Genomic DNA, 115,343 nt, shown 5'->3' on the forward strand with positions numbered 1-115,343 from the left:
TGGCACGTGCACCGACATCCACGGCCAGAAGCTGGTAGCCGAGCAACTGCAAAGCTCCTGCGCCGACCTCGAAGCCAAGGTGACGTTCCGCAACCTGGAGCTGGAGCACCAAGTGCAGGATTTGCAGCAGCTGGCTGCCAGGTAACGGCCGCGCGGCGGAGGCCGTACAGGGCTCCGTACTCTTCCGCGCTGCCCATGAAAGCCATTACCATCCGCCAAGCCGGCGGCCCCGACGTGTTACAGCTGGGCGATGCGCCCACGCCCCGGCCCGCCGCCGGGCAAGTGCTGGTGCGCGTGCAGGCCGCCGGCGTGAACCGCCCCGACGTGCTGCTGCGCCAGGGCAAGTACGCCGGCAGCGGCGACGTGGCGGGCACGGTGCCCGGCCTCGAAATAGCGGGCGTGGTGGTAGCCTGCGGCCCCGGGGCCCCGCGCTGGCAGCCCGGCGATGCCGTGTGCGCCCTGCTGGCGAGCGGCGGCTACGCCGAATACGCGGTGGTGGACGCCCGCCATTGCCTGCCTGTGCCGGCCGGCCTCAGCCCCGTGGAGGCCGCGGCCCTACCCGAAACCGTGTTCACGGTGTGGCACAACGTGTTTCAGCGCGGGGCCCTGCAACCGGGCGAAACGCTGCTGGTGCACGGCGGCAGCAGCGGCATCGGTACTACGGCCATTCAGCTGGCCCACGCCCTGGGCAGCCGCGTGGCCACTACGGCCGGCTCCGCTGCCAAGTGCGCCGCGTGCCGCGAGCTGGGCGCCGACTGGGCCATCAACTACAAAACCGAGGACTTCGAGGAAGTATTAAAAGGGGCGGGCGTGGACGTGGTGCTCGACATGGTGGGCGGCGATTACATCGCCAAAAACCTGCGCCTGCTGAACGACGATGGCCGCCTGGTGTTCATTAACGCCATGCAGGGCGCCGCCGGCGCCTTTAACGCGCTGGAACTGATGCAGCGCCGCCTCACCATCACGGGGAGCACGCTGCGCCCGCGCTCGGCCGACTTCAAGGCCGTGCTGGCCACCGCCGTCGAGCAACACGTGTGGCCCCTGGTGGCGGCCGGCAAGCTGCGGCCGCTCATCCACCAAACTTTTCCGCTGGCCGAAGCCGCGGCCGCCCACCGGCTGTTGGAAAGCAGTGCCCACATCGGCAAAATTGTGCTGGAAGTGGGCAAGTAAGACGGGCAGTGGTCTAAAACGGGGTGGTCTGGCGAATTATCCGAAGGGCTTCGTCGGGCCACTCTTACTAAAAACAGTGGCTCCGGGGCATCTTAAGAGTGGCCCGACGACAGAAAAAGTCGCCGGACCACTCCGTTTTGGACTACCACCATAAGACGGTTCTGAGCCCCCTTTCGGCGGTCAAGGAAACCGCTGGTCTGGGCCCTGTCGGTGCAGGTATTGCAGTAAAAATGCCACATGCAAGACCGGGCTGCGGGCGTGGGGCCCCAGTAACGCCGCCGCGGGGTGGGTAAACCTGGTGGGCGCCGGGCACCGCGCCGCCAAGTTACCTTTGTAGGGCCCCACAACTTTCGCCCGGGGCACCTAGTTTTCTGGCCATGAACAAGACGTATTGCCCCAGCCTGACCGAGTACAAGCGCCGCGTGGCGCGGGTGGTAAACATCGGCGGCGTGCCCATGGGCGGCGACTACCCCATCCGGGTGCAGAGTATGACCACTGTAGATACGATGGACACCCTCGGCTCGGTGGAGCAAACCCTGCGCATGGTGGCCGCTGGCTGCGAGTACGTGCGCATCACTGCGCCCAGCATCAAGGAGGCCCAGAACCTGCTGGAAATCAAGAAGGAGCTGCGGGCCCGCGGCTGCAACGTGCCGCTCATCGCCGACATTCACTTCACGCCCAACGCCGCCGAATTGGCCGCCCGCATCGTGGAGAAAGTGCGCGTGAACCCGGGCAACTACGCCGACAAAAAGAAGTTTGAGGAGATTGACTACACCGATGCCAGCTACGCGGCCGAGGTCGAGCGCATCCGCGAGCGGTTCCGGCCGCTGGTGAAAATCTGCAAGCAGTACGGCACGGCTATGCGCATCGGCACCAACCACGGCTCGCTGAGCGACCGGATTCTGAGCCGCTACGGCGATACGCCGCTGGGCATGGTGGAGTCGGCGCTGGAGTTTTTGCGCCTCTGCGAGGAAGAAAATTACTACGATGTGGTGCTGAGCATGAAGGCCAGCAATACCCAGGTGATGGTGCAGGCCTACCGCCTGCTGGTGCAAAAGCTTGACGAAGAGGGCCTGCAACCCTACCCGCTGCACCTGGGCGTGACGGAGGCCGGCGAGGCCGAGGACGGCCGCATCAAGAGCGCCGTGGGCATCGGCACGCTGCTCGAAGATGGCCTGGGCGACACCGTGCGCGTGAGCCTGACGGAGGCCCCCGAAGCCGAGGCCCCCGTGGCCCGCATGCTGATTGACCGCTACCTGGGCCGCGCCGCCACGGCCCAGCCCATCCGGCCGCTGGTGGGCCCCGAGCCCATCAACCCGTTCCAGTATCTGCGCCGCCACACCCACGAGGTACTGAACTTTGGGGCCCTGAACGTACCGCGCGTCATCGCTGATATTTCGCGCCTGCCGCAGCTGGAATACGGCGACCTGCGCGCCGCCGGCCACCTGTACTCGCCGTTCCTGGACAAGTTCCAGATGTCGGACCTGGGAGCCGACTACATCTACACCGGCGAGCGGCCGGTGCCCTTCATGCTACCCAACGGCCTGAAGGAAATCGTGAACTACACCGCCTGGATCGACGCCGGCCGCCGCCCCGACCACTTCCCCCTGATGACGGCCGACCGCTACATGGCCGACCCGCGCCGGAGCGGGCTGCCCGAGCACCACCCGCAGCTCAACTTCCTGATGTTGGGCCTGGCCGCGCTCGATGCCCCGCTGCTAGCCCGCCTGCGCGACGACCGCACCGTGGTGTTGGTGCTCGTGACCACCAATACCCACGCCATGCCGGAGTTGCGCCGGGCTTTCTTTGAGCTGCTAAACGCCGGCGTGAACTGCCCGGTTGCTATCTGCCGGGCCTACGGGCCCCAGCCGGCCGCCCAAACGCAGCTCGACGCCGCCACCGACATCGGGGGCCTGCTCATCGACGGCCTCGGCGACGGCATTGTGCTGGGCACCGAGCTGCTGCCCGAAGCATCACAGGAGGAATGGCAAGCCCAGCTCAGCGGCCTCAACCAGCTCAGCTTCGGCATTTTGCAGGCCGCGCGCACCCGCATGAGCAAGACCGAGTACATCAGCTGCCCCAGCTGCGGCCGCACCCTGTTCGATTTGCAGGAAACCACCGCCCTGATCCGCCAGCGCACCGACCACCTCAAGGGCATCAAAATCGGCATCATGGGCTGCATCGTGAACGGCCCCGGCGAAATGGCCGACGCCGACTACGGCTACGTGGGCGTGGGCAAAGGCAAAATTGCCCTCTACCGCGGCCAGGACGTCATCAAAAAAGCCGTCCCCGAAGAACGTGCCGTGGACGAATTAATCGACTTGATGCGCGAGGATGGGAAATGGATTGAGAAGGAAGTGGTGGGCGAGCCGGTGGGAGTATAATCGTAGCTTATTAAGTAATCGTTGATTTTCTAATCGCTATTACATAATAATAGATAATTATAAAGCTATTGCTAGTGAATGATTTTTATATTTTCCTAGACACGTCAATACTTTATAAGGATCCATTCTTTAAGGGTAACTTTTCTAGTAAGCTTTTAGAAGTCGCTAGAGAAAAAAACGTTGATATATACTTGTCAAGGATAGTATTGGATGAATTAGTCAGGAATTATGAAAAAATTATAAATGAAGAAAACTCTAAGCTAAGTAAGATTATTTCTGATTCAAGTCATTACAACTTTGTTAATAAAATCACAAAACTGTTTGATGTAGAATAAAGCTAATTCGGAAGTGTGTGTTAAGTTACTGCCCGTAGGCGAGGCGTAAATTTGGCTATGGATTACCTGAGTTTGCGCGAGCGGCCCCGCCAGTTTCTGGCCCTGACCAGCCTGCGAGCGGCGGAGTTTGACGACTTGCTGACCGACTTTGCCCCGGCCTGGGAGCGCCACCACCGCTACCACACCCTGGAAGGAACCAAACGGGCGTTCCCCGCCCACCGCGAGCGGGCCAACGCCGTGCTGGCGGGCAGCGATATAAAGCTCTTTTTTCTGCTCACCTACCTCAAAAGCAACGCCTTGCAAGAGCACCAGGCCGCCAGCTTTGGCATTTCGCAAGCGCGCGTCAGCCACTTGGCTACCGCCCTGCTGGGCGTGCTCAACCAGGTGCTGGCCCGGCGCGGGCTGCTGCCCGTGCGCGACGGCGGCGAGTTGGCTCAGCGCCTGGCTAACCACCCGGAGCCGGTCTTTGCCTACGACGGGGTCGAGCGGGGCGTACCACGTAACACGGACCGGGAGGCCCAGGCCGAGGAGTACAGCGCCAAAAAAAAGCGCACCGCGTGAAAAACATGACCTTATGCGATTCCACGCAGTACGTGCATTTTCTCTCGGCTACGGAAAGCGGGCGAGCGCACGACAAAAAACTGGCCGACGAGTACGCGCTGCACCTACCGGCGGGCTGCGTGTTACGGCAGGATTTGGGCTTGCTGGGCCACGCCCCGACCGGGGTCGTGGTGGAGATGCCCCACAAGAAGCCGCCGAAGCGGGAGTTGACGTTTGCCCAAAAGCTGTATAACCAGTTGCTGAGTCCGTTGCGCGTCGTTATCGAACACGCGCACAGCGGTATCAAGCGCCTGCACATGGTGCAGGGCACTATCCGCTTGCGCGGCGAATGGGTGCGCGATACGGTCATGGTCGTGGCCTGTGGGCTGCACAACCTGCGCGTGCGCAGCCCGCACCGCGCCTATCGCGCACCTGTCCACGCGAAACTCGCTAACTACGCCGAATAAGCTTTAATCTTCTTTGAAAGAATTAAAATTTTTTTATGATAGTCTTTATAATGAAGGAATAATATATATTATTGATCACGAAGACGATATTCTTCCCGAGATAATACATCGAGCGGTCAATAGAAAAAAGCCATTTTCTGAAAATAAAAACGAATTAAAAGATGCTTTAACATGGTTAAGTTACGCAAAATTTGTAGAAGATTATGAATTAATTAATTGTATTCTTATAACCGATAACGTTAGAAATTTCTGCGATTTAGAAAAACTAAAGAAAGATGAGTTAGTGATTCATAATGATTTATTAAATGATACTAAGAGATTCAGAATTTATCGCTCAATAAAAGATTTTTTGCAAAGTGAGGATAAAATATTGAGTTTCTCTTCCGTGCGATTTTTGCAGTGGGTAAATCACCAGGATTTCAATGATGCATTTGTTATAAATATTCTTAGAAATGATTTAAGTGATGATGTGAAAAGAAGTATTAAAGATAAATTTGCATACTATAACTTAAGCTATATTTTTGGTACTGATTATAGTGTTGAGGGTTTTATAGCATTTGATGATCAATTTTTTCTCCATAGAGTAGAAAATATCGAAGTAGATACTTTTGATGAAGAATGTATACTATCTGGAGATGTGTTTATAAGTTGTTCTGCGCAAGCTTACGAATACAGTGATGGAATAAACGATTCTGATGACGACAGCTATCGGTATTTTATTAATAATATGTCTTCTGGTAATGAATACAGATTATTCGGCGAAAAGGAGTTGAATATTAAAGTTACATTCTCATTTTATTATAACAGAAATGAAAGGCCCTTTAATCTTAGTATTGATTCCATAGAACTAACCTAATCTGTAAAAGCCAAGCACGCCACACGGCCTCCGCCACGGTGTGCGCCGTGCCCGCCGGCGGCGCCATGCTGATGAAGCCGCTGCTGCTGCACGCCTCCAGCCGCAGCACCAGCGACCGGCCGCGGCGGGTGATTCACCTGGAGTTTTCGGCCCAGGAGCTGCCCGCAGGGCTGGCCTGGCGCGAGCGGCGTGCCTGACGCGGCTAAATCGTGCCTTGGGGCCCAAAGCCCGTGCCCCGCCCACTAAGCAGTCACGCATAAGTAATCGTATTGAATTTTGAACGTCATGCTGAGCTTGTCGAAGCATCTCTCCCGCTTCGTTGAACGGTGCAGGCGAAGCGGGAGAGATGCTTCGACAAGCTCAGCATGACCGCCTTTTTAGCTACGATTACTTTTGCGCTACTGCTTAAGAGCCTGCGCGCCTGGTTCGGGCGCACCCGCTATTCGTGGCAAACCCCCACGAGGGGTAGTTCGGCCACGGGCTCGGGGCGCTCGTTTTCGGGCACCGAGCGGCCTTGCAAGGCCAGCTGGTGCCGGGCCTCGTTGAACTCGCCCTCGCTTTTGGCCACTACCAGCGTGGCAATGCCGTTGCCGATGACGTTGGTGATGGCGCGCGCCTCGCTCATGAAGCGGTCGACGCCCAGCAGCAGGGCCACGCTCTCGACCGGGATGATCTTGGTGGCGGCCAGCGTGGAGGCCAGCACGATGAAGCCCGATCCGGTGACGCCCGCCGCGCCCTTGCTCGTGACCACCAGGATGGCAATCAGCGAGAGCTGCTGGGAAAGCGAAAGTGGAATGTTAAAGGCCTGGGCCAGAAAGATTACCGCGATGGAGAGGTAGATGGACGTGCCGTCGAGGTTGAAGGAGTAGCCGGTGGGAATGACCAGGCCGGCCACCGAGCGCGAGCAGCCGTAGCGCTCCATCTTGTCGATCATGCGGGGCAGGGCCGACTCGGACGACGAGGTGCCCAGCACCAGCAGGATTTCCTCCTTGATGAAGGTGAGGTAAGGCCACAGGCGCAGCTTGTAGTAGCGCATTATCAGGTTGAGCACCACGAAGATGAACAGGAACATGGTGGCGTACACCACCAGCATGAGCTTGCCCAGCGGTAGCAGCGTGGCAATGCCGTACTTGCCGATGGTGAAGGCCATGCCCCCGAACGCGCCCAGCGGGGCCAGCTTCATCACCAGGGCCAGTACCCCGAACATAGCGTGCGAGAGCCGGTCGAAGGTCTTCACCAGCGGCTCGGCCATTTTGCCCATCCGGTTGAGGGCCAGGCCGAAGAGCACCGCAAACAGCAGCACTTGCAGGATGTCGCCCTTGGCAAACGCCTCCACCACGTTGCCGGGCACGATGTGGGTGAAGAACTCCACCCAGTTCATCTCGCCGGCCTGGGAGGTGAACTTGGCGGCTTCTTCCACCTTTTTGCCGTCGCGCAGCACGGCCTGGGCCACGGCCTGCACGCCCGCGCCGGGCTTGGTAAGGTTGGCCACCAGAATGCCGAGGCCCAGGGCCAGCGTAGTCACGATTTCGAAGTACAGCAGGGCCTTGCCGCCCACGCGGCCCACCTTTTTGAGGCTGCCCATGCCCGCAATGCCCAGCACCACCGTGAGGAAGATGATGGGGGCAATCAGCATCTTGATGAGGTTGATGAACGTGTCTGCCACGGGCTTGAGGGCCGCGCCAAACGTGGGAAACAGGGCCCCCACCAGCACGCCCAGGGCAATGGCCGTGAGCACCTGCATGGTAAGGTTCGAATACAACCGTTTCATAACAAGGGTATTAATTATATGGAAAGGAGTTATTAGTTGTCAGTTGCTCGTTGTTAGTTGAGTATTGAGCCATTAGCAGGGGCTTTTAAGCGGCCCTAAGCGGATAGTATTAGCTTTCATGTTAATGATCAGCTTATTGCGCTCGAATTAATGGACGATTGATCCAGGCCAGGCACTTAGCTGGTTATAAGCGGACTGATAACTGACAAAGAGCAACTGACAACCTACTAAGGGGCGGGCGGCGCACTACGGCGCGTGGTGGTTGAGCCGGGCGGCATTCAGGGCTGCGTGCGTGGTTGGGAACGCGGCCAGTGAAATAGGATTTTCATGGCGGGTAGCCGGGCGTGGCGGGGCAAACGGCGACGAAAAGGACGGGCGGTAAAAGTAGGTCGGGCGCGGCTTCACGGGGCGGGTGCTTCGGCCGCGGGGCCCTGAAAAGCCACAACAAATTCAGCATTTCGTCAATCTTTCCGGGGGCCCCGGTGTTACATCACCGACCCATAACTCGCCCCGCCATGAACGGTAAAGACCTTTTTAATTTCGGCCCCGCCTTCGGGTATTTCTTCCGCAAGAACGATCCGGCCCGCAAGTCCAACTTCAACCTCAAAACCATGCACTTCATCAATAAGCTCAGCTTGGCGATGTTCTTGGTCTGCCTGGTGGTCATGTTTTTCCGCTACGTGCTGTAAACAAGGTTGTTGCAATGAACATTGAGGACTTCCGCGATTACTGCCTGGGCCTGCCGGGCGCCACGGAGGAAACACCGTTCGGCCCCGATACGCTGGTGTTCAAGGTGGGCGGTAAAATATTCGCCCTCACCGATTTGCAAACCTTTGCCAGCGTAAACTTGAAGTGTGCGCCTGAGCGAGCCGCCGAGCTGCGTGAGCAGCACGACTACGTACTGCCCGGCTTTCACATGAACAAGAAGCACTGGAACACGGTGCTCATCGGCACCGGGGCCCCCGACGCCGTGGTGCGGGCCTGGACGGCCGAATCGCACGAGCTGGTGGCGGCCGCCCTGCCCAAAGCCGTGCAGGCCGCCTTGGTTCGGGCCCTCGAAAAATAGCCCCCGGGGCCCTGCGTGCCATGCAAATCAGCAGTCGTTTCTCCGTGGCCGTGCACGTGCTTGCGCTCCTGGCGAACCAGGATCCCGCGGCCTTGCTGACCTCCGGCCGCATGGCTGGCAGCGTGAACACCAACCCGGTGGTTATCCGCCGCATCCTGGGCCAGCTCAAAAAAGCGGGGCTCGTGGAGGTGCGCGCCGCGGCGGGCGGTACATTCCTGCGGTGCGCGCCAGCCGGCATCTCGCTGCTCGACGTGTACCGGGCCGTGGAGGTGGTGGCCGAAGGCAAGCTGTTCCACGTGCACGAGGGGCCCAACCCGCGGTGCCCCGTGGGGCGCAACATCCAGGCCGCGCTGGACGCTACGCTCGTGCGCGCCCAAGCGGCGCTGGAACGGGAGCTAGCCCACGTGACCCTGGCCCAGGTAGTGGCCGACCTGACTTTAACGGTCAGCGCCTGACCTTCTTGACGCTCATCATAGCAACCATGCTTCCGCCGAAATGCACCGGGGCATCAAAACGGCCCAGCGTTCGACACCAATGGCCATAGTGGCGCTCGACGAGCTGTGGGGGTAACATAATTTCGGTAAGGAGCGCTTCATGGCCGCCCATTGGTGGCCCAAAATGAGTAACAAAAGAAACGGTCAGGCTAAACGAAACGAAGCATCTCGCCCGCGCAAATAACCCAACCGATTTAGGTACTGCTGAGTCAGCGAAGTTGACTAACAGAATACAGGTAGTTTAGGTTGGCCTGGTATGGCCCGACCAATCACTCCTTTTATCCTAGCGGCCGCCGACCAGGCTGCCCTCGAAAACTTCACCCGCACGGGCTGCCGCCCGGTGCGGGCCGTACGCCGCGCCCAGGCCCTGTTGGCCTTAGCTACGGGCATCGGCCAACAGGCGGCCGGTAAGGCCATCGGCCTGAGTCGGCAGACCGTCAGTGAGCTGCGCCGCCGCTACGAAGCGGGCGGCTGGGAGCTCGCGCTATCTGAGGCCCCGCGTAGTGGCACGCCCCCACGCTTCGACGGGCCCCAGCGGGCCGCCCTCACCGCTCTGGCCTGCACCCCGGCCCCGGTAGGCCACAGCCGCTGGACGTTGCGTTTGCTCGCCGACAAAGCCGTGGAGCTGGAACTGGTGGAAACTATTTCCCACGAGACGGTGAGCCAGGTGCTCAAAAAAACGAGTTGCCGCCTCACCGCCAGCAGCACTGGTGCCTGGGGGCGGTGAACGCCGCCTTCGTAGCCCGGATGGAGGACGTACTGGCCGTCTACGAACGGCCTTATGACGCGCGTTTTCCCGTTGTCTGCTTCGATGAGCGGCCCTGCGTGCTCCACGGCCAGCCCGTCGAACCGCTGGCCCCGGTGCCAGCCCAACCGGCGGTGGGCAAGCAACCGGCCAAAGCCGGGCGGCCCCGCCGCGAGAGCAACACCTACGTGCGCCAGGGCACGGCTTGCCTGCTGGCCGCCTTCGAGCCGGGCACGGGCCAGCGCCTGGTCGAGGTCTCCGCCCGCCGCACCGGGGCCGACTACTGCCGCTTTATGCAGCAACTGGCCGCTCACTACCCGCAGGCCGAGAAAATCGTGTTGATGCAGGACAATCTCAACACCCACACCGATGCCGTCTTCTATCAGCACCTGCCGGCGGCCGAAGCGCGGGTGCTAGCCGCTCGCTTCGAGGTGCATTACACGCCTAAAAATGCCTCCTGGCTCAACATGGTCGAACTCGAACGCTCGGCCATCGCCCGCCAGTGCCTGCACCAGCGCATCCCCACGCAAGACGAACTCACGGCCCACGTCGCCGCTTGCGTGGCTGAGCGTAATGCGGCGCGGGCCACCGTAAAATGGCAGTTCACCCTCGAAAAAGCCCGCGTCAAACTCGACCGACACTATCGGAAAATTAGGGCAGCTAATTTGCCTGACTAAGCAGTAGTTACGCCGGAGAGATGCTTCGTTTCGTTCGGCATGACCGTTCTTTTTTCGGCAGTGGTCCAAAGCGGGGTGATATTCTATTTTCAGTTATTGGCACATTCTAATGGGAACCACTTGAATAGAGTCAGAAAAGCGGAAAACAGTGTGTCAAGAAGCAGAATTAAATGCTGGAATCACCCCGCTTTGGACCACCGCCCTTTTTTCGGTCAACAAACTTTTGGTCGGTAACCACCCAGCGGCTATTGCCCGACCAGGAACACGGCGTTGCTGAACAGCAGTTTGCCGCTTTGCCAGAAGGCGCGGAACAAAGGGTTGTCGCCGAGGTAGATGACCTGGCCGCGGCCCAGGTCCTGTTCGCCCAGCACCAGCGTGTCCACCAGCTCTTTGCGGGCCTTAGTACCGGCAAAACCGGCGTAGTAGGCGTTCTTTTTGATGACGCCCACGTTCCAGCCGCCCTTGCCCAGGAAGCGGTAGCTAAGCGGCGTGCGGACGAGGGCCGAGTAGGTGCCGCCGTAGCCAAAGGCCAGTGGGTGCGTGTTGTCGAGCTGCACGCGGTAGATGGTGCCCAGTGCCTGGTCCTCAGTGCCTTCGCGGTCGGCGTTGCCGTAGCGGCGCAGCGGCAGGTAGGGGTCGGCTTTCTCGGCTTTTTTGATGGCTACCGAGTCGGTAGCCTTGGCTTTGAGCAGGAAGTCCTTCTTATTGGCCAGGAATTTCATGCCGCCTTCCATGGCGATGAGCTTGCCGCCGCCGCGCACCCAGGCCTTGAGGGTTTCCAGGGCCTTGTCGGGGTAGATGTCAGCGTAGTTGCCGTCGGGCAGAATCAGGACGTCGATTTTGGCCATGCTCACCCGGCTCAGGTAGTCGGTGCCGAGCACCGTGATGGGGTAGCCGATCTGCTGCTCGAAAAAGTGCCACACCTCGCCAAAAGCGGTGGCGTCGATGCCGGGGCCCGCCACCACGGCCACCACGGGCTGTTTCACGAAGTGCACCGTGCCCGAGCCCAGGTCGCGCCCGGTGGTCGAAAAGCCCGTTTTTACGGCCTGCAACACCGTGCCCGCCGAGTCGGCCTGAGCCCGCACCAGCTGGTCGAATTTGGGCCCCAGGGCCTCGTTTCCGGTGCGGGTGATGACGAGCGTACCGGGTGCGTACTTCTGCCCCTCGGCCTCAAAATCCTTTTCGGCAAAGCGTACTTTTACCTTCTGCTGAAGCAGTTGGCTAAGGAAGCGTACGTCCTGCAAGTTGTTCCAGCGGGCCAGGTAGGCGTAGGGCTTGTCGGTGGGGGCGGCGGCGCTGCCCTTCACCACGGCTGGGGTGGGCGTGGGGCCCGAGGCGTCGAGGCGCTGGGCCAGGGCGTAGGCCTTCACCCCAAACGAGTAGGGTAGGGCCCAGGAGGTGATGTCGTAGGTGAGCGAATCTTCCAGCTGCGGGCGCGGCTCGAACAGCACCTTCACGAGCGTCGATTTGGGCTGATACATGCTCACGAGCACGTCGTGGGGCGCAATTTCCACGTCCTCGGTTTTGCCGGAGGCGTAGCTGTAGCCGCGGGTGCGTAGCTTCTTGGGCGCGAAGCCGTAGCTGATTTGCTGGCGCTCCAAGTACTGGGTCAGCATTTTCAGCTGGCCGGGATCGTTGCCGGAGGCCAGCACGTAGGTTTTGTAGGGGCCCCGGGGCTTGGTTTTGGCGGTGGTGAAGTAGGCCTGGAACTCGCGCAGCAGGTCGTCGTGGCGCTCGGCGGTGGCCTGGAGGGTGGCGCGGCTGGCGGCGTGGTGGTGGGCAATGCGCTGGGCCAGGGTGAGGGTGTCGCCGTCGACGCGGGCGCAGCGCACGCCGGCGGGGCCCCCGCCGCCCTGCTCATACGTCATGCCGATGGCGCCGTTGAAGCTGGGCCAGGTGTCGCCGTAGGTGGGGGCAAACAAATCGTAGGTTTCGCGGGTGAAATACAACCAGTTGTTCTTGTCGAACGTGGCCCGGTTGTAGTCGCCGATGATGCCCTGGAACTTGCGCTGCCAGGGCGTGATGTCGGCGTGGTAGGGCTTGGCCGCGGGCGAGAAGTAGTACGAGTTGTTGGGCCCCATCTCGTGGAAATCGGCGTGCACCTGCGGCAACCACTTATTATACAGCACAATGCGCTGGCGGCTTTCCTGCTGGGTTTGCCAGGCCCAGTCGCGGTTCAGGTCGAAGTAGTAGTGGTTGTAGCGGCCGCCGGGCCAGGGCTCGTGGTGCTCCCACGAGTCGGGCCCCGCGTTGGGATTTTGGTTGCGCACGCGGTTGTACCAGTTCACGTAGCGGTCGTGGCCGTCGGGGTTCACGCAGGGGTCGATGATGACGACCGTATTCTTCAGCCAGTCCTGCATTTGCTGGTCCTGGGGGTTGCCCAGGTCATACAGCACCTGCATCACGGCCTCCGAGCTCACAGCCTCGTTGCCGTGCACGTTGTAGCTCATCCAGCACACGGCCGGCATCTGGCGGCTGGCGGTGCCGCTTTCGAGGCCGGCCAGGCGGCGGTCGTTGTGCTGAATGGCGTCGAGCTGACCGAAGTTTTCGGTGCTGGCCACCTCAATTACTTCCAAGGTCCGCTTCTCGTACGTTTTGCCGTAGGGCACCACTTTCATGCGGCCGGGGGTGTGGGCCACCACGTGGGCGGCGTAGCGCAGCACGTCGGCCTGGGGCGTGAACTGGCTGCCCAGTGGGTAACCCAGGAACTGGCCGGGGGTGAGCAGGGGCCCCGCGGCGTTGGCCGGGGCAGTTTGTGCGGCGCTAGCGAAGGGCAAGGCCAGGGCCAGCAGCACCGCCAGGCCGGTGTGGCCCAGGGCCTGCGCCGCCGCTTGCCCGCGGGCAAGTAATTTGGTACGTAGTGAGTATGCCATCAAGCAGGTTAGAAGGTTTCGAGAGAAAGCAAGGACGGGGCCCCTTGCGGTAAAGATGCAGGCCAGCCGCCGGGCAGCCTCGTGCTTTAGCTTTTCACCACGGAAAAAGCGAAACTATCCCAGAAGATGCGGGGTAATTTTTCGTGCTTCGGGTTGCAAACATGCTATATTTTTGCAACTTAGAGCCCCAAATAAACCGGACCGGGACGAACGCCCGGCGGCGGGGGGGCGTCCTGGCCCGGGCTTTCGGGGTTTTCAATAATCTTACTTCCTATGAAAAACCTACTACCCTTGCTGGCCACCCTGGCCTTGGCGCCACTGGCCGCCGGGGCCCAAACGGCCCCCGCCCCGCGCCCCCTGAGCCTGCGCGACCTCGCCCGAATGCGCGACGTGGCCGACCCCAACCTCTCGCCCGACGGGGCCTGGGTAGCCTACACCGTGGCCCGCGTGGACACGGCCACCGACAAGCGCGACGCCGACATCTGGATGGCCCGCACCGACGGTAGCCAGAACCTGCGCGTCACCACCAACCCGGCCAGCGAAAGCAAGCCCCGTTTCAGCCCCGACGGCAAGTACCTGAGCTTTGTGTCGAGCCGCGGCGAGGACGACGGCGGCAACGCCCAGCTCTGGCTGCTGAACCGCGCCGGCGGCGAGGCCGAGAAGGTCACCAAGCTCAAAGGCAGCGTGTCGGACTACGTGTGGAGCCCCGACGGCCAGCGCATCGCCTTGATTATCAAGGATGCCGACCCCGACTCGCTCACCGCCGCCCAGAAGGCCAAGAAGAAAACCGCGCCGCCCATCGTCATCGACCGTTTCCAGTTCAAGCAGGACATCGACGGCTACCTCAACCAGCAGCGCCAGCACCTCTACATGTTCGACGTGGCCACGCGCCGGCTCGTCTGCCTCACGCCGGGGCCCTACGACGAGCACCTACCTGCCTGGAGCCCCGACGGCAAGCAGCTGGTCTTCAGCAGCAAGCGGGGCCCCGACCCCGACCGCCACGACAACTACGACTTGTTCCTGATCGACGCCAAAGCCGGGGCCCCCGCCCGCCCGCTGCTCGCCACCGATGTGCCCGAGAGCGCGCCCAACTACGGCAGCCGCCCCGCCTGGAGCCCCGACGGCCGGCATATCGCCTTCGTACAAGGGGGGGCCAAGGAGCAGCTCGTGTACGCCCTGCACCAGCTGATGGTGGCGGACGTGGCCGGGGGCCCCGCCCGCGCCCTCACCGCCGGCCTCGACCGCAACACCACCCAGCCCGAATGGGCCCCGGATGGCAAAAGCCTTTACTTCTTGGTTGAAGACGACCGCGCCGAATCGCTGATGCGGGTGCCGGCCGCCGGCGGTAAGCTGGAGAAAGTGCTGGCTGGCCCGCGCCAGGTGGGCGATTTTGCTCTGGCCAGCAAAGGCCAGCTCGTGGTGCTCAGCAGCCAGCCCCAGCAGCCCACCGAGGTGTTTGCGCTGGACAAGAAGGGGGCCCTGACGCCGCTTTCCAAGCAGAACGATGCGTGGCTGAAGGGGGTCACGCTCGGCGCCGTCGAGCCTATCCAGGCCAAAAGCAAGGACGGCACGCTGGTGAGCGGCTTCCTCATCAAGCCGGTGGGCTACCAGGCGGGCCGCAAGTACCCCACGCTGCTGCGCATCCACGGGGGGCCCGTGGCGCAGTTCGGCTACGGATTTTCGTTTGAGTGGCAATACTTTGCCGCCAACGGCTACGCCGTGGTGGTGGCCAACCCGCGCGGCAGCTCGGGCAGGGGCCTGGAGTACAGCAAGGCTATTTTTGCCGATTGGGGCAACAAGGACACCGACGACGTGCTGGCCGTGGTGGACTACGCCGTGGCCCAGGGCCTGGCCGACCCCGACCGCCTCGGCGTGGGCGGCTGGAGCTACGGCGGCATCATGACCGACCAGGTGATTGCCCGCGACCAGCGCTTCAAGGCCGCCGTGAGCGGCGCTAGTATCGGCAACGTGCTGGCCGGCTATGGTACCGACCAGTACATCCGCGACTACGAAACCGAACTGGGCACGCCCTGGAAAAACACCGACGTGTACCTGCGCGTCTCGTACCCCTTCTTCCACGCCGACCAGATTAAAACGCCCACGCTCTTCGTGTGCGGCGAGAAGGATTTCAACGTGCCCCTGCTCAACACCGAGCAGATGTACCAGGCCCTCCAAAGCCTCCACGTGCCCACCGAGCTCGTCATCTACCCCGGCCAGTTTCACGGCGTCACCACCCCCAGCTATGTGAAGGACCGCTACGCGCGGTATTTGGCTTGGTACAACAAGTACCTGATGCCCAAGGGCACGGCCGTGGCTGGCGCCAGCGGCGGGGAGTAGCACGAACTTTGTAGTTGAGCAGTGCGTGGATGAACTCTCGTTAGGCGCTGCTTGTAAGCATTAACTACTTGTATCTTGCATCATGCGCCAAGTTATTCTCATCGTGCCCGACGAGTTTTACGCGCCCTTTATGAAACTGGTAAAGGCGCTGCCGTTCTCCATTAAAGCCAAGCCCATAGCCCCGCCCAAGCCCAAGCAGTACACTCCCGAGCAGCAGGAGTGGATTGATGATTTCCGCGAGGCGCTCCACGAAGTGGAGTTGCATCAGCAAGGAAAAATCAAGTTACAGTCTGCTTACGACCTGCTGGATGAGCTTCGAAATAATAGCGTCGGATAGATTCAGTAGGCTCATCAAGCGATTCCAAAAGAGATATCGTTCCGTACCGGACGATTTTGCTAAATTGCTTGAAGAGTTAGCTAAAAATCCGAAGACTGGCGAGCCACTGGGCCGCGATTGTTACAAAGTGCGCATGAGCATCGCTGCCAAAGGCAAGGATAAAAGCGGTGGAGCCAGAGTAATCACTTGTGTCAAAATTGTAGGTGAGATAGTTTATCTGCTCACGATTTACGATGAATCCGACCAAGATTCAATCTCCGATAAAGAGCGCGACGACCTGTTGCGCGAAAACGGGTTGCTGTAGAAACGAAAAAGCCCGCTGCAATTGCAGCGGGCTTTTTCGTGTTATAATCGCCTGTCATACTGAGCCTGCGAAGCATCTTATTACGCTAAAACGGCCCGTCCTGACGTGATAAGATGCTTCGCAGGCTCAGCATGACAGACGGTGCAATTGGTGAATTGCTTACACCACCACGTTCACCATGCGGCCGGGGACTACTACTACTTTCTTCACGGCTCTGCCTTCGCCGAAGCGGGTGAGGAAATCCGATTCGCGGATGGCGGTTTCGATTTCGGCGGCGGTGGCGGTAGCGGCGAACTGGCGCTGGTCGCGCACTTTGCCGTTGATGGCCACGGGGTAGGTCACGTTGGCTTCTACCAAAAACTCCTCGCGGAACTCGGGGTAGGCGGCCTGGCTGATGCTGCCGGGCGCGTGGTTTAGCTCGGCCCACAGCTCTTCGGCGATGTGCGGGGCGAAGGGCGAGAGCAGCACGACCAGCGGCTCCAGCACGGCGCGCTTGTGGGTGCCGAGGGCCGTCAGCTCGTTCACGGCAATCATGAAGGTACTGACGCTGGTGTTGAAACTGAACTTGTCGATGTCGTGCGCCACCTTTTGGATGACCTTGTGCAGGGCCTTCAACTCGGCGGGCGCGGCGGGCTCTTCCGTCACGGCCAGGGCCCCATCCTCGGGGTGAAAGAGCCGCCAGAACTTCTTGAGGAAGCTAGCCACGCCGCTGATGCCGTTGGTATTCCACGGCTTGAACTGCTCTAAGGGCCCCAGGAACATTTCGTACAGCCGCAGCGCATCCGCGCCGTATTTGTCAATCAACACGTCGGGATTAACGACGTTGTGTAGTGACTTCGACATTTTCTCACTCTCTATTACACCACAGAGATAATCGCCATTTTCCTCATAGATGAATTCTGCTGTTTGGTACCCATTTCGCCAAGCCTTGAAAGCATCAATATCTAATTTGTCATTACTGACAATATTGACATCGACGTGTAAAGGAGTGAAATGCGCATAATTTTCGCCGGATGTTAAGGGACGAAATTTGATCCTGCTACTATTTTGATTGACTTTGCCAATTATTGCGTCGAGTTTTTTTACAATTAAATCATCTTTCTTGCATGGTCCAGATAGTGCTTCTATATAAGTCTTTGAAACAAAAATAAAAGAAGGACGAGAGTCATCATCGTTCTCTTTCTCAATACCTGTCCATACTCCATCAAGGCGATACACAAGATTAGACCGGCCCAAAATCATCCCCTGATTAATTAGTTTCTGGAACGGCTCATTATGCGTAACCAGCCCTAAATCTTTCAGGAATAAATACCAGAAGCGGGAATACAATAGGTGGCCGGTAGCGTGCTCGGCGCCGCCCATGTAGAGGTCCACTTGGCCCCAGTATTTCTCGGCTTCCTCGCCCACGAAGCGGTCGGCGTTTTCGGGGTCCATGTAGCGGAGGTAGTACCAGCTGGAGCCGGCCCAGCCGGGCATGGTGCTCAGCTCGAACTCGTGCTGGCCGCGGTATTTCCAGTCGGTGGCGCGGCCCAGGGGCGGATCGCCGGTTTCGGTGGGCTTGTATTCGTTGATTTCGGGGAGCACGAGCGGCAGGTCGGCTTCGGCCACGCCGTAGGCGGTGCCGTCCTTGTAGTACACCGGGATGGGCTCGCCCCAGTAGCGCTGCCGGCCGAAGATGGCGTCGCGCAGGCGGAAGTTCACCTTGCCTTTGCCGAGGCCTTTTTCCTCCAAAAAGGCGATGAGCTTGGTGGTGGCTTCCTTGTAGGTGAGGCCGTTGATGATGCCGGAGTTGATGTATCGACCCTCCTTGGTGGGGTCGGCCTGCTTATCGAGGTCCTTTTGCGCGTCGGAAATAGCCGGGATGGGCAGGCCGAAGTGCTGGGCGAAGAGGTAGTCGCGCTGGTCGCCGCTGGGCACGGCCATCACGGCGCCGGTGCCGTAGCCGGCCAGCACGTAGTCGGCGAGCCAGATCGGCACGGGGGCCCCATCGACAGGGTTCGCAGCGTAGGCCCCGGTGAATACGCCCGATACGTGCTTGACGTCCGACATCCGGTCGCGCTCCGAGCGGCGCTTGGTGGCGGCAATGTACTCGTCCACGGCGCCGCGTTGGCCGGGTGTGGTGAGGGTATCGACCAGCTCGTGCTCGGGGGCCAGCACCAGGAAGGTGGTCCCGTAAATGGTGTCAACCCGCGTCGTATAAACCTTAATATCGGCACCTTCGTGGCCTTGCACGGGAAACGTTACCTCGGCCCCGATGCTCTTGCCAATCCAGTTGCGCTGCATTTCCTTCACGGCGTCGGGCCAGTCCAGGGTGTTGAGGCCCTGGAGCAGGCGGTCGGCGTAGGCGGTGATGCGCAGGTTCCACTGCGGCATCAGGCGGCGCTCCACGGGGTAGCCGCCGCGTTCCGAAAGGCCGTCCTTCACCTCGTCGTTGCTGAGCACCGTGCCCAGCGCCGGGCACCAGTTCACGTAGGTATCCTGCTGGTAGGCAAGGCGATAGGGGAGGATGACGGCCAGCTTCTGCTTCTCGCCCATCAGCTGCCACTGCCCGGCCGAAAAGTCGTGGCGCTCTTCGTCGCCGCCCGCCGCGTGGATGCCCGCGCTGCCATGCTCAGCAAACTTCGCCTGCAAGGTGCGGATGTGCTCGGCCCGATCAGTGTCGAGGTTGTACCAGCAATTGAAAAGCTGGAGGAAAATCCACTGCGTCCACTTGTAATACTGCGGGTCTGAAGTGCGCACCTCGCGGCTCCAGTCGTAGCTGAACCCCAGCTGCTGGAGCTGCCGGATGTAGGTTTCGATGTTCTGTTCCGTCGTCACGGCCGGGTGCTGGCCGGTCTGGATGGCGTACTGCTCGGCGGGCAGGCCAAACGAGTCGAAGCCCATGGGGTGCAGTACGTTGCGGCCTTGCAGGCGCTGGTAGCGGGCCACGATGTCGGAGGCAATGTAGCCCAGCGGGTGTCCCACGTGCAGCCCCGCCCCGGACGGGTACGGGAACATATCCAGCACGTAGTACTTGGGCTTGCTGGAGTGGTTGTCGGCCTTGAAGGTCTGGTGGGTTTTCCAGTGGGCTTGCCACTTCTTCTCAATCTCTTCGGGACGGTAGGCGGGCATTGGCTTGGCGTTGGTAATTCTGGTAAAGGTAACGACGGCGCTTAGGCGTTGAAATGCAAGCAGCGGGTTGCGCGAGCATCAGCCCGGTGTAGAGACGTATCCTTGCGTCTTCGGTTTGAACATCAGGGGTGAACGATCTACGGGCAAGTCGTTCAAGCCGGAGACGCAAGGATGCGTCTCTACATCCATTTGGTAGCCAAAAAGCCAACCCGAACCGCCCGGGTGTAAATTTGAGAACCTTAATTGTCTGTCCGTGGCCCGCATCCCCAAAGAGTTAGTTGATCAGATTATCCAAACCGCCGACATTGTGGAGGTCGTCGGCGACTTTGTGCAGCTCAAGCGCAAGGGCCAGAACCTGTGGGCCCCGTGTCCGTTCCACAACGAAAAATCGCCGTCGTTTTCGGTAAATCCGGCCAAGGGATTGTATAAATGCTTCGGCTGCGGTAAGGCTGGCGGCGTGGTGCAGTTCGTGATGGACGTGGAGGGCACGTCCTATGTGGAGGCCCTGAAGTACTTGGCCAAGAAGTACGCCATCACGGTTCAGGAGGAGGAAAAAACGCCCCAGCAGCAGCAGGAGCAGAACGAGCGCGACTCACAGTTCATTGTATCCAACTGGGCCAAAGACCACTACCACCGCCTGCTGCAAAACACTGAGGAAGGCATGAGCGTGGGCTACGGCTACCTCAAGGAGCGCGGCCTGAACCTGGCCACCATCCAAACCTTTGAGTTGGGCTACTCGCTCGACCAGTGGGAAGACCTGTTGAAAAGCGCTACCGCGGCCGGCTACGAGCTGAAATACCTCGAAAAAACCGGCCTCGTCGTCAAGCGCGAGGACGACCAGGGGCACGACACCGGCCGGCGCTACGACCGTTTCCGGGGCCGCGTGATGTTCCCGATCCACAACATTTCGGGCCGCGTGGTGGGCTTCGGGGCCCGTACCCTGAAGCGCGACGACAAAATGGCAAAGTACCTCAACTCGTCTGAGTCGGAGATTTACCACAAGTCGGACGTGCTTTACGGCTTGTTTCAGGCGCGCCAGGCCATCCGGCAGGAGGAATTATGCTACCTCGTGGAAGGCTACCTCGACGTGCTGAGCCTGTACCAGGGCGGCATTAAAAACGTGGTAGCCTCGTCGGGCACGTCGCTCACCGAAGGCCAAATCCGGCTCATCAAGCGGTATTCCGACAACGTAACGGTGCTCTACGACGGCGACGCGGCCGGCATCAAGGCCAGCCTGCGCGGCACCGATTTGCTGCTCGAAGGCGGCCTGAACGTGCGCGTGGTGCTATTTCCCGACGGCGACGACCCCGACAGCTACATCCGCAAGGTGGGCGACCAGCGCTTCGCCGAGTATATTGAGAAGCAAAGCCAGGACTTCATCACCTTCAAAACTACGCTGGTGGCCCGCGACGCGGCCGGCGACCCGGTGAAGAAGGCCGAGGCCATCCGGCAGGTGCTCACCAGCATTGCCAAGGTGCCCGACGCCATCAAGCGCCAGGTATTTTTGCAACAGACGTCGGCCGCATTCGGCATTGATGAGCAGGTGCTTATCACCGAATACAACAAATTGGTGAAGCCCACTGCCGGCCTTTCCCGCCCGGCCGAGGGTAGGGCCTCCAGCGGCGGCAGCGGGCGCCCCGCCCCGCCCGTGGCCGCGACCCGCGCCCTCACGGCCGAAGAGGAAGCCGAAGCCGCCATGTACGGCGCGTTCGAGCCCGGGGCCCCCGCCGCGCCGTCGCCCGCCGCAACCGACGAGGACGCCGCCCAAATCGACTTGCTGCAAGCATGCGAACGCGAGGTGCTGCGCCTGCTGGTGCTCTACGCCGCCCGTGAGGTGGATACCGACGTGAGCGTGGCCCAGTACCTACTGGGCCAGCTGGAGGAAGCGCCGTTCAAAACGCCGCTCTACGCCGAGCTGTGGGCTCTGTGCCGCGAAGAGCTGCTGGCCGGCCGCTTCCCCGAGGCGCGGCAGCTGGGCCAGCATATGCGGGCCGATATCCGCCTGCTGGTGTCAGACCTGGCCACCGAGCGCTACGACATCAGCCCCAACTGGCGGGTGAAAGAAATCTACGTCTTCAACGAAGTGGACCTGCCTAAAGTGGCTTGCGACAACGCTGTGCTGCGCCTCAACAAGTGCCACGTGCAGCGCGAGCTGAACCGCCGCCTCGAAACCCTGCGCCAACCGATGCTCGACGACGCCGAGCTGTTCGAGAACCTACGCGCCATCAAGGACTTAAAGCAACTCGACAACCAGCTGGCGGCGCTGCTGGGCACGGTTATCCCGCGTGGCGCTTAGGTTAGAGGACCCCAAACGGCGAAAAACTGCAAGCCGGAGAATGCTACTTGAGTTGATTTAGCGAGCGTTTGGTTTCGCGGTGCGCCCGTTTGATGCGGACGTTGAGCTGCTTTTGGTTGGCTCTGCTCAGCTTGGCGGGGGCCATTTTTACCACGGTCAGCGGGCTACCGGGCTGCATGGTGAACGGTACCTCGGCCGCACCGTCGTAGGCGGCTACTGCAGCCACGGGGCCCGCATCGGCCGGCACGGTGAAGAAAAAGAGGCCTTCCGCGTTGGTGGCGCAGGTTTGCTTGGTACGCACCAGCCGCACCACGGCCCCGCCCAGGGGCCCCTTGGGCGTATCGATGCGGCCGGTCAGGGTGACGTTGGCCGGAGCTTCGGCCGATGCGGCGGAGGTGACCGGGGGGGCGGTTTGTGCCTGCGCCCGGGCCGGGCTGGCCCAGATAAAGCAAGCGGCGAAGAGGCAGGTACAAGAAATAAAACGCGCAATCATGGTTGGTATAGGCATAGCGTGTAGAAAAATTGAATCAGAAAATAAAACGGGTCCCAGCGGCAAGACCGCACTGGCCAGCGCCCGGCTATATCAAACTAAACGAAATGCAAAAGTGCAAGTAATTCGGCGTAACTCCAACGACAATTAAATAAGACTATTTGAAGTAAAGAAAGTGGAAACCGATCTTTAATAGGAATTATCAGCTTAAAAAATTGTATTAAACGCGGCTAGGAACAAGATTGTAAAATTAATTATTCCCCGTCTATTCCAAGTTTATTGCTAATGGCAATGATTCCAGGGCCCCTACCATTACTTGTAAGACCGGGGCCGGTTACCGAATGCCCAGCTCGGCAAACCGGCGCTTGCCGCGGGCAAAGTAGGCCCACACCACACTGCCGGCCCAGGCCCCGGGGCGCTGCGCCACGCGCAGGTGGGGCCCCGCGGCGGCGCGGCGGGCGCGCCAGTATGCGCGCTTTTGGAAGAAGTGCCAGTGAGCCCGGGCTACGGCGCGGGCCTCGGCCAGCTGGCCGCCCGCCAGAAAGCGTAGGCCGGCCACCCAATCCAGCATCAGGCGCTGGGCCAGGGGCCCCACCAACTCGCCGGGGGCTGCGTTTCTGTAGAGCAGCGCTAGGCCGTTGCGGAAGTTGAGGTAGGTTTTGCGGGGGTTGGTTTTGGCCAGGGTGCCGCCGCCCACGTGGTGCACGGCGCTGCCACCGTGGTACCACACCTCATGGCCCGCGTTTTGGAGGCGCCAGCAGAAGTCGATTTCCTCCATGTGGGCAAAAAACGCGGGCTCGAAGCCGCCCAACTCGCGCCAGGCGCTGGCCCGTACCAGGCAGCAGGCCCCGCTGGCCCAGGCTACGGGGCGCGCGTCGTCGTACTGGCCAGCGTCCACTTCGGTGGTATCAAACAGGCGGCCGCGGCAAAAAGGGTAGGCCAGCCGGTCGAGGTAGCCGCCGCCGCCGCCGGCGTACTCAAACCGCGTGGGGTCGGCGTGGGCCAGGATTTTCGGCTGCACGGCGGCGATGCGTGGGCGGCTTTCGAGCAGGGCGCGCAGGGGCCGCAGCCAGCCGGCGGTCACGGCCACGTCGGAATTCAGCAGCACGTAGTACGGGCTGTCGACCCGCGCCAGGGCGTGGTTGTAGCCCTCGCAGAAGCCGAAGTTGCGCTCTAGCAGCAGCAACTCCACGGTGGGGAAGTCGCGGGCCAGCAGCGCCGCCGAATCGTCAGTGCTAGCGTTGTCGGCCACCACCACCCGCGCCCCGTCGGCGTGCTCCACCACACCGGGCAGGAAGCGGCGCAGGAAATCCGCGCCGTTCCAGTTCAGCACCACGATGGCCACGTCGGCGCAGGCGCCGGCCCGGTTAGGAAAAGGTTGGTTAACAGCCAACGGCTCAGGCGCCGAAGTTGCCTAGGTCGAGGCCGGGAATGTTGGGCATCAGGCCGCTGGTTTTGCGTTGCATTTCCTGGCGGGCCTGCTCGCCGGCGGCCTCCAGGGCCTTGTTGGCGGCGGCCACCACGAGGTCGGCCAGCATGTCGCGGTCCTGCACGGTGAGCAGGCTGTCGTCGATTTCTATTTTCAGGAGCTTGCGCTCGCCGTTGGCGGTGGCGCGCACCAAGCCGCCGCCGGCCTCGCCGGTGGCGGTGAGGTGTTGCATTTCCTGTTGGGCCTGCTGCATTTTTTCTTGCAGCTCCTTCACCTTGCCCATCATCCCCATCATGTCGAATGCCATACGAAATAGTGCCCGTGGGGCGATTTAAATGAGTTTTTAAAATTGCGTTTGTTGCAGAGCTGTTACAAGAATGAGTGGTTAACTGTTTTTGATTAACCTCTTAGGCGGTCCAATCCACAGCATGCAGCCCACCTCTGTTTAATCCCCAGTGGCAACCATTTTTCTCTTCTCCGCAAAACGTCGAAGGGTCCTGCCGGGCGAACGGTTTCTGGGCGGCGTACCCGCAAAGGTAGCACCTTTGCAAAGTCAAAGGGGGGCATGTAAGCCTCGTTCGTTTTAACAGTACGACGGGGCGAGTAAGTGCCGAATTGCCTCAGGCTCCCGAATTAAACCCCTCTCTACCTTCGCTTTAGTCATTCTAGATGATTCGTGAGCGATGCTGGTCATTGCCGGATTCTACACGCAAGTATATGAAACATCGTATTGATTTTAAGTTATTTACGTATTTAACGGTGATCAAAGCCGTCTGGATTACAGCCTAAGAAATCCCTTGCCAAGTCTCAGGCCATCGCCCATTTTCGTCACGCTGCTGGCTCTGAGACTACACATTTAGCACGATCATTAGCCCAGGCGGGATAAGCTCGTTGGATGTGGCCTGCCCAGCGAACCAGCAGCTTGGGGTTTCGAGGGCGGCGATGTTGGTCGGTGCGTCGTGGGCCAGGAGGCCCTGGTGGCGCGCTATCAGCACGTTGGGGCGGGCCAGCAGCCGCTCCAGTGGTTCATCTTGGAGGGGCTGCTGGGAGTGGTCGTTATAAAACAGGTATTTTTTATCCTATGTTCAGACACGACCTCTTAAATAGGACTTACGCAAAACGATACCTTTTTGCCCCAGCGGGGCTGCCCGTTGGCAGTAAATGGCTGTAAGTAAACGTTAAAGCCCCAGCGGGGCGACCCAATCGTTAGGATCGCCCTGCTGGGAATTTAGTTCTGATAATCAATTATTTAATACCGAAAGGCCGCCCCGCTGGGGCTACTGGATGCCCGGTTGTGTGAGTCCTAATTCTATCTCGGGGCGACGGAGCTGCTGTACCAGCTGAGCTCCACCTACAAGCTCACCACGCCCGTACCCTGCCAGGCCGATGCCGCGGCGCAGGCCAATTTCCTGAACGGGTAACGCCAGCCCTATGCCCAGTTCGTAGTGCAAACGCTAGAATACAATCCGACCGGCCCGTTCTAGCCGCCGCCCAGCGCATCCCGCTGCAAACGCACGCGCCCCCCGCTGCCGACGGCCCTTATCACTACCAAGCCTTGGTGAGCACCCCGCGCCGCGCCAGTGATTTCACGGCCCGCATCCTGCCCGCTTATGAGGATATCGCCGTGCCGCTGGAGGACCAGCGCTGTGGCAGCGGTGAGTCTTTGGGGGGCGAGTACGCCGCCTGCTCCGGCAGTAGCGCTGCTATCAGCCGGAGTAGTATTCGCTCGTAGCAGAAACAACAAGCAGCGTATTTTCGTGGTCGATACCCGATACTCATTGCCTCTCAGTAGCTTATGTTTGTGACCAGTAAGTCGCGTGAAGCATGCTAAATTAGTGTGCTTCACGCAAGGCATTTGCGTACTGAAGGAATGCTTTACGCAATTTGCACTGTAGCGAATCGCATGAAGCGTAATGTTAGGCGTCATTGTAAAAAACCGACACAACAAAATAAAAATCGATAATAAGAAAAACAAATGAAGGCAAACGAAACCAAAGTTGAGGACTTTTTATCATCAAATAAAACTCAATTCGTAATCCCTGTCTATCAGAGAAATTATGACTGGACTACGGGACAATGCAAATAACTGCTTGACGACATATTAGAAGTTGGAAAAAGCAATAAAATGAATGCACATTTTATTGGTAGTATTGTATATGTTCACGATGACGTTTATACAGCTTCAAGAATTAAAGAGTTAACAGTTATAGACGGACAGCAAAGACTTACAACTTTGACACTTGTTTATTTAGTTCTTCATAGACTTGCTAAAGACCTGCATAACGAAGGGCTTGTAAATGAAATTAGCGAAACATATCTAATAAATAAATTTTCTCCAGAAGAAGAAAAATTAAAACTTCGACCAACAGACAATAATGATAGAGCTTTAAAATATTTGTTACGAAGTGACAAAACAGAAGAGTATTCAGACTTTTCAAAGCTCATTGACAACTTTAATTATTTCAAAGGTCGAATTACAGAAGAAAATTACCAAACTGTTTTAAAAGGTTTATCTAAACTAATGTTTGTTGAAGTTTCTCTCGACAGAGAAAAGGACGACCCACAAAGAATTTTTGAAAGTTTAAACTCGATAGGTTTAGAACTTGCTCAGGCAGACTTGATTCGCAACTATATTTTAATGGGACTGACACGTAGAGACCAAAATAAAATATATCAGAATTATTGGGAAGTAATAGAAAAATTGGCAAAAGACGAAACATTAAATGTTAGTCGAGTTTCTGATTTTATTCGTGATTATTTGACATTGGAAAACAAAAATATACCAAACAAAGGCAAGGTTTATTTAGAATTTAAAGCAAAATATCCAACAACTACTCTTGAAGAATTAGAACAAAATCTTACAGGTATAAAATCGTTAGTTAAACATTATAATAAGCTAATTAATCCCAAGAATGAAACGGACAGGGATATCAGACTTCAATTAGAATACATAAATAGACTTGAAATTAATGTGGCATATCCTTTTATAATGAAAGTTTATGATGACTATTTTAACTCAATAATTAATAAAGAAATTTTCTTAAAGGTTTTAGACTTAATTCAAACATTTACTTGGAGGAGATTTATTCTTGGCTTAGGAACAAATGCCTTGAATAAAATATTTATGAGTCTGTATGATAAGGTTGAACATACGAATTATTTATTTTCTATTCAAAAATCGCTATTACAAAGAACAGGAGTTCAGCGTTTTCCTAAAAATGCTGAGGTAATTGACGCTTTAAAGGTTAAAGATGTTTACAACATCAAATCAAAAAACAGAACATATTTACTCGAAAGATTAGAGAATTTTGAAAACAAAGAGTCAGTAATAATTGATGGTAACCAAGACATTACGATAGAACATATTTTTCCTCAAAATCCCGACCCGAAATGGAAAATTGAATTAGGAGTTGATGAGTTTAATTTTATTAAAGAAAACTACGTTAATACAATTGGAAACTTGACCTTATCAGGTAATAATGGGAAATTAAGTAACAAATCATTTATTGACAAACGTGATTTAGGGGGAGCAGGTTATAGAGACAGTAGACTCTGGCTAAACAGGTATTTAGCAACTCTTGAAAAGTGGGATAAAGTAGAAATAGAAAGACGTTTCGATCTTATTTCAGAAAGAGTTTTAAAAATTTGGGAAATACCAAATATTGTAATTGAAGACAAAGCCGACACTAATGAAGTCAATATTTTCGAAGCAGAAGACCCAAAATATAAAAAATTAGAATATGCAGTTTTCTTTGACCAAAAAATCGAAGTAACTCAAGTAGCAAAACTATACGTTGAAGTGTTTCGGCAACTTTTTGAACTGCAACCTGAAACGTTTTTCACAACTGACCTTGGAACAAAAATTGGTTTAACAAAACAATTGACAGTAGGTAATCCAAGACAACCAATTCCAATAAATGACACTTACTATATTGAAGGTAATATCGACAACATTGGGAAATTCGACAAAATAAAACTAGCCTTGATAACTTTTAACTTTGAGGACGAACTATTAATAAAGTATGCTGAAGAACAAACAACGAATGCCTAACAGCACCCACAAGAAATTAGTGGTTCAGTGGTTAAATGAAGCTTTGTTCTTCGTATCAAGGTTTGTGGTGGTAGACAGTTTTCGTTTTCGAAATCGCCAACTTCTTGTAGCTGCAAACCGTTGCCGTCGTCGTTCACCTGGCTCGTTGCTCGATTTGCGCAAGGGTTTATTCCTCCGAATGGTTGCAGGTGAGTATTCCTAAAGAAGTGGGCAGAACCGCACCCCTGCTGGCCCGCCCGCCCACATAATGAGGCTGTTGCTAGATAATGCGCCCGTCCTCCATTTCGATAATGCGGTGGGTTTTGGCGGCAAAATCGTTATCGTGCGTCACGATGAGCAGGGCTTGGTGGTATACTTCGGCCAACTCCTTGAAAATATTGAACACGATTTCGGCGTTTTTCTGGTCGAGGTTGCCCGTGGGCTCGTCGCCGAGGATGATGAGCGGGTCGTTTATCAGGGCCCTCGCAATGGCGACGCGCTGCTTCTGGCCGCCTGAGAGCTGGTTGGGCTTCTTGCGCGCCTCGCTTTCGATGCCCAGAATCTTTAGTTTCTCGTAGGCCCGGTGCTCGATTTCCTGGCCTGATAGTTTGCCCAGCTTTTCGGCGGGCAGCATCACGTTGCGCAGCACCGAAAACTCGTTCAGCAGGTAGTGAAACTGGAACACGAAGCCGATTTGCTCGTTGCGCACGCGGGCCAGCGCGGCTTCTTTTTTGGCCCGCATGGGCACGCCGTCAATCAGCAGCTCGCCCTCGTAGGCCGTGTCCATGGTGGAGAGGATGTAGAGCAGCGTCGATTTACCGCAGCCCGACTTGCCCACCACGGCCGCAAACTCGCCCCGGCCCAGCGCAAACGACACGGCGTGCAGCACCTGCACCCGCACGGGGTCGTCGAAATACTTGATAATCTGGCGGGCTTCGATTGCGGGCGTGTCCATTTTACTTGCCTCGAATGATGTCGACCGGGTCGACGCGGCTGGCTTTGCGGGCCGGAAAATACCCCGCCAGGTACGTAGTAATAAGCGCAAATACCGCCCCAATGACGTAAAAAACCAGGTTGAAACTCACCGGGTAGGTGTGCACCGAGGGCAGCGAAGCCGGGTGGAACGGCACCTGCGCAATCAGGGCCGAGAGGCCGAACCCGCACAGCAGCCCCGCCGCCCCGCCCGACAGCCCGATGGCCAGCGCTACCGCCGCAAACAGCCGCCGCACATCGGCCCCGGTAAACCCGATGGCCTTGAGGATGGCAATGGTGTCCATCTTCTCGTAAATCATCATGTTCAGGATGTTATAAATCCCGAAACCCGCCACGACCAGCAGCGTGATGCCCACGGCGTAGGAAATGAGCGTGCGGACGGAGCTACCGGTTTCGAACTGCGCATTGGCCGTCTGAATGTCCACGGCCTGCACCTCGTACAGCTGCGCGTACTCTTTGGCCAGCCGGGGCGCCTGGGTGAAATCGTAGAGTTTCACCTGAAGGTCGGTGACGTAGTTGTTGGCTTCGCCGAGGAGCTTTTGGGCGGTGGTGAGGGAAGTGTAGCTCTGCACCTTATCCAATTCGAGCACGCCCGACTGGAAGAGCCCGACGACCTTGAGCTGGACGTGGCTGCCCTTCACGGTGGTGATTTGGACCATGTCGCCCACACCCACCAGCATGAGGTCGGCAGCGCCTTTGCCGAGGATGATGCTGTTGGCCACGGTTTTGAGGCTGAGCGGGTTGCCGGCCACCACGTAGTCGCCGAAGGCAAAAAGCCGGTCTTCCTGCTCCACCTCGATGCCGCTGATGGTGCCGGTGAGGTTGACGGTGCCCACGTTGTAGAACACCTGGGCCTGGGTTTTGGGGGCTACGCCGCGCACGCGCGGGTCGCGGCGCAGGGCCGCGATGATGGCCCCGACGTTGTGAATGCGCGGCAGCTCGTTGCTGGGCTTGATGGAGCGGATGAAATTATGCTGCCGCCGGCCGGGGCCGGTGTACCGGTCGATGGGCTGCTGCGGGGCCGGCTGCACCTCGTTGTAGAGGCGCACGTGGGGCGTGCGGTTCAGCGCCAGCCCGTCGAGTAGCTGGTTGAGGCCCGCCATGAAGCCGAGCAGCGCGATGAACATGGTGATGCTGAACGTGACCCCGACGGCCGCCACCAGCGACTGCCGCCCGCGGGCCAGCAGCAGCGCCAGGGCCACATCGTAGAGCAGGGGCAGTTTCATTGCGCGGGGGCTGTGAGTTCGTCGGCGGGCGTGAGGCCGGCCAGGATTTCCACCATCTGGTAGTCGCGCAGGCCGGTTTTCACCCGTGCCAGCTGGCCGTCGGCCTTCCGCACCGTGGAGTCGTCGACCAGCAGGCGGCGCGGAATGAGCAGGGCCCGGGCCTTGGTTTGCAGCACGATGTTAGCCTCAAAGCTCACGAATGGGTACAGCACCGGCGGCTGGCGCACGAAGGTCGCATCCACCTGAAACGTGCGGCTGTCGGTGTTCATCATCGGCGAAATGGCGCTGACGCGGGCCGTGAACACCTGCCCCTTGTAACTATCCAGCGTCACCAAAACCAGCTGGCCGGGGCGAATTTTCACGATGTCGGACTCGTCTACCTGCATTTCGAGCACGAAGTGGCGGGCATCACCCAGCAGGGCCAGCGGCGTTTGGGACGTCACGGCCTCGCCCTTTTCGCGGTAGAGCTGGTACAAGATGCCGTTGACTTTGCTGCGCAGCACGAAGTCGCTGGCTTGGCGCTGGGCAATCTGGAGGTTTTTGCGCGACTGCGCGGCGGTAAAATCGAGCTGCTTTTGGAGCGTCTGGTAGCTGAGCACGGCCGACTCGTAGGCGGTTCGGGAGCTGGCGTAGGCCAGCTCCTTTTGTTCAAGCGCCAGCTTCGTACCGATGGTCTGCTGCCAGAGCTGCCGCTGCCGGGTGCGCTGCAACAGGTCGTTCTGCATGGTGCGGCGTTGCAGGGCAATGCGCTGGCGGGCCTCTTCGAGCTGGCTTTGGTTGGTGGCCACGGCGGCGTAGCGGGCGGCCAGGGCGGCATTTTCCTGGGTGAGCTGCTGCACGTCGCTGGTAATGGAGAGCAGCGGCGTGCCCACCCGCACCGAGTCGCCCTCGCGCACCAGCACCGTTTGGATGATGCCGCCGGCGCTGGCAAACGCCTGGTACTGCTGCCCACTCTTGACGGTGCCGGCCGCGTACACCGATTCCGAAATAGCCGACCACACTGGTTTCACCCGCTCCGCCTTGTCCTGGCAGCTGGCCAGCAACCCCATGATTAGCATACTTATCAGCAGTAGCCAGTGCCGGGGTGGCACGGCAGGCGGGCAGGGCAGCAGGTACCGGTTAACGTTCATGGGCAAGCACGCGGGTAGTGGCAACCCCTTTTTTAGGACGGGGAATGGGATAAGCAAGTAATCGCTGTTAAGTATCGAGCCATTAGCCGGGGCCTTTTAAGCGGACCTTAGCGGATATTTATCACCTTTCTTATTGATAATTAGTTTATTGCTTCCGAATCAATGCATGATTAATTCATTCCAGGTACTTACGCAGGAAACTTTTGGGGCTGGTGTCTCAGAGAATTGCTAGCTTCTGGCCGAATGGTGTTTTGAGCAGTACCCCAAAAGGTCAAAGCACTGATAGGAAACCAGAAACCGCCTGCTTAGCATCAGTGCTTAGAGCGCTAAACAGACCGGCCTGCGCCCGCCAACTTTTGCCTGCGGGCGCGGGCCGGCCCCTTACCCCAGGTGGGCGCGGAACTGCCACAGCTGCTTATCCAGCTCCTGGCTCAAATCCTGCAACTTATCGGACGTTAGTTCGTCGACCGATTGCAACTGTAGGGTGCGCTGGCGCACCCGCTGGCCTACTTCGGTCAGGCGGCGGGTCATAAGTTTCAGCACGTGCCTGTCGGTTAGAAAGCCGGCGGGCACTTCTTCCAAATCGGCCATGGCCACCACGGTGCCAGAACGGCCATCAGCGGCGAAACCAACGTGCAGCATACGTTCGGCCAGCACATCAGCGCGGGCACAGCACAAGTCTGTAGCTTTTCGTGCAGCGGCAGAAACAGGGGGCCCCGGACGTTCCAGAGCAGTTTCTAATTCAGTGTACAGGGCGGGCTGTCGGCTTTTTGCCGGCTGTCCGCTCGCCTTTCGCGCTGGTAGTTCTACCGACGAGCGAACAGCCGGCGAAAAGCCGGTAGCCCGCACCCAATAAGCTGTACACTGACTTGGAAACCGTTTTAGTGTGCTTGCTTGGCAGTATGGTAAAGGCCGAGCAGCTCCACAACGGTGGCCTGCGCCGCGCTTACGATGGCCGTACGACTCTCAGCTTCCACGATGATATGGGCCGTCGGCCTGAGGGTTGCGATAGTTGAGCCGGGGCATGGTTGGCCGAGGCAGTTGCGAGGGAAATTGACATGGCAGCTAAATTGAAAATGGTGGAGAAAAAGCCTGGCTTCGGCTTGTAAAACCGGGGCTGAAACGTTGTTTACAAGCAGTTTAGTTGGAGCCGTGCTCGGCAGCATGAGCCTTTTGGGCGGCACCGGGGCCACCACGCCGTTGCGGCACACCTGGGCGCGGGGCTGGGTCAGCTTGTGCAGGGGCCCAGCGCCCGGTCGCTGCGGATTTATTGGTGGACGGGAGTGCCTGCCCCCGTCAGCAGGGCCCCAGGGCAATGGCCCCGGCCCCTTCGCCCAGCCCGCTGTACACTGCGCAGGCCGCCAGCAGCAACAAAAACATGGGCTCCGCCGCTACCTCGCGCCGGGTGGCCAGTAGCTCCGGACGCGCGGCGGTAGTTGGCTCGTTGCGGCCGTGCGCGGCGGCAGTGAGGTCCGGCGTGGAAAGTTTGCTGGAGTGGGGCATACGGCAGGCGCAGCGGCTAGCGCGTTTGCTCCGAAATGGCGCGGATGAGGCAGTCAGCGACCTCGCCGCTGGACGCGCCGTAGCCGTTCACCAGCGTGCCTTTGAGGTTGAACCGGGCGCAGGAAATGGCGTAGAGCACGGTTTCATCGGCCGGGTCGGAGAGCCCCTCGAAGCGAAAGTGCTGGTCTACCACAAACTCGTTGGGGGCTAGCCGGATGGCCGAGCGCTGGCCGGCCAGGTAGTCCCCGTTCAGGTTGAAATCCTCGGTGTAGCCCGCGTTTTTGAATTGGGCCAGCGTTTCGGAAAGCGTGGGGAGCGTGTGCATGGTCATGGCATGGGGGTTTATTCAAATTTGGGGGAAGCCGTGGGCAGCACCGGCAGGGGCGCCATGCGTCAAGAGGCCGGCAGGAGGCCGGTGAGCACAGTGTTGGCGTAGCTGGCGGCGGTAGCGTAGCCGGGCGTTTCGGTCACGGGGGCCGCCGCCGCTGTGGGCAGCACCAGCACGGGCACCGGGCAGGTTTCCAGCAGCCGGGCCGTCACGCTACGGTGAAACATGTCGCTGAGGTAGCTGCGCTGGCGGGCCACCACCACCACCAAATCGGCGCGGGTGTCGCGGGCGGCGGCCAGCACCCCTTGCGCGTACTGCTCGTGCTGGTAGCCCCGCAGCCCTGGCGTGGGCAAATTATCAACCAGCCCGCTGGCCTGCACCGCCCGCAGCGCCAGGGCGCAGCCCTCGTCATCCTCCACGCCGCTCGATACGTGGGCCACGATAACCTCGACGCCGGGCCGGGCCAGCAGCGGGCGCAGCACGTCGGCTTCCGCAGCCAGCGTAAACGGTTCGCGGTCGGCGGCAATCAGGATGCGGCAGGGTGGGTGCTCGGCCGGGGCCGTGGGGGCCACCACCAGCAGCGGGTAGCTGCCGGCCCGCAAAAGCTCCACGCAGGAGGTGAGCAGGTCGGCGGCGGCGGGGCGGTCCTCGTCGGCCTGGCTCAGCACGAACAGGGCCGGCTGGTAGCGGTGGGCCAGGTCCTGGGCCACGGCGGGCAGCAGGTCGGTGGTTACTTCTACGGTGGCCGCGGTCAGCAGCCCTTTGGCCTGCTGGTAGAGAATGGCGGCCGTATCGGCCTGGCGCGCCAGCTCCTGCTGGTGGTAGCCCTGGGCCACCAAATCGTTGGGGTCAAACATGGAGGCGCGCTTGACGTGCAGCAGTACCAGCTGGCCGTCGAGGGCCTGGGCCAGAAGGTCGGCGTACTGAATGGCGCGGCGGGCGGGCGGGTAAAACCCCGCGAAAACGATGAGGGAAAGAGCCATGAGCAGGGGTGTTGGGTAAGTTGGTAGTAATCCCGGCAGCGCAGATAGTGCTGCCCGACGTGCTTTAATCCGGGCTGTTTTCCTGCGTGGCCAGCAGCAGCACCGGCACCTGGGTGTGCCGCAACACCTCGTCGATGATGCTTTCGCCGAATAGCTTGTTTACCCAGCCATGGCCGGGGTCGAGCAGCACCAGTCCATCGGCCGAGAGCTCCTCTACGGCTTGCCGTAGGCCGGCGGCGGGCGACCCGGCCTCCACCCGGTACAGGTTGCTGTCGGCCAGGGCCGCGGTCAGGCCGCATTCCCGAGCGGCGGCCAGCCCGTACCGACCGGTGTTCAGCTCACCGGGCAGGGATACGCTGGTGGGTACTATGCTGGCATTCAGGGCCTCGAAGTACGGCACAAGGGCCAGTCCTTCGGGCGTTAGGGTGAAGGGCTTTTCGCGCACGGCCAGAACCAAGCAGCGCGGCGGGCGCAGGGCGGCCGGGGGCAAGTGCTCGGGCACCAGCAGCAGCGGGTAGCCCGTTGCGTGTGCCAGTGGCAGGGCCCGGTTGCTCAGCCATTCATCCAGCAAGCCATCGGTGGCAGTGAGGCCGGCGATAACCAGCAGCGGATGATACGCGTCCAGGGCCTGCTGCACGGCCTCGGCCCAATCAGTGGCTACCGTCGTGGCCGTGGCCGGTACGGGCATTTCAGCGGCCACTGTTTCCAGGGCATGGCGCTCGCGCCGCACGTAGCGGGCATTGGTGGCCTGTATCACCGCGCCCACCCGCGACGTCATGGGCGGGGTGGGGTACACGTGGAGCAGGTGCACCTCGGCCCCCAACGGAGCGGCCAGCACGGCAGCGTAGGCCCGGGCCTGCTCAGCAGCGGGCGAGGAATCGGTGAGGACGAGCAGAGTAGGTTTCATGGCGAAGCGAAGTGAAAAGTGAAAGGGCGGACGCCGGATGGGTTAGTGGCTGAGCGCAGCCCGGATGGTCAGAAACTCGGTCAGGTTGCCCTGGTCGATGATGCCGCGCAGCCGGTGGTTTTCCAGCACTGGGTAAAAAGCGTTGGGCTGGCGCTGGGCGCGAGCGTACACCTTCGCCAGGCTGTCGCTAATTTCCACCGTGTCGAATTCGCGGCTCATTACCTCTGCTACGGCCGTAGTCAGGCAGTTGCCGCGTAGGGCGGCCATGAGCAGGGGCCGGGTGAGCACCCCCACGGCCTTTCCCTGGCCGAGCACAATGAGGTCCTGGTCGGAGCCAGCCAGTAGGGTATTGGCCGCGTCCTGCACGCTGTCGGTGGGGGCCAGGGTGAGGTAATTGGTTATCATGGCGTGGCCCACGGTGAAGTCGCGCAGCAGCTCGCGGTGCTGCACAGTCACGTTTTCGGCGTAGGCCCCGAAGTACACGAATATGCCGATAAACACCAGAAACGGGCTGTTGAACAAGCCGTAGAACACGAAGCCCACGGCAATGAGCTTGCCCAGCCCCGCCGCAATGGCCGTGGCTTTGGGCCGGCCCAGGCGCAGCGCCAGCAGCGCCAGCAGCACCCGTCCGCCATCCATCGGGAAGGCCGGAATGGCGTTGAATACCACCAGCATCACGTTCACCCAAAACAGGGCTGTGAGAAAGCCTGGCCCCACGGTGCCGTGGCTGAGGCCAATGCCCTCGAACGCCCCCACCGGGGCCACGAAGAGGTAGAGTACCAGCGCCAGCAGCACGTTCAGGGTCGGGCCGGCCAGGGCCACCAGCAGCTCCTGCCGGGGCTTTTCGGGGATGCGCTCTGGCGCGGTAATACCCCCGATGGGCAGCAGCGTGATGGAGCGCGTGCCGATGCCAAAGCGCCGCGCCATGAGCGAATGCCCCAGCTCGTGCAGCACCACGCAGGCGAACAGCGCCAGCACGAAGCCCGCCGACGCCAGCACCGTCCCGGTGCTGCTGCCCCGCCGCACCTCGGCAAGCACGATGAAGCTCAGCAGCAGCAGAAAGGTCCAGTGCAGGAAAATGCGGATGCCGGCCAAACGGCCGATTAACAAGGAGTTTTTCATGCGAAAGCTGGATGGGAAGCCGTGGGACGCCAGCAAAAGGCCATGCCTCGTCTAGCGTCCGCAAAGGGACGTAAGCAAAAGTGCGCCCCGGCCGCCGGCTTCGGCATGAGGAAAGTTGCCCGAATAGTTGATCTTCATCACGTGCCGGCCGCCTACGGGTTTCCGCGGCGAAGCGGGCCATCAAACCAAAAAGCCCCGACTCCCGGCAAACCGAAAATTGGGGAGTATGCGCCGCGCGGTCCGGCTCAGCGGCGCGGTAGCGGTACTGGCTGAAGCCGCGTGGAGAGGTGATGCATGCGCACCGCGACCAGGGCCCCAATGAGCAGGGCCGAAAATAGAAAAGTGGGAAGTAGCATAATAAGAGGAGATAAGAGGCTTGTAACGGCCTGGGGTGGGAGAAAATGGTAAGCGCGAGCGGCACTGCCGCTTGCTAGCTCATGCGGGGCGGGTAGCCGGGTTGGCCCGGGGCCCGGGGATAGGGGCGCATCTTCCAGCGGGTTGGGGCCGGCCGGGCGCTACGGCGGCAGGGCCTGGTTCGGGTTTTCGGCTGGGGCCGGGGTTTCCTCGTGCGAGGCGGAGAAGGCAGGGTTTTCTCGCAGGGCCTTCACCATATCGGCCCCCATTGCCTCGCTCGAAATGCCGTAGCCGTTCACCAGTGTGCCTTTTATGCCGTGCCTGGCGGAGGAAATGGCGTATACTATGGCCCCGTCGCCGGGGTCTGACAGGCCTTCGAAGCGGTAGTGCTTGTCAAGCAGGAACTCGTCGGGCGAAAGCTGAAGCGCATTGCCGTGGCAGACCAGGCAGTTGCCCTGCAAGTTGAAATCAACGGTGTAGCCTTCTTCCTTCAAGGCATTCAACACCTCGGAAACAGTGGTCATGGCGGTCATAGCAGATGCGGGAAAAAGGATTAAAAAAGGCGGTGCGTTCAGCAAGCAGCGTCGCAACGAAAATGGTGACTAAGACAGCAAAATACTCATGATAAAAATTTAGGCAATAAGCTGTTATGTAGAATGCCGGGGCTAGTCACTGACGGGTAGCGCCAGCATCGGAATAGGACTTTGTTCGAAGAGTTGGGCCGTGATGCTGCGGTGGAAAAAGCTGCCCAGCAGGCTGTGGTGCCGGGCCACCACCAGCAGGTCAGCCTCCTGCCGCGCGGCTTCGGCCAGCACGCCGCCCAATACCGAGTGGTTGTACACTTCGTGCAGCTGGCTGGGGGCCACCTCGTCGGCAAGGTCGTTGGCGGCCACGGTGCGGAGGATGATTTCGGCCCCCAGGCGGGCGTGGCTGTCGTTGGCTACCCGCACCACGGCCAGGCTGCCGGCCGCCACGTGCGGCAATTACCGGAGTACGTCCTGGTGCTGGCGCAGCGCGAATGGCTCGCCGTCCACGGCCAGCAGCAGGCGGCGGGGCGGGAAGGCATCTCAGCCGGTGGCCGGCACCATTAGCAGCGGGTAGGGCACGGTGGTGAGCAGGTCCATGGCCGTACCGGTCATGATTTCAACGGGCGTATCGGCCCCGTCGGGGCTGCCCAGCACCAGCAGCCAGGGGTGGTGGCGGTGCACGGCGGCGCGCACGGCCTCGGGCAGCTCCCGCTCCGACACCTCGTGGGTGGGCACGGGCTGCTCGGCGGCCAGCGCTTGCAGGGCCTGGGTGGTGGTATAGTCACTGATGGGCGAGTAGGGGCTGAGGCCGATTGGGGCCAGCAGCACGTCGTGGTGGGCGTGCAGCAGCACCAGCTCCGCCTTCAGGGATACCGCCAGCCCGGCAGCATAAGCCAGCGCGTGGTTGGTGACGGCATAAAAATCGGTCAATACCACAAGTGGGGAAGCCATATGACTAGGAGGAAAAAGGTGGGAGAATAGAAAAATTAACGGGTCGCCAGGCAATGCCGTCTGCGCATCAAGCAGTGGCGAAGCTGCTCGCAGGCATCGTTTAATGAAGGCGTTATTGCGGTTCGTGGGCTGCTTCGCGGCGCGGCGCCTGCCGGTCAGAGTCCGTGGTAAACCCGGTGTGCCCGGGCCCCTCCGCTATTGTCATGGTCGCGTCGGCGTCCCGTTCCAGCTGTTGGCTGGCCGGGTCTAGAGGCGGCAAGTACTCCGACCGGCCCCACGGCTGGCCGCTTCGGGCGGTGTCGCTAGCAGTGCGCATCGGCGTGGAGTTCAAGGGGTTTGGGGGCCTGCGGCTCGGGGGCCGCGGTTACTGCCGGGGCCAGCACGCGCAGGTGGTTGTTCACGTTGCGGGCCCCGGCCTCGTAGGCATTGAGGGCGGCCTGCTGGCGCTCGGGCCAGGTATCCACGGTGCCGGTGAGGGTGGCGCAGCCTTGGCTTACCTCCACTTCTATGTCTTGGTCGTGCAAGCCGGCCGACCAGAAATGACGCTGCCGGATGCGGCCGGCCAGCGCGAAGTCGGGGTCGGGGTGGCCTGGTTGTGCCGCCGAAAGCTCGGCAAACCTGGCTTCGGTGGGCTCGGCTACCAGATTGGCCACGGCCAGCACGCCGCTGGCCCCGGTGGCCACATCGCCCGCCCGCTCGCGCTCGAAGGCACTGCCCACCTGCCCGTGCACGGTGGCCTGGCCCTGGCTCACGCGCACGGTAAAATAAAAGTGCCCCACGTAGGGGTCGCGGGCCAGTGCGGCCAGAATGGCTTGGCGGATTTCGGCATCGGGCACCAGGCGCTCGGGCCTTATTTTCAGTAAATTATGCACATCGGACACGCCCACCACGAGGCGGGCGTCGCGCTCGGCCTCCTGGCGGGCGCGCAGGTCGCCCACCGTGCCGGCCAGCGTCACGATGCCTTCCAGGGCCTGCACCAGCGTTTCGGAGCAGCGCACGCGCGGGTTGCGGTGGATGGCCACGCGCACGGCGTTGACAATGCTCGCGTTGGCGCGGGGCGCAAACTTCTCGCGCCGCAGCTCGCTGCCCAGCGCCCAGTAGGCCACGAATAAGTCGCGGGCATCCACGCGGGTAGCCCCGGTTTGATAGGCTATGTTGATGATGTAGTCCTTCTCCGTGGCTGTGCCCACCGTGCCCGTCAGGTACACCACCTGCTCGTTGGTGCGCACCTCTACCAGGGCACTGTTCACCCGAATGTCCCAGGCGAGCAACTCCCGGATTTGGGTGGTAATTTCCTCGTCGGAGTTCACGATTTCTCCCTCCTGGATCGTTAGGTGCTCCGTTACGAAGGTGGTCACGCCCCGCACACCTCGCAGCACGCGCAGCACCAGTTGCTTCTCGACCCACGATTGCACCATACCCGTGAGCGTGACCACGCCCCCGGCCACCGTGCACTGCACCTGGTAGTCGCCGGTGGCGGGGTCATCGGCGAGGGCCCCGGACACATCGCGCTGCAAGTCCGCATCGGGCAGGTCGAGGCTTCGCACGGCTATCGTGCTGGTCACGCCGCGCACGCCGCGCACCGCCAGGGCAATTTCCTCGGCCCGCCGCCGGGCCAGCAGGTTGTCGGTGAAGCCGGTCAGCGTCACCAGGCCCTCGTGCGTGGCCACGTCCAGCAAGTGCTCGTTCATCCCTCTTTGGGTAGTGAAGAGCCGTTCGATGGCGGCGGTAATATCGGCGTCGGCCATAGTTTCGGCCGAGGTGGGGGCAATCAGAAGATAGGGGGTAGTCATGGCAGTTGGAAGTCAAGTAATTGTAAATCAAAAGAATAATCAATATCTTGCGGCCCCTTAGGCACAGCGGCGGCAGGCCTTGGCGCACTGCTGGCAGTGCAGGTGCTCGTGCTGGCTGAACTCGTCGGCGCAGGCGGCGCAGATTTCGGCGCGTGTTGTGTGCAGGTGCGCGGCGTATGCCGAGTTGCGGGCCACGAGGCGCAGGGTGAGGGCGCACACGTCGGCACAGTCGTGGGTGAGGGCAATGCACCGGGTCAGGGCCTGCACGTCGTCTTCCTGTAAGTAGGCAGTAGCGCAGTTTTCGCAAGCCGCTACGGCGGCATTGAGAGCATCAAGCAGGCTTTTGTTGTATGCTTGCATGGCGCTGTATGCTTGGATAGCGCTGGAAATCAATTAAAAATCGAATCAATACAAAAGTCCGCCAGGGCAGCAGCCAGTCCTATGACAAGAATTACCACATCGGATGACTTCTGTCAAGTGAAGGATTAATGAAGAAAATTCCTCGCTTGCGCCTCACCACCCAAGCCGTATGAAGCGCCTATCCGAACAGGGGCTGTCATGCTGAGCGTGTGGCGCACCAATTCAGGGCGCGCGGCCGTAGTCGAAGCATCCCTACCGCTTCGCCCAAATTGCTGCAGCGAAGTGGCGGATACTGTGATAAAAAGTGGACGCCAGATAAAATATGGCGCTCCCCAGCTTGTTTAATTACCGCGCCGGGCTAAGCAACCCGCGGCGAATGGCCGCGTCGCGGCCGTAGATATCGGGCAGGAAGCGCAGATAGCTGTTTTCGGCCGTGCAAGTAGCGTAGCGGATGCAGCGCGCGATGGGCCAGCGTAGGCGCGCATGGCGCAGGCGGGGCTGCCGGGTGCATGCTTCGCCGGAGGGCAGCTGCACGGCGCTACCCTCCCGATGCGGCAGGTATGTGGCCCGCTGCATGGGTTTTCCAGCCGCATGCAGCCGTAGCTGAGGGCGTGGGCCAGGCGGGGAAGTAGTGGCGCATCCCGTTCGGAAAGGCTCAGAGCCTGTCTAACTTAATTTTTTGGCCCCTGGAATGGGGTAGAGACGCAGCCTGATGTTTCCGATTTGAACGGTGTCCGGACAAGTCGTCCTATTTGGAGACGCCAGGTTGCATCTCTACAGTAATCTGACGTTCACTCAAACAAGAACTGTGCTGATGCTTGATTATCAAAATTTTACGGTTTCACTACTTGTTGCTTAATTCTGACTACTTAACTACTTGGCCCCCGGGGGCCCCCGGGGCGTTGGTGCTGGTTGCCGGCTCGACGGCCTCGTGGGCACGCCCGATGGCCGCCCGCTGTGCGTGGCGGCCATCGGAACCAACAAAACCTACCATTACTAAACTGGCCCCGACGGCCGCCTCCGCCACCGCCAACTCTTTGTGGAACAGGGCTCGGACGGCATAGCCCGCGGTCGCAAAGGCAACCGCTGCCTCCACCGGCCGGGGTTTGACGATATACAGCACCCAGGGCCGGAAAAATGCCCATATCGACGTACCCACGGCCCAGACGGGCAATGTGTGCTTCGCTGGCAGAGACCTCAAAACCCTGTTAATTACCGCTCTGAAGCCGTGTACACGCTGCCCCTGCGGGCAAAAAGATTGCGGTAAAACGTTGATAGATTGAACGCTGCGAGTTCGCGCGTGGGGCCGCTGCGCGATTGCCGTTCAACCGCGCGGGCTCGCAGTGCCCACGCTACTGGCCGGCCAGCTGCTGCAAGTAGGCGCGGAACTCGGCGGTGTCGTAGTCGGCCATGCCTTCGCGGCGAACGGCCACGGTGCCGTCGGGGCCAAGCACGAAGGTGGTGGGGATGGATTTGGTGTCGAACACTTTGGGCAGCGGCGCGGCCGGGAAAAAAACCGGAAACGTATAGCCGGCCTGCTCCACCACGCGGCGGGCCCGGTCGGGTTTTTCATCGAGCGACACCATCACGAAGGCCACGCGGGTGGTATCTACCTGGCTGTACAGGTGCTGAAGCGCGGGCATTTCGGCGCGGCAGGGCGGACACCAACTGGCCCACAGGTTCATTACCACCACTTTACCGGCGAAGCGACGCAGGTTGGTGGGGCGGCCGTCGAGGGTGTAGAGCGGCGCATCGGGCAGCTGCCTGGGGGCCCCGGCGCGGGCGGGCCGGGCGGCGGGCAGTGTGGGCCGCCACAGCCCGGTGGCCAGCAGGCCCCGTTGCAGCGTGCCTACCACGGGCGCCTTGAGGTCGGTAAAAAACACCACAGCCAGGCTGCCCCAAAGCAGGCCTTGGGTGAGGTTGGCACGGTGGCGTTGGAAAAAGGCCATTGGATAGGGAATAGCGTGGACGCTGCGAGTCCGCGCGCTGAACGGACGGGAAAGGTGGCTAGCGACGCCACGCGCAGACTCGCAGCGACTAAGCTACTCATACTGCTCACGAAGTAGAATGCGAAAACGAAGTAGGATGCGGGGTTTTCCCCCGCCCGTCATTGAACGGTTCAGTCGGCTTTCGTTTAACGATGGGCGGGGACAAGCCTCGCACCCTACTTCGTGACGAGTATAGCGGTTATGTTGTCATGGTGAACGCAGTGAAGCATCTTGCCAGGTCAGCACAAGGCGTTCAGCGGGGATAAGATGCTTCACTACGTTCACCGGACAGTTGTAGCCCCTTACTTGAGAAGCGTGACGGTACCGGTTTGGCGAATGAATTGGCCGGTTTCGTCGGTTTGCTCGAAGCGCCACACGTACACGCCGTTCACGGGCGCGTGGCCGTTGATGGTGCCGTCCCAGGTGGTGGCGTGGTCGGTGGCGCGGAACACCTGCTGGCCGTTGCGGTCCACGACGATCAGTACGAAATTCTCCAAAAACCGGCCCTTCACCTCAAACACGTCGTTCAGCCCGTCGCCGTTGGGCGTGAAGGCGTTGGGCAGCAGCAGGCGGGCGCGGCGCGGTACCTGCGCCACGCTGGAGTAGCTGAACGTACCCGCCGGGATGCCGGCCCCGCTGATTTGCAGGCGGTAACGCAGCACCTGGCGGTCAGCCGGCGGCTGGGCATCGGTGGTACTGAGGGCCGCGATGGGGGCGGCCGTGGCTAGCGCCGTGCCGTCGGGGGACAGGGTTTGGAGGGCGTAGGCGGTGGGCTGGCTGGGGTCGGGGCCGATGAAGGCCGACCAACTGAGGCTCACCGCGGTGGCTTCGTCGTCGAGGGCCCGGGCGGCGAGGATGCTTGGGCAGCCCACGCTGCTCTCGGCCGACGTGTTGCCGCACAAGTCGGTGAGGCGCAGCGAGTAGCATACGGCGGTGAGCGTTGCCGCGCCGGTTGAGTCGGTGACGGTGCGTCCGTTGGTGGCCGTGATAAAATCGGAAACTGGGCCCGCGCTGGGCAGGCGGCGGTAGCGCAGCGTGCCCCCAGCCGGCACGGGGCCCCCGGGTAGGCCGGGGGTGAGCGTCGGCCGGTTCTGCAAGTCGAAGCTGGCCACGAGGCGGGGCGTGGGCGGGGCCAGGTTGGAGGCGGCTACCAGGCTAGCTTCGTTGGACAGCACGGCCCCGCCGTCGGTGCTCACGCGGTAGGTATAGCTGGTGCCGCACACCACGTTGGGGTCTTCCAGCCCGCCGTTGATGGGGGTCAGATTGTTGACGGCCAAGCCGTTGCGCGTAACGGAGTAGGGCCCCGGGCTAGGGTTGGCGTCGGTCAGCAGCAGCTGGTTGCGGCCCTGCGCCGAGGCCACAGCCAGGCCCAGGGTATAGCGGGTGGCCGAGGCAATGGTAGCGGTTTGGCAGTAGTCGGTGCGCAGCAGGCGGTAGCCGCCGGCCGCGGCCGCGGGCAGGGCTACGCTGGTGCTGCCCGGCGGCACGTCGGCCACGTTCTGGAACGGGCCGGTGGTGCCGGCCAGGGCCCGCTGCAAGGTATAGATGTAGCCGGCCGGTAGCTGACCCACGGCCAGATTAAGCTCGCCGCCGGGGGTGGGCGCGCTTAGCGTCAGGGTATTCAGGGCGGGAACCAGGGCGGTGGGTAGGGCCGGGATGGACTGCGTATTAGCGCTGGTGCAGGGCCCCACCAGGTTGTAGTAGCCCGTAACGGTGACGGTAGCGGCCCCCGCCAGCGCCACTATTTGCGGCAGGTTGCGCCGCACTACTGGCACCTCCGGCCCGCTGCCGGCCCGCACGGTGTAGCGGTCGTACACGGCGTCCGTCACCGTGACGAGGGCCACGCCGGCGGGGCAGGGCGCGATGGTAAACGGCGGCGGTACGGTGGCGTAGGCTATGAGTACGCGGGTGTAAAACGTACCGATGACGCCGCCGTTGGCCAGCGTGGTGTTGGCATTTTCGGAGATGGTGATGGGGCCCGGCGCGGTGGGCGTGTAGCGGTACACGGTGCTGGCCCCGGTGGGCGAAATCAGGCAGCTGGGCGGGTACACGTCGGTGCCCGGCAGGGCCGTATAGTACGTCAGATCAGGCGATACGGCGCGGCTGGCGCAGGGCACGAAGCGCACCGCCCGGCCTACGCACAGCGCCTGCACCTCCTGCCCGGTGGCGGCATCGACCACGGCAAACGGCACACCGTTGCAGTCGGTGGGCGGGGGCTGGGCGCAGTTCTGGGCCCGGGCCCGCTCGGGCGCCAGGCCCCCTAGCAGGCCCGTCAGCAAAAGGAAAAATAACCCGGGGAGCGTCAGCTTCATGCCCAAAAATACGCGCCAGCGGGCCCCCGCGCTTCTATGCGCCGCCGGGGCCCGCCGCTGGCCATGCGTAGCCCCGCACAAACGCCGCCGCCTGCCGCAGCGCCGGGTACGGAGCCGTGCCAGGGCCCCCACCGGGTACCGCCGCCCGGAAGGCCGCCAACAGCGTTTCGCTTGAATCAGGGCCCCCAGCCGCGGGTCTGGCGGCCGAGACCCTGGCGGCGGCCAGCAGCTCCAGACCTAGCAGTTGCTCCACGTTTTCTACCACTTGGCGCAGGCGCAAAGCCGCGTAGGCGTCGGCTTCCGCGGCCACCAATTGGCTGCTGGCGGCGGTGTGCGCTGCCAAATCCAGCGCCGCCGCGCCGAACATTGGACTGGCCGCGTGCTGCGCCGCGCGGGAAGCTGCTGCCTGGCCCAGCGCTGCTACGGCCGCTGCCAATTGCCCCAGCGCCGGGGCCAGCAGGGCCGATTCTGAGTCGCTTAGGACCCCGGCTACGGCTTGCTCCGCCGCGTGCAGCACGGGTTGGAGCGCCGTTTCCTCGGCCGTTTCGGCGAGGGCCGACAAGGAGCGGATTGCCGCCGCGGCCCGCGTCAGGCGCTGGGTGCGCAGCAGTGCATCCACGGTGTAGGCCAGGGTAAAGGGGATGCCACGCAGCAGGGCCCCCGCCTCGCCGGCGCGTAGGGCCAGCGGCTCCCAGCTGAACAGACTGAAGGCGTCGGCCGTAGCCAGGCGGTAGCCCTGGTAGTTGATTTCGCCCTCGCCCAGCAGCGGCAGGGCCAGGTGGGCCCGCGCCGCCTCGTCGCCACCCTGCTCAAATACCACTGGCAGCAGCTCGCGGTTGTACATCGCCAGCAGGCGCTCGGCCGTGGGGCGGGCCAGGCCAGCGGGCTGATTCACCGCTCGTTGCGCGGCCAGCAGCAGCATCAGGCGCACCAGGGGCTGGGGTGCTTCGGGGCCTGTGCCGCAGGCCTGGGCCCGCAGGGCGGCCAGCTCGTGCCCGGTGGCGAGGGCCCCGGCGGGGGCGAAGCTGGCGGCTGCTCCGGGGCCCAGGGCCACGGTTTCGCCGCTGGCCAGCAAAGTGGCTAAGGTGCTGAGGATGAGCGGGGAGTTGGGGGCGAGGAGGTGGGCGGGCACGGGTGGGTTAGCGCGGTTGTCGGGTTGATGTACGCCTTCGATGAGAATTAAAAATGATAAATCCGATAATCTGGTTTTTAAATTTTTATGTCTAACCTATTGATTATAAAATTTTTATAAACTACTTGTTCAAAATTAAATGAATTATCAGATTGTCATGCTGAGCGCAGTCGAAGCAATTCTCCCGCTCACTAATCATTACTTACTGCCGCGGGAGAGATGCTTCGACTGCGCTCAGCATGACGGTCTAATTGTCTGTTTAAATTAGGACTTACGCAAAAAGTGTAACTTGAAAGGAAAAGCCATGAAAGTGACGGCACAACTGTACGGGCAGTTTTTGGTGAGCAGCCAGGTCAACTACACGGGGACGTATCTGGCCGAGCATCTGGAGGGCCTCTCGCACGACAACGTGCGCTATTTTCTCAAAACCCGGCGTTTCACCCCCCGCCAGCTCTGGCAGCAAGTACGCCCACAGGTGATGCTCAGCGCGCGGGGCTACGTCCTGTTTGACGACACGGTGCTCGACAAGCACCACAGCCGGCGCATCGAACTCGTACGCCGCCAGTACAGCGGCAACGCCCACGGCGTGATTGCCGGCATCGGCCTGGTGACGTGTGTGTACGTCAACCCCGAAACCGACCAGTTCTGGCTCATTGACTACCGCCTTTTCGCCCCCGACACCGACGGCAAGACCAAGCTCGACCATGTGGCCGACATGCTCGGGCAATTGGCCCCGCGCAGTATCCCATACCGCACGGTGCTCATGGATAGCTGGTACGCCACCACGGCCCTGTTCAAGTGGCTGCTGGACGAAGGCAAAACATTTTACTGCCCGCTGAAAAGCAACCGGCTCGTCGATGATTCCGGCGGCCAGCAGCCCTACCAGCCCGTGGCCTGCCTGTGCTGGTCGGCCGCCGAAGTAGAAGCTGGCAAAATCCTGAAAGTGAAGGGCATGCCCAAAGATTTCAAACTGAAACTCTTCCGCGTACTGGTGTCCACCCACCGGACGGACTACCTCCTCACCAACGAGGTTGAGCCCTTGCACACGGCCGCTGCCGAACACGAAAGCAGCGTCCGCTGGACGATTGAGCAGTTTCACCGCGAACTCAAGCAACTCACCGGCGTGCAGGCCTGCCAGTGCCGGCTGGCCCGCAGTCAGCGCAATCATATTGCCCTGGCCGTGCGCGCTTGGACCTGCCTTAAACAAGCCGCCTACCAAACCAAACAAACCGTCTATCAGCTCAAACAAGGCTTTTTGGATGAGTATATGCGACATGAATTACGCCAGCCTTCGCTCGCGTTTGCGTAAGTCCTATAAATAAGAACGAGCACTTATTGGGCTTGGGAGAGCACGGCCACGGCTTCGGCCACCGAGAGCAGCTGTTCCTGGCCGGCGCGCATGTCGCGCAGCTTCACCTGGCCGGCGGCGCGCTCATCGGGGCCCGCCAGCAGCAGGTACGGGATGCCTTTCTGGTCGGCGTACTGGAACTGCTTTTTGAGCTTGGCGGCGTCGGGGTACAGCTCGGCGGGCACGCCAGCGGCGCGCAGCTGGGCCAGCAGCGGCAGGCCGGCGGCCAGCGAGGCCGCGTCGAACTGCGCCAGTAGCACCCGCGTGAGCGTGCCGGTGCCGGCCGGGAACAAGTCCAGCTCCTCCAAGCAGTCGTAGAGCCGATCCACGCCGAACGAGAAGCCCACGCCCGACACATCCGGCAGCCCGAAGGCCCCGGTGAGGTTGTCGTAGCGCCCGCCGCCGCTCACGCTGCCCATCGCCACGTTGTTGATTTTCACTTCGAAAATGCAGCCCGTATAATAGGATAGGCCCCGGGCCAGCGTGGGGTCAAATTCCAGCCGGTTGAACTGGGTGAAGCCGGAGGCTTGCAGCAGGTCGCGTACGGCGGCCAACTCGTTGAGGCCCCGGTAGTAGGCATCCTCAGAATCGTCGGCTTCGTCGGTGGGCTCGTCGGGGCCCGGGCGCTGGCCGTCGGGCTCCACGCCGGCCGTCACGAAGCCGGCCAGCAGGCGCTGGAGTTTCCTGGCGTAGCCGCCGCTCACCGTCAGCAGCTCAAACAGCGTGTCGATGGCGGCGTCCGAAAAGCCTTTTTCGAGCAGTTCCTTGGTCACGCCGTCGCGCCCGATTTTATCGAGCTTATCGATGGCCACGAACAAGTCCGTCTCCTTGCCCTCGCCGCCCAGCGCCTGGTAAATGTTGCGCAGCACCCCGCGGTGGTTGATTTTGATGGTGAAATCCACCAGGCCCAACCCGTTGAGCACCTGGGCCATCATCAGCACAATTTCGGCTTCGCAGAGCAGCGAGTCGGTGCCCACCACGTCGGCGTCGCACTGCCAAAACTCGCGGTAGCGGCCGCGCTGGGGGCGGTCGGCGCGCCACACGGGCTGCATCTGGTAGCGCTTGAAGGGGAAGGTGAGGGTGGCCCGGTTCATGGCCACGTAGCGGGCGAAGGGCACGGTGAGGTCGTAGCGCAGGCCCTTCTCCGCTATTTTGGGCAGCACGGCGCGGGGGCCCTGGGCGAGGTCGTCGGCCGTCACGAGCGGGGTGATTTCGCCGCGGCGCTCCTTCACCAGGAAGTTGCCCGAGTTCAGCACTTTAAACAGGAGCTGGTCGCCCTCGTCGCCGTACTTGCCGGTCAGCACCGAGAGGTTTTCCAGGGTCGGCGTTTCAATCGGCGCGTAGCCAAACTGCTCGAACGTGCGGCGGATGACGCCAAAAATATGCTGGCGGCGGGCCACCTGGGCCGGGCCAAAATCGCGGGTGCCTTGCGGGATGCTGGGTTTTTCCATTACGGCCGCAAAGGTAGGGCCCCCGCGTAGCGCAGGCTCTGCGCATCCGCGCGGCGGAACAGTAATCGTTAAACGGCCCCTCAACCGCGCATCTGTACTGCTCTATTAGGCTTGTTTCCGAATTAAAGACCGCAAAAAAGAACGTCATGCTGAGCGCAGCCGAAGCATCTCTCCCGCTTACTACTCCAATCGTTCACCGATTAGGTTAGTGAGCGGGAGAGATGCTTCGGCTGCGCTCAGCATGACGTTCTTGATTAGGCAGTTACGAAGCGAGCCTTATTCCTTGGTAAACAAGTACGTGCCGCCGCCCTGCGTGAGGGTAAACGTGGGCTTGGCCGCGTCGAACTCCATGCGGATGCCGGCCGGGTCGAACTTGAACACGCCTGAACCTACGGGCGCCAGCTCAAACGCGCCCTGGCCAGTGGCTTGGGCCTGAAGGCCAGGGCCTTCGCGGGTAACCGTGATTTTGAGCGGGAACCCGGGGCTGGCGTAGGTGCCGGCGTAGCGGTCGAGGTCGGCCACGGGGGGCGCGTAGGTGCTGGGCGTGAAGTCTGGGATTTTATAGGGCTGCCCGAAGTAGATGCTCAGGACGCCAATCAGCACGTCGTTAAAGGCATAAGCTGCGGCGTTGCTGCACAGCGCTACGGCCAGCTTGTCGGCGGGAAAGTAGCCAGCTACCGCATTGAAGCCGTCGATGCCGCCCGTATGCCCGTAGCCCTGCTTCGCGCCAAACGGCAAGCCGAACAGGGCCCGGCCGTAGCCGTCGCGGATGGTTTGCATGGTGGCCAGGCTACTGGCTGCCAACAGTTTGCCGCCAAACAGCGCCTCCAGAAAGCGGGTCAAGTCGGTGGGCGTCGACACCAGGGCCCCCGCGCCGCCGGGCACGCTCATGTCGGTTTCCGGGGCCAGCTTCCAACCGCCGGAGCCCCATTCGTACGACAGCGCCTCCTGGGCCTGGGGGTTGATTTTGCCGCCGTAGAACGTGTTTTTCAGGCCGGCCCGGGCCAGTACGCGCTTTTGCAGGGCCTGCGGGTAGGGCATTTTGGCGAGTTTCTCCACGATGTAGCCCAGTAGCACGAAGTTGGAATTGCTATAGGCGGCCTTGGTGCCGGGGGCGAAGTCGGGCTTGGGCGCGGCGATGAGGGCCACCATCTCGGCCTGGGTGTGGGGCTTCGTCATGAAGGCCGGGAAGGCCGGGTCGTTGGTGAAGTTGTGGAGGCCGCTGCGGTGGCTCAGCAGCTGGTCGATGGTGATGGCCGCGGCGCCGGGCACCTGCGGGAAAAACGTGGCCAGCGGCGTGTCCAGGGCCAGTTTTTTCTCCTCGATGAGCTGAAAAATCATCACCCCCGTGAACACCTTCGTGAGGGAGCCGATGCGGTAGCGCGTGTCGGGCGTGGCCGGGGCGCTGGGCGCCAGCCGGGCCTCGCCGAAGGCGCGGCGGTACACCACCTGCCCGCCTTTGGACAGGGCCAGGCTACCCATCATCTTGTGGTTGGCATCGAGGGCATTCACCAAGCTGTCGAGCTTGGCGGTGTTGAGCTGCTGGGCCTGGGCCGCCACGGCGGTGAGGCCTAGCAGGCCGATGAGGAAAGGAGTAGCGCGGGGCAGCATGGCCGGTGAAGGAAAGAAGGTGAGGAAAGGAAGGATGTAGGCGAAGAATCGCCGCGCCGGCCGCGGCATTACAGCGTTGCGGAAAAAATTAGCGCCCGGCTGGGGCCCCCGCGTAGCCGCTCTGGGCCAGGAAGGCCTTGGCGTCATGCACGTTGAGGATGTCGGCCAGGGCCTGCTTTTTGTTGGGGGCCCGGTTGTAGTAGGCCTGCACGATGCGGTAGCCCACATAGTAGCCCAGGTCGCAGGGCTTCTCGGGGGTTTCCTGGCGGCCGTTGGCAATCCAGTTTTTCGAGTTCGTGCCCAGCATTTCCTGCTGGAAGGCGGCCCACAGCGCCGCCTCGTGGGCGTTGCCGTAGGGGTGCAGGCGGCCATTGTTGCCGAGGCTGCCGGTCACGAGTTCGGCCACGAAATCGGCCATGCCTTCGCTGAGGGCGTAGCTGAGCAGGGTGCCGTCCTGGGGGCCCTGGTTGCGGTGCACCAGCTCGTGCACCATCAGGCCGGGCATTTCCGCCACGGGGGCGCAGCGGTTGCGCTGGAGCAGGGTCAGCTCGCTGGTGTTCACGCCCGGGCCGTTGGCCGATTGGTCGGCCCCGATGAGCAGGCCCGCGTCCGACACGGTGCCGCCCGATACCCAGCCGCCGATGACGAAGTAAACGTTCTGAAACCGCACCGCCGGGTACAATTCCTGGAAGCGCCGGAAGGCCGCCACAATCTTCGGCTTTTCGCCGGCAATGGCCTGCGTGGTGGGCTGGATGGAGCCATAGTACCGGGGCCGCTGCAAAATGCACTGCGCAAAATCGGCGTCGCTGTCAATTTTCAGCTCGGCATAATCCCGCAAGCCGGCGGAGGCCTTGTCGAAATACACGCGCCGGAAAATGGCCGGGGCTCCCGCCGTGTCGCGCCGGGCCGCGGCGTAGGCCGCCCAAAAGTGGTCGATGTCGGTCGTCACCAGCTGCACGTCCTCGGGCCGGCGAATAATGGTTTTTTCCTCCAGCTGGCGGGCGCGGGCCAGCAGCCGGGGCCACTGCTTGTCGGTGTGCAGCAGGGCCAGGTCGGTATCAACGGCGATGTGGTCGGCATTGACGTAGCCCGCCGCAATGGCCCGGCTCAGGTTGGCGCGGGCGTTGGGGGCATCGTGGAGCAGGCCGTAGTAACAGGCGATGTTGTAAAAGGCGTTGGCTCGGTAGCGCCGGCTGGTTCCGGGGGCCCCCACCACCTGCCGGTAGGCGGCAATGGCGGCGGGGTAATCTTGCCGGCCCAGGCCCTGCTCGGCCCGGGCCATCAGCGAATCCACGCGGGTTTTGGGCTGGGCCTGGGCAGCGAGGGACGCGGCCCACAGCAGCAGCAGCAGCAACAGGTATTTCATTACTGGAAAAAACGGAAGGGAGCGGTTGAAAATGATTGGCGTGCAAGATATAGGCAGGGCCCCCGGACCAGGTGGTCCGGGGGCCCTGCGGCGGTGTTTTCCCTGCGGAAAGGGGCGGCGCTTACCGGGCTACCCGCTGCTGGGCAGCGTAGGCGGGCTGGGCCGGGGCGGGCAGGTGGGCGCGGTCCAGTACCACCAGCACGCGCTGGCCGGCTTGCACAGCGGCGGCGACTTGGGTGGCCAGGTGCGCGGCGCGGTACTCGTTCACGGTGCGGGTGGTGTTCAGTATAAAGGCTGAGGCCCCCGTCGGCTCCGAGCCGAAGGACGTGGCGGGCAGCGACCACCACGCGCCACCCGTGGGGCAGTAGGTGCGGTAGGCTGTGCGCAGCTCGGTGGGGGTGCGCACCACTTGCTCGCCGCCGGGCAGGTCGTGCGCGCTGCTGGCGAGGAACGCCTTGCTGGCTTTCATTACCAAGGCTTTAGGGGCCCCGGTGGCTTGGCGGAACTGATGAGTTTGGCGCAGCAGCCAATATAGCTTCAGGGGCTCGGGGGCGAGCTTGGTTTGGAGGTAGGCGTACTCGGCGTACACATCGTCGAGGCGATGGGTGGGCACGTGCTGCTGCTGGGCCAGGAAGCGGGCATAGCCGGCGGGGCCCATGCGGCCGATGGTGGCGGCTTCGGTGCTGTCGGTGCCCATGTCGGGGTTTTCGAAGAACACCACCGTGGGTTGGCACTGGGTAAAGGTCTGGCGCATCCGGGCAAACTGCTCGTGGGCCGCATCGTTCGACGGCACCGTACCGAAGTAGGTGACGGGTGCGGCGGGTGCGGCGGCCGACGCGGCAGCAGCGGCCGAAAACGATTGGGCGAAAGTAGCGGCGGTGGGAACGAGCAACGCGGCGGTCAGGAGCAAAGAGGCAATTTTCATGGTGCAGGAAGAAAGAAAGTGAAGAGAAAAGAGGAGTAAAAACTGGGGCCCCCACCGGGACGTGCGGGCAATTATTAAGAAGGGATTTTCAGCCAATCAGGCCGTCATGCTGAGCCTGTCGAAGCATCTCTCCCGCGGCAGTAATCATGATTAGTGGAGCAGTAGAGATGCTTCGACTCCACTTCGTTCCGCTCAGCATGACGGCCTGATTGGCTCACCGCCCGGGACCCCCGCCCGGGGCCCCACCGGGGCCCTAGCCGCCGAAACCGCCGCCGCCGCTGGGGCCGTTGTCAATCTTTTTGCCGGGCTTGCTGGCCCCGATGTACCAGGTGAAGCCCAGCCACGCCACGCGGGTCTCGTACTTGCTGTAGAGGCTGGTTTGCAGCTCGGGCGTGGCCAGCTCGGTGCGGCGCACTTGGGTGTTCAGCAGGTCCGAGACGCGCAGGGTGAGGGCGGCGCGCTCCTGAAATAGCTGTTGGCGCAGGGCAATGTCGAGGCCGCCGGTGGGCAGCTGGCGGCCCTGGGCCGTGAGCACCGTCGAGCGGATATCGCCGGTGAGCTGCACGTCGAGGCCCTTGCGGGGCGTGAAGTTGTTGGCCAGGCGGGCGGTGCCGGCCAGGGCCGCGCGGTTGGCGGCGTTCAGGGCGTTGGCGGCAATCTGCGAGTAGTAGAGCGAGCCGCTGGCCGACACGCGCCACCACTTGGTCAGGGGCTGGGCCCAGGTCGTCTCGAAGCCGAAGCTGTTGGTGGTGCCCACGTTATCGAAGGTTTCGCGGGTTACCACGCCCACGTTGTTGGTGCGGGTGGCGGCCGTGTCGATGGTGCGCACCCGGCGGATGGCGTTCTGGGTGAAGCGGGCAAACACCGTGTTGGTGATGCTGGCCCCGCCGGTCAGGTTCAGCTGGTGGCCCAGCTCCACGTTGTGGCTGAACTCGGGGAGCAGGTTGGCGTTGCCCTGGCGGTAGTTGCGCGGGTCCTGGTACATCTGGATGGGCAGCTGCTGCATGAAGTCGGGCCGGTTCAGGCGGCGGGCGTAGCTGAATTGCAGGCGGTTCTGGCCCGGCTCCTTGCCCAGTTCCTTGGCCACGGTGGCCGAGGGGAAGAGGTTGACGTAGCTCTTATCAATGGCCGCGTTGCGGTTTTCCACCCCGCCGCTCAGAAACGTGGCCTCGGTGCGCAGGCCGCCCTGGGCGCTCCAGCCGTGGCTCAGCGTGCGCTGAAACGTGGCGTAGGCGGCCGGCATGAGCTGCGTAAAGGCGTAGTTGAACGAGTTGGCGGGGTCGAGCTGGAAGCCGTCGCCGGGGTTGTCGGTGGGTTTGCGCATGGCGGTGCTGCCGGTGTTGTGCAGGGTTTGCAGCTTCAAGCCGGCTTCAAGCTTGCCCTTGCCGTCGGCCGTGGGCCGGGTGAAATCCGCCTGCCCGAAGAAAATCTGGGCCTGCACCCGCTGGGCCTGCGTGAAGCCGGCCGGCCGGGGGCCCCCGGTCAGCAGCTGGCTCACCGGCACGTCGGCGTCGATGAGTACCCCGCCGGCGTTGGCCGTCAGCTCGCGGCCCTTGTGGGCCTCCCAGGTGCGGCGGTAGTCGGCCGAGCTTTCCAACACCTTCACCTTCACATCGGCCAGCTCCTGGCCGTACTGGGTGATGACGCCGGGCGCGCCCACCGTTTGCTGGGTCAGGGTCTGGTTGTCGGTTTCGGTCTGGTGCTCGTAGTGCGGCTGCACGCTCAGGCTCAGGGTTTGCTCCTTGGGCAGGTCGTAGGTCAGGCCCAGGTTCAGGGTGTGGTTGCGGTTTTGCTGGCGGCCGGTGCCTTCCTGCGTCGTAAAGAGGCTGCTCGAAGTGGCCCCGTCGGTAAGGAGCGCCGTTTGGGAGCTGTTGGTGCGGGTGCGGTACATCTGGTCGCTGCCGTCGTAGCCCAGGCTCCAGGTAGCCTTGCCGTGGTGGCGGCTCAGGCTCAGGCTGGGGGCGTACTTGTCGCGGGTGCCCAGGTTCAGGGCCGCCTGGCCATTCCAACCGTCCTTCTTGTTCTTCTTGGTGATGATGTTGATGACGCCTACGCCGCTGGCGTCGTACTTGGCCGAGGGGTTGGTCATTACCTCCACCTGGGCAATTTGCGAGGCCGGAATCTGGTCGAGCCGCGGGCCGGGGCCCCCGTTGCTGGTGCCGGCCGGCTTGCCGTCGATGAGGATGGTGAGGTTGCTGGAGCCGCGCAGGCTCACCGTGCCGGTGGCGTCCACGGCCACCGAGGGCACGTTCTGGAGCACGTTCACGGCCGTGCCGCCCACGCTGCTCAGGTCTTTCTCCACATTAATCACCGTTTTGCCCAGCTCCTGCTGCACCACGGCCTTCTGGGCCACCACCCGCACCTCCCCCAACTGGGTAGCGCTGGCGGCCAGCTTCAGGGGCCCCAGGGCCAGGGCCGGCGCCCCGGCCGAAAGGGCAAACACCCGGCGCACGGGCTTGAAGTTCAGGGCCTGGGCCCGCAAAATGTAGCGCCCCAAGGCCAGGTGCTCGGCCTTAAAGGTGCCGTCGAGGCCGGTTTGGGCCCCCGTCACGAGCGTCGAATCGGCGGCGCGTAGCAGCAGCACGTCGGCGAAGGGGAGGGGCTGGCCGTTGGCGGCTTCCACCAGCTGGCCGCTCACTTGGGCCGGGCCGGCTTGCTGGGCGTGGAGGCCCAGGGGCAGGGCCGTAAGGAGCAGGGCCAGGCCCCGCAAGGGCTGGCAGCAGGTGTGCAAGAAGGTCATGGTGAGGGTGTTGTAGTGTTCAAGCTGCGTCGGGGCCCCGGGGCTTGGCAGCGGCCGCGGTTCCGCTGGGGCAAGGGCCGGGGCCAGCAGCGGCACCGGTGTGGAAAGAGTTTCGGGAGGGCGGGGGGGGGGCGCCCATTCGGCTGGCCTGCGTCGGCAGGTACTAGGTTGTCATCACCTACTATGCTATCAACAGAACAAAGGTATGTTAGGTACTTTGTGATGCAAGGTACTAAGACATTAAATATTCGTTAATTAAGATTATTAATATCTTAAGTGCTGATAATCAGCAATAAAAAATTTAACAAAATTTGCCGCCGCGCCGCATTCGGGTTGCTAGATGCGCTGCCCGGGCCCGCGGTTGCCCGGGCAGCGCATCTTTTTGGCGGGGTTGCGGCCGGCCCAAGCCCTGCCTGGTTGTAAGCAGCACCCGCCGGGTTACCAGCTGGCCCAGGCATTCGTTACAGCACCCTTACCAAAAGCGCATAAAAAAACCGCCGAACCCGAAAGTCCGGCGGCTAAAGCGGTTTTGGAGCCCGTGGATGTAGGGGCGGGGCTTGCCCCCGCCCCTACATCCACGCCAATCCCCTGCTGTTGTTCAACAACGGGCAGGAGCAAGCCCCGCCCCTACATCGCTCAAACTATACGCTGACTTCGAAACCGTTAGGGGCCCCAACGTTATTTTTTGCGCAGCGCGGGCCGGCCTGGGGCCTTGGTGCCGGCCGGCACCTCCCGGCCGTTCTGGAAGGTTTTGTGGCTCTCGACGGCTACGCCGTCGGGCCCGAAGTAAGCCCACACGCCGGTTTCCTTGCCATTGCGGAAGGCGCCGCGCACGGCCAGCGTGCCGTCGTCGCGCAGCTGCCGGTAGGGCCCCACCTTCAGGCCGTGGGCGTAAGTGGTTTCGGCCTTTAGCTTGCCCGAGGGGTAGTTTTCCAGGCCCAGCCCAATGGCAAAGCCGTTCTCGTATCCCAGCCGGCTGGCCACCTTGCCGTCGGCAAAGTAGGTTAGCTGCTCGCCGGCCAGCTTGCCGGCGGGGTTGTACAGTGCCACGCTCTGCACCTGCTTGCTGTTGGGGAAAAACGTGCGCCAGGTGCCGGCGGTACGGTTATTCTTATAAGTCTCCTCAGCCAGCGGTAGGGGCCCTACGGCGCCGTAGCGCGTCACCTTGCGGTCGCGCCCGCCGTTGGCGTAGTCGGTTTCCAGCATCAGCTTGCCAGCCTCGGAAAACTCCTGCGCGTGACCCGTGGGTACGCCCAGGCGGTAGGTGGTTTTGGTTTTGACCTGGCCGCTTTCGTAGTAGCTCGTGGCGGGCCCGTCGAGGTTGGCGGTGCCGCTGGTGGTGGGGGCCACGCGTTTGGCCAGGTCGTCGCCGAGCGGGTTGCGCACCGCGCGCTGCACCACGGGGGCGGGGGCGTAGGTGCTCTCCGTCTGAAGCTTACCGCTGGGGAAGTAGCTGCGGTAGCCGCCGCGGCCGCTGGCGTCAGCCCGCACCTCGGTTTCGACCTGGCCGGTGGGGTAATACGTTTTGTAGGGCCCCGCCAGCAGGCCGCGGTGCAGGGTGCCTTCGCTCTGCACCTGGCCGTTGGCGTAGTAAAACTTGACGGCGCCCTCGGGCTGGCCGTCTTTGTAAGTGATGTCGGCCTGGGGCTTGCCGTCGGCGTAGAGTTGGCGCAGGGCCCCGTTGGGCTGGCCTTTGGCGAGTGTGGTTTTCAGCTTCACCTCGCCGGTGGGATGGTAGTAGATGAGTTCGCCGCTGGGCTCGTCGTTGTCAAAGTTGCCCTCCTGGGCCACCTTACCGTTGGCGTAGTAGGTTTTGAAGGGGCCCTGGCGCACGCCGGCGCGGTAGGTGGTCTCGAGCCGCCGGGCCCCGCTGGGGTGAAACTCGACGTAGGCCGAGTCGCGCTTGCCCTCGCGGAAGCTGGTTTGCTGCTCCAGCTGGCCGCTGCGGTAGTAGCGGCGGTAGGTGCCCTGGGGCAGCGTATCGCCGGCCACCAGGGCGCTATACACCTCGCGTTTAGCGGTTTTGGTGGAGTCGTAGTACGTCACGAACCGCTTGGCTTTTTGGGCGTGGGCGGTGAAGGCGGATAAGGTAAAGAGCAGAAGCAGGTATCTCATGGCCGCAAGAACGGATGAGCGCCCTTTAAAATTTCGCGCCAGGTTTCGTAAAGTAAAAAGAGGTTTCGCGGAGGAGCGGCTAATGCACCCTTTGCGAAACCTCTTTTTACCTCGCGTAACCTGGCGCGAAACCTTGCGCTACACGGCCTCCAGCACGATGGCCGAGGCGCCGCCGCCGCCGTTGCAAATGCCCGTGACGCCGATTTTACCGCCCTCGTTGTGCATCACGTTCAGCAGCGTCGTCACAATGCGGGCCCCCGAGGCCCCCAGCGGGTGGCCCAGGCTTACGGCGCCGCCGTACACGTTCACCTTAGTGCCTTCGAGCTTGAGCAGTTGGTTATTAGCCAGCGACACCACCGAAAATGCCTCGTTGATTTCGTAGAAGTCCACGTCCTTGGCATCAATGCCCGCGTGCTTGAGCGCCTTCGGAATGGCCAGCGCGGGCGAAGTCGTGAACCATTCCGGGGCCTGCTCGGCATCGGCAAAGCCGCGCACAATGGCAATGGGTTTCACGCCCAGCGCGTCGGCCTTTTCGCGGCTCATCAGCAGCACAGCCGCCGCGCCGTCGTTGAGCGTCGAGGCGTTGGCGGCCGTCACGGTGCCCTCCTTGCCAAAGGCGGGCTTGAGGCCGGCCAGCTTCTCGAACTGAACTTTGGTATATTCCTCGTCGTCGTCCACGACAGTGGTTTTGCCGCGGCTTTCGATGGTAACGGGCACGATTTCGGCCTTCTTTTTGCCGGATTTGGCGGCGTTGGCGCTGCGGGTATAGCTCTCGCGGGCAAACTCGTCCTGCTGCTCGCGGGTGATGCCGTAGTGCTGGGCCGTGGCGTCGGCGGCCACGCCCATGGCGTAGTCGTGGTAGGGGTCCCAGAGGCCGTCTTTCATCAGGCCGTCAATCATTTGGCCATTACCGTACTTAGCGCCGAAGCGGGCTTTGTCGAGGTAATACGGCACGTTGCTCATGCTCTCCATGCCGCCGGCCAGGATGCAGTCGGCCTGCCCCAGCATGATGGCCTGGGCGGCAAACATGATGGCCTTCGAGCCCGAGGCGCACACCTTGTTAACGGTGGTGCACTCCACGGTGTCGGGCAGGCCGGCTTTTTTGGCGGCCTGGCGGGCCGGGGCCTGGCCCAGGTTGGCCGAGATGACGTTGCCCATAATCACCTGCTGCACTTCCGACGGGGCCACGCCGGCTTTCTCCAAAGCGCCTTTCAGGGCAATGGCGCCCAATTCGGTGGCCGATATCGAGGCCAGGGCCCCGCCAAACGAGCCAATTGGGGTGCGCACCGCCGATACAATTACAACTTCCTTGATCTGCATAATTTTAACGAACAAACGTGGGTGGGAATGAAGAAGCAACAAAAATCTGCCCTAAAAGTACGTCCGGGGCCCTCACCACGTGGGCTGGCCGCGGCGGGCGGGGGCCCCGGTGCGGCGGCGCGGCACCTGCTGCAAGTACTGCTGCTCCTGGGCCTTCAGCGCATCAAGTAGCTGCTGGGCCTGGGCCGGCGACAGATCCATGGCCTGAAGGCGCTCGCGCTGGGTTTGCAGCTGGGCATCGGTGGCCCTGGCGGCCTCGGCGCCCGCGGCGCGGCTACGGGCGGCGGTGCCCGCGCCGCCCACGCTTCCGTCGAGGCCGCGGGTGGCGCCGGGCTGCCCGCCGGTGGGCACGGGCGCGTCGGTACCGTCCGTCTGGGGGGTGCGGCGGCCGCTGGCGGCAGCACCCGGGGCCGTGCTGGACTGGGCCGGGTCGGGCCGGCCGGCGGCGTCAGGGCGGGTTTGGGGGGCGCTGGGGGCCGCGGGAGCGGGTTGGTTGAGGTCAGGCACTTGGCCTGTGCGCTCGGTGCCGGCCTTGGTGCCGGCCGCGGGCTGGTTGGCGACCGGCGGGGTGGGCGCCGGCTTTTTTGGGTCGGAAGATTTGGCCGGCTGGGGCCCCGGGGGCGGGGGCGCTGCCAGGCGCGGCGCGGCCCGGTGCCGGGCCAGGTAGGCGCTCAGTACTTCGTAGTTGTAGCGGGCCCCGGCGTTGGTTGGGTCGAGCCGCAGGGCTTGGCGCAGCAGCCCCAGGGCGGGCGCGGTTTCCCCGGCGTCGGCGGCCAGCACGGCCAGCTGCTGCCGGGCCACGCTGCCCAGTGCCGGCGGCACGGCGGGGTCGAGCAGCTGGCCGTAGGTGGCGCGGGCGGCGGCCGTTTGCCCCGCCCGGCGCTGGGCGTGGCCCAGGTTGAGCAGTAGTGCGGCTGCGCCCGGGCCCCCCGGGCGCGCGGCGGCGGCGGCCCCAAAAGCCCGGGCGGCGGCCTCGTCATCGCCGCGGGCGTAGGCTGCCTGGCCGCTGGCGGTGGCGGCGTTGCGGTCGCGCACCCACGTCAGCACCCGCCACGTGGGCGGGGCCAGCAACAGGAGCAGCAACAGCAACGACTTCAACATGCGCCAATAAGTAGGCCTTCCTGCCCGCACCAATGCCGGCCCGGGGCCCCAAATAACGGAAATTCCGGCCCAGCGCGGGCCCGGGTCAGGGCCGGATAACCACCACGGTCAGGGCTACGTCGAGGGCCAGCAGCACTAGGGCCAGGGCCAGCGGCAGGCGGTAGCGGTTGTCGGCTACGGCCACGGTGCGCACCTGCTCGGTGGTGCCCTGCATGGCGCGCACGTCGGCCAGCAGCGCCGGGAAGCCATTTTGGCGGTCGTTCAGCGCCACGTACTGGCCGCCGGTTTGGGCCGCCAGTTGCAACAGCGGGGCCTCGCGCAGGCGGCTCAGGACGGGGCGGCCCGCAGCATCGCGCACCAGCCGGCCCCCGGGCAGTGGCAGTTGGGCCCCCGCCGCCGTGCCCACGCCTACAGCAAACACCCGGGCCCCGCTGCGGGCCAGGGCGCGCAGGATGGGCTCTAGGTTCTCGCCGAAATCCTCGCCGTCGCTCACTACCAGCACGGCCGTGGCCCGGCCCGCAGAGCCCGGGCCGCCGGCAGCGGGCCCCAGTCGGGCTAGTACCAGCTCCAGTGGCGCGCGCAGGGCCGTGGGTCCCGGCGGCAATAAGCGCGTGCTGAGGGTGTTGAGAAACGTTTGTACGGCTTCCTGGTCGTAGGTGAGGGGGCATTGCACGACCGCCTCACCGCTGAACACCACCAGTCCCAGGCGGTCGGCCGGGAAGCGCTCCACCAGGGTTTGCAGCTCGGCTTGGGCGCGCAGCAGGCGGGTAGGGGCCACGTCGGGCGCGTCCATCGAGCGCGACACGTCCACCACCAGCCACAGGTCTTTGCCGGCCGTACGCACCGGCTGCGGGCTCAAGCCCCGCGCCGGGCCCAGCCAGGCCGCCAGCAGCAGGGCCCCGGCCAGCAGGCGCAGCGGCAGCTTCCAGGCCAGGCGGCCGGCGCGCTGCCCCAGGGCCCGCGCCAGCCGGCCGGTGCGCAGCACGTAGGCCAGCACCAGCAGCAAGGCCAGCACCGCCGCCGCCAGCGGCAAGCCAAAATCAGGATAAGCCCAGGTAAGCAAGTAGTGGCGAAGAGGATAAGCGGTGGCTAGGGCCCCCAGGTCGGGCCCGGGTCGCAACAAAGATAATTTTTTTGGTACCGCGGCGCGGGTTTTTCAACCGGCCCCGTATATTTGCACCCGCTTCGGATGGAAGCGGCCAGCCAATTGGAGAGATGGGTGAGTGGCTGAAACCAGTAGTTTGCTAAACTGCCGTAGCTCTAAAGGTTACCGGGGGTTCGAATCCCCCTCTCTCCACGGAAAGCCCCGGAAACGCCTGCATAGGCCGTTTTCGGGGCTTTTTAGTGACAAAAAAACAGGAACAACGTGGGCCGCCGCAGTTTGTTTATGGCAGAGTAGGCTAATGCTGAACGGGTTGTCCGGTTCGGCCCGGGGTGGTGGACGGCCCGGAGTTGTGCATCTGGGTTTCTGCCGTACATTTGCACCATCATAGGGCGCCGGCCATCGGCTCTATGGGATGTTTTTCGGGGTGTAGCGTAGCCCGGTATCGCGTCTGCTTTGGGAGCAGAAGGTCGTAGGTTCGAATCCTGCCACCCCGACATAGTTGCCCTGGTTTCGACCCCGTAGCTCAGTTGGATAGAGCAGCTGCCTTCTAAGCAGCCGGTCTTTGGTTCGAATCCAAACGGGGCCACTTTTTGAACTGGCTTCATAGCCGACTCGGAGGTCCTACAAAAAGCCCTTTCCAGCCCCGGAAAGGGCTTTTTTGTGGCCCCATAAATCGTACCGAAAAATAGGCCAAATGGAATAAAAAAGGTACTTTTGGGTGTTCTCTTAGTGGCTGGTTTTTGCAGCCGCTTTAATCCCCTTTTGCATGAGCGAAATAGCAGAAAAGAAAGCCCCCGCCGAGTACACGGCCGATAGCATTCAGGTGCTGGAAGGACTGGAGGCCGTGCGCAAACGCCCCAGCATGTACATCGGTGATACGGGCGTTAAAGGCCTGCACCACTTGGTATGGGAGGTGGTCGATAACTCCATCGACGAGGCCCTGGCTGGCCACTGCGACCGTATTGAAGTTGCCATCAACGAAAACAACTCCGTGACCGTGCGCGACAACGGGCGCGGCATTCCCGTCGATTTCCACGCCAAAGAAGGTCGCTCAGCCCTCGAAGTGGTAATGACCGTGCTGCACGCCGGTGGTAAGTTTGATAAAGATTCTTACAAAGTATCCGGGGGCCTGCACGGCGTGGGCGTGAGCTGCGTGAACGCGCTCAGCACCGACCTGAAAGTGACCGTGCGCCGTAAGGGCCACATCTACGAGCAGGACTATAAAATCGGCGTGCCGCAGTACGCGGTGCGCGAAATTGGCGACACCGACGAGCACGGCACGCAGGTAGACTTTCTGCCCGACGATAGCATTTTCACCGAAACCGTTTATAAGTACGATACCATCGCCACCCGCCTGCGCGAACTGTCGTACCTCAACAAAGGTATCCGCATCACCCTGATGGACCGCCGCGAGCAGAACGCCGACAACACCGGTTTCCGCTACGAGGAGTTCTATTCGGTGGGGGGGCTCAGCGAGTTTGTGCAGTACCTAGACAGTGCCCGCACGGTGCTCATGCCCCTGCCCATCCACGTGGTGAGCGAGAAGGGCGGCACGCCGGTGGAAGTGGCCTTGCAGTACAATTCCGATTACCAGGAGCACATTTACTCCTACGTCAACAACATCAACACCATTGAGGGTGGCACGCACGTGGCCGGCTTCCGCGCCGCCCTCACCCGCACCCTGAAGAACTACGCCGACAAGTCGGGCAAGCTCGAAAGGGCCAAGGTGGAGATTTCGGGCGAAGACTTCCGCGAGGGCCTCACGGCCGTGATTTCGGTGAAGGTGCAGGAGCCGCAGTTTGAGGGCCAGACCAAAACCAAGCTCGGCAACTCCGACGTGAGCGGCGCTGTGAACACCGTGGTGGGCGAAATCCTGCAACAGTACCTGGAAGAAAACCCCCGCGAGGCGGGCATCATCGTGGAGAAAGTGATCCTGGCCGCCAAGGCCCGCATCGCCGCCCGCAAGGCCCGCGAAATGGTGCAGCGCAAAACTGTGCTGGGCTCGACTTCACTGCCCGGCAAGCTGGCCGACTGCTCGGAATCGGACCCCGAAATCTGCGAGCTGTACTTGGTGGAAGGCGACTCGGCCGGCGGCACCGCCAAGCAGGGCCGCAATCGGGCGTTTCAGGCCATTCTGCCGCTGCGCGGCAAAATCCTGAACGTGGAGAAGGCCCAGGAGCACCGCATCCTGGAGAATGAGGAAATCCGGAATATGATTACGGCCCTGGGCGTGACCTTTGGGACGCCCGCCGATCCGGAAAAAGGCATTGAGGCCGATGCGAAGGGGCTGAACTTAGCCAAGCTGCGCTACCACAAGGTCATCATCATGACCGACGCCGACGTGGACGGCTCGCACATCCGCACCCTGATTCTTACCTTCTTCTTCCGCTACATGCGGGCTCTGGTCGACAGCGGCTACATCTACATCGCCCAGCCGCCGTTCTACCTCGTGAAGCGCGGCAAGGAAGAGCGCTACTGCTGGACCGAAGAGGAGCGCCAGCGGGCGCAGGAAGAGCTCGGCCGCGGCAAACCCGAAACCGTGAACGTGCAGCGCTACAAGGGCCTCGGTGAGATGAACGCCGAGCAGCTCTGGCAAACTACCATGCAGCCCGAAACCCGCTCGTTGAAGCAGGTAAACGTGGACTCGGCCGTGGAAGCCGACCACCTGTTCTCGATGCTGATGGGCGATGAAGTGGCCCCCCGGCGCGAGTTCATCGAGCAAAACGCCAAGTATGCCAAGTTAGACGTCTAGCTTGAAGGGAAAATAAAAGGCCCGCTGCAAAGCGGGCCTTTTATTTTCCCTTCAAGCATAGCACGGTAAATTATTTCGCCTGGGGCCCTTGGAGGCCCGTACTGAGCTGCCCGCGGGCCGTGCGCTGGAAGTGGCTGATGCTTATACCCAACCCAAGCGCATTTTAAAGAAAATCGGTGAGGCGCTGGCCAGGTAGTTTTGGCCACGGAGAGGTGCGCGGCCGCTGCGTGCGCCTGTTGCACCCACACCCGTAAACTGGCCGGGGCCAGCATCTCCACATCGGGGCCGTAACTGAGCAGCTCCATGCGCAGCTCGTGGGTGTCGTCTACGGTCGGTGCAGGCAGGTTTCCGCATCGTTTCCATTACCACTTGCTGTGAGGAATGCAGCGGGTAGCTCAGGGCATAGCGGCCCTGCACGGGCATGAATCGGAGCAAAATTTCCTGGGGCCCCGGCCCGTCGGTGGGGCGCGTGATGCCGAAGTAGTCGGCGAAATACGTATGGGCATCAACGCCAGCCGGCGGGGTAAACCGCTGCGCCGTTACGCTAAAATCGCTGATGCGGTCCAGCCCAAAGCAGGCAAGCCGCCCGCTGACCACCATCGTGGCCAGCACGTACCGGCGGCCCCGGAACTCTTTGAGCAGCAGGGGGCCCACCGTGCGCCGCTCCGGTGCATCTTCCCAATATTTCTGGTAGGCAAAATCCACCACTTGCCCCGTCTGCGCCGCCCGTAGCAGCGGCTGCAGATACTCCAGGTGCGGCCGCTGCTACAGGCTGCACGTAGGTGCCTAAGGCCCGCGGCAGCCGCAGGAACTCTTGCAGCTCCAACGTATCGAGCAGCCGCTGGTAGTCGCCGGGCAGCAAGTCGGTTTCCGTAACGCGGTAGCCCCCGCGGCGGCGGCAGTAGCTGATGCCGAAGGTATCGGCAATCAAGTACTGGTCGCGCTGAAACGTGCGCAACTCGTAGCCACCGGTAAAATCGCGCAAGCTGGGGTTTTCCAGCAAGTTGCGCTGCAATTCCGCAAACGGCACCGGCACCTGTAGCAGCCGCTGCACCAAGTGAAACATGAAACAGGTGGAGGAGGTAGGATTGGGCAGGCATGGGCCTGGCAGGGGTTGAGGAGGGCCCCAAAGGTGGTGAGCCCCCGCGCCAAAGTGTGTCGTTTTCAACCAGGATTGTGTTTTTATTTGGGGCCCTGGCCCGGGCAGGTCGCGAGCGGTTGTTATTTTACTGCCCGATGGCCACCCCACGCCTCGATTCGCGTCAATCCACTACCCTATGAAACTGTTCAAGTCCGCCGACCTTATCCGCAAGAGCAAGTACATCAGCCGCGATTTGAGCTGGATGCGATTTAATTACCGGGTACTCGACCAGGCCCAGGATGCGGGCAAGAGCTTGTTTGACCGGCTTAAGTTCCTGGCTATCACTAGCTCCAACCTCGACGAGTTTTTTATGATTCGGGTGGGTTCGTTGTATAATTACCTTGATTACGGCAAGGAGCGGGTGGACTACTCGGGGCTGCGGGAGCTGCCGTTTCGGCGCAAGCTGCTCGATTTTGCCCACCGCTTCGTCAACGACCAGAGTCTGACGTACGTGAACGAGTTGAAGCCAGTGTTCGAGAAAAATGGCTTTAATATTTTGAAGGTGAGCGACTTGACGGAGATAGAGGCCCGTAAGGCCGATGGCTTCTTCAAGAACACGGTGTTTCCGCTGCTCACGCCGATGGTGTACGACGCCTACCACGGCTTCCCGCTGATAATGAATCAGATGCTCATTTTTGGGGTGGTGACGCGGGCCAGCAATCCGGGGGCCCTGGGCCTGGACGGCGAAGCGGAGAAAGGGCAGGAGCGCATCACTTTTGTACAGATTCCCCAAAACCTGACGCGGTTTTTTGAATTGCAGCGCAAGGACCGGGTCATTTTCGTGCCCATCGAGGAAATCGTGCGCGAGTACCTGCCGCGGCTGTTTCGCAACGTCGAAATTTTATCGGCCGATTTGATACGTATTACCCGCAACGGCGATTTTACGCTGGAAGAATCCGACGACATCGATAACGACTTCATCAAGGAAATTCAGGTGGGCCTGAAAACCCGCAAGCGCGGCCGCGTGGTGCGCGTGGAAGTAGAGCCCAACGCCTCGCCGCTGCTGATGGAAGTATTGCGCGAGCGGTGGAATATTGATAACGGCAACATCTTCGTCATCAGTGCTTTGCTTGACATGAAAGGGCTGTGGCAAATTATTCGCCACCCTAACTTCCGCGGCAAAGGGGCCCGGCAGCCGGCAGCCATCGCGCCCCTGAGCCTGCCCGACGGCGCCGAGGACAACTTGTTCGAGTACCTCAAGCACCACGACGTGCTGCTGCACCACCCCTACAACAGCATCGAGCCGATGGTGCGCCTGCTGGAGCAAGCCGCCGAGGACCCGCAGGTGCTGGGCATCAAGCAGACGATTTACCGGCTCGCCGACGAGTCGCGGGTGAGCGCGGCGCTGTTGAAGGCGGCCGAAAACGGCAAGCACGTATCGGTGCTATTCGAGGTGAAGGCGCGCTTCGACGAGGAGAAGAACATCCGCGAGGGGGCCCGGCTGGAAAAGGCTGGCTGCTTCGTGATTTACGGGGTGAGTAAGTATAAGACTCACACCAAATTGCTGATGATTATCCGCAAGGAAGGGGAGAAGGTGACGCGCTACGTGCACATCGGCTCGGGCAACTACAACGAGCAAACCTCGCGCCTCTACACCGACCTGAGCCTGCTTACGACCAACGACACCTACGGCCACGACGTGTCGGAATTCTTTAACGTCATTACCGGCCACTCGCAGCCCGACAACTACGAGTACCTCATCACGGCCCCCAAGGACATGCGTCAGCAGCTCATCCACTTGGTGCGCGAGGAGGTGAAGCACGCCAAAAAGGGCCAGCCCAGCGGCATTGTGATGAAGATGAACTCCTTGGAAGACAAGGAGATGATTGATGAATTTTATAAGGCGTCGAAGGCCGGTGTGCCCATCCGGTTCATTGTGCGGGGCATTTGCTGCCTGCGGCCGGGCCGGCCGGGGCTGAGCGACAACATCGAGGTGCGCAGCATCGTGGGCGAGTATTTGGAACATGCGCGGCTGTTTTACTTCCACAACGGCGGCGACGCCCGCGTGTACGCCGGCTCGGCCGACGTGATGGTGCGTTCCTTTGACCGGCGCATCGAGGCGTTGTTCCTGATTGTGAACCCGCAGCTGCGGCGCGAGGCCATCAGCATCTTGATGCTCAACTTGCTGGACAACCAGAATAGCTACGTAATGCGCGAGGATGGGGCCTACATACGGCAGCGCCCGGCCGCCGGCGAGCCTGTGGTAAACGTACACAAAGACTTCTACAAGCGCGACGAGGCCCAGCTGTCCATAGCCACGCCCGAAGGCCTATTGGCCTTGCTGGCCCAGCAAACGGCCCGCCGCCTGGAAATAGCTGCCGCCCTGGTGGCCGTCGAAACCGAAGCCTCCAAAGCTGCCGCCCAGGCTGAAGTCCAGGGCCCCGATTCGACCTTTGGTGAAGGCATTGGCGACGAGGAAAACCTGACCGACGTAGATACTGAAGCTGAGGCGGTGCAGGCCGGGTTGGAGTAGTTGGGGCGTATGGTTCGGTGGGGCCCCTGAGTCTTGGGCTGTGCTTAGTAAAATGCCCCCACTGCCCCCTTGTCATCCTGAACGCAGTGAAGACAAGGGGGCAGTGGGGGCACTAAGCGCCTGCTATTCCATACCGGCGGGCTGGTTTTGCACGTCGGGCACGGGCGGGTGGGCGGGGTGGCCGCTGGCGGGGCTGATTTCGTCGAAATGCTCCTCGAACAGGGCCTGGAGCATGCCGTCTTTCAGGCCGATGTCGGGCACGATCATGCTGCTCACGTTGGCCCAGTGCATGGCCGCGAGGTAGATGTGGCCGGCGGGGATGATGACGTCGGCGCGGTCGGGGTTGAGCATGGCCACGTTCACGCGCTCCTCCATGCTGAGGCCGGCGAGGCGGGCCAGGATGGTTTCGAGGCTGCGGCGGGCCACGGCCTTGTTGGGCGAGGCTGGCGACATCGTGTAGAGCTTGTTGATGTTGCCGCCCGTACCGATGGCGCGGGTGACGTGGTAGCGGCGGGCGTTTTCGCGCACCCAGGCCTCCATGCGGGCCCAGAGGTCATCCTGGGCCTCCGTGCTGGGGCCCCCACTTTCCTCCTGCTGCATCCGTCGGATGGAGCCGATTTCGAACGACTGCGCGGCCACCTTGCGGCGGTCGTGGTAGATATTGAATTCGGTGCTGCCGCCGCCCACGTCGATGTGCAGGTAGTGCTTGTTGTCTTCCAGCAGGTGCTCAATGACGCGGTTGATGTAGAAGGCCTCGTCCTGGCCGTCAATTACCTGAATATTCAGGCCCAATTCTTCGCGCACGCGGGTTGTAATGGCCGCGCCGTTGGAAGCGCCGCGCATGGCCGAGGTGGCGCAAATGAGGTGGTGGGCCACCTCGTGCACCTCCATCAGCAGCTTGAGCGAATGCAGGAACTTGACGAATTTCTCCTCTTTGCGGGGCGAAATCTGGCCGGTGGCGAACACGTCTTCGCCGAGCCGCATGGGGTAGCGCACGTACTCGATGCGCTTGAGCCGAAACTTGCCTTCGTAGTTCAGCACGGCCGAAATCTGGCACCGCACCGCGTTGGAGCCGATGTCGATGACGGCCAATTTGCAAAGCGGAAACTCCACAGGCAAAGAAATAGGGTGATTAGAAGCGGGCAAAGGTAGCGCGGGCCGGCCAACCCCGGCGGTACCCGCGCCTCCGGAGCTACGGGGCCCCCAGCTCGGCCAGCACTTCGGGTACGCCCGTGCTGGCCAGGGCCACCACGTAGCGCACGCCGCGCCGGCCGGCAGGGGGCTGGTGCGGGTCGATGACGAACACCGGGCACGCGGCCGGGGCGTAGTGCAGCAGCCCGGCGGCGGGGTACACTTGCAGGGAGGTGCCCACCACGAGCAGCGCGTCGGCGGTGGCCACGGTTTCGGCTGCTTCCTCGATGGCGGGCACCATCTCGCCAAACCATACAATGTGGGGCCGCAGCTGGGTGCCGTCGGGGCCCAAATCGCCAAGCTGAATGTCGTCCGGGCAATCGTACACCGTGGTTTCGTCGGCCACGGTGCGCATCTGGTTCAGCATACCGTGCAGGTGCAGCACGTCGGTCGAGCCGGCGCGCTCGTGCAGGTCGTCCACGTTCTGGGTGATGATGCTTACGCGCCAGCCGGGGTGCGCCTCGAAGCCGGCCAGGGCCCTATGCGCCGCATTGGGCTGCACCTCCCTGGCCTGCCGCCGCCGCTGGTTGTAAAAATCGAGCACCAGCGCGGGGTCGCGGGCAAAGCCTTCGGGCGAGGCCACGTCCTCCACGCGGTGGTCTTCCCACAGCCCGTTGGTGTCGCGGAAAGTGCGGATGCCGGACTCGGCCGAAACGCCGGCGCCGGTAAGAACGACGAGGTGTTGCATTGGAAATGAAGGGTTTGAGTAGATTGCCGGGGCCCCCGCAGAACGAAGCACCACAGCTATGGACTTAAAAAACGCATCGGTTGGCCCAGGGTTTCCGCTGGGGCCCCCGCCGCGGGCCAGCAAAAAAGAAGACCCGCGGCGGGCGGGTCTTCTTTAATCAACTTAGGAGGCGAGCAGCAGCTACTTGGCCACTACCGCTTTTTTCACCGCTCGTTTCTTTGCCTCGGCTGGTTTCTTGGCCGCGGCGGAAGTGGCTTTGGCTTTGGCAGCCGGAGCCTTCTTGGCTACGGGTTTTTTGATGGCGGCCGGCTTTTTCTTGGCCGGCTCGTCGGCTTTTTCCTCCTTGGCGGGGGCCGCTTTCTTGCCGAAGCGGCCGCCCTTGGCCGGCTTGTCGGGCGTAGCCTCGGCCAACTCCAGGCAGCGCTCCAGCGTCAGGTCGGTGGGCTCTTCGCCCTTCGGAATCTTCACGTTTTTCTTGCCCGCCACGATGTAGGGCCCGAAGCGCCCGTTGAGCACCTGAATATCCGGGTTTTCGGGGAACGCCTTGATGAGGCGCTCGGCGTCGGTTTTGCGCTTGTTCTCAATCAGCGCCACGGCTTCCTCGGCGTTGATGGTGTGCGGGTCCTGCTCCTTGGTGAGGGAGAAAAATTTGCTGTCGTGGCGCACGTAGGGCCCGAAGCGGCCCAGGTTGGCCGTCATGTCTTTGTCCTCGAACTGCCCCACGATGCGCGGCAGCTTGAACAGCTCCAGGGCATCTTCCATGGTCAGGTTCTCGATGAACTGGCCTTTGCGCAGGTTAGCATAGGTGGGTTTCACCTCGCCGTCGGGGTCGCCCAGGGCCACGTAGGGGCCGTATTTGCCCAGGCGGGCGGTTATTTTCTCGCCCGTTTCGGGGTGCACGCCCAGCTCGCGGGTGCTGCCCAGGGTGCTGCGCTCAATGTCCTGCCCGGCCTCAATGGTCGCGTGGAACTTGCTGTAGAAGCCGGTCAGCATCTTCGTCCAGTCCTCGTGGCCGTTGGCAATCTGGTCGAACTCGTCCTCCACCTTGGCCGTGAACTGGAAATCCACCACCGTAGGGAAGTGCGCTACCAGGAAGTCGTTGACCACCATCGCGGTATCCGTCGGGAACAGCTTGGCTTTTTCGGCGCCGTAGTTCTCGGTCTTCACCTCTGTCTGCACCTCGGGGCCCTCCAGCGTCAGCACGTGGAACTTGCGCTCCTTGCCCTCGCGGGTGTCTTTTTCCACGTAGCCGCGCTTCTGCACCGTGCTGATGGTGGGGGCGTAGGTGGAAGGCCGGCCGATGCCCAGCTCCTCCAGTTTCTTCACCAGCGAGGCCTCAGTGTAGCGGGCCGGCGGGGCCGAAAACCGCTCTGTGGCGCTGAGGCGCTGCAATGGCAGGTCCTGGCCCACGCTCAGCGGCGGCAGGCCGCGCGAGAAGCTGCTTTCGCCGTCCTTAACCGCGTCGTCCTCGTCCTCGTCGTCCTTGCTTTCGGCGTACACTTTCAGGAAGCCCTCGAACGTAATCACTTCGCCCGTGGCCGAGAGTGTGGTGCCCGGCTGCGTGCTGATGCTAATCACGGCCGTGGTGCGCTCGATCACGGCCTCCGCCATCTGCGAGGCCATGGCCCGCTTGCGGATGAGGTCGTAGAGGCGCTGCTCCGAGGCGTCGCCACCGGCCTTCACAGTACCAAAGTCGGTAGGGCGGATGGCTTCGTGGGCCTCCTGGGCCGAGGCCGACTTGGTTTTGAACGTGCGCTGGTGGTGGTATTCGGCTCCGTAGGCGGCCGTGATGGCCGCCTGGGCCCCCACCTGCGCATCCTGCGATAGGTTCACCGAGTCGGTCCGCATGTAGCTGATTTTGCCAGCTTCGTACAGCTTCTGAGCTACGCTCATGGTTTGGGCCACCGAGTAGCCCAGCTTGCGCGAGGCCTCTTGCTGAAGCGTACTCGTGGTGAACGGCGCCGCCGGGCTGCGCTTACCGGGCTTCTTGTCGAGGCTTTCAATCTGATACGTGCCCCCTACGCAATTTCCCAGAAAGGTTTCGGCCTCGGCGCGGATCTTGAAGCGCGTAGGTAGCTCGGCTTCCAGCACGGCCCCGTGGCCGGCGTCGAAGCGGGCTACCACGCGGTAGGCGCTGGCGCTGAGGAAGTGGCTGACTTCGCGCTCGCGCTCCACTACCAAGCGCACGGCCACGCTCTGCACGCGGCCGGCGCTCAGGCCGGGCTTCACCTTTTTCCAGAGCACGGGGCTCAGCTCGAAGCCCACAAGGCGGTCGAGCACGCGGCGGGCCTGCTGGGCGTTTACCAGGTTTTGGTCTACCTCGCGCGGGTTGGCAATGGCCCCCAGGATGGCGTTTTTGGTGATTTCGCGGAACACGATACGCCGGGTTTTGGCCGGTGCCAGGTTCAGCGTTTCGGCCAAGTGCCACGAAATGGCTTCGCCCTCGCGGTCGTCGTCACTCGCCAACCACACGGTCTCGGCTTCCTTCGAGAGCTTCTTTAGTTGCGCAATCAGCTCTTTTTTGTCGGCCGATACCACATAAGTGGGCTTGAACCCGTTGGCGATGTCGATGGCATTGTTGTCCTTGGGCAAGTCGCGCACATGGCCGTAACTGGAGCGCACCACGAAGTCCTGGCCCAGGTAGCCTTCGATGGTTTTGGCCTTGGCCGGCGATTCGACAATAACTAAATTCTTAACCATAAAGTGGAAAGGAGTAGAGAGCGAGCATAGGGATGGGTTAGATGTAACGCAAAAACGGTGGCCGAAGGTTAGAAGATTACAAGTATAGGGCGTAAAGATGCCGTAATAATCTCATCCGGAGCCCTGCCTTTCCACAACAGTCCCGCCACAATCCCGGTTTCGGCCCGGCCCGGCCCGGCCTATCTTTGCAAACGCGGCCCGAGCGGGCGACCTTCGCCCACCCGCCGGCCCTCCCTTCCCACGCTACACCCTCCATCCTATATGGCTTCCCTCAAAACTCCGCAACCCAAGCCCCGGCGGGCTCCCGCCGCCGCCGCCGCGGAGGAGGCCCCCGCCGCTGCTACGCGCGATGGTTCGCGGACTACCAACGACCTGACCCGCAAGCGCGGCAGCTCGCGCGGCTCCGTCGATATCCAAGATCCAGGCTATGTCAACGACCAGCTCAACCGCGTGCTTTACGCGCTCGATGCCTTTAAGAAGGGCGACGTGAGCGTGCGCCTGACGAAGCAGAACGACGATATTTTCGCCGAAATAGCGGAGGCCTACAACTCGATGGTAGCCATGATTGGTGGGGTGGGCGGGGAAGTTTCGCGTATCAGCAAGGTGGCTGGCGTGGAAGGCAACCTCAAGGCCCGCGCCGCCATCGATGGCTCTTCCGGCTTCTGGCGCGACATGATCAATAACATCAACGGCTTGGTGGACAGCATCGCGGTGCCGGTGCTGGAGGTGGGCAAAGTGTTGAAAAACATTAGTCGCGGCAACCTCGACGAGAGCTTTCAGATTCCGGTGTCGGGCGACTTTAAGGTGATGGCCGAAACCATCAACAAGACGATTGACAACCTGAACGTGTTTGCCAGCGAGGTGAGCCGCGTGGCTCAGGACGTGGGCACCGAGGGCCGCCTCGGGGGCCAAGCCGTGGTGCCCAATGCCGGTGGGGTGTGGAAAGAGCTGACGGACAACGTGAACACGATGGCCTCGAACCTGACGAGCCAGGTGCGCGACATTGCTAACGTGGCCACTGCTGTGGCCCGCGGCGACCTCAGCCAGAAAGTGACCGTGGAGTTGAAAGGCGAATTGCTGCAACTTAAGCAGAACCTCAACGGCATGGTGGATTCGCTGAACCTGTTTGCCGGCGAGGTGAGCCGCGTGGCCCAGGACGTGGGTACCGAAGGCCAGCTCGGAGGTCAGGCCAGCGTGCCTGGCGTGAGCGGCGTGTGGAAAGGCCTGACCGACAACGTGAACAACATGGCCGCTAACCTGACGAGCCAGGTGCGCGACATTGCCAACGTGGCCACCGCCGTGGCCCGCGGTGACCTCAGCCAGAAGATGACGGTGAACGTGAAGGGCGAAATCCTGGAATTGAAGAACATCCTGAACCAGATGGTGGACTCGCTGAACGTGTTCGGCGACGAGGTGACGCGGGTGGCCCGCGAGGTGGGCACCGAGGGCAAGCTCGGCGGCCAGGCCGTGGTGCCCCGGGCTGCCGGCACCTGGAAGGAGCTAACGGACAACGTGAATACGATGGCGGCGAACCTGACGAGTCAGGTGCGCGACATTGCTAACGTGGCTACCGCCGTGGCCCGGGGCGACTTGAGCCAGAAGATGACGGTGGACGCGCAGGGCGAGATTTTGGATTTGAAGAACATCCTGAGCCAGATGGTGGACTCGCTCAACATCTTCGCCGGCGAGGTGACGCGCGTGGCCCGCGAGGTGGGCACCGAAGGCATCCTGGGCGGCCAGGCCAATGTGCCCCGCGTGGGCGGCGTGTGGAAGGAGCTGACGGACAACGTGAACACGATGGCCTCGAACCTGACTAGCCAGGTGCGCGACATTGCTAATGTGGCCACGGCCGTAGCCCGGGGCGACCTGAGTCAGAAAATCACGGTAAACGTGAAGGGCGAGCTATTACAGCTCAAGGAAAACCTGAACCAGATGGTGGACTCGCTGAACGTGTTCGGCGACGAGGTGACGCGGGTGGCCCGCGAGGTGGGCACCGAGGGCAAGCTCGGCGGCCAGGCCAGCGTGCCCGATGTGCGTGGTACTTGGAAAGACCTGACGGACAACGTGAATACGATGGCGGCGAACCTAACGAGCCAGGTGCGCGACATTGCTAACGTGGCCACCGCTGTGGCCCGGGGCGATTTGAGCCAGAAGATGACGGTGGACGCGCAGGGCGAGATTTTGGATTTGAAGAACATCCTGAGCCAGATGGTGGACTCGCTCAACATCTTCGCCGGCGAGGTGACGCGGGTGGCCCGCGAGGTGGGCACCGAAGGCATCCTGGGCGGCCAGGCCAATGTGCCCAACGTGTCGGGTACTTGGAAAGACCTGACGGACAACGTGAACGTGATGGCGGCTAACCTGACCACCCAAGTGCGCGGCATCGTGGCGGTGGTAACGGCCGTGAGCCAGGGCGACCTGACCCGCAAGCTGACGCTGGAAGCGGCCGGCGAAGTGGCCGACCTGGCCGCCACCATCAACCGCATGGTGGACGATCTGAACCGCCTGGCCTCGGAAGTAAGCCGCGTGGCCCGCGTGGCCGGCGCCGAGGGCAAGCTCACCGAGCGCGCCACTGTAACCGACGTGTCGGGCTCGTGGAAAGAGCTGGTGGACACCCTTAACGCGCTGCTCGAAGCCATTGCCCTGCCGGTGCTGGAGGTGAGCCGCGTGGTGCGCGCCATCTCCGAAGGCGACTTTACCCAGCAAGTGGAAGTGCAGACGGCCGGCGACCTCGAAACTATGAGCAGCGCCCTGAACCTGGCTGTGGTGAGCGTGAACGATTTGCTGAGCGAAATCAACGATTCGGCCCAGGTGGTAGGTACTTCTTCCGAAGAAATGGTGGAGAAGGGCCGGGCCATGAGCAGCGTGACGGCCAACGTGGCGCTGGCCATGCAGCAGATGGCCGAGGGGGCCCAAAACCAGGCCCTCAAAACCGACCAGGCATTTAAGCTGATTGAGGAAATCATGCAGGCCACCAAGGAAACGGCCGACAAGGCCGACGTGGTGAACAAGTCGGCCATCATGGGCGAGCAAACCTCGCAGCTGGGCCTGAAAACGGTGGCCGAAGTGGTGAAAAACATGGAAGAGATTTCCAGCGCCGCCTCGCAAACCTCGCGCACCATCGAAGTGCTCAGCACCCGCTCGCAGGAAATCAGCAAGTCGCTGAGTGTGATTACAGACATTGCGTCCCAGACCAACTTGCTGGCCCTGAATGCTGCCATTGAAGCGGCCCGGGCCGGCGAGGCAGGCCGGGGCTTCGCTGTGGTGGCCGAGGAAATCCGCAAGCTGGCCGAAAGCTCGCGCAAGTCGGCCAGCGAAATCGGTACCCTGGTAGACGACGTGAAGAAGGACACCACCACCGCCGCCACCGCCATCAGCACGATGGAAGGGCGGGTGCTGAAAGGTAAAAACGCCACCTTCGAAGCCAGCGCGGCCTTCAAAAACATTGCTACCAGCAGCGGTGAAACTCTGCGCACTTCGCGCGACATCCTCACGGCTACCGAAGTGCAGCGTACTTCTATTAGCGACGTGGTGAAGTACGTGGAGGAAGTGGTGGCCATTGCCGAGCAAACCGCTACGGGTACCCAGCAGGTGGCCGGCACGGCCCAGCAGCTGAGCACCTCGATGCAGGAGCTGACCACCAGCAGCCAGCGCCTCACCGACATTGCCGACGACTTGCAGCTTGGCCTCTCGGCCTTCCAACTGGGCGACTACGTGGAGGCCGAACCGGAGCCCGCGCCGCCGGTGCGCCGCCGCCTCATTGCCCGCACCAGCAGCAACGGCCAAGTTCCGGCCCCGAGCAATGGCGCCGCAGCCAGCGGCTACAAGGCCGCTGGGGCCCCCGCACCTGCGGCCAAGCGGGCCGTGCGCAGAACAACGCCGGTGGGGGCCCCCGCCGCCGCCGCGCCAGCCCCCAATGGCCCGCCCGCCGCCAAAGCACGCCCGCAAAAAACGAAGCCTAAAGCAGCTGGTAAATAATACGTTGACCGTTTCCTTCGCTTAATAATTTACCTATGGCCGATTCTGTTTTGCGCCCCTTGGGGGGCAAGGCCGCCCTGGCCGCGCCCGAAGCCACGGTGCAGCTCATCGTGTTTCAGCTGGCCGGCGAAGACTACGGCGTTCGCATCGAGCAGGTGCGCGAGGTGACGGCCACGCCCGAGGTGGCGCGCATGCCCAAAACGCCCGCCTTTATCAAAGGCATCGTGAACCTGCGCGGCGACATCATCGCCATCATTGACCTGGAGGAGCGGTTTGGGCTGATGCCCGCCGGGCGGCCCCTGCCCGAGCGCAGCTATACCATTGCCGTGGAAGCCGCCGACTACACCATTGGCCTGGCCGTGCGCGAAGTGCCCCAGCCACTGCGGCTGCCGGCGGCCGCCATCGAGGCGGCGCCGGAGTTTTTGCAGGACAGTGGGCAGCGTGAGCGGTACTTAGAGGGCATCGCCAAGCTGCCCGATGGTAGCGTGATCATTGTGCTTGATATGCGCAAGTTATTGACCCCCACCGAGATATTACGGCTGCCGAACTAACCGGTACCTTTGCCGCCGCCGGCCCGTATAGCAAGCGGCCGGCTGGGGCCCATCTCCTCCTCATTCTGTTTAATTTTCTGTCCTCATTGTAATGAATAAGCGCATCCTCATCGTCGACGACTCCTTTTATATGCGCACGATGCTCAAGAACATGCTCACCGATGCCGGCTACGAGGTGGTAGGCGAGGCCGCCAACGGCCAGCAGGCCCTGGAAATGGCCGTCGCTACCAAGCCCGACCTCATTACCCTGGACGTGATTCTGCCCGACAACACCGGCCTCGATGTACTGCGCGGCCTGCGCAAAGAAGCGCCCGATGCCAAAGTGGTGATGTGCAGCGCGGTGGGCCAGGAAGTTATCGTGAACGAAGCCATCGAAAATGGGGCCCTGGCCTACATCGTGAAGCCGTTTTCGGAAGAGCGGGTGCTGGAGATTGTGGGGTCGGCGCTGGGCGGCGATGCAGCGTAGCGCCCAGGCCCTGGGAGCGGTCCGCCTGGGTCGGTTTGGCGTTGCCGAACCGGCCGGTAGTGGCGCGCGCCTGCCCCTGGGGCCCTGGGGAATTAACGCGTACCTAATACTCTGCCCATGACCGCCCGCGAACAAGAATACCGCGAGCTGTTCATGGCCGAGGCGCTGGAATACTATGAGGCCATGAGCCAGCACCTGAGCGAGTTGGAACGCAGTCCGGCCGACGTGCCGGCGCTCAACGAGCTATTCCGGCTCATGCACAACCTTAAGTCGAACGCCCGGGCCATGGGCCACACCGCCATTGGCGAGGTGGCCCACCACCTGGAAACGATTTTTGGGCTCATCCGCGACAAGCAGCGCGAATTTGCCGGCTCGCTGGTGCCGGTGATTTTTATGGGCCTGGACGCGTTGGGGGCCATGATTCGGGCCGTGGGGGCCGACCAGCCCCTACCCGACGCTACCGACTTACTCGACAACCTCGACCGTCTGGCGCGGGGTGAGGAGCCCGTGCTGCCCGCAGCGGCCGAGGCCGATGGGGCCCCGGGGGAGGAGGACAGCCGCAAAATGGAGCTTTCGGACCTGGTCTACATCCAGGTGCGCAAGCTCGACAAGCTGCTGAATCTGGTGGGGGAATTAGTGATTGACCGCGACCGGATTTTGACCTTGGCCGACGAAATTGGCCACCCGGCGTTGCAGGCCACGGCCCGCCACTTGTTCCGCATTTCCGACGACTTGCAGTACAGTGTGATGGACGTGCGGCTGGTGGGCGTGGGCGTGCTGCTGAATAAATTTCCGCGGGTGGTGCGCGACGTGGCCACCGCCGAGGGCAAAGAAGTGGAGCTGACCCTGAGCGGCCAAGACGTGCAGATTGACCGCAACGTGCTGCAAATTATCACTGATGCGCTGCTGCACCTCGTGCGCAACGCCGTGAGCCACGGCCTGGAGGCCCCGGCCCAGCGCGTAGCGGCCGGCAAGCCGCGCACGGGCCAGCTGCGCCTGTCGGCCCTCACCGAGCGCGACGATGTGCTGATCCAGATTGCCGACGATGGCCCCGGCATCGACACCGAAGCCGTGCGCCGCAAGGCCGTGGAGCGTGGCCTGACCACCACCGAGCTGGCCGCCGCCCTCGACGAGCAGGCGGTTTGGGCCTTCTTGTTTGAACCCGGATTCTCCACCGCGGCGCAGGTGACCGACATTTCGGGCCGCGGCGTGGGTCTCGACGTAGTGAAGCGGGCCCTTGACTCGCTGGGCGGCCAGCTGCGCATTGCGTCGGTGCCGGGCCAGGGCACCTCGTTCACGCTGGTGCTGCCCACCTCCATTGCCGTGAAGGGGGCCCTGCTGGTAGAGCTCGACGGCCGGCCCTACGCCGTGCCGCTGCTGCACACCGACACGGTGCTGGCGCTGCGCCCCGAGGAGTTTTCTGTGGCTGGGGGGCTGCTGCTGGCGCACGTACAAGGCCAGGCCGTGCCGGTGGTGCCGCTGCGCGAGCTACTGCACGTGGAGGGCACCGAGCGCCTGCCCCCCGCCGATAAAAGCCAGCTACAGGGCCCACAACAGGTGTTGGTGGTCAACTACAACAACCGCCGCTTGGGCCTGCTTGTCGATCGGTTTTTGCGCCAGCAGAGCGTTGTAGTCAAGCCCCTGGGTAAACCCTTGGACACCATTGATTTGTTTGGGGGCGTGACGCTGCTCGGTAGCGGGCAGGTGTGCCTGGTGCTCGACGTGCCCGCCCTCACCCGTTTGTTTGTTGCCCGCCGAGCGTAGTTTTTCGTATTGCTCATTCTGTCCTCATCTTTCCCGCCAGACGCCTTAATTGCTTTAGATTAGTTCCATTATGAATTTATCAATGACCGAGCTGGAGCGCGACATTATCCGCGAAATTTTGAACATCGGGCTGGCGCGGGCCGCCGATTCGTTCGCCGTGGTCGCGCAGGAAAAGGTGTTGCTCGAAGTGCCCAGCTTAGATTTGCTCGAAAGCGAGGACATTTTGCTGCAGGTGAAGGAGTACAGCGCTAATCATGCGGTAATTCAGTCCGATATCCGAGGCGATTTTACGGGCACTACGCTCATGTTTTTCTCCGGCCAGCACGTGCAGCGGCTCTCGCGGGTGTGCTTGCGGATGCAGGTTTCCGATTCCGTTCAGGTCAACGAGTTGCAGGAGTCGTTGCTGCTCGAAATCAGTAACATCATCACCGGGGCCCTCGTCACGCAGTTGGCCAACATCCTGAAAGCCCGCATCTACGGGGCCCCACCGTGCACATTTAATGGCGATACCACCGCCCTGATGAGCCACTTGGTGCCCAGCGAATCGCTGCAACCACTCATTTTCTCGATCATCACCCATTTTTCCGACCACGGCAACTCGGTGGAATTACCGCTGATGCTGTTCTTCAACCGCGCCACGTTCGAGAAAATCCTCAATATTATCCGGGGCTACGATTTCCTGGGCAAGCAGCTGGCTGGGGCCTGAAATCAGTTAACAGTTGGCAGTGAGCAGTTATCAATTGTAGTTAATAGCAATCAGCGAACAGTTACCAATAAGGCTAATTTACCTTCATTTTTCGCTGTCAATGCCTAGCTATTAACCATTCACCGCTCACTAATTAACTGCTCATTGATAATTAATAACTGATAACTGATAACTGTCTTTCCGATGCCTGATTCCGGCTCCGCTGCCCGCGCCCGCAAAATTGCCCAGTTCGACCCCAATGCCCCCGGTGACGCCGAAGGGGGCCTTTTCGGCCTGCCCTTTGCGCCCGAGGAAGCGCAGGTAGTGGTGGTGCCCGTGCCCTGGGAAGTGACCGTGAGCTACCGCGCCGGCACTGCGCAGGGCCCTGCGGCCGTGCACGGGGCCTCGCTGCAAGTGGACCTTTACGACCCCGACCTGCCCAATGCCTGGCAGCTGGGCCTGGCCATGGAAGAGCCAGATGCTGAAATAGCCGCCACCAGCGCCCGCCTGCGCCCCCTGGCCGCCGACTACATTGGCTGGCTGGAAGGAGGCAAGCCCACTGATTGGGCGGCGGCGATGCAAGGCGTGCCCGCCCTCGTAAACGCCGAGGGCGATAAGCTGCGCCAGTGGCTGGCTACCAAAACCGGGGCCCTGCTCGACGGGGGCCAGGCGGTGGTGGTGCTGGGCGGCGACCACAGCACGCCGCTGGGCTTCCTCGACGCGCTGGCTGCGCGCCATCAGGAGTTCGCCATTCTGCAAATTGACGCGCACTGCGACCTGCGGCCGGCGTACGAGGGCTTTAAGTACTCGCACGCAAGTATTATGCACAACGCGCTGATGCTGCCGCAGGTGAAGAAACTGGTGCAAGTGGGCATCCGCGACTATTGCCAGCAGGAGGCGGAGGTTATTGAGCAGTCGCATGGGCGGGTGGCGCTGTTTGGGCAGCGGTTCCTGAGCGAGGAGCGGTACGCCAAGAAATCGTGGAAGAAGGTGTGTGGTAAAATCATCGCCCAACTGCCGCCCAAAGTGTACATCAGCTTCGACATCGACGGGCTCGACCCCAAGCTGTGCCCTGGTACCGGCACGCCCGTGCCCGGCGGGCTGGAGTACGAAGAAGCCACGTTCCTCATCCGCAGCATTGTGCGGGCCGGCATCACCATCATCGGGTGCGACCTCAACGAAGTGGCCCCCGGCGATACCGACTGGAACGGCATTGTGGGGGCCCGCCTGCTCTACCAAATGGCCAACTGGATGGCCGTGTCGCAGGGCCGCCTCAGTGCCCGGAAACACGAATAATCCCGCTGCCGTAGAAGCCGGGTCATTTAATTAAACACCGCATTACCGCCATGCTTAGTTTCATTCTCAAATTTCTGCTGACGGCCGTGCTCGTGTACGGCCTGAGCCGCGTGCTGCCGGGCGTAGCCCTCGACGGTGTGGGGGGGGCGGCCATTCTGGTCATTGTGCTAGGCATTCTCAACGCCATCGTCAAGCCCGTGCTGAGTTTGCTGAGCTTGCCCATCACCATCCTGACGCTTGGGCTTTTTTCGCTGGTTATCAACGTTATCATCATCAAGCTCGCCGACTACCTGATGAGTAGCTTTGATGTGCACGGCTTCCTGAACGCGCTGCTGTTCAGCTTGGGCCTGGCCGTGGTGAACATTGTAGTGGACGCCGTACTGGACTAGTCATTTAACAGGTTTCAATTAACATTTAACAGCCGTTCCGCTAGTCTAATTGGCTAGCGGAACGGCTGTTAAATGTTAATTGAAACCTGTTAAGTAGTCGCGCAAAAGTAACCGTAGCAAAAAAGGCGGTCATGCTGAGCGCAGTCGAAGCATCTCTACCGCAACAGTAATTATTTACTTACGAGGTAGAGATGCTTCGACTGCGCTCAGCATGACGTTCAATTCAATACGCTTACTTGTGCGTGAGTACTTAAATGACCTAAACCCGCCGAATATCGGCACCCAGCGCGTTGAGGCGCTGGTCGATGAACTGGTAGCCGCGGTCAATTTGCTCCACGTTGAGGATGGTGCTGTTGCCCTCGGCGCTGAGCGCGGCGATGAGCAGGGCCACCCCGGCCCGGATGTCGGGCGACGTCATGGTGATGCCGCGCAGGCGCGTGCGCTGGTCGAGGCCGATGACGGTGGCGCGGTGCGGGTCGCATAGGATAACTTGGGCCCCCATGTCGATGAGCTTGTCGACGAAAAACAGGCGGCTCTCGAACATTTTCTGGTGGATGAGCACCGTGCCCTTGGCCTGGCAGGCTACCACCAGCACAATGCTAAGCAGGTCGGGAGTGAAGCCCGGCCAGGTGTGGTCGCTCACGGTGAGAATGGAGCCGTCGAGGTAGGTGCTGATTTCGTAGTGCGGCTGGGCCGGAACGTAGATGTCGTCGCCGCGAAACTCCAACTGGATGCCCAGCTTGCGGAACGTGTCCGGAATCAGGCCCAACTCCGGAATCTGGCAGTCCTTAATGGTGATTTCAGAACCCGTCATGGCCGCAAGGCCGATGAAGGAGCCAATTTCGATCATGTCGGGCAACATGCGGTGCTCGGTGCCGCCCAGGCTTTCCACGCCTTCAATGGTGAGCAGGTTGGACCCAATGCCTTGGATATTAGCGCCCATGCGCACCAGCATCCGGCACAGCTGCTGCAAGTAGGGCTCGCAGGCAGCGTTGTAGATGGTGGTGGTGCCCTCGGCCAGTACGGCGGCCATCACGATGTTGGCCGTGCCGGTCACAGAGGCTTCGTCGAGCAGCATGTGGGTGCCCTTGAGCTTGCCGTCGGCCTTGATGCGGTAGAAATCGGTGCCCTCCAGGGTGAGCTGGCCGCCGAGCCTTTCGAGGCCTAGAAAGTGCGTATCCATCGGCCGGCGGCCGATTTTATCGCCGCCGGGCTTAGGCAGCTGGCAGCGGCCGTAGCGCCCCAGCATGGGCCCCAGGATCATGACAGAGCCGCGCAGGGCCCCGGCTTGCTGCACAAATTCGGGCGTGTCGAGGTAGTCGAGGTGCACGTCTTCGGCCTGGAAGCGGTACGTATCAGTGGCCAGCTTGCCCACTTTCACGCCCATGTCGCGCAACAGCTCGATGAGCTTGTTGACGTCGCGGATGTCGGGGATGTTGCTGATGGTGACCGGCTCGGGGGTGAGCAGCACTGCGCAGAGGATTTGCAGGGCTTCGTTTTTGGCACCCTGGGGCGTGATTTCGCCGCGGAGGTGCAGGCCGCCGCGCACTTCAAATGCTGCCATTTTATTTAAGCTATTAGTTTACAAGTAGTTGAAGTTTATTGGTAGTAGGCCGTCATGCTCATCTGGCGTCCCGAAGGAAGCATCTCTCCCGCGCCAGTAACCCAATCTATCGGATTATTGACGCGGGAGAGATGCTTCCTTCGGGACGCCAGATGAGCATGACGGCCTTGAAGCGGCTAGGTAAAAACCTATTGTGGTGGCTGCTGGGGCTCCTGGCGGCCCTTTTTGCCGCTTTTCTTGTTTCGTTTCGGGCCGTTGCCGAAGCTGTTGTTGCCGTAGCTGTTGCCGCTGGGCGGGGGTGTGCGGCGCGGCTGGTTGGCCTGCGCTGCGAAGGGCGCGCGGCTGCCGCCGCTGGCGTTGCCGCCCGTGCCGGGGGCTACACCGGGGCCCATCTCGAACAGGTCCTCTTGGTCTACGAGGGCCGGGTCCAGCTTCAGCTGGCCGTTCGATAGCTCGCTGAGGTGGCGGATGATGGTGGCGTCCTTGGCGTTTTCCTTGTTGTGCTGGCGAAACAGAAACTTCATTGTACGCCCAATCTGGATGGCGGCCTGCTCGCGATCAGCAGGGCTTTCCAGCGTTAATGCCTTGGCAATCAGGGCCTCGATGGCGCGGCCGTAAGCACGCAGGCGCGGGGGCTGGCGTGGGTAGGGCACGGGCTTGGGGCGCGTCACGCGCAGGCTCACGGGGCGCAGGGCTACAGGGGCCTCCAGCTCCATCTCCTCGCCCAGCAGAGCCGAGAGGTGGCTCCAGAGGCGGGTTTGGATGTCGGGCTGGTCGCGCAGCGTGGGCTTGAGGCGTAGGATGAGCTGCACAATTTGGGCCGCGCGGCGGGTGCGCTCGGCCACGTCCTCCACCTGGCGCAGGCCCTGGATGAGCTGGTATGTGCTTTGCCCGTACTCGCGCACCAGCAACTGCAAGTGGAAGGGCAGGGATTGAAACTCGTTCATAGTAACTGAGAAGCAGAAAGTGGGGGCGGGCAGCGGTGCAGAACTCGCTGGGGTCCTAGCCGGGCTAAAGGTAAGCGCCGGCCTTGTAGAACTGAGTGGCACGCCATTTCGGGTAAGATTCGCTGGTGAAAGGGCCCCTGGGATGGTTAGGGCCCCGTGCTGACGGCAACGGAGTGCCACTCCGTTTTACATACGGATGCTAAAGGTGGATGCGCAGCTTGGCGAAGCTCAGCAGCAGCACCTTTTCGCCCACTTCCTCGAAGTCGATGGTAGCCTTGGCGCCGGTGGGCTCTTTTTCCAGCAGGCGCACCGTGCCGAAGCCGAATTTGGGGTGCTCCACGCGCTGGCCGGCCACCAGGTTTTTGGTATCGGAAGGGGCGAAGTCGGCCGGGGCCACGTACTTGGTGGCCGCCACTTTGCGCGGCAGCACCGGCACCAGGTTCGAACGGCGCTCGAATACGTGCTGGAACGGCTGCTCGCCCGCGCTGGGGGGGCCGCCGGCTGCGAATTTGAAGTGCACGAAGGCCGGGTCAATTTCATCCAGGAAGCGGCTCTTCTCGGCGTTACGCAGGTTGCCCCACTGGTAGCGCGAGGTGGCGTAGCTCAGCGTCAGCTTCTTCTCAGCTCGGGTGATGGCCACGTAAAACAGCCGCCGCTCCTCCTCCAGATCGGCCCGCGAGCTGATCATCATCTGGCTCGGAAACAGGTTTTCCTCCATGCCCACGATGAACACGTTGCGGAATTCCAGGCCCTTGGCCGAGTGAATGGTCATCAGCGTCACGGCCTCGCCTTCCTGCGCCGCGTCCTTCAGGTCGGAGTCCGTCACCAGCGCAATGTCCTGCAAAAAGGCCCCCAGCGACTTGTCCTCGCGCTCGGGATCGTCCACGTATTCCTTGATGCCGTTGAGCAATTCCTGGATATTCTCGTAGCGCGAGAGGCCCTCGATACTCTTATCGGCGTACAGTTCCTCGATCATCCCCGAGTTTTTGGCGATGAACTTGGCGGATTCAAACGCATCCTCGCGGGCCGCTAACGCGGTGTAGGCCTTGATGTTTTCGGCGAAGGTGACGACCGGGTTCGAGATGCGGGCGGCCACGAACTGGTCGGCGTTGCTCACTACTTCCCAGAGGCTGTGGTTGGCCGCCTCGGCCGTGGCCACGAGCTTGCTGATGGTGGTGTCCCCGATGCCGCGCTTGGGGTAGTTGATGACGCGCCGCAGGGCCTGCTCGTCGTTCTGATTCACCGTGAGGCGCAGGTAGGCCACCAAGTCTTTGATTTCCTTGCGTTGGTAAAAACTCAGGCCCCCCACAATTTTGTAGCGGATGTTGAGCTTGCGCAGGGCCTCTTCCATGGCCCGGCTCTGGGCATTGGTGCGGTAGAGGATGGCGAAGTTGTCGTACGACAAGTGCCCGTTCATCTTGTCCTCGAAGATGGTGGTAGCCACCAGCTTGCCTTCTTCGTTGTCCGAAGCCGCTTTGATAACTTCAATCAGCGTGCCTTCCTCGTTCTCCGAAAACACGTCCTTGCGCAGCTGCGCCTGGTTATTTTTGATGACCGAGTTGGCGGCCCACACGATGTTCTTAGTGGAGCGGTAGTTTTGCTCCAGCTTGAACACTTTCAGCTCGGGGTAGTCTTTCTCGAAGTTGAGGATGTTGGTGATATCGGCCCCGCGGAAGGCGTAAATGCTCTGCGCGTCGTCGCCCACCACGCAGATATTCCGCTCCTTGGCCGCCAGCTTGCGCGTGATGAGGTACTGCGAGTAGTTGGTGTCCTGGTACTCGTCCACCATCACGAACCGGAACATGTTCTGGTACTTGTTCAGCACGTCGGCGTGCTCCCGGAACAGCACGTTGGTATTGAAGAGCAAATCGTCGAAGTCCATGGCGCCGGCCTTGAAGCAGCGCTGCTGGTACTGCTGGTAGAGCACCCCGATTTTGGGCCGCAGCGCTGCCTCGTCGTCGGCCTTGATGGCGGCGTCGCCCAGGTACTGGTTCACCGAAATCAGCTTGTTCTTAGCCGCCGAGATGCGGCCCAGCACCAGGCCCGGCTTATACAGCTTGTCATCTAGCTCCAGCTCCTTGATAATCTGACCGATAAGCGTTTTGGTATCCTGGGTGTCGTAGATGGTGAAGCTGCGCGGGTAGCCGATTTTGTCGGCCTCCGAGCGCAGGATTTTGGCGAACACCGAGTGGAAGGTGCCCATCCACAGGCTGCGGGCGTTGGGGCCCACCACCTTCTCCACGCGGGCGCGCATCTCCTTGGCGGCCTTGTTGGTGAAGGTGAGGGCCAGGATGTTGAACGGGCTCACGCCCTGTTCGAGCAGGTGGGCGATGCGGTAGGTGAGCACCCGGGTTTTGCCCGAGCCCGCCCCGGCGATAATCATGCAGGGGCCCTCGGTTTGCATCACCGCGCCGGCCTGGGAGGGGTTGAGCAGGGAAAGATAATCTAGTGCCATCGGTAGAGAACCGCCGATTTGGCGGTGTTGACAAAGGTAACCCCGGGGCCCGGGGGCCGCAACCCGGCCGCGCCGCGGGGCGGTATCTTTGCGGTATGATAATTATTCAGCAAACGGTTATTTCCGACGACCTAGCCGACAACTTTTTCGTCTGCAACCTGGAGGCCTGCAAAGGCGCCTGCTGCGTAGAAGGCGACCTGGGGGCCCCCCTGGAGGAAGCCGAGCTAAAAATTCTGGAAACGGAATACGAAAACATCAAGCCGTTCCTCACCGAGGCCGGCCGCCAGGCCATTGCCGAGCAGGGCCTCTACATCAAGGATTGGGAGGACGACTACAGCACAACCACAATCGGCGACCGGGAGTGCGCTTACGCGCTTTATGACGGCAAAGGCATCCTGAAGTGCGGCATCGAAGAAGCCTACCTGGCCGGTGCCACCACATTCAAAAAGCCCATCAGCTGCCACCTCTACCCGATTCGCATCACGAAATACGAGGAATTTGAGGCCCTGAACTACGACCGCTGGAGCATCTGCTCGCCGGCCTGCGCCTTCGGCGCGAACCTGGGCGTGCGGGTGTACCAGTTCCTGAAAGACCCCCTCATCCGCAAGTACGGCGAGGACTGGTACAACGAGCTGGACAGGGAAGTGGAGAGCCAGCTGGGGGCGAAGTAAGGGGCAATAACGAGCGATGGGGCCCCGCCGAAGCGTGAAATTATAAGCCGTCATGCTGAGCGCAGCCGAAGCATCTTTACCGCAGCAGTAATCATTTGCTTACGCGATAGAGGTGCTTCGGCTGCGCTCAGCATGACGGCCTTGATTTTATGGCAGAGGCCGCACTTTAGGGCCCCCGGTTACACCGGTACCAGGTGCAGCACGTCCTGGCTGCGCTGGCGCACGGCGGCGCACAGGGCCGGGTTGTCGGCCAGCTTCTGGCCGAAGGAGGGCACGAGCTGGTGGAACTTGGCCTGCCACTCGGGCGTGGCGGCCTGTTCGGGGAAGCAGCGTTGCACAAGGTCGAGCATGATGGCCACGGCGGTGCTGGCCCCGGGCGAGGCCCCCAGCAGGGCAGCTATGGAGCCGTCGGCGGCGGTTACGACTTCGGTGCCGAACTCCAGTACACCGCCTTTGTCCTTGTCCTTTTTGATGACCTGCACGCGCTGGCCGGCCACCGCGAGCTGCCAGTCGGCGGGGTTGGCCTCGGGGTAGTACTCGCGCAGGGCGGCGATGCGCTCGGTGGGCGTGAGCAGCACCTGGCCGATGAGGTACTTGGTGAGGCCCAGGTTGCGGGCCCCGGCGTAGAGCAGCGGCCGGATGTTGCCCAGCTCAATCGAGCGGAACAAATCGGTGTACGAGCCCTTCTTCAAAAACTTGGTACTGAAGCCGGCGTAGGGCCCAAACAGCAGCTCCTGCCGGCCGTTGATCTGGCGGGTGTCAAGGTGGGGCATGCTCATGGGCGGCGAGCCCACGGCGGGTTTGCCGTACACCTTGGCGTCGTGGCGGGCCACCACTTCGGGGTTCAGGCACTTCAGCCACTGGCCGCTGACGGGGAAGCCGCCGAAGCCATCGGCCTCGGGAATGCCCGATTTTTCGAGTAGCGGCAGCGAGCCCCCGCCGGCCCCGATGAATACGAACCGGGCCCGCACGTTGCGCTTAGTGCCGGCTTTTAAATCCCTGACTTTCAAGCTCCAGGTCTGCCCATCGTCGCGGCGCTTGATGCCGCTCACCTCCTGGCCCAGGGTGAACTTCACGCCCGGCAGGCCCTGTAAGTGCTGGAACAGTGTGCGGGTGAGGGCCCCGAAGTTAACGTCGGTGCCGATGGCCATGCGGGTGGCAGCCACGGGCTGGGCCCGGTCGCGGCCGTCCATTACCAGCGGAATCCACTTGGTAATCTCATTGGGATCGGCGCTGAACTCCATGCCCTGGAACAGGGGCGAGTGCAGCAGCGCGGCGTGGCGCTTGCGCAGGTACTCCACGTTGGCCGTGCCCCACACGAAGCTCATGTGCGGAATGGCGTGGATAAAGGAATCGGGATCGGGCAGGGTGCCGTTCTCGACTAGCGAGGCCCAGAACTGCTTACTCAGCTCGAACTGCTCGGCGATTTTGTCGGCCTTGGAAATGTCGATGGAGCCATCGGGGCGCTCGGGGGTGTAGTTGAGCTCGCAGAAGGCCGAGTGGCCGGTGCCGGCGTTGTTCCAAGCGTCGGAGCTTTCGGCGGCCACCTCGTCGAGGCGCTCGATGATTTCGATGGTGAGGTTGGGCTGGAGCTGTTTGAGCAGCGTGCCCAGCGTGGCGCTCATAATACCCGCGCCGATGAGCGCGACGTCGGTCAGGACTTTAGGAGGGGAGGGGGCAGCAAGTTCGGAAGCCATAGCAGCAAAAACCAAGGATGGGGAAAGCAAAAAGTAGGGGCCCGCGTGCGGGCGCGGCCAATGGCCTAATACGGGCCCCGTGCGGGCAGGGCCGTTGCGGGGCAAAATTACGGCCCCGCCCCGCCCTAAATCCGCCTGGCCCTACCTTTCGGCCCCGATATGACGACGACCCCCGCCCCCGCCGATCTGCCCTTGGTGCCCGTGCCCACCCAGGCCGACCCCGCCGACGCCACCGCCCCGCGCGTGCTGCTGATTTATACCGGCGGCACCGTGGGCATGGCCGTGAACGCCGCCGGCGAGCTGGCCCCCATGGAGCTGCGCCACCTCGACCGCCAGATGCCCGAGCTGGCCCGCCTGCCCCTGCGGGTGTCGCTGCTGAGCCTGCCCGAGCTCATCGACAGCAGCAACGTGACCCCCGCCGACTGGCTGTTTCTGGCCCGGCTCATTGGCGAGCACTACGCTGATTTTGATGGGTTTGTGGTGCTGCACGGCACCGATACCATGGCCTACTCGGCGGCGGCCCTGAGCTACTTGCTGGAAAATCTGGGCAAGCCCGTGGTGTTCACTGGGGCCCAGTTGCCGGTGGGCGCCAGCCGCTCCGATGCCCAGCGCAACCTCGTGACGGCCCTGGAAATTGCCGCCGCCCGCCACCCCCGCGCCAACACCATGCGGGTGCCCGAGGTGGGCGTATTTTTTAACGATGTGCTGATTCGCGGCACGCGGGCCAAAAAAGTGGAGAGCCAGCAGTTTGCGGCCTTCAAAAGCGAGAACTATCCGCCGCTGGCCCGCGCCGGCATCGGGCTGGAGTTCAGCGATAATAGCATCCGGCTGCTGCCCGCCGCCCGCCTGCGCGTGCACCAGCACCTCGAAACCCGGGTGGCCGTGCTGCGCTTGTTTCCGGGCATCACGGCGGCCGTGGTCGACGCCGTGCTGAGCGTGCCCGGCCTGCGCGGCTGCGTGCTCGAAACCTACGGCTCGGGCAACGCGCCCACTACGGCGTGGTTCACGGCCAGCTTGCGCGGGGCCCTGGCCCGTGGCGTGTGGCTGCTCAACGTGAGCCAGTGCGTGGAGGGCCGCGTGGTGCAGGGCAAGTACGAAACCAGCGCCGCCCTGGCCAGCTTGGGCGTGGTGGGCGGCGACGACATTACCACCGAAGCTGCCGTTACCAAGCTCATGTTCGTGCTCGGCCTGGGCCTCGACAACGCCCGCACCCGCCAGCTGCTGGGCCAGGACCTGCGGGGCGAGATTACGCCCTAAGTGCCGCCGGGGCCCCAGTGGGCTCGGCAAATGGGCATCGCCTGCGGCCCGAAAACAACGCCGGGGCTCCAAAGGCTTGCCGGGCCAGCCGGGGGCCCGTACCTTTGCCTCAGACGACTGCCATCCTAGAGGGGTGTCCGAGTGGTCGAAGGAGCACGCCTGGAAAGTGTGTATGGGCCAAAAGCTCATCGTGGGTTCGAATCCCATCCCCTCTACGCAAAACCCCGCTTGCAGCTTGCAAGCGGGGTTTTTTGTTTTCCTAGAGGATGAAAATGCGTCTGTGTCATAAATGCCAAGAACCTGTTTGCATTAACATTAGCATTATATAATGGTGCATTCTTGCGTCTCAGGCTTGAACGGCGCGCTGAACATCGTTCAATCCTCAGACGCAAGGATGCGTCTCTACAATCGTTCCAGGAGCTAAAAAACTAAGTCAGCGTTTTATTGCTGCAAATACTTGCGGCTTTCCACGGCTCCGTTGGCGTAGGTGCTCACCTCGATTAAGAAGCCCGCTTGCGGGGCCCCCAGCCGCTGGCCTATCTCGTTATACCAGACACGGCCTATCAGCGCGGCCCCGTTCACCACCGCCACCGGCGAGTAGCTGAAGCTGGCGTCCGCATCCACGAGGCGCAGGCGGTAGTACTGGGGCCCTGGCCGGGCCTGGTCGCTGGCCGCGTAGGCCCCGGCGCCCCGGGCGGGCTGCTGGCTGAGCGTAGCGAAGAGCAGCCCATCGGTGCTGCGCTCCACTTCGTAGCGGGCAGCGTTCACCTCCTGGGCCGTGCGCCAGCGCAGCGCCACGGCGCCCGCCGCCGGCTCGGCCGTGAAGCTGATCAGCTTCACGGGCAACGGGGTGCATCCCACCACGCGCCCGCTGGCGGCCCAGTCCTGCGCCAGGAACGTGCCGCAGTTCCGGATCAGGCCGTCGTTGGTAAACGCTGCGGTGTACACCTGCATCCACGCGTCCGTGTCGTTCTGCACGGTGGCCCCCGCGTCCAGTGCCAGCGCCGTGGTGGTGCACTGGTGCACGTTGTGCAACGTGGCGCCGTCCGCTAGCGTCAGCCGCTCCAGCGAGAGCATGTAGTGGTTGGTGAGCGTGGCTTGCGCCGGCAGGGCCACGGTGGCAGCAATCCAAATCCAGTCGTTTACAATTGTTTGGCCCGTGCCGACGAACGTCACGTGGCCGGTGTAAACCACTCGCATGGGAATGTAGAGCGATTCCCCCGCGTTTAGGGTTAGGTCACCTGTTGGGTGGTTGTTGTCGCTGTTGACGGTGTACGTGTAGGACTGAGCGCTGGCTGTCCCACCAGTAGCCAGCAATAAGCAGCAAGCGGCGGCCATCAGGCGCTTCACTGGCCCCGCCAGGAACCGAGCCGCAGGGTTGCCAGCTGCCAGCCGTTGGAACTGGCCACGAAGGCGGTGCAGTCCCCGCCCCGGGGCCCCGCCGGCGCCGCGCTGCGGCGGGGTCTGCGCCGCTGCCCGTTGCGGGCCGGCGCTACCCGCGCTGCTGGTTGGGGCCTGAAGGGAGAGGGCATCCGCGGGGCCCCCGCCCAGCGCATGGTATTGGTGGTTGCTTCGTGTGGGGGAGGTCTTGCCGCTGCGGTGCGAGGCAGTTTGCGGGGTTGTAACGGAGTGATATATCATATAACAAAACGAATTATTTATCTAATTTTAATACTATTTATGATAAATTCATTTAATTAATAAAGATTGATATTGAGCAAATATAGATCAATAATTCATTTTTCAATCATTTTCTAAACATGATATTATGCAAATTGTACTTGCAAAAGATTTGCTAGAATCGAGGCGTGTGGCGCTCCTGCCTGGCGGCCCCGGGCGCGGGAGGCGGGGCCCTGCATTGCCCGGGTGGGAAGGGGCGGAGGGGCCCCGCCGCGCAGAATAAATCGGCCCTGGGCGGCCATCCTACAGGCCCCGCCCGAAGCCTGCGAAGGCCAGGTACACGCACTGAATTTTTCTGGCAACGAAGGCACTGCCATTGCGTGGTTGCCAGCGCACCTGGGCGCGTAGGTGCACCCGGCCCATACTATAAGGAAGCCGGGCCAGTAGCCGCCTGCCAGCAAGCGGTTGCTGGCTGCGTTTGCACGGAAGGGCCCGCTGCCTGCTTGGGAAGGGGGCTTTTGGTTGGGAGCCGTGCCGCTGCTTTTGGGGCCCCGAGGTTTGGGTGCCAACTGCGCAGGGCGAACGAAAAAGCTGTTTTGCTGCCAACAGTGCCTTATTCCCTACGCGTTGCCCCATCGAAGAAAGTTGCCTTGCGGTTCTGTTTGCTGCTGCTGCTGGCCGCCGCCCAAAAGCTGCCGGCGCCCGACCCGCCCGTGGCCCACTGCATCGGGCTGGCTCGGGCCCCGCTGTACCGCAGCGCAACCAACACCACTGGCGTACCTGCCCAGCCCGGCGGCGGCCGTGGGGTGGGCCGCCTTTCGCCCGGTGGGTGGTGGTCGAGCGTGCTGGCTCCCGCTCCCTCACCCCGGCGGGCAAGCTGCCTAAATATGACCCTGCCGCCGCGCTGCTCGTTGGCCTCCGCGCCGCATTGTCTACGAGGGCTGGGTGCGCGTGCCCGGCATCAGCCACTCTGTGCCCGGGCTGCCGCCTGGCCAGCGCAGGCCTGCCCGCTGGCCAACGCCGTGGCGGCGCCGGGCCCCAGCGCCGGGTAACTGGTGCTAAGCAAGCAGATTGCCACCTTCCGCACGGCCCCCGCCGAGGCCCCGTCCTCACACGTACAACGCGGCACACGCCCACGTTGTACGTGTGAGGACGGGGCCTACAAGTACATGTTTAAGTACTTACGCATAAGTAAGCGTATTGAATTGAACGTCAGGCTGAGCGCAGTCGAAGCATCTCTATCTCGTAAGTAAATAATTACTATTGCGGTAGAGATGCTTCGACTGCGCTCAGCATGACCGCCTTTTTTGCTACGGTTACTTTTGCGCGACTACTTATCATAGTTTTCAGGTCCGTGTACGATTCGGTCCGCCGGCTTTTTCAGCCGGCCGACTGGTTGCCCCGCCGCCGTTTGTTTTCCCTGACGAGAATCGGTCGGCCGGCTGAAAAAGCCGGCGGATCGGCAGTAACCAGGCGGTACACTGACCTGAGAACCGCTCTATCGCCCCGGTGCACTACGCCAGGGGCCCCTGACCTGCGCTAGGGGGCCCTGAAGCAGAACAAAACCAGCCTGTTTGGGTACGTGGGCTTCGGCAGCCGCGTTCCAGACCGAGCTGAACACGGTTGCAATCCGCGACGTGTGACACCTGCTTGCCACCCTACGAGCGGCTATTGCTTTGGGACGGCCCCGGCGAATTTTAGCCTCGGTCCGCTTAGCAGCCGGCTGCTGTGCATTTCGGCCCGCAGCTGGTTCGAGGGTTTGCCGCTGCATTTTGCGTAAGCGCAATCCTTTCTTCCTGCCGTGTTGCGTACCGGCGCAGATTCGGCTACCGGCCCCGCTGTAGCTGTTCGCACAACGCGCACGGCTAGCGCCACCATGCCGCCTGCTACGCCGCCGTCCTCGACCCGGCCGAATATGCCGGCATGGTGCGGGCTAACTTTCCGCACCTGCCCACCCACTAAACTCCGCCCGATATGCCTTTTCGCCTTCGCCAAATCTGGTAGCAGCTGCGCGAGTCCTTGTGGTTTGTGCCGTTGCTGATGGTGCTGGCCGCGCTGGGGCTGGCCTTCGGGCTGGTGCAGCTCGACCAGCACGCCAGCGCCACCGGTACGCGGCGGCTGCCGCTGCTTTTCGGCATTGATGCTGGCGGGGCCAATGGCATGCTCACGGCCATTGCGGGCTCGATGCTGACGGTGGCGGCGCTCACGTTTTCGCTGCTGCTGGCCGCCATTGCGCAGGTCAGCAACCAGTACTCGCCGCGGGCGCTGCGCAATTTCATACGCGACCTGGTCAACCAGTTCGTGATGGGCTACTTCGTGAGCGTGTTTACCTACTGCCTGGTAGTGCAGGGCACCATCCGGGTCAGCCACGACGGCCAGTTTGTACCCACCACGGCCGTGCTGGCGGGGCTGCTGCTGGCGCTGGGCGGGGTGGGGGCGCTGCTGTTTTTCATGCACCACGTGGCCGAATCCCTGCAAACGGGCACCCTGGTGCAGCAGATTGTGACCGAAACCGAGGCGCAGACTGGGTAGCTGTTTCCGCACCGCTTTGGGTAGGAGCTGCAGCCTACGGCACGGGCCGCCGCCGAAGCCCTCGCCGCCGTGCCGGATGGCTGGTTTCCGGTGCATTCGACGGAGGCCGGCTACCTGCAACAAATTGATGACCAGGGCCTGCTGGCCTGGACTGCCCGCCACCGCACGGTGGTGCGGCTCGATGTGCACATCGGCGATTTTGTGGGCAACGGGCAGCGTCTGTTCAGCGTGTGGGCCGGCATGGAGCGGGCCGCTACCCCCGCCGCCGACTGGCCCGCCGACCTGCTGGGCTACGTGAGCCTGGGCCGCCACCGCAATCCCGAGCAGGACGTAGCCTTCAGCCTGCAGCAATTGGTGGATATTATCCTCAAGGCCCTTTCGCCGGCCGTGAACGACACCACTACCGTCATTATGGCCATCGACTGCCTGGGCGAGCTGGTGGGGCGGGTGGCCCACCGTACCTTCCCCGACGCGCTGCGCTCTGATGGCCAGCACCTGCGCGTGCTGGTGCGCATCTACTTTTTTGTCGATTACCTACAGCTGGCCTTCGACCTGGTACGCGAAAATGCCAAGGGCAACCCCGCCGTGCTGCGCCGCCTGCTGCGCGCCCTGGCCGCTGGCCAGGCCGAAGCCCCCCACCGCCGCCAGGCCCTGCGCGAGCAGGTAGCGCTGGTGATGGCCTGCGCCGAGGCCAGCCTGCCTACCGACTACGAGCAGGCCGAGGTGCAGGCCCTCTACGACGAGCTGCGCCCGGCCTGGGCCTGAGCCAACCGGCAGCGATTACGGTTTGGCTATGCCCGCTTAGCAAGCGCTGCCAGCGCCTTACCTTAGCCGGAAGCGCGCCACTTTCCGCGCCTTCGTTTCATGGCTGCACCTGCTACGCTACCGGTTCCCGCCCCCGGCACCGTCGAAAAAGACAACAAGCGCATTACCAACGGCTGGACCTTCTACGACTGGGCCAACTCAGTGTACCCGCTCGTTATCACCAGCTCGATATTCCCTATTTACTGGGGCAGTATTACCAAAGCTATCAACCCTAAGGATGTAGTTGATTTCCTGGGATTTAAAGTACCAGGCTCGTCCCTTATAATTTATGCGGTATCGTTTTCGTTCCTGCTTATCGCGCTAATTAGCCCGTTCCTTACGTCGCTGGCCGACTACTCGGGTCGTAAAAAGCTGTTCCTGCAAATTTTCTGCTACCTGGGGGCCCTGAGCTGTGCCGGGCTGTACTTTTTCACCAAAGACAACCTCACGCTGAGCACGTTTATTTTCATTGCGGCCACGGTGGGCTTCAGCGGCAGCATCGTGTTCTACAACTCGTACCTGCCCGAAATCAGCTCCGAGGAGAAGTTCGACTCGCTCTCGGCGCGGGGCTTTTCGATGGGCTATATCGGCTCGGTGCTGCTGCTGGTTATCTGCCTGGCCATCATCCAGGGCCCCGAAATTATGGGCGGGCCGAAGGGCGTGGCGTTGTTTGGCATGAGCGTGGGCCAAGCCACGCGGCTCAGCTTTTTGCTCACCGGGCTGTGGTGGGTGGGCTTTGCCCAGATTCCGTTTTTCACGCTGCCGCCCGACCTGGGCCGCCCCGCCGACGCGCCGGTTTCCAAGGATGGCTGGCTGCTCAACGGCTTCCGCGAGCTGGGTAAGGTGTGGGACCAGCTCAAGCAGCAGCCCAACCTCAAGCGCTTCCTGCTGGCCTACTTCACCTATAATATGGGCGTGCAAACGGTGATGTACGTGGCTACCATCTTCGGCGATAAGGTACTGCAGCTCGACAGCACTTCGCTGATCGTCACCATTTTGCTGCTGCAAATTGTGGGTATCCTGGGGGCCTGGCTGTTTGCCAAGCTCTCGGAGCGCATCGGCAACACGCGGGCCCTGAGCTGGGCCGTATTCATCTGGATGCTGATTTGCGTGGCCGGCTATTTCGTGCAGAAGGGGTGGAGCTTCTTCGCCCTGGCCGCCGTCATCGGCCTCACCATGGGCGCGGTGCAAAGCCTCTCGCGCAGCACGTATTCCAAAATAATCCCCGAAAACACGCCCAACGCGGCCGCTTATTTCAGCTTTTTCGACGTGGTAGAAAAGCTGGGCATCGTCATCGGCACGCTCTCGTTCGGCCTCATCGGCCAAATCACGGGCTCGATGCGCAACAGTATTCTGTCGCTCATCGTGTTCTTTATCTTAGGCTTAGGCTTTCTGCTGACGCTGCGTGGCAAGAAGCTGCGCGATACGCCCGCCACCAGTCCGGCCACGTTTCCGGGCCCACCAGCCGCCTCTTCCATCGCCAGCACGCCCAGCACGTTGAAGTAACCGGCAGTCGGCGCCGTTCGGGTCCGGTAGGGCCCATGCCAGCGCCTTGCCTCGCCTCCATTTTTTCGTCCCAACTCCCCTCATGCACACCGCCTCCATCCAACAAAACATCCTCGCCGAGCTCGACCACGAGCTGGCCGTTATCCGCAAAGTGCTTGAGCGCGTGCCCGAAGACCAGCTCGACTACCAGCCCCACCCCAAGTCGATGAAGCTGGGGCAGCTGGCCGCGCATATTGTCAACCTGCTGGCTTTCAAGCAGCTGTTTGTGGAAAAGGACGAGCGCGACTTCCTCGATGCCAACGCGCCCAAGCCGGGCCCCACGCCCACCACCAGCGCCGAGCTGCTGGCCCGCTTCGACCAGTACAGCGCCAGCCTCCGCCAAGCCCTGCACGATTCGAGCGACGAAAAGTTGGGCCAGAATTTCCAGCTGCGCCGCGGCGACCAGGTGCTCATGAATCGCCCCAAGGGCGCCGCCCTGCGCATCATGGGGCTCAACCACAGCATCCACCACCGCGGCCAGCTCACGGTGTACCTGCGCCTGCTCGATATTCCGGTGCCCGGCGTGTACGGCCCCAGCGCCGACGAGCCGGGCAGTTTTTAGCTGCCGTTGGTGCGCAAGCCCGCAAATGCCCCGGGGTGGGGAAGTGGCCGCCAGTATTCCTGGCGGCCACTTCCCCACCCCGGGGCATTTGCGGTGTTGTACGTTGTGCGTGCGGCTAGCCAGGGGCTTACTGCTTGGCCACGTGCAGGGTCTGGAGGCCCTGCAGCGTTTGCACGCGGATAAAGCACACCCCGGTCGGCTGCGCGTTCAAATCAACGGCAAGCATCTGGTAACCGGTGCCTACCGCTTGGTCGAAGCGGAGCACCTGGGTGCCCAGCGCGTTGGTAACCGTGCCCGTAATGGCCGTGGCGGCGGCGTTGAACGTGAGGGCTGCCGGGCCGGTGCTGGGGTTGACCCGCCGCCGTTTGTTTTCCCTGACGATAATCGGTCGGTCGGCTGAAAAAGCCGGCTGACCGGTAGCAACCAGGCTGTACACGGACCTGAAAACTGTTCTAAGCAAGAGCAGGTCGCGCCTTTCGCGGCAGTAGCTAGGGGGCCGCGCTGCGCTCCGGGCGGCGGCGCGGCCCTTTCTCGCTTTTTATTGCTCAGTTTTTAATGGCGAAAACCTGCTTGCCCCCAATCCAGGTTTGCTGCACCTTGGTGTCGTGCAGCTGCTCGTTGGGGGCCCTCAGGAGGTCGGTTTTCAGCACCACGAAATCGGCCAGCATCCCCGGCTTGATCTGGCCCTTGCGCTTTTCCTCGAAGCCGGCGTGGGCGGCCCAGGTGGTCATGCCGCGCAGGGCGTCGGGGCGGCTCAGGGCGTTTTCCATCTGAAAGCCGCCGGTGGGGAAATTCTTGGCATCCTGCCGCGCCACGGCGGCGTGGAAGCCATAGAGCGGGTTGATGTCCTCCACTGGGAAGTCAGAGCCCAGCGCCACCTGGCCGTACTGCTTCCGCAGCGCCTGGTAGGCGTAGGCGGTTTTCAGGCGCCGGGCCCCCAGCCGCTCGCCGGCCCAGTACATATCAGAGGTGGCGTGGGTGGGCTGCACCGACGGCACGATGTGGTACTGCCCAAACTTGGCCACATCGGTTGGGCTCACCACCTGCGCGTGCTCGATGCGCCAGCGCCGGTCGGGCTGGCCGTGTAGCGCCGCCCCGTAAATGTCCAGTAGTAGCCGGTTCGAGGAGTCGCCGATGGCGTGGGTGTTCATCTGAAACTTGGTGGCTGCCAGCTCCTTGGCCAGGTTCCGGTAGTAGTCGGGGTTTTGGAGCAGGAAGCCGGTTTCCTTCGGCCGGTCGGTGTAGGGCGCCAGCAGCGCCGCCCCGCGCGAGCCCAGGGCCCCGTCGGCGTACACCTTAAAGGAACTGATGGTCAGATCGTCGCTGAAATAGGGCCCCCGCGGTAAGTAGTACGCCTTGTTGGCGGGCGTGGGGTTGAGCATGGCGTAGAGGCGCAGGTGCAGCTGGCCGGCCCGTTGCAGCGCCGCCAGCTGGTCGATGTTGGCCTTGTCGAGGCCCGCGTCGGCGAGGCTGGTGAGGCCCACGGCCAGGCATTTTTGCTGGCCTTGCAGTAGCAAGCGCGCCGCCTCGGCCGGGCTGGGCTCGGGGATTTTGGCCGCCACTAATTGCACGGCATTGTCCACGAGCAGGCCGGTGAGGCGGCCCCGGGCGTCGCGCCCAATTACGCCGCCGCTGATGGGCGTGGCGGCCGTAATGCCGGCCAGGTCCAGCGCCTTTTGGTTGGCCACCGCGGCGTGCCCGTCCACGCGGGCGATGAGCACCGGCACGTTCGGAAACAGCTGGTCCAACGTGTCTTTGGTGGGGAAGCGCTGGCCGGGCCAGTCGTTCTGGTCCCAGCCGCGGCCCGTGAGCCAGGCCGCATTGGGCTGCTGCTGGCGGTGCCGCGCGAGGCGGCCCACCGTTTCGGCCCACGACGTGGCTCCCACCAAATCGGCCGCTTGCAGCCCCAGGGCGTAGCGGTAGAAGTGGCAGTGCGCGTCGTAGAAGCCGGGGTAGATGAATTGTCCGCCGGCGTCCACCGTTTGGGCAGCCTGGTAGCGGCCCTGCAAATCGGCCGCCGTGCCCACGGCCACAAACTTGCCGTCCTTCACGGCAAACGCCTGCGCCTTGCTGAACGTGGAATCGACGGTGTATACCGTGGCGTTGGTCACGAGCAAATCGACGGCCTCGCGGCGCGGCTGGCAGCCGTTTAGGGCCCCCAGGGCCACCAGGGCCCCGGCCAGCCCGGGGCCCCAAAACCTAGTAAAAGATACCATCTGTAGGCGGTTAAATGAGAACCTGGAATAGCTTCCAAGTTGGTGTACCTGGTGCGGTAGAACGGAGTGGTACTTAGTTTGGCGTTCGCATGTAGAACGGAGTGCCACTCCGTTCTACCGCACCAAGTACACGGACTTGAAAACTGCGCTAGTCAAGCAATAATAAGCACATCCTGCCCATCTGGCATCTGCGCAACGGAGCATCGCTCCCGCACCAGTAAATCCCTTGGATTGAATTACTGCCCCGGCTGCGATGCTTCGGTGAACCGGGTAAAACGTTCAGCTGCTTTGGGTTGGCGTTTTATTCCACCACTACCTGCGTGCCCAACTCAAAATGCATGTGCGGGTCGAAGCGAACCGGGAACGGCCGCGCCTCGTCGGCCCGGCCCTGCAACAGCACGCGGCTGCGGCCGTATTCCACGCCGTTGTTATCGAGCAGGCGCACGCGCACAGTGTCGCGGAAAGTGCGTTCAAAAATGACGTAGAGCGAGAGCTGCGGCCGGCCGGCGCGCACGCTGTCGTCGCCGGCCACAAACGACTTGCCCAGGCGCAGCCCGCGCGCTTGCAAGGCGGCGCTGAGGCCGGTTTGGGCCGCCTCGCGCTGGGCGCCGGTGGCCAGTCCATCCGCCGCCACCGTGGTCGACTGCCCCGCCGCCTCAGCGGTGTTGCGCAGGGTGTCCTGGGCCGAGTGTTTCCCCCGGTCGCAGCCAATAAGGCTGAGGATCAGTAAAAAGGCCCCGCCCCGAAATCGAAAGTCAGTAAAATGAAGCATAAGCGGCCGTCCATAAAATCTATGAAATTCAAAAAACCTGGGTGACCCAAAGGCCAGCGTAGCCAATCTGGAGCCCTTATTCGAACTTCATGTGCTTCACCGACTCGCCCGAGTTCTTCAACTCCAGCAGCGACTCGATGCCGATGGCCAGGTGCTGCTTCACGAAGTTAGTGGTCACTTTCGAGTCCGATTCCGAGGTTTTCACGCCCTCGGGCGTCATCGGGTTGTCGCTCACCAGCAGCAGGGCCCCGTGGGGAATGTCGTTCATGAAGCCACACACGAAAATAGTGGCCGTTTCCATGTCCACGGCCAGGGCCCGCACCCGGCGCAAGTAGTCCTTGAACTCCTGGTCGTGCTCCCACACCCGGCGGTTAGTGGTGTACACGGTGCCGGTGTAGTAGTCCAGCTCGTGCTTCTTAATCATCGACGAAACCGCGCGTTGCAGGCGGAAGGAGGGCAGGGCCGGAATCTCCTTGGGCAGGTAGTCGTCGGAAGTACCGTCGCCGCGAATGGCGGCAATGGGCAGCACCAAGTCGCCGAGTTTGGTCTTTTTCAGGCCCCCGCACTTGCCCAAAAATAGCGCCGCCTTGGGCTTGACGGCCGAGAGCAGGTCCATCACCGTGGCCGCCATCGGCGAGCCCATGCCGAAATTAATGATGGTGATGCCGTCCGCCGTGGCCGACTGCATCGGCTTATCGAGTCCGCGCACCTCCACGCCGAACTGCTCGGCAAACATATACACGTAGTTGCTGAAATTAGTGAGCAGGATGTACTGCCCGAATTCGCCGAGCGGTACGCCCGTGTAGCGTGGTAGCCAGTTGTTTACGATTTCTTCTTTGGTCTTCATGGGGGCAAATGAGCGAATTGGTGAGTTGGCGAATGAGTGAAGTGGGAAAAGAGTGAAGTGGTACGGGGCCGGATAGTGGATCGGTGGATAATTCACTCACTCGCCACCTCACTCGTTGAAAACAAAAAAACCGCCGCCCCTGAGGGGTACGGCGGCACGGCGGGCAGCTCCTGAAACGCGGCGGCCCCCCGTACCTTTGGAGGTGATGCAAGAGTTGGACCTGCCGCCTTTCGAAGCCAAACTTACGCAATCGGCCACAAACCAGCCGCTTATTTGGGATGGGCTCCGGCGCAAGCACGTGGTGCTCACGCCCGAGGAGTGGGTGCGCCAGCACGTGGTGCACTACCTGGCGGGCCATCTGGGCTACCCGCGCGGCCTGCTGGCCCTGGAGCGCGGCCTGCGCTACAACCAGCGCCAGAAGCGCACTGACCTGCTGGCCCTGGGCCCCACCGGCCAGCCCCTGCTGCTGGTCGAGTGCAAGGCCCCGCACGTGGCCATTGACGCGGCCGTGGCCCGGCAGGCCACTACCTACAACCAAACAGTGGGGGCTCCGCTGCTGCTGCTCACCAACGGCCTGGTGCACTACTGCTGGCAGGTCGATTTCGCGGCCCGCACCAACGAGCGGCTCAACGAAATTCCAGGCTTTGCGGCAGCCGTGGCGCTGGCTGGGCCGTAATGCCCTTAGTTGCTAGTGGTCAGTTGTTCGTTATTAGATATCCGAGATTTTTATCAGTAAAGCTGTTTAGGAAGTCGTCAGACCGTCATGCTCATCTGACGTTCAATTTCGAATTTCCAGACTTCCTAAACAGCTTTAGTGATTTCCGGCGAGCAGCTGCACCAAAAGCTACATGACAACTGACAACGAAAAATTGACAACTAAAACTTACCCCATGCAATTATTCCGCTTCGGCCCGCGGGGGCACGAGCAGCCCGGCGTGCGCACCGCCGCCGGCCAGCGCCTCGACGTGTCGGCGTTTGGCGAAGACTACCACGAGGCCTTTTTCGCCACCGATGGCCCGGTCCGCCTCGCCGCCTGGCTGGGGCCCCACGCCGCTCAGTGCCCCGAAGTGCCCGCCGAAGCCCGCCTGGGCAGCTGCGTGGCGCGGCCGTCCAAAATTGTGTGCATTGGCCTGAACTACCGCGACCACAGCGCCGAAACCGGCCTGGGCCTGCCCACCGAACCCGTATTTTTCCTCAAGGCCACCTCCGCCTTGTGCGGGCCCCACGACGATGTGGTGCTGCCCCGCGGCGCCGAAAAGCTCGACTGGGAAGCCGAGTTGGCCTTTGTCATCGGTAAGTTAGCATCCTACGTAGCAGAAGCCGATGCACTGGGCCACATCGCCGGCTACACCATCCTCAACGACTACAGCGAGCGGGCCCACCAGCTGGAGCGCGGCGGGCAGTGGACCAAGGGTAAAAGCGCCGACACCTTTGCGCCGTTGGGGCCCTACCTCACGCTAGCCGCCGACGTGCCCGACCCCGAAAACCTGCGCATCTGGCTCACCGTGAACGGCGCCACCAAGCAGGAAGCCACCACCGCCGACCTGGTGTTCGGGCTGGCCAAAATCATCAGCTACGTCAGTGAGTTCATGACTTTGCTGCCCGGCGACGTCATCTCCACCGGCAGCCCGGCCGGTACGGGCATGGGCCTGCACCCACCGCAGTACCTGCGCGCCGGCGACGTGGTGGCGCTAGGCATCGAAGGCCTGGGCGAGCAGCGCCAGCGCGTAGCGGCGTTTCCGGGGTAATTGCCGGGGTCCCACGGCGGCCTTTCGGCAATGATGCAACGATTAGCGGGCAGCCGGCGAAAAGCCAGCAGCTCGCGCCGGCGATTATCCGTAAGCACTGCGCATAAGCGGCGGCTAATTTCCACGGGTTGACGTGAGCAAGCGCGCCCCCGAATACCCCGGCTGAGTAGTGGCCTTCACCAGCGGCGACCGCAAGGCAGGGTAGGCAGGCCGTAAAAAGAAAAGGCCTCCCCGATATAGCATCGGGGAGGCCTTTTCTGTAGCGCGAACTTTGGAGTTCGCGCCGCTGCACGGTAACCGTTCAGCGTTCAATCGGCAGGACGAAGCGAGCGCCGCGAACTACAAAGTTCGTGCTACAGTGCGCTGTTAACTAAGCCGTTACGGGCTCCAGCACGTGGGCTACGTCCACCAGGGGCAGGCCCCAGGCTTCGGCCACGCCTTTGTAAACGACCTCGCCGTGCACCACGTTCAGGCCAAGGCGCAGGGCGGCGTCCTGGCGGCAAGCGGCCTGCCAGCCCAGGTTGGCCAGCTTCACGGCGTAAGGCAGCGTGGCGTTGGTGAGGGCCAGGGTGGAGGTGTAGGGTACCGCGCCGGGCATGTTGGCCACGCAGTAGTGCACCACGTCGTCGATGATGAAGGTCGGGTCTTCGTGAGTGGTGGGGCGGCAGGTTTCGATGCAGCCGCCCTGGTCCACAGCCACGTCCACGAGCACGGTGCCGGGGCGCATGGTTTTCAGCATATCGCGCGTGATGAGGTGCGGGGCCTTGGCGCCCGGAATCAGCACCGCGCCCACCACCAGGTCGGTGGTTTTAATGGCTTCGCGGATATTATACTCGTTAGAATACTGCGTCACCACGTTTTTCGGCATGAAGTCGTCGAGTTCGCGCAGGCGGTTCAGGTTGATGTCCATAATGGTGACCTGGGCCCCCAGGCCCGCGGCCACCTTGGCTGCCTGCGTGCCCACGATGCCCGCGCCGAGCACCAGCACGTGTGCCGGCTTCACGCCGGGTACGCCGCCGAGCAGAATGCCGCGGCCTTTCAGGGGTTTCTCTAGGTACTTGGCGCCTTCCTGGGGAGCCATGCGGCCGGCCACTTCGCTCATGGGGATGAGCAGGGGCAGGGCGCGGTTGGGCAGCTCCACGGTTTCATAGGCCAGGCAGATGGCCTTGCGCTCGATCATGGCGTGGGTCAGGGCCTCGCCGCTGGCAAAGTGGAAGTACGTGAACAGCAGCTGGTTCTCCTTGATGAGCGGGTATTCCTCAGCAATCGGCTCCTTCACCTTGATGATCATATCGGCCTGCCCGTACACGTCGGCAATGGTGGGTAGCAGTTGCGCCCCCGCCTGCTCGTAATCAGCGTCGTCGAAGCCGCTGCCGCCGCCGGCCCCGGCTTGCACCAGCAGCGTGTGGCCGTGCTTGCGCAGCTCGGCTACGCCAGCGGGCGTGAGGCCCACGCGGTTTTCATTGTTTTTAATTTCCTTGGGAACGCCGATAATCATAACGAAAATGGGTGGGATGAAGGGGAGGTGGAGGCGCCAAAACGGCACGTAAAGATAGGGCCCCAACGGCCCGTAGCGGCGAAAAGTGCCGCCCATCGGCTCGTCCTGGCCCAAATCTTTTTCTGGCTTCTTGGAAGTAATGCAAGCATGCTTTTGGTCAACTCATCCCACTTAGAGAGTGGCAAAATGGCTAGGAAAATACCCAAAAAATCCTCCTGGCCGTGCGGCAAGGGTTCTCCTTACACCTAAACAAATCTATGCGCCAGAGCAGTTTCCAGGTTGATGTGCATACCTATTTGCGGTGTAGGGGCGGGGCTTGCCCCCGCCCGAATCATTGAACGGTGACCGTGGCAACAATTTGGGCGGGGGCAAGCCCCACCTCTACCGGAACAGCGATGTATACCAACCTGGGAGCCGCTCCAAGGCTACCAAAAGCACCTGCCAAGCCATACTAGGCAGCTGCCGGTCCGTCGGCTTTTTCAGCCGGCCAACCAATTATTGTTAGGGAGAATAAGCGGATACCGGCCAACCGGCCAACCGGCCGCAATAACTGGCCGCCCGGACCGAATACTGGTCCGAAAGCCGCAAAAGCGCCCCGTCATTCGCCTATACCGCCGCAAGCGCGCGGCCGTGCCGAGGTGCAATAAGCCCTTGCATCCGTGCGGTGCGGCCACCAACTTATGGCCGCCCCTGCACAAATGGAAAACCTGGCCGGCCCAGCGCGCTCCGTAATAGTTGCAATGGCAACGGCTCAGCCCACACGTCGGGTAGGGTATTTTTACGGTAGGTCTCCGATAGGTTCCGGTACGGGTCGTAGGGTGGATAGGCCCAGACGCCGGTTAGGTCGCGGCGTGGCGCCGGTTCCTCAGTACACAAGGAGTGAGTCGCAGAAACTGGCAGCGGGGTAAAGGCCGCTGCCGCTCGTACCGTAGGGATAAGGGTTACTGCTGGCAAGGCAGGCACCGGGCCACCGGGTAGTAGCACCAAGCTAAGGCGTGGTTCGTTCGTCGGATGGCGGAGAAAGTAAGCTGGTCCGGGCTGGTTTTGGGCCACTGCTGCCAGGGAGAAGCTAAAACAAGCAGCTAGCAGCAGGGCGCGAATACGCATAGGATGGTAGGCAAAAGGCAAGCAAAAGTTGACGCTGGCAATTGCATAAATTTACATATAATAATTTAACCATTAATTATTGGCTTTCTTATTGATGATTAGTTTGTTGCACCCGAATTAATGCAGGCCAGTTACTTAGCCGGGTGTTTCACCCGCTGCCATCAGCGCGCCCAAATCGAGGGGATGAGTGTACATGGTGAGGCCGCCGGCTGCGTCGCGGGGCCAGGCGGCCGGTGCCGGTCCCAGCACAGCTCCAGGCCGTTGCCGTCGGGGGCGTTGAGGTACTCGGTTCCGACACGCCGTGGTCGGCCGCGCCGCTCAGCGGGTAGCCGGCCGCCACCAGCCGGCCCACCACGCGGCCCAGGTTGGCGCGGGTGGGGTAGAGCAGGGCGGCGTGGTAGAGGCCCGCCGCGCCCTGGGTGCGCGCCGGGGCCCCGCCCAGGCTGTTTCGGGTGTTCAGTCCGATATGGTGATGGTAGCCCCTGGCTCCCAAAAAAGCGGCCTGCTCGCCGTAACGCTGCTGCAATTCAAAGCCCAGCAGGCCCTGGTAAAATGCCAGCGCCCGGTCGGTGACTTGCAAATGCACGTGGCCCACTTGGGCCCCAGCTATTGGGCGTTTAAGCCGCGGCTGTGTCCGCTGGCTTCTGCAAAATCTGCTCGATGCGGGCCAGTTCGTCGGCGCTGAAATTCAGGTTCTGGAGGCAGTGCAGCGAGTCGGCGAGCTGGGCGGGGCGGCTGGCTCCTACCAGCACGGAGGTCACCCGGTCGTCCTTCAGCAGCCAGGCCAGGGCCATTTGGGCCAGGCTCTGGCCGCGGGCCTGAGCTACCGTATTCAGCTGCTGGAGCTGGGCCACCACGGTGGGCGTCACCTGCTCGCGCTGCAAAAAGCCCGTGCTGCTAGCCGCCCGCGAGTCGTCGGGGATACCCTGTAAGTACTTGTCCGACAGCAGGCCCTGGGCCAGGGGCGAGAATGGGATGCAGCCCACACCTTCCGCGCCCAGCACGTCGAGCAGGCCGGCCTCGGGGTCGCGCACCAGCATGGAGTACTTGGGCTGGTGGATGAGGCAGGGCGTGCCCATTTCGCGCAGCAGGCCAATGGCCTTTTGGGCCTCCTCGGGCCCGTAGTTCGATAGGCCTACGTACAGGGCCTTGCCCTGGCGCACAGCATGGGCCAGGGCCCCCATGCTTTCTTCCAGCGGCGTGTCGGGGTCGGGCCGGTGGTGGTAGAAGATATCGACATACTCCAGGCCCATGCGCTTGAGGCTTTGGTCGAGGCTGGCCAGCAGGTACTTGCGCGAACCCCACTCGCCGTAGGGGCCCTCCCACATGCCGTAGCCGGCCTTGGTGGAAATGATGAGCTCGTCGCGGTACGCGGCAAAATCCTGGGCCAGCACCTTGCCAAAGTTCAGCTCGGCCGAGCCGGGGGGCGGGCCGTAATTGTTGGCCAGGTCGAAGTGGGTGATGCCGTTATCGAAGGCCAGGTGCAGGGTTTGGCGGCCGGTGGCCAGCGCGTCCACGTCGCCGAAGTTGTGCCAGAGGCCCAGCGAAATGGCGGGCAGCTTGAGGCCGCTTTTGCCGCAGCGGCGGTAGGGTAGGGCTTGGTAGCGATCCGCAGCGGGGAGGTATTGGGGAGGCATGAAAAGGGGAAAAGGTTGAGGGCCAGCCTGGAATATAGAAACGCATCTTTGCGTCTCAGGATTAAACGACAGATCGGAACAGTGTCTAGTCAAGTCGTGCAATACCTGAGACGCAAAGATGCGTCTCTACATTCCAGTATTGCTTGCAGTAGCTTGGTTAAACGCAGCACCCACGCCGCTGGCTATTTAAAAGGAACGGTGGTGCCGCTTTCCTTGACGAGGCTTTCGGGGGCCAGGGTGCGCACCACGGTGGCGCGCAGCGTGAGCTTGGCGTCGGCGGGTGTGGCCACGTCGTTCGATTGCAGCGTTACCACGTCGGCCAGGGCCCCCAGCTGGCGCGGGGCGTACACCAGCTCCACGGGGGCGCTTTGGCCGGGGGCGATGGGGGCGGGTGGTATCTTGTAGCCCACGCAGTAGCAGGCGCTGCTGAGGGCCCCCAGCACGAGCGGGCGCTTGCCGGCGTTGCGCACCACAAAGCGCGCGCTGAGTTGCTGCCCGCTTTCGAGCCGGCCGAAATCGTGGCCCGGGGCACCCTCCACCACCAGGCGCGGCGAGCGGGCAATTTCGGCGGGCGTCAGGGTTTTCTTCTGCTCGGCCTGGGTCAGCACTGTGCCCTTGATGGTGAGCACATGGCTGGGCTCGGCGGCGTTGCTGGTCACGGTCACGGTTTTGCTGAACACGCCGGGCCGGCCGGCGCTGCTGTACACGGCGCGCACCACGCCCGACTTGCCGGGCAGCACCGGCGTTTTGGTCCAGTCGGGGGTGGTGCAGCCGCAGCTGGCCTGCACGTTGGCGATGACCACGGGCTGGTTGCCGGTGTTCGTGAACCGGAACGCGTGGGTGGCCTGCGTGCCCTCCGGTACGGCGCCGAAATCGTGCAGGTCGCGCTCGAACGTGAGTGCGCCCTGGGCCCGGGCCCCCAGGGTGCCGGCCAACAAAGCGAGGGCAAAAATGTATTTCATACGCAGAGCGTTAGAGAAATGGAGCCGGGGCCCCGGGGGTAAACCGCGGCGGCCGGCGGGCCAGGCAAATATACACCGGGCCCCCGCCCACGCCCGGCGCCCTATTTTTGTACCGGCTCCGGCCGTTTTGCCCTTCTCCACATCCCACCCGCTCTACTTAAGTTTTCTAGCCCATGCCCACTGCCGAACTCACCGCTCCGGCCCCCACGGCCGCCCTGGCCCTGGCCGATATTCTGCACGACTACCGCTTGGGGTGGGAGAGCCGGCACGCCTCGCTCGCTGGCCGCAAAGAAGTGTTTATGGGCAAGGCCAAATTTGGTATTTTTGGCGATGGCAAAGAGCTGCCCCAGCTGGCCATGGCCCGCGCCTTTAAGAACGGTGACTTCCGCGCCGGCTACTACCGCGACCAAACCTTTATGGTGGCCATCGGGGAGCTTACCTGGCAGCAGTACTTCGCCCAGCTCTACGCCAACCCCGACGTGGAGGCCGAGCCCGCCACCGCCGGCCGCGCCATGAACGGCCACTTCGGCACCCGCCTGCTCGACGACAACGGCCTGTTCAAACCCCAGACTTCGACCAAAAACTCATCGGCCGACATCTCGCCCACCGCTGCCCAAATGCCGCGCCTCGTGGGCCTGGCCTACGCCAGCAAGCTCTACCGCCTTAACCCCGAGCTGCATCAATTCAGCGACTTTTCGGTGAATGGCAACGAGGTGGCCTTTGGCACCATCGGCAACGCCAGCACTTCGGAAGGCATGTTTTTTGAGGCCCTGAACGCGGCCGGCGTGCTCCAGATTCCGCTTCTGGTGAGCGTGTGGGACGACCACTACGGCATCTCGGTGCCCGCCGAGTACCAGACCACCAAGCAGAGCATTTCGGCCATTATGGCCGGCTTGCAGCGCGACGGCGAGGGGGAGCCCGGCTTTGAGATTTTTGTGGTGAAGGGCTGGGATTATCCCGCTCTGGTGGACGCCTACCAGCGCGCGGCCGCCGTGTGCCGCGCTCAGCACGTGCCCGTGCTCTTCCACGTCACCGAGCTCACGCAGCCCCAGGGCCACAGCACCAGCGGCTCGCACGAGCGCTACAAGCCCAAAACGCGCCTGCGCTGGGAAGAAGAGCACGACTGCCTGCTGAAAATGCGCGAGTGGCTGCTGGCCGAGGGCCACGCCACCGCCGCCGAGCTCGACGCCCTCGAAAAGGACGCCGCTGCCACCGTTAAGCAGGCCCGCACCGCTGCCTGGTCGGCCTTTGTGGATCCCATCAAGAATGAGCGCGACGCCACCGTGGCCCTGCTCGACCGCCTGGTGAAAGCCACCGGCACCGAGCACGCCCTGGCCGAAACCGTGAACCAGCTGCGCACCAACCCCGCGCCTATCCGCGCCGACAGCGTGCGCACCCTGCGCCAGGCCCTGCGCCAGGTGCGCGGCCTGCGCCACCCCGGCCGCCGCGCCGTGCAGCAGTACTTGGAGCAGCTGCAAGGCGAAAACGCCGACCGCTACAACGCCAATCTCTTCAGCCAGAGCGAGGAAGCCGTGGGCAACATCGACGAAGTGCCCGTGGCCTACGCCGAAACCCCGCCCGTGGTGGACGGCCGCGAGGTGCTGCAAGCCTGCTTTACGGCCAACTTCGAGCGCGACCCGCGCATTTTCGCTATCGGCGAGGACGTGGGCCAGATCGGCGACGTGAACCAGGCCTTTGCCGGCTTGCAGGAAAAATTTGGCGAGCTGCGCGTGACCGACACCGGCATCCGTGAGTGCACCATCATCGGGCAGGGTATCGGTGCGGCCCTGCGCGGGCTGCGGCCCATTACTGAGATTCAGTACCTCGACTACCTGCTGTACGCGGTGCAGATTCTGAGCGACGACCTCGCCTGCCTCCAGTACCGCACCAAGGGCGGCCAGAAGGCCCCGCTTATTGTGCGCACCCGTGGCCATCGCCTGGAGGGTATCTGGCACTCGGGCTCGCCCATGGGCCTGCTGCTGAGCACGCTGCGCGGCATCCACGTGTGCGTGCCCCGCGACATGACCCGCGCCGCCGGCTTCTACAACACGCTGCTGCGGAGCGACGAGCCGGCCGTAGTGGTGGAGTGCCTGAATGGCTACCGCCTCAAAGAAAAGCTGCCCGCCAACGTGGGCGAGTTCACGCTGCCGCTGGGCCGTCCCGAGGTGCTGCGCGCCGGCACCGACATCACCATCGTCACCTACGGCTCAATGTGCCGGGTGGTGATGGAGGCCGCCGCCCAGCTGGCCGCCGAAGGTATTTCGGCCGAAGTCATCGACGTGCAAACCCTGCTGCCCTTCGATACCGAGCACCTCATCGCCGACAGCCTGCGCAAAACCGGCCGCGTGCTGTTTGCCGATGAGGACGTGCCCGGCGGGGCCTCGGCCTTCATGCTCCAGCACGTCATCGACGAGCAAAACGGCTACCAGCTGCTCGACGCGGCTCCGCGCTGCCTCTCGGCCCAGGCCCACCGCCCGGCCTACAGCTCCGACGGCGACTACTTCAGCAAGCCCAACGTGGAGGATGTATTCGACGCTGCCTACGCCCTGCTTAGCGAAGCCGACCCGGAGCAGTTTCCGGAAATCTATTAAGTTACTGGTCTGTACATCGGACTACAAAGGCTAAGCTACATCACCAAAAAAACGGCCGCCTTCCCAACGGGAGGCGGCCGTTTTTACCGTCAGGTGCGGGGCCCTACGGGATGATGATGCTGTTGGTGGTTACCACGTTGCTTTCGTGCAACGCCCGGTCCTGAATGCTGACGACGAATCGTACTTCCTGGTGAGGGCGGAAAGGATACCCGGGGATGTAATCCTTGCCAAAAACGAGCGTCCCCTTTACCGGGGCAGCTTTAGTTCCGTCGGCGGTAATGCGCGGGAAACGGCCGTTGTAGTTAAGCTTGGGATTGGGATTAATGTAGGGCTGAAAATTACCTTGCCCATCCTTTATGTAGGGTTGAAGAAAATAATTGTTGTTGTTGCGGTTGTTGCCTCCCCGGTAAGCATAAACCCCGGCAGTATCGCCATCAGCCAATCCCAGGTCGCCGTTACCATCCTGGTAAGAAACAGTGATGGCTATGGAATCGGAAGTGCCCGACTTGCTTGCCAGGCGTTTGTAGAATATCTGCGGGTTGCTAATGCTGGGCGTATCGGAGTAGTCGGGCGGGTTGAGGCAGCTACTGACGGCCCCGGCCGCAACGGCCAGTAGCCCAGCCAGGCGCAATGAGTAGAATAAAGTGCGCATAGAAGAGTGAAAAGACGAAAGTGAACCCACCCCGGGGCCCCTAAAAGCGGCCCGAATGTACGTTTCTCGCAACGAAGCCGGCGCGGTTTTGTTGTGCCCTGCTAACCCCTCCGCCTGCCAATGAGTTTCCGCGCCGAATTCCTGCGCCAGCTGCCCGCTGTATCGGCCGCCACCTTCGAGGCGGCGGCTCTGGCCCTGTTCCGCCACCAGGCCGCCCACTGCCCGCCCTACGCCGCCTACCTGCACCAGCTGGGCCGGGCTCCCGCCGCCGTGGGGGCCCTGGCCGACATCCCGTTTTTACCCATCGAGTTCTTCAAAACCCACGACGTGCGCACCGAGCCCGCCGCCTGGGGCCCCCAGGAAGAATTCCTGAGCAGCGGCACCACCCGCCAGCAGCGCAGCCGCCACCTGCTGCGCGACCCGCAGCTGTACCGCGACAACGCCGCCCGCATTTTCGAGCAGTTCTACGGCCCCCTCCCGGGCTGGACGTTCCTGGCCCTGCTGCCCTCGTACCTGGAGCAGGGGCAGTCGTCGCTGGTGGCGATGGTGGACGACTTTGCCCGGCGCTCGGGGCAGGCGCAGCCCGCGTTTTTCCTGCACGACCACCGGGCCCTGCGCCAGGCCCTGGCCGAAGCCCAGCAGGCCGCCGGCCGCCGCGTGCTGCTCATCGGCGTGAGCTACGCCCTGCTGGATTTGGCCGCCGAAGCGGGCCCCGCGCCCGAGCTGCAAGGCCTGACGGTGCTCGAAACCGGGGGCATGAAGGGGCGCCGCCGCGAGCTGATTCGGGAGGAGCTGCACCAGGAGCTGCAACGCGCCTTCGGGCCCGCCGGCATCCACTCCGAGTACGGCATGACGGAGCTGCTCAGCCAGGCCTATTCGCTGGGCGATGGGCGCTTCCACTGCCCGCCACCGCTGCGCGTGCTGCTGCGCGACCCCGCCGACCCGTTCGACGTGGCCGAGCGCCGGCCCGACGGCGCCATCAACGTCATCGACCTGGCCAACATTGATTCGTGTGCCTTCATCGAAACCAAAGATTTAGCCGTGCAGCACCCCGACGGCTCCTTCGAAGTGCTGGGCCGCATGGATAATTCGGACGTGCGCGGCTGCAACCAGCTAGTGATGTGAGGCAATATTTGGGGCCCCGGAAACGGCCCGGGCTGCCGGCTTTTCGCCGGCTGCCTGGTAATCGTTGAATCATTGCCCGGGTTCCCCAGGGCCTCCAAACCGCCGTTGTACCCGGCGCAATGATTAGCGGGCAGCCGGCAAAAACCCGGCAGCCCGCCCCCGCGATGCGGGCTATAAAGTGCGCGCTGCTGGCTAATTGGCACTGCTTTCGCCGTACCTTCGTTCTCCTGAAAAAACCGCCCTCCGTTGAAGAATATCCGTAATTTCTGCATCATCGCCCACATCGACCACGGCAAAAGCACGCTGGCCGACCGGCTCCTGGAGTTCACGAGCACTGTGGCCAAGCGCGACATGCAGGCCCAACTGCTCGACAACATGGACCTGGAGCGCGAGCGGGGCATCACCATCAAGAGCCACGCCATCCAGATGCAGTACTCCTACAAAGGGGAGATTTACACGCTGAACCTGATTGACACGCCCGGCCACGTCGATTTTAGCTACGAAGTGAGCCGCAGCATCGCCGCCTGCGAAGGGGCCCTGCTGATTGTGGACGCCTCGCAGGGCATTGAGGCCCAGACGATTTCCAACCTCTACCTCGCCATTGGGGCCGACTTGGAAATTATTCCGGTGCTCAATAAAATCGACCTGCCGCACGCCATGCCGGAGGAGGTGACCGACGAGATTGTGGACCTGATTGGCTGCAAGCCGGAGGATATCATCCACGCTTCGGGCAAGGCCGGCATCGGCATCGAGGCCATCCTGAACGCCATTGTGGAGCGCGTGCCGGCCCCAAAAGGCGACCTCGGGGCCCCGCTACAAGCCCTGATTTTCGACTCGGTGTTCAACTCGTACCGCGGCATTGAGGTGCTGTTCCGCATCAAGAACGGCGTGATGCGCAAGGGCGACAAGCTCCGCTTCATGGCCACGGGCAAGGAGTACGGCGCCGACGAAATCGGCATCCTGGGCCTCAACCAGGAGCCGCGCCAGGAGATGGGGGCTGGCAACGTCGGCTACCTCATCTCGGGCATCAAGGAGGCCCGTGAGGTGAAGGTGGGCGATACCATTACGCACGTCCACAACCCCACACCGGAAGCTGTTCAGGGCTTTGCTGACGTGAAGCCGATGGTGTTCGCCGGCATCTACCCGGTGGATACTACTGAATATGAGGAGCTACGCAGCAGCATGGAAAAGCTCCAGCTCAACGACGCCTCGCTGGTCTGGGAGCCCGAAACATCGGTGGCGCTGGGCTTCGGCTTCCGCTGCGGCTTCCTGGGTATGCTGCACATGGAAATTGTGCAGGAGCGCCTGGAGCGCGAGTTCAACATGACGGTCATTACCACGGTGCCGAGCGTGCAGTTCCACGCCACCGGCACCAAAGACCAGCTGCTGACCATCAACGCGCCGAGCGAAATGCCGGAGCCGAACCTGATAAAAACCATCGAGGAGCCGTACATTAAGGCGCAGATTATCACCGCTTCGGAGTACGTGGGGCCCATCATCACGCTGTGCATGGAGAAGCGCGGCATCATCAAGGGCCAGTCGTACCTGACCTCCGAGCGGGTGGAGATGACGTTTGAGCTACCGCTGTCGGAAATTGTGTTCGACTTCTTCGACAAGCTTAAAACCATCAGCCGCGGCTACGCATCGCTCGATTACGAGCTGATTGGTTTCCGTGAAGCCGATATGGTGAAGCTGGACGTGATGCTGAATGGCGAGAAGGTGGACGCCTTGTCGGCCATCGTGCACCGCTCCAAGAGCTACGACTGGGGCCGCCGCCTCTGCGAAAAGCTGCGCGAGTTGCTGCCCCGCCAGATGTTCGACATCGCCATCCAGGCTAGTATCGGGCAGAAAATCATCGCCCGCGAAACCATCAAGGCCCTGCGCAAAAACGTGATTGCCAAGTGCTACGGCGGCGACATTAGCCGCAAGCGCAAACTGCTCGAAAAGCAGAAGGAGGGCAAAAAACGGATGCGTACCGTGGGCTCGGTGGAAATTCCACAGGAAGCGTTTTTAGCGGTTCTGAAAATTGACTGATTTTGGGAAAACGCGGCTCCATTGGGGGCCGCGTTTTTTTGTTCATTTATAACATGCCAGAAGTCACCAGTATTACCGGCGATGCTTTGCGCGAGTTGCTCAATCAACTTGTGGGTAAAACTGCTTGGCGAAGCAGAGCGGGTAGTGGTACTGGCTCAATTTTTACCTTGCAGTTCGGCTCAGAACTGCTTGGTGATAAAACCCAAGGCGAGTTTTCCCTAATGGTTTATTGCGCGTGGCGGATTGTGAAGGGCAATCAAATACTGCTCAGTTGGCATGATGATTCTGATGCTGCGCTGGTCCCGGGACTAGCAATATTACACGAAGTGCAGGTAGTGGGTATTGAGCTTTCTAGGTGGAATGATTTTGCAATCCGCTTTGCAAATGGGCTGGAGCTTCAAATTATCAATGATTTGTCGCTGCTCCGTGATTTTGATTCAAGCTGGTTTATTATTCACAAAGGAGCAGTCCATTACAGCGTAACTCCTAACAATTTAATTCTAGTTGAATCTGCGATTTAATAATCGTTTCTAAGCAAGAGTACTTTCCGAATGGCTGATATCCACGTTGCCCCCCACCTCATCGACGGCAAGCAAACTGCCGAGGACATCAAAGTTGAAATTGCCGCTGCGGTGGTGAAGCTGACGGCCACCGGCCAGCGCCCGCCGCACTTGGCCGCCATCCTGGTGGGCCACGACGGTGGTTCCGAAACCTACGTGCGCAACAAGGTGCTGGCCTGCGAACGGGTGGGTTACGACAGCACGCTGCTGCGCTTTGAGGACGATATCACCGAGGCCGACCTGCTGGCCCAGGTGGGGGCCCTGAACGACGACCCGGCCATCGACGGCTTCATCGTTCAGCTACCGCTGCCCAAGCACATCGACGCCGAAAAGGTCATCGAAGCCATCCGGCCCGACAAGGATGTGGACGGCTTCCACCCCATGAACCTGGGCCGCATGGTGGCTGGGCTGCCCGCGCTATTGCCCGCCACGCCCTCCGGCATCGTGGAGCTGATGGCCCGCCAAGGCATCAAAACCAGCGGCCAGCACTGCGTCGTAATTGGCCGCAGCAACATCGTGGGTACGCCGGTTAGTATCTTGCTGGCCAAGAACTTGGAAACTGCTAACTGCACCGTTACTTTATGCCACTCGCGGACCAAAAACCTGGCTGAAATCGTGCGCCAGGCCGACATCATCGTGGCCGCCATTGGTCGGCCCGAGTTCGTGACGGCCGACATGGTGAAGCCCGGCGCGGTGGTGATTGATGTGGGCACGACCCGCGTGACGGACGCCAACAAGAAGAGCGGTTTCAGCCTGAAGGGCGACGTGAACTTTGCCGAAGTGGCCCCGCTGGCCTCGCGCATCACGCCCGTGCCCGGCGGCGTGGGCCCCATGACCATCGCCATGCTGCTACTAAACACGCTGCGCGCCGCCACGGGCGCCGTGTATCCGAAGGCGTAGCAATGGTGAGTTGGTGAAGGAGCGAATGAGTGATTTCTCTCTACATCGATTACTCATTCGCTCCTTCACCAACTCACCGTTCGTAAATTTGAGTGGCCGGGGGCCCCGGTTGCGCCCCGGGTGTTGACGCAAGTCGTGCCCTGTTTTATTAGTTGCTCATGTCCGCCGTTACCGATTTGCTCGCCGCTTTGCCCATCCTCCACACGCCCATCACCGGGGTCATCCTACCGGTAATGGAGCAGTTTTATACCATTCAGGGCGAAGGCTTTAACGCCGGGCGAGCGGCCTACTTCATCCGCCTGGGCGGGTGCGACGTGGGCTGCGTGTGGTGCGACGTGAAGGAGTCGTGGGACGCCGACGCGCACCCGCGCCAGGCCGTGGCCGAGCTGGTGGCCGCCGCCGCCGCGCACCCCGGCCGCAACGTGGTCATCACCGGTGGCGAGCCGCTGATGCACAACTGCGGGCCCCTCACCGGGGCCCTGCAAGCGGCCGGCTTCCAAACCTGGATTGAGACCTCCGGGGCCCACCCGCTCAGCGGCCGTTGGGACTGGATCTGCGTGTCG

General features: G+C 62.1%; 95 protein-coding genes, 4 tRNA genes and 2 pseudogenes (1 of these 101 cut by a window edge). 48 read left to right on the top strand and 53 right to left on the bottom strand.

The annotated features are described in order from the left end of the window. Nucleotides 1–195 precede the first annotated feature (195 nt). From DDQ68_RS02135 to DDQ68_RS22405, 7 genes are all read left to right on the top strand, one after another. Complete coding sequence (locus DDQ68_RS02135) at nucleotides 196–1,170, top strand: NAD(P)H-quinone oxidoreductase (protein WP_245897250.1); 975 nt, start codon at nucleotides 196–198, stop codon at nucleotides 1,168–1,170. Between the two features lie 377 nt (nucleotides 1,171–1,547). After that, entirely contained in the window at nucleotides 1,548–3,554 is a 2,007-nt protein-coding gene (ispG, locus tag DDQ68_RS02140; protein ID WP_109654387.1) for a (E)-4-hydroxy-3-methylbut-2-enyl-diphosphate synthase, read from the top strand. A gap of 74 nt (nucleotides 3,555–3,628) precedes the next feature. Then, on the top strand, nucleotides 3,629–3,889 hold the full coding sequence (locus DDQ68_RS24555) for a PIN domain-containing protein (RefSeq protein WP_162549740.1): 261 nt from the start codon (nucleotides 3,629–3,631) through the stop codon (nucleotides 3,887–3,889). A gap of 57 nt (nucleotides 3,890–3,946) precedes the next feature. Further along, complete coding sequence (locus DDQ68_RS02145; protein WP_109654390.1) at nucleotides 3,947–4,450, top strand: transposase family protein; 504 nt, start codon at nucleotides 3,947–3,949, stop codon at nucleotides 4,448–4,450. Nucleotides 4,451–4,455: 5 nt separating this feature from the next. Continuing rightward, nucleotides 4,456–4,896 carry a transposase family protein gene (locus DDQ68_RS02150; protein WP_109654769.1) on the top strand — a complete coding sequence of 147 codons (441 nt, stop codon included), beginning with the start codon at nucleotides 4,456–4,458 and terminating at the stop codon, nucleotides 4,894–4,896. A 13-nt stretch (nucleotides 4,897–4,909) separates the two neighbouring features. Next, nucleotides 4,910–5,752, top strand: coding sequence for a PIN domain-containing protein (locus tag DDQ68_RS22400; RefSeq protein WP_162549741.1), 843 nt, complete (start codon nucleotides 4,910–4,912; stop codon nucleotides 5,750–5,752). Nucleotides 5,753–5,799: 47 nt separating this feature from the next. Further along, on the top strand, nucleotides 5,800–5,949 hold the full coding sequence (locus DDQ68_RS22405; protein ID WP_162549742.1) for a phytanoyl-CoA dioxygenase family protein: 150 nt from the start codon (nucleotides 5,800–5,802) through the stop codon (nucleotides 5,947–5,949). Between the two features lie 242 nt (nucleotides 5,950–6,191). Here DDQ68_RS22405 and DDQ68_RS02155 read toward each other — a convergent pair whose 3' ends face one another. After that, entirely contained in the window at nucleotides 6,192–7,523 is a 1,332-nt protein-coding gene (locus tag DDQ68_RS02155; RefSeq protein WP_109654396.1) for a dicarboxylate/amino acid:cation symporter, read from the bottom strand. A 515-nt stretch (nucleotides 7,524–8,038) separates the two neighbouring features. Here DDQ68_RS02155 and DDQ68_RS23265 point away from each other — a divergent pair. The 5 genes from DDQ68_RS23265 to DDQ68_RS02175 all read left to right on the top strand — a co-directional run bounded on the left by DDQ68_RS23265 (nucleotide 8,039) and on the right by DDQ68_RS02175 (nucleotide 10,505). Beyond that, complete coding sequence (locus DDQ68_RS23265) at nucleotides 8,039–8,212, top strand: DUF6728 family protein (RefSeq protein WP_170121916.1); 174 nt, start codon at nucleotides 8,039–8,041, stop codon at nucleotides 8,210–8,212. Nucleotides 8,213–8,226: 14 nt separating this feature from the next. Next, on the top strand, nucleotides 8,227–8,589 hold the full coding sequence (locus tag DDQ68_RS02160; RefSeq protein ID WP_109654399.1) for an MmcQ/YjbR family DNA-binding protein: 363 nt from the start codon (nucleotides 8,227–8,229) through the stop codon (nucleotides 8,587–8,589). A gap of 20 nt (nucleotides 8,590–8,609) precedes the next feature. Next, nucleotides 8,610–9,044 carry an Rrf2 family transcriptional regulator gene (locus DDQ68_RS02165; protein ID WP_109654402.1) on the top strand — a complete coding sequence of 145 codons (435 nt, stop codon included), beginning with the start codon at nucleotides 8,610–8,612 and terminating at the stop codon, nucleotides 9,042–9,044. Between the two features lie 295 nt (nucleotides 9,045–9,339). Then, on the top strand, nucleotides 9,340–9,810 hold the full coding sequence (locus DDQ68_RS02170) for a helix-turn-helix domain-containing protein (RefSeq protein WP_109654405.1): 471 nt from the start codon (nucleotides 9,340–9,342) through the stop codon (nucleotides 9,808–9,810). Further along, nucleotides 9,768–10,505 (top strand): IS630 family transposase, encoded by a 738-nt coding sequence (locus DDQ68_RS02175; RefSeq protein ID WP_162549743.1) that lies wholly within the window; start codon nucleotides 9,768–9,770, stop codon nucleotides 10,503–10,505. The genes DDQ68_RS02170 and DDQ68_RS02175 overlap by 43 nt, the downstream gene beginning before the upstream one ends. A 245-nt stretch (nucleotides 10,506–10,750) precedes the next feature. On the opposite strand, the gene DDQ68_RS02180 is transcribed toward DDQ68_RS02175, so the two are convergent. Beyond that, a complete protein-coding gene (locus DDQ68_RS02180) occupies nucleotides 10,751–13,378 on the bottom strand; it encodes a M14 family metallopeptidase (RefSeq protein WP_109654410.1) in 2,628 nt (875 codons plus the stop codon). A gap of 273 nt (nucleotides 13,379–13,651) precedes the next feature. Here DDQ68_RS02180 and DDQ68_RS02185 point away from each other — a divergent pair, with 273 nt between their 5' ends. The 3 genes from DDQ68_RS02185 (at nucleotide 13,652) to DDQ68_RS02195 (ending at nucleotide 16,356) form a co-directional block, all read left to right on the top strand. Continuing rightward, on the top strand, nucleotides 13,652–15,715 hold the full coding sequence (locus DDQ68_RS02185; RefSeq protein WP_109654413.1) for an alpha/beta hydrolase family protein: 2,064 nt from the start codon (nucleotides 13,652–13,654) through the stop codon (nucleotides 15,713–15,715). A gap of 82 nt (nucleotides 15,716–15,797) precedes the next feature. Then, nucleotides 15,798–16,052 carry a hypothetical protein gene (locus DDQ68_RS02190; protein ID WP_109654416.1) on the top strand — a complete coding sequence of 85 codons (255 nt, stop codon included), beginning with the start codon at nucleotides 15,798–15,800 and terminating at the stop codon, nucleotides 16,050–16,052. Continuing rightward, entirely contained in the window at nucleotides 16,024–16,356 is a 333-nt protein-coding gene (locus DDQ68_RS02195) for a type II toxin-antitoxin system RelE/ParE family toxin (RefSeq protein ID WP_109654419.1), read from the top strand. Before DDQ68_RS02190 ends, DDQ68_RS02195 begins: the two co-directional genes overlap by 29 nt. Nucleotides 16,357–16,515: 159 nt before the next feature. Here the strand turns inward: DDQ68_RS02195 and DDQ68_RS02200 are convergent, their stop codons facing one another. Continuing rightward, complete coding sequence (locus tag DDQ68_RS02200) at nucleotides 16,516–19,467, bottom strand: leucine--tRNA ligase (protein ID WP_109654422.1); 2,952 nt, start codon at nucleotides 19,465–19,467, stop codon at nucleotides 16,516–16,518. Nucleotides 19,468–19,720: 253 nt separating this feature from the next. Here DDQ68_RS02200 and dnaG point away from each other — a divergent pair, with 253 nt between their 5' ends. Further along, on the top strand, nucleotides 19,721–21,763 hold the full coding sequence (gene dnaG, locus DDQ68_RS02205) for a DNA primase (RefSeq protein WP_109654426.1): 2,043 nt from the start codon (nucleotides 19,721–19,723) through the stop codon (nucleotides 21,761–21,763). Nucleotides 21,764–21,806: 43 nt separating this feature from the next. On the opposite strand, the gene DDQ68_RS02210 is transcribed toward dnaG, so the two are convergent. The 4 genes from DDQ68_RS02210 to DDQ68_RS22410 form a co-directional block, all read right to left on the bottom strand. After that, nucleotides 21,807–22,271, bottom strand: coding sequence for a hypothetical protein (locus DDQ68_RS02210; protein ID WP_162549744.1), 465 nt, complete (start codon nucleotides 22,269–22,271; stop codon nucleotides 21,807–21,809). A 316-nt stretch (nucleotides 22,272–22,587) separates the two neighbouring features. Continuing rightward, a complete protein-coding gene (locus DDQ68_RS02215) occupies nucleotides 22,588–23,646 on the bottom strand; it encodes a glycosyltransferase family 2 protein (RefSeq protein WP_245897252.1) in 1,059 nt (352 codons plus the stop codon). Nucleotides 23,647–23,650: 4 nt separating this feature from the next. Next, entirely contained in the window at nucleotides 23,651–23,989 is a 339-nt protein-coding gene (locus DDQ68_RS02220) for a YbaB/EbfC family nucleoid-associated protein (RefSeq protein WP_109654432.1), read from the bottom strand. 541 nt (nucleotides 23,990–24,530) lie between these two features. Next, on the bottom strand, nucleotides 24,531–24,677 hold the full coding sequence (locus tag DDQ68_RS22410; protein ID WP_162549745.1) for a hypothetical protein: 147 nt from the start codon (nucleotides 24,675–24,677) through the stop codon (nucleotides 24,531–24,533). Between the two features lie 563 nt (nucleotides 24,678–25,240). Here DDQ68_RS22410 and DDQ68_RS22415 point away from each other — a divergent pair. Together DDQ68_RS22415 and DDQ68_RS02225 are read left to right on the top strand one after the other, a co-directional pair. After that, the gene (locus DDQ68_RS22415; RefSeq protein WP_162549746.1) at nucleotides 25,241–25,414 is read left to right on the top strand and encodes a hypothetical protein; all 174 of its coding nucleotides are present in this window, start codon (nucleotides 25,241–25,243) and stop codon (nucleotides 25,412–25,414) included. Nucleotides 25,415–25,807: 393 nt separating this feature from the next. After that, nucleotides 25,808–27,733, top strand: coding sequence for a DUF262 domain-containing protein (locus DDQ68_RS02225; RefSeq protein ID WP_211320219.1), 1,926 nt, complete (start codon nucleotides 25,808–25,810; stop codon nucleotides 27,731–27,733). 259 nt (nucleotides 27,734–27,992) lie between these two features. Here the strand turns inward: DDQ68_RS02225 and DDQ68_RS02235 are convergent, their stop codons facing one another. From DDQ68_RS02235 to DDQ68_RS02310, 15 genes are all read right to left on the bottom strand, one after another. Beyond that, the gene (locus DDQ68_RS02235) at nucleotides 27,993–28,667 is read right to left on the bottom strand and encodes an ABC transporter ATP-binding protein (RefSeq protein ID WP_109654437.1); all 675 of its coding nucleotides are present in this window, start codon (nucleotides 28,665–28,667) and stop codon (nucleotides 27,993–27,995) included. Between the two features lies 1 nt (nucleotide 28,668). Beyond that, entirely contained in the window at nucleotides 28,669–29,931 is a 1,263-nt protein-coding gene (locus tag DDQ68_RS02240; RefSeq protein WP_109654439.1) for an ABC transporter permease, read from the bottom strand. Continuing rightward, nucleotides 29,928–31,061: an efflux RND transporter periplasmic adaptor subunit gene (locus DDQ68_RS02245; protein ID WP_211320220.1), complete on the bottom strand. Its 1,134-nt coding sequence runs from the start codon at nucleotides 31,059–31,061 to the stop codon at nucleotides 29,928–29,930. Before DDQ68_RS02245 ends, DDQ68_RS02240 begins: the two co-directional genes overlap by 4 nt. Nucleotides 31,062–31,442: 381 nt before the next feature. Continuing rightward, a complete protein-coding gene (locus DDQ68_RS02250) occupies nucleotides 31,443–31,718 on the bottom strand; it encodes a ferritin-like domain-containing protein (protein ID WP_162549747.1) in 276 nt (91 codons plus the stop codon). A 639-nt stretch (nucleotides 31,719–32,357) separates the two neighbouring features. Next, a complete protein-coding gene (locus DDQ68_RS02255) occupies nucleotides 32,358–32,564 on the bottom strand; it encodes a hypothetical protein (RefSeq protein WP_109654443.1) in 207 nt (68 codons plus the stop codon). 16 nt (nucleotides 32,565–32,580) lie between these two features. After that, nucleotides 32,581–32,889 carry a phosphoribosylpyrophosphate synthetase gene (locus DDQ68_RS02260; protein WP_109658292.1) on the bottom strand — a complete coding sequence of 103 codons (309 nt, stop codon included), beginning with the start codon at nucleotides 32,887–32,889 and terminating at the stop codon, nucleotides 32,581–32,583. Between the two features lie 68 nt (nucleotides 32,890–32,957). Next, entirely contained in the window at nucleotides 32,958–33,875 is a 918-nt protein-coding gene (locus DDQ68_RS02265; RefSeq protein WP_109654445.1) for a universal stress protein, read from the bottom strand. Nucleotides 33,876–33,939: 64 nt separating this feature from the next. Then, nucleotides 33,940–34,782, bottom strand: a complete 843-nt coding sequence (locus DDQ68_RS02270; RefSeq protein ID WP_109654447.1) for a universal stress protein — start codon at nucleotides 34,780–34,782, stop codon at nucleotides 33,940–33,942. Between the two features lie 42 nt (nucleotides 34,783–34,824). Next, on the bottom strand, nucleotides 34,825–35,904 hold the full coding sequence (locus DDQ68_RS02275) for a site-2 protease family protein (protein ID WP_109654449.1): 1,080 nt from the start codon (nucleotides 35,902–35,904) through the stop codon (nucleotides 34,825–34,827). Between the two features lie 515 nt (nucleotides 35,905–36,419). Beyond that, a complete protein-coding gene (locus DDQ68_RS02280; protein ID WP_245897254.1) occupies nucleotides 36,420–36,791 on the bottom strand; it encodes a phosphoribosylpyrophosphate synthetase in 372 nt (123 codons plus the stop codon). Nucleotides 36,792–36,923: 132 nt separating this feature from the next. Beyond that, a complete protein-coding gene (locus DDQ68_RS02285) occupies nucleotides 36,924–37,232 on the bottom strand; it encodes a universal stress protein (RefSeq protein ID WP_211320221.1) in 309 nt (102 codons plus the stop codon). 93 nt (nucleotides 37,233–37,325) lie between these two features. Further along, on the bottom strand, nucleotides 37,326–37,736 hold the full coding sequence (locus DDQ68_RS02290; protein WP_109654453.1) for a universal stress protein: 411 nt from the start codon (nucleotides 37,734–37,736) through the stop codon (nucleotides 37,326–37,328). Between the two features lie 302 nt (nucleotides 37,737–38,038). Beyond that, nucleotides 38,039–39,529, bottom strand: a complete 1,491-nt coding sequence (locus DDQ68_RS02300; RefSeq protein WP_109654457.1) for a BON domain-containing protein — start codon at nucleotides 39,527–39,529, stop codon at nucleotides 38,039–38,041. Nucleotides 39,530–39,586: 57 nt separating this feature from the next. After that, the gene (locus tag DDQ68_RS02305) at nucleotides 39,587–39,889 is read right to left on the bottom strand and encodes a four-helix bundle copper-binding protein (RefSeq protein WP_109654459.1); all 303 of its coding nucleotides are present in this window, start codon (nucleotides 39,887–39,889) and stop codon (nucleotides 39,587–39,589) included. A gap of 345 nt (nucleotides 39,890–40,234) precedes the next feature. Further along, nucleotides 40,235–40,465: a hypothetical protein gene (locus DDQ68_RS02310; protein ID WP_109654461.1), complete on the bottom strand. Its 231-nt coding sequence runs from the start codon at nucleotides 40,463–40,465 to the stop codon at nucleotides 40,235–40,237. Between the two features lie 301 nt (nucleotides 40,466–40,766). On the opposite strand from DDQ68_RS02310, the gene DDQ68_RS24195 reads away from it, so the two are divergent. Together DDQ68_RS24195 and DDQ68_RS24560 are read left to right on the top strand one after the other, a co-directional pair. Further along, on the top strand, nucleotides 40,767–40,889 hold the full coding sequence (locus DDQ68_RS24195; protein ID WP_281271073.1) for a hypothetical protein: 123 nt from the start codon (nucleotides 40,767–40,769) through the stop codon (nucleotides 40,887–40,889). A gap of 106 nt (nucleotides 40,890–40,995) precedes the next feature. Next, a complete protein-coding gene (locus DDQ68_RS24560; RefSeq protein ID WP_109654465.1) occupies nucleotides 40,996–41,172 on the top strand; it encodes an SMP-30/gluconolactonase/LRE family protein in 177 nt (58 codons plus the stop codon). 69 nt (nucleotides 41,173–41,241) lie between these two features. Here the strand turns inward: DDQ68_RS24560 and DDQ68_RS02325 are convergent, their stop codons facing one another. The 3 genes from DDQ68_RS02325 to DDQ68_RS02335 all read right to left on the bottom strand — a co-directional run bounded on the left by DDQ68_RS02325 (nucleotide 41,242) and on the right by DDQ68_RS02335 (nucleotide 45,321). Further along, on the bottom strand, nucleotides 41,242–41,838 hold the full coding sequence (locus DDQ68_RS02325; RefSeq protein WP_109654467.1) for a TlpA family protein disulfide reductase: 597 nt from the start codon (nucleotides 41,836–41,838) through the stop codon (nucleotides 41,242–41,244). A 341-nt stretch (nucleotides 41,839–42,179) separates the two neighbouring features. Continuing rightward, complete coding sequence (locus DDQ68_RS02330; RefSeq protein WP_109654468.1) at nucleotides 42,180–44,189, bottom strand: T9SS type B sorting domain-containing protein; 2,010 nt, start codon at nucleotides 44,187–44,189, stop codon at nucleotides 42,180–42,182. Nucleotides 44,190–44,223: 34 nt separating this feature from the next. Then, the gene (locus DDQ68_RS02335; RefSeq protein WP_162549748.1) at nucleotides 44,224–45,321 is read right to left on the bottom strand and encodes an aromatic amino acid lyase; all 1,098 of its coding nucleotides are present in this window, start codon (nucleotides 45,319–45,321) and stop codon (nucleotides 44,224–44,226) included. Between the two features lie 304 nt (nucleotides 45,322–45,625). Between DDQ68_RS02335 and DDQ68_RS02340 the strand changes: the two genes are divergently transcribed. After that, a complete protein-coding gene (locus DDQ68_RS02340) occupies nucleotides 45,626–46,630 on the top strand; it encodes an IS701 family transposase (RefSeq protein ID WP_109654472.1) in 1,005 nt (334 codons plus the stop codon). 23 nt (nucleotides 46,631–46,653) lie between these two features. Here DDQ68_RS02340 and hisS read toward each other — a convergent pair whose 3' ends face one another. The 9 genes from hisS to DDQ68_RS02385 all read right to left on the bottom strand — a co-directional run bounded on the left by hisS (nucleotide 46,654) and on the right by DDQ68_RS02385 (nucleotide 60,421). Continuing rightward, nucleotides 46,654–48,120: a histidine--tRNA ligase gene (gene hisS / locus DDQ68_RS02345; RefSeq protein ID WP_109654474.1), complete on the bottom strand. Its 1,467-nt coding sequence runs from the start codon at nucleotides 48,118–48,120 to the stop codon at nucleotides 46,654–46,656. A gap of 276 nt (nucleotides 48,121–48,396) precedes the next feature. Next, the gene (locus tag DDQ68_RS02350) at nucleotides 48,397–49,800 is read right to left on the bottom strand and encodes a serine hydrolase (RefSeq protein ID WP_162549749.1); all 1,404 of its coding nucleotides are present in this window, start codon (nucleotides 49,798–49,800) and stop codon (nucleotides 48,397–48,399) included. Nucleotides 49,801–49,819: 19 nt separating this feature from the next. After that, nucleotides 49,820–51,097, bottom strand: coding sequence for a gliding motility protein GldB-related protein (locus DDQ68_RS02355; protein WP_109654478.1), 1,278 nt, complete (start codon nucleotides 51,095–51,097; stop codon nucleotides 49,820–49,822). Nucleotides 51,098–51,218: 121 nt separating this feature from the next. Then, the gene (locus DDQ68_RS02360) at nucleotides 51,219–52,022 is read right to left on the bottom strand and encodes a hypothetical protein (protein ID WP_109654480.1); all 804 of its coding nucleotides are present in this window, start codon (nucleotides 52,020–52,022) and stop codon (nucleotides 51,219–51,221) included. A 253-nt stretch (nucleotides 52,023–52,275) separates the two neighbouring features. Next, a complete protein-coding gene (locus DDQ68_RS02365; protein ID WP_162549750.1) occupies nucleotides 52,276–54,762 on the bottom strand; it encodes an outer membrane beta-barrel protein in 2,487 nt (828 codons plus the stop codon). Between the two features lie 678 nt (nucleotides 54,763–55,440). After that, entirely contained in the window at nucleotides 55,441–56,877 is a 1,437-nt protein-coding gene (locus DDQ68_RS02370) for a toxin-antitoxin system YwqK family antitoxin (RefSeq protein ID WP_109654484.1), read from the bottom strand. 138 nt (nucleotides 56,878–57,015) lie between these two features. Next, nucleotides 57,016–58,197: an acetyl-CoA C-acyltransferase gene (locus DDQ68_RS02375; RefSeq protein ID WP_281271100.1), complete on the bottom strand. Its 1,182-nt coding sequence runs from the start codon at nucleotides 58,195–58,197 to the stop codon at nucleotides 57,016–57,018. 72 nt (nucleotides 58,198–58,269) lie between these two features. After that, nucleotides 58,270–59,298 (bottom strand): hypothetical protein, encoded by a 1,029-nt coding sequence (locus tag DDQ68_RS22420; RefSeq protein ID WP_162549751.1) that lies wholly within the window; start codon nucleotides 59,296–59,298, stop codon nucleotides 58,270–58,272. A gap of 85 nt (nucleotides 59,299–59,383) precedes the next feature. Next, nucleotides 59,384–60,421 (bottom strand): VWA domain-containing protein, encoded by a 1,038-nt coding sequence (locus tag DDQ68_RS02385; protein WP_162549752.1) that lies wholly within the window; start codon nucleotides 60,419–60,421, stop codon nucleotides 59,384–59,386. A gap of 86 nt (nucleotides 60,422–60,507) precedes the next feature. Between DDQ68_RS02385 and DDQ68_RS02390 the strand changes: the two genes are divergently transcribed. The 4 genes from DDQ68_RS02390 (at nucleotide 60,508) to gyrB (ending at nucleotide 63,155) form a co-directional block, all read left to right on the top strand. Next, a tRNA-Ser gene (locus DDQ68_RS02390) sits at nucleotides 60,508–60,595 on the top strand. Between the two features lie 228 nt (nucleotides 60,596–60,823). Next, nucleotides 60,824–60,897 (top strand) — tRNA-Pro (locus tag DDQ68_RS02395). 18 nt (nucleotides 60,898–60,915) lie between these two features. Next, nucleotides 60,916–60,989: transfer RNA gene (locus DDQ68_RS02400), tRNA-Arg, on the top strand. A 180-nt stretch (nucleotides 60,990–61,169) separates the two neighbouring features. Further along, entirely contained in the window at nucleotides 61,170–63,155 is a 1,986-nt protein-coding gene (gene gyrB, locus DDQ68_RS02405) for a DNA topoisomerase (ATP-hydrolyzing) subunit B (protein WP_109654487.1), read from the top strand. Here the strand turns inward: gyrB and DDQ68_RS24565 are convergent. Further along, entirely contained in the window at nucleotides 63,152–63,460 is a 309-nt protein-coding gene (locus DDQ68_RS24565) for a hypothetical protein (RefSeq protein WP_369076530.1), read from the bottom strand. The genes gyrB and DDQ68_RS24565 overlap by 4 nt on opposite strands. A 301-nt stretch (nucleotides 63,461–63,761) precedes the next feature. After that, a pseudogene (locus tag DDQ68_RS25090) lies at nucleotides 63,762–63,863 on the bottom strand (hypothetical protein); the annotation flags it as partial. Between the two features lie 569 nt (nucleotides 63,864–64,432). Between DDQ68_RS25090 and ppk1 the strand changes: the two are divergent. Further along, nucleotides 64,433–66,769 carry a polyphosphate kinase 1 gene (ppk1, locus tag DDQ68_RS02420; protein WP_245897256.1) on the top strand — a complete coding sequence of 779 codons (2,337 nt, stop codon included), beginning with the start codon at nucleotides 64,433–64,435 and terminating at the stop codon, nucleotides 66,767–66,769. Nucleotides 66,770–66,892: 123 nt separating this feature from the next. Here ppk1 and DDQ68_RS02425 read toward each other — a convergent pair whose 3' ends face one another. The 3 genes from DDQ68_RS02425 to topA all read right to left on the bottom strand — a co-directional run bounded on the left by DDQ68_RS02425 (nucleotide 66,893) and on the right by topA (nucleotide 71,348). Next, a complete protein-coding gene (locus tag DDQ68_RS02425; RefSeq protein WP_109654493.1) occupies nucleotides 66,893–67,882 on the bottom strand; it encodes a Ppx/GppA phosphatase family protein in 990 nt (329 codons plus the stop codon). Between the two features lie 79 nt (nucleotides 67,883–67,961). Then, nucleotides 67,962–68,648, bottom strand: coding sequence for a Sir2 family NAD-dependent protein deacetylase (locus DDQ68_RS02430; protein ID WP_109654495.1), 687 nt, complete (start codon nucleotides 68,646–68,648; stop codon nucleotides 67,962–67,964). 180 nt (nucleotides 68,649–68,828) lie between these two features. Further along, entirely contained in the window at nucleotides 68,829–71,348 is a 2,520-nt protein-coding gene (gene topA, locus DDQ68_RS02435; RefSeq protein ID WP_109654497.1) for a type I DNA topoisomerase, read from the bottom strand. A 261-nt stretch (nucleotides 71,349–71,609) separates the two neighbouring features. Between topA and DDQ68_RS02440 the strand changes: the two genes are divergently transcribed. From DDQ68_RS02440 to DDQ68_RS02470, 7 genes are all read left to right on the top strand, one after another. Beyond that, a complete protein-coding gene (locus DDQ68_RS02440) occupies nucleotides 71,610–75,326 on the top strand; it encodes a methyl-accepting chemotaxis protein (protein ID WP_245897258.1) in 3,717 nt (1,238 codons plus the stop codon). Nucleotides 75,327–75,361: 35 nt separating this feature from the next. Then, the gene (locus DDQ68_RS02445) at nucleotides 75,362–75,877 is read left to right on the top strand and encodes a chemotaxis protein CheW (protein ID WP_109654499.1); all 516 of its coding nucleotides are present in this window, start codon (nucleotides 75,362–75,364) and stop codon (nucleotides 75,875–75,877) included. A 91-nt stretch (nucleotides 75,878–75,968) separates the two neighbouring features. Beyond that, the gene (locus DDQ68_RS02450) at nucleotides 75,969–76,343 is read left to right on the top strand and encodes a response regulator (protein ID WP_109654502.1); all 375 of its coding nucleotides are present in this window, start codon (nucleotides 75,969–75,971) and stop codon (nucleotides 76,341–76,343) included. A gap of 117 nt (nucleotides 76,344–76,460) precedes the next feature. Then, on the top strand, nucleotides 76,461–78,107 hold the full coding sequence (locus DDQ68_RS02455; RefSeq protein WP_109654504.1) for a chemotaxis protein CheA: 1,647 nt from the start codon (nucleotides 76,461–76,463) through the stop codon (nucleotides 78,105–78,107). A 70-nt stretch (nucleotides 78,108–78,177) separates the two neighbouring features. After that, nucleotides 78,178–78,813 (top strand): chemotaxis protein CheC, encoded by a 636-nt coding sequence (locus DDQ68_RS02460; RefSeq protein ID WP_245897259.1) that lies wholly within the window; start codon nucleotides 78,178–78,180, stop codon nucleotides 78,811–78,813. Nucleotides 78,814–78,996: 183 nt separating this feature from the next. Further along, nucleotides 78,997–80,088, top strand: a complete 1,092-nt coding sequence (locus DDQ68_RS02465; RefSeq protein WP_109654508.1) for an agmatinase family protein — start codon at nucleotides 78,997–78,999, stop codon at nucleotides 80,086–80,088. Between the two features lie 50 nt (nucleotides 80,089–80,138). Further along, nucleotides 80,139–80,477, top strand: coding sequence for a phage holin family protein (locus DDQ68_RS02470; RefSeq protein ID WP_109654510.1), 339 nt, complete (start codon nucleotides 80,139–80,141; stop codon nucleotides 80,475–80,477). A gap of 259 nt (nucleotides 80,478–80,736) precedes the next feature. On the opposite strand, the gene murA is transcribed toward DDQ68_RS02470, so the two are convergent. From murA to DDQ68_RS02485, 3 genes are all read right to left on the bottom strand, one after another. Then, on the bottom strand, nucleotides 80,737–82,041 hold the full coding sequence (murA, locus tag DDQ68_RS02475) for a UDP-N-acetylglucosamine 1-carboxyvinyltransferase (protein ID WP_109654512.1): 1,305 nt from the start codon (nucleotides 82,039–82,041) through the stop codon (nucleotides 80,737–80,739). Nucleotides 82,042–82,229: 188 nt separating this feature from the next. Next, entirely contained in the window at nucleotides 82,230–82,988 is a 759-nt protein-coding gene (locus tag DDQ68_RS02480) for a DUF4290 domain-containing protein (RefSeq protein WP_109654514.1), read from the bottom strand. A gap of 199 nt (nucleotides 82,989–83,187) precedes the next feature. After that, nucleotides 83,188–85,443, bottom strand: a complete 2,256-nt coding sequence (locus tag DDQ68_RS02485) for an ATP-dependent helicase (RefSeq protein ID WP_109654517.1) — start codon at nucleotides 85,441–85,443, stop codon at nucleotides 83,188–83,190. Nucleotides 85,444–85,538: 95 nt separating this feature from the next. Here DDQ68_RS02485 and DDQ68_RS02490 point away from each other — a divergent pair, with 95 nt between their 5' ends. After that, the gene (locus DDQ68_RS02490) at nucleotides 85,539–86,114 is read left to right on the top strand and encodes a DUF3109 family protein (RefSeq protein ID WP_109654519.1); all 576 of its coding nucleotides are present in this window, start codon (nucleotides 85,539–85,541) and stop codon (nucleotides 86,112–86,114) included. Nucleotides 86,115–86,293: 179 nt separating this feature from the next. On the opposite strand, the gene DDQ68_RS02495 is transcribed toward DDQ68_RS02490, so the two are convergent. Continuing rightward, nucleotides 86,294–87,811, bottom strand: a complete 1,518-nt coding sequence (locus DDQ68_RS02495) for a malate:quinone oxidoreductase (protein WP_109654521.1) — start codon at nucleotides 87,809–87,811, stop codon at nucleotides 86,294–86,296. 159 nt (nucleotides 87,812–87,970) lie between these two features. On the opposite strand from DDQ68_RS02495, the gene DDQ68_RS02500 reads away from it, so the two are divergent. Both DDQ68_RS02500 and DDQ68_RS02505 read left to right on the top strand, forming a co-directional pair. After that, on the top strand, nucleotides 87,971–89,068 hold the full coding sequence (locus DDQ68_RS02500; protein WP_109654523.1) for an asparaginase: 1,098 nt from the start codon (nucleotides 87,971–87,973) through the stop codon (nucleotides 89,066–89,068). Between the two features lie 127 nt (nucleotides 89,069–89,195). Next, nucleotides 89,196–89,283 (top strand) — tRNA-Ser (locus tag DDQ68_RS02505). A 226-nt stretch (nucleotides 89,284–89,509) separates the two neighbouring features. Here DDQ68_RS02505 and DDQ68_RS02510 read toward each other — a convergent pair. After that, on the bottom strand, nucleotides 89,510–90,268 hold the full coding sequence (locus tag DDQ68_RS02510) for a hypothetical protein (protein ID WP_109654525.1): 759 nt from the start codon (nucleotides 90,266–90,268) through the stop codon (nucleotides 89,510–89,512). 1,070 nt (nucleotides 90,269–91,338) lie between these two features. Between DDQ68_RS02510 and DDQ68_RS22425 the strand changes: the two genes are divergently transcribed. From DDQ68_RS22425 to DDQ68_RS02525, 4 genes and pseudogenes are all read left to right on the top strand, one after another. Next, nucleotides 91,339–91,740, top strand: a complete 402-nt coding sequence (locus DDQ68_RS22425; RefSeq protein ID WP_162549753.1) for a hypothetical protein — start codon at nucleotides 91,339–91,341, stop codon at nucleotides 91,738–91,740. A 988-nt stretch (nucleotides 91,741–92,728) separates the two neighbouring features. After that, a pseudogene (locus DDQ68_RS02515) lies at nucleotides 92,729–93,985 on the top strand (DUF2254 domain-containing protein). Between the two features lie 99 nt (nucleotides 93,986–94,084). Continuing rightward, nucleotides 94,085–95,530, top strand: coding sequence for an MFS transporter (locus tag DDQ68_RS02520; protein WP_109654527.1), 1,446 nt, complete (start codon nucleotides 94,085–94,087; stop codon nucleotides 95,528–95,530). An 82-nt stretch (nucleotides 95,531–95,612) separates the two neighbouring features. Further along, entirely contained in the window at nucleotides 95,613–96,131 is a 519-nt protein-coding gene (locus DDQ68_RS02525) for a DinB family protein (protein ID WP_109654528.1), read from the top strand. 127 nt (nucleotides 96,132–96,258) lie between these two features. Here the strand turns inward: DDQ68_RS02525 and DDQ68_RS02530 are convergent, their stop codons facing one another. From DDQ68_RS02530 to DDQ68_RS02545, 4 genes are all read right to left on the bottom strand, one after another. Next, the gene (locus DDQ68_RS02530) at nucleotides 96,259–96,567 is read right to left on the bottom strand and encodes a hypothetical protein (RefSeq protein WP_109654530.1); all 309 of its coding nucleotides are present in this window, start codon (nucleotides 96,565–96,567) and stop codon (nucleotides 96,259–96,261) included. A 109-nt stretch (nucleotides 96,568–96,676) separates the two neighbouring features. Further along, nucleotides 96,677–98,347, bottom strand: coding sequence for an amidohydrolase (locus DDQ68_RS02535; protein ID WP_109654532.1), 1,671 nt, complete (start codon nucleotides 98,345–98,347; stop codon nucleotides 96,677–96,679). A gap of 301 nt (nucleotides 98,348–98,648) precedes the next feature. Beyond that, the gene (locus tag DDQ68_RS02540) at nucleotides 98,649–99,119 is read right to left on the bottom strand and encodes a hypothetical protein (RefSeq protein WP_109654534.1); all 471 of its coding nucleotides are present in this window, start codon (nucleotides 99,117–99,119) and stop codon (nucleotides 98,649–98,651) included. A 76-nt stretch (nucleotides 99,120–99,195) separates the two neighbouring features. After that, nucleotides 99,196–99,966: an AMP nucleosidase gene (locus DDQ68_RS02545; protein WP_109654536.1), complete on the bottom strand. Its 771-nt coding sequence runs from the start codon at nucleotides 99,964–99,966 to the stop codon at nucleotides 99,196–99,198. 205 nt (nucleotides 99,967–100,171) lie between these two features. On the opposite strand from DDQ68_RS02545, the gene DDQ68_RS02550 reads away from it, so the two are divergent. Then, nucleotides 100,172–100,642 carry a type I restriction enzyme HsdR N-terminal domain-containing protein gene (locus tag DDQ68_RS02550; RefSeq protein ID WP_109654538.1) on the top strand — a complete coding sequence of 157 codons (471 nt, stop codon included), beginning with the start codon at nucleotides 100,172–100,174 and terminating at the stop codon, nucleotides 100,640–100,642. A gap of 214 nt (nucleotides 100,643–100,856) precedes the next feature. Beyond that, nucleotides 100,857–101,714 carry a fumarylacetoacetate hydrolase family protein gene (locus DDQ68_RS02555; RefSeq protein WP_109654540.1) on the top strand — a complete coding sequence of 286 codons (858 nt, stop codon included), beginning with the start codon at nucleotides 100,857–100,859 and terminating at the stop codon, nucleotides 101,712–101,714. 370 nt (nucleotides 101,715–102,084) lie between these two features. Here the strand turns inward: DDQ68_RS02555 and ald are convergent, their stop codons facing one another. The 4 genes from ald to DDQ68_RS02575 all read right to left on the bottom strand — a co-directional run bounded on the left by ald (nucleotide 102,085) and on the right by DDQ68_RS02575 (nucleotide 106,918). Then, nucleotides 102,085–103,212 carry an alanine dehydrogenase gene (gene ald / locus DDQ68_RS02560; protein WP_109658295.1) on the bottom strand — a complete coding sequence of 376 codons (1,128 nt, stop codon included), beginning with the start codon at nucleotides 103,210–103,212 and terminating at the stop codon, nucleotides 102,085–102,087. Nucleotides 103,213–104,467: 1,255 nt separating this feature from the next. Continuing rightward, nucleotides 104,468–104,905 carry a VOC family protein gene (locus tag DDQ68_RS02565; RefSeq protein WP_342767430.1) on the bottom strand — a complete coding sequence of 146 codons (438 nt, stop codon included), beginning with the start codon at nucleotides 104,903–104,905 and terminating at the stop codon, nucleotides 104,468–104,470. 31 nt (nucleotides 104,906–104,936) lie between these two features. Further along, entirely contained in the window at nucleotides 104,937–105,956 is a 1,020-nt protein-coding gene (mgrA, locus tag DDQ68_RS02570) for an L-glyceraldehyde 3-phosphate reductase (protein ID WP_109654542.1), read from the bottom strand. A gap of 182 nt (nucleotides 105,957–106,138) precedes the next feature. Then, nucleotides 106,139–106,918, bottom strand: a complete 780-nt coding sequence (locus tag DDQ68_RS02575) for a DUF1573 domain-containing protein (RefSeq protein WP_109654544.1) — start codon at nucleotides 106,916–106,918, stop codon at nucleotides 106,139–106,141. Nucleotides 106,919–107,091: 173 nt separating this feature from the next. Here DDQ68_RS02575 and DDQ68_RS02580 point away from each other — a divergent pair, with 173 nt between their 5' ends. Then, nucleotides 107,092–109,509 (top strand): alpha-ketoacid dehydrogenase subunit alpha/beta, encoded by a 2,418-nt coding sequence (locus DDQ68_RS02580; RefSeq protein WP_109654546.1) that lies wholly within the window; start codon nucleotides 107,092–107,094, stop codon nucleotides 109,507–109,509. Between the two features lie 103 nt (nucleotides 109,510–109,612). Here DDQ68_RS02580 and DDQ68_RS02585 read toward each other — a convergent pair whose 3' ends face one another. Then, entirely contained in the window at nucleotides 109,613–110,161 is a 549-nt protein-coding gene (locus tag DDQ68_RS02585; protein WP_109654548.1) for a hypothetical protein, read from the bottom strand. A 120-nt stretch (nucleotides 110,162–110,281) separates the two neighbouring features. On the opposite strand from DDQ68_RS02585, the gene DDQ68_RS02590 reads away from it, so the two are divergent. The 5 genes from DDQ68_RS02590 to DDQ68_RS02605 form a co-directional block, all read left to right on the top strand. Then, nucleotides 110,282–111,286 carry an acyl transferase gene (locus DDQ68_RS02590; RefSeq protein ID WP_109654550.1) on the top strand — a complete coding sequence of 335 codons (1,005 nt, stop codon included), beginning with the start codon at nucleotides 110,282–110,284 and terminating at the stop codon, nucleotides 111,284–111,286. Between the two features lie 246 nt (nucleotides 111,287–111,532). Then, nucleotides 111,533–113,320, top strand: a complete 1,788-nt coding sequence (gene lepA / locus DDQ68_RS02595) for a translation elongation factor 4 (protein WP_109654552.1) — start codon at nucleotides 111,533–111,535, stop codon at nucleotides 113,318–113,320. 53 nt (nucleotides 113,321–113,373) lie between these two features. Beyond that, entirely contained in the window at nucleotides 113,374–113,841 is a 468-nt protein-coding gene (locus DDQ68_RS22430) for a hypothetical protein (protein WP_162549754.1), read from the top strand. 30 nt (nucleotides 113,842–113,871) lie between these two features. Next, nucleotides 113,872–114,780, top strand: coding sequence for a bifunctional 5,10-methylenetetrahydrofolate dehydrogenase/5,10-methenyltetrahydrofolate cyclohydrolase (locus DDQ68_RS02600; RefSeq protein ID WP_109654553.1), 909 nt, complete (start codon nucleotides 113,872–113,874; stop codon nucleotides 114,778–114,780). A gap of 233 nt (nucleotides 114,781–115,013) precedes the next feature. Beyond that, nucleotides 115,014–115,343, top strand: partial view of a 7-carboxy-7-deazaguanine synthase QueE gene (locus DDQ68_RS02605; protein WP_211320269.1) — the 5' portion only. Its footprint extends 252 nt past the window's final position; only the first 330 of its 582 coding nucleotides appear in the window; the start codon lies at nucleotides 115,014–115,016; its stop codon lies off the right edge, out of view.

The organism is Hymenobacter nivis, assembly GCF_003149515.1.
Classification (GTDB): domain Bacteria; phylum Bacteroidota; class Bacteroidia; order Cytophagales; family Hymenobacteraceae; genus Hymenobacter; species Hymenobacter nivis.

Coding starts and splice junctions, on each gene's coding strand:
- DDQ68_RS02135 (WP_245897250.1), top strand. CDS start 196: ATGAAAGCCATTACCATCCGCCAAGCCGGCGGCCCCGACGTGTTACAG.
- ispG (WP_109654387.1), top strand. CDS start 1,548: ATGAACAAGACGTATTGCCCCAGCCTGACCGAGTACAAGCGCCGCGTG.
- DDQ68_RS02145 (WP_109654390.1), top strand. CDS start 3,947: ATGGATTACCTGAGTTTGCGCGAGCGGCCCCGCCAGTTTCTGGCCCTG.
- DDQ68_RS02150 (WP_109654769.1), top strand. CDS start 4,456: ATGACCTTATGCGATTCCACGCAGTACGTGCATTTTCTCTCGGCTACG.
- DDQ68_RS02155 (WP_109654396.1), bottom strand. CDS start 7,523: ATGAAACGGTTGTATTCGAACCTTACCATGCAGGTGCTCACGGCCATT.
- DDQ68_RS23265 (WP_170121916.1), top strand. CDS start 8,039: ATGAACGGTAAAGACCTTTTTAATTTCGGCCCCGCCTTCGGGTATTTC.
- DDQ68_RS02160 (WP_109654399.1), top strand. CDS start 8,227: ATGAACATTGAGGACTTCCGCGATTACTGCCTGGGCCTGCCGGGCGCC.
- DDQ68_RS02165 (WP_109654402.1), top strand. CDS start 8,610: ATGCAAATCAGCAGTCGTTTCTCCGTGGCCGTGCACGTGCTTGCGCTC.
- DDQ68_RS02170 (WP_109654405.1), top strand. CDS start 9,340: ATGGCCCGACCAATCACTCCTTTTATCCTAGCGGCCGCCGACCAGGCT.
- DDQ68_RS02180 (WP_109654410.1), bottom strand. CDS start 13,378: ATGGCATACTCACTACGTACCAAATTACTTGCCCGCGGGCAAGCGGCG.
- DDQ68_RS02185 (WP_109654413.1), top strand. CDS start 13,652: ATGAAAAACCTACTACCCTTGCTGGCCACCCTGGCCTTGGCGCCACTG.
- DDQ68_RS02190 (WP_109654416.1), top strand. CDS start 15,798: ATGCGCCAAGTTATTCTCATCGTGCCCGACGAGTTTTACGCGCCCTTT.
- DDQ68_RS02195 (WP_109654419.1), top strand. CDS start 16,024: ATGAGCTTCGAAATAATAGCGTCGGATAGATTCAGTAGGCTCATCAAG.
- DDQ68_RS02200 (WP_109654422.1), bottom strand. CDS start 19,467: ATGCCCGCCTACCGTCCCGAAGAGATTGAGAAGAAGTGGCAAGCCCAC.
- DDQ68_RS02210 (WP_162549744.1), bottom strand. CDS start 22,271: ATGCCTATACCAACCATGATTGCGCGTTTTATTTCTTGTACCTGCCTC.
- DDQ68_RS02220 (WP_109654432.1), bottom strand. CDS start 23,989: ATGGCATTCGACATGATGGGGATGATGGGCAAGGTGAAGGAGCTGCAA.
- DDQ68_RS02225 (WP_211320219.1), top strand. CDS start 25,808: ATGAATGCACATTTTATTGGTAGTATTGTATATGTTCACGATGACGTT.
- DDQ68_RS02235 (WP_109654437.1), bottom strand. CDS start 28,667: ATGGACACGCCCGCAATCGAAGCCCGCCAGATTATCAAGTATTTCGAC.
- DDQ68_RS02240 (WP_109654439.1), bottom strand. CDS start 29,931: ATGAAACTGCCCCTGCTCTACGATGTGGCCCTGGCGCTGCTGCTGGCC.
- DDQ68_RS02245 (WP_211320220.1), bottom strand. CDS start 31,061: ATGAACGTTAACCGGTACCTGCTGCCCTGCCCGCCTGCCGTGCCACCC.
- DDQ68_RS02255 (WP_109654443.1), bottom strand. CDS start 32,564: ATGCCCCACTCCAGCAAACTTTCCACGCCGGACCTCACTGCCGCCGCG.
- DDQ68_RS02260 (WP_109658292.1), bottom strand. CDS start 32,889: ATGCACACGCTCCCCACGCTTTCCGAAACGCTGGCCCAATTCAAAAAC.
- DDQ68_RS02265 (WP_109654445.1), bottom strand. CDS start 33,875: ATGGCTCTTTCCCTCATCGTTTTCGCGGGGTTTTACCCGCCCGCCCGC.
- DDQ68_RS02270 (WP_109654447.1), bottom strand. CDS start 34,782: ATGAAACCTACTCTGCTCGTCCTCACCGATTCCTCGCCCGCTGCTGAG.
- DDQ68_RS02275 (WP_109654449.1), bottom strand. CDS start 35,904: ATGAAAAACTCCTTGTTAATCGGCCGTTTGGCCGGCATCCGCATTTTC.
- DDQ68_RS02280 (WP_245897254.1), bottom strand. CDS start 36,791: ATGACCGCCATGACCACTGTTTCCGAGGTGTTGAATGCCTTGAAGGAA.
- DDQ68_RS02290 (WP_109654453.1), bottom strand. CDS start 37,736: ATGGCTTCCCCACTTGTGGTATTGACCGATTTTTATGCCGTCACCAAC.
- DDQ68_RS02300 (WP_109654457.1), bottom strand. CDS start 39,529: ATGACTACCCCCTATCTTCTGATTGCCCCCACCTCGGCCGAAACTATG.
- DDQ68_RS02305 (WP_109654459.1), bottom strand. CDS start 39,889: ATGCAAGCATACAACAAAAGCCTGCTTGATGCTCTCAATGCCGCCGTA.
- DDQ68_RS02310 (WP_109654461.1), bottom strand. CDS start 40,465: ATGCAGCGGGCCACATACCTGCCGCATCGGGAGGGTAGCGCCGTGCAG.
- DDQ68_RS02325 (WP_109654467.1), bottom strand. CDS start 41,838: ATGGCCTTTTTCCAACGCCACCGTGCCAACCTCACCCAAGGCCTGCTT.
- DDQ68_RS02330 (WP_109654468.1), bottom strand. CDS start 44,189: ATGAAGCTGACGCTCCCCGGGTTATTTTTCCTTTTGCTGACGGGCCTG.
- DDQ68_RS02340 (WP_109654472.1), top strand. CDS start 45,626: ATGAAAGTGACGGCACAACTGTACGGGCAGTTTTTGGTGAGCAGCCAG.
- hisS (WP_109654474.1), bottom strand. CDS start 48,120: ATGGAAAAACCCAGCATCCCGCAAGGCACCCGCGATTTTGGCCCGGCC.
- DDQ68_RS02350 (WP_162549749.1), bottom strand. CDS start 49,800: ATGCCGCGGCCGGCGCGGCGATTCTTCGCCTACATCCTTCCTTTCCTC.
- DDQ68_RS02355 (WP_109654478.1), bottom strand. CDS start 51,097: ATGAAATACCTGTTGCTGCTGCTGCTGCTGTGGGCCGCGTCCCTCGCT.
- DDQ68_RS02360 (WP_109654480.1), bottom strand. CDS start 52,022: ATGAAAATTGCCTCTTTGCTCCTGACCGCCGCGTTGCTCGTTCCCACC.
- DDQ68_RS02365 (WP_162549750.1), bottom strand. CDS start 54,762: ATGACCTTCTTGCACACCTGCTGCCAGCCCTTGCGGGGCCTGGCCCTG.
- DDQ68_RS02370 (WP_109654484.1), bottom strand. CDS start 56,877: ATGAGATACCTGCTTCTGCTCTTTACCTTATCCGCCTTCACCGCCCAC.
- DDQ68_RS02375 (WP_281271100.1), bottom strand. CDS start 58,197: ATGCAGATCAAGGAAGTTGTAATTGTATCGGCGGTGCGCACCCCAATT.
- DDQ68_RS22420 (WP_162549751.1), bottom strand. CDS start 59,298: ATGTTGAAGTCGTTGCTGTTGCTGCTCCTGTTGCTGGCCCCGCCCACG.
- gyrB (WP_109654487.1), top strand. CDS start 61,170: ATGAGCGAAATAGCAGAAAAGAAAGCCCCCGCCGAGTACACGGCCGAT.
- DDQ68_RS24565 (WP_369076530.1), bottom strand. CDS start 63,460: ATGGAGCTGCTCAGTTACGGCCCCGATGTGGAGATGCTGGCCCCGGCC.
- ppk1 (WP_245897256.1), top strand. CDS start 64,433: ATGAAACTGTTCAAGTCCGCCGACCTTATCCGCAAGAGCAAGTACATC.
- DDQ68_RS02430 (WP_109654495.1), bottom strand. CDS start 68,648: ATGCAACACCTCGTCGTTCTTACCGGCGCCGGCGTTTCGGCCGAGTCC.
- topA (WP_109654497.1), bottom strand. CDS start 71,348: ATGGTTAAGAATTTAGTTATTGTCGAATCGCCGGCCAAGGCCAAAACC.
- DDQ68_RS02440 (WP_245897258.1), top strand. CDS start 71,610: ATGGCTTCCCTCAAAACTCCGCAACCCAAGCCCCGGCGGGCTCCCGCC.
- DDQ68_RS02445 (WP_109654499.1), top strand. CDS start 75,362: ATGGCCGATTCTGTTTTGCGCCCCTTGGGGGGCAAGGCCGCCCTGGCC.
- DDQ68_RS02450 (WP_109654502.1), top strand. CDS start 75,969: ATGAATAAGCGCATCCTCATCGTCGACGACTCCTTTTATATGCGCACG.
- DDQ68_RS02455 (WP_109654504.1), top strand. CDS start 76,461: ATGACCGCCCGCGAACAAGAATACCGCGAGCTGTTCATGGCCGAGGCG.
- DDQ68_RS02460 (WP_245897259.1), top strand. CDS start 78,178: ATGAATTTATCAATGACCGAGCTGGAGCGCGACATTATCCGCGAAATT.
- DDQ68_RS02465 (WP_109654508.1), top strand. CDS start 78,997: ATGCCTGATTCCGGCTCCGCTGCCCGCGCCCGCAAAATTGCCCAGTTC.
- DDQ68_RS02470 (WP_109654510.1), top strand. CDS start 80,139: ATGCTTAGTTTCATTCTCAAATTTCTGCTGACGGCCGTGCTCGTGTAC.
- murA (WP_109654512.1), bottom strand. CDS start 82,041: ATGGCAGCATTTGAAGTGCGCGGCGGCCTGCACCTCCGCGGCGAAATC.
- DDQ68_RS02480 (WP_109654514.1), bottom strand. CDS start 82,988: ATGAACGAGTTTCAATCCCTGCCCTTCCACTTGCAGTTGCTGGTGCGC.
- DDQ68_RS02485 (WP_109654517.1), bottom strand. CDS start 85,443: ATGGCACTAGATTATCTTTCCCTGCTCAACCCCTCCCAGGCCGGCGCG.
- DDQ68_RS02490 (WP_109654519.1), top strand. CDS start 85,539: ATGATAATTATTCAGCAAACGGTTATTTCCGACGACCTAGCCGACAAC.
- DDQ68_RS02495 (WP_109654521.1), bottom strand. CDS start 87,811: ATGGCTTCCGAACTTGCTGCCCCCTCCCCTCCTAAAGTCCTGACCGAC.
- DDQ68_RS02500 (WP_109654523.1), top strand. CDS start 87,971: ATGACGACGACCCCCGCCCCCGCCGATCTGCCCTTGGTGCCCGTGCCC.
- DDQ68_RS02510 (WP_109654525.1), bottom strand. CDS start 90,268: ATGCGAGTGGTTTACACCGGCCACGTGACGTTCGTCGGCACGGGCCAA.
- DDQ68_RS02520 (WP_109654527.1), top strand. CDS start 94,085: ATGGCTGCACCTGCTACGCTACCGGTTCCCGCCCCCGGCACCGTCGAA.
- DDQ68_RS02525 (WP_109654528.1), top strand. CDS start 95,613: ATGCACACCGCCTCCATCCAACAAAACATCCTCGCCGAGCTCGACCAC.
- DDQ68_RS02535 (WP_109654532.1), bottom strand. CDS start 98,347: ATGGTATCTTTTACTAGGTTTTGGGGCCCCGGGCTGGCCGGGGCCCTG.
- DDQ68_RS02540 (WP_109654534.1), bottom strand. CDS start 99,119: ATGCTTCATTTTACTGACTTTCGATTTCGGGGCGGGGCCTTTTTACTG.
- DDQ68_RS02545 (WP_109654536.1), bottom strand. CDS start 99,966: ATGAAGACCAAAGAAGAAATCGTAAACAACTGGCTACCACGCTACACG.
- DDQ68_RS02550 (WP_109654538.1), top strand. CDS start 100,172: ATGCAAGAGTTGGACCTGCCGCCTTTCGAAGCCAAACTTACGCAATCG.
- DDQ68_RS02555 (WP_109654540.1), top strand. CDS start 100,857: ATGCAATTATTCCGCTTCGGCCCGCGGGGGCACGAGCAGCCCGGCGTG.
- ald (WP_109658295.1), bottom strand. CDS start 103,212: ATGATTATCGGCGTTCCCAAGGAAATTAAAAACAATGAAAACCGCGTG.
- mgrA (WP_109654542.1), bottom strand. CDS start 105,956: ATGCCTCCCCAATACCTCCCCGCTGCGGATCGCTACCAAGCCCTACCC.
- DDQ68_RS02575 (WP_109654544.1), bottom strand. CDS start 106,918: ATGAAATACATTTTTGCCCTCGCTTTGTTGGCCGGCACCCTGGGGGCC.
- DDQ68_RS02580 (WP_109654546.1), top strand. CDS start 107,092: ATGCCCACTGCCGAACTCACCGCTCCGGCCCCCACGGCCGCCCTGGCC.
- DDQ68_RS02585 (WP_109654548.1), bottom strand. CDS start 110,161: ATGCGCACTTTATTCTACTCATTGCGCCTGGCTGGGCTACTGGCCGTT.
- DDQ68_RS02590 (WP_109654550.1), top strand. CDS start 110,282: ATGAGTTTCCGCGCCGAATTCCTGCGCCAGCTGCCCGCTGTATCGGCC.
- DDQ68_RS22430 (WP_162549754.1), top strand. CDS start 113,374: ATGCCAGAAGTCACCAGTATTACCGGCGATGCTTTGCGCGAGTTGCTC.
- DDQ68_RS02600 (WP_109654553.1), top strand. CDS start 113,872: ATGGCTGATATCCACGTTGCCCCCCACCTCATCGACGGCAAGCAAACT.